The following is a 115,343-nucleotide window of genomic DNA, read 5'->3' as shown; positions in this document are numbered from 1 at the left end:
TTCTGCTTCGGTCACATTGCCGGTTTCCAAATAAGAATAGCCCTGTTTGAATCGCCATGCTTCCTCGTCCTTTGCATTGAGCTGACTACCCGACACCTGAATAAAATATTTGAGTGCTTCTTCAAATTCATTTTGAGCGAAAAAATGACTACCCAGCACATAATAACCACTGCCGGCCAATGGGTGCAATGGCTCCTGATGAATGAACGTCAGTAGTTTGGAAACCCCTTCCGCATCACCAGACCTGAGTGCCGATATGGCCAGATAGTAATCAGCTTCCTTGACAGGGTTGCTACTGAGCGCCAGGTACTGTGTAAACAAGTTTCTTGCTGCTCCATAGGCTTCCCGATGAAATGCATCCAGTCCCTGATCATAGAATTTATCTGGCGGGGTGTTGGAGAGCGTTTCCTGAGCCTGAACCCTCCAGGACAGAGCAACAACTAATAAAAGGGTGAAAATGCCGGTGCGCATAGATGATTTATTCTGATTCTTATGCCTTGAACGTAAACTTGCCGCTAAGTGTATCAATGCATCAATTTAAAAATGAGTTCTTTCAAAATATCGCCATCTTTCATGCTTGCAGACCCGATGCCCTTTGACTGTAAGTCCGCCTGATGAATCAATTCGATATTCCGGACGACCACATGGGCCGGGTAGTTTCGAGCTGCCTGAATGTATTCACTGGCAAAGAATGGGTTAACGCCAATAGCCCTTGCTACTGAATTTTGATCAAAGGCATTTTGATGGTGAATCAAAAGCAGCTTGGAGAAATAAGCATATAAGTTGGCAATGACCAGTATCAGTGGATTACTGGAAGGGTTGGCAGAAAAATAAGTGATGATCTTGAAAACCTTAATTTCATCCCGAAGGGATAGTGCTTTTTGCAGTTCGAAAGTATTGTAATCCTTGCTGATCCCCACGTACTTCTGCACGGCCACCTCATCTATCTGCTGGTCCGCAGGGATGTTCAGCCTCAATTTATCCAGCTCATTGGCCAGTCTTTGCAGGTTGTTGCCAATATTCTCTGTTAGGATCATAATTGCCTTCTCCGAAATATTGGCTCCGGATGCCTGGGCATATGACCTCACCCACCCAGGCACCTTATCATCATAGATTTTCTTGGAGTTAAGAAAAACACAATGCTTCTCCAGCGTCTTGGCGATTTTAGTACGGCGATCCAACGTCTTGTATTTATGACCAAAAACAAGAATGGTAGTTGCCAGTGGATTCTCAAGGTATGCCGTCAAAAACTTCTGCGCCTCTTCTTTCTTCCAGTCTCTGATTTCCTGCGCTTCCTTTATGATCACCACCTGACGTTCGCCCATCATAGGGTATTTCCTGGCCACATTCAGAATGTCCGTAAAAGAAATTTCTTTTCCGTAAAGCACATACTGATTAAAACTCTTCTGAGTATCATCCAGCGCATTGAGCTCTATGTGCTCTATGATGTTGTCGATAAAGAAAGGCTCCTCACCCTGCAGAAAATACAATGGTGAATATTTACCCTTTTGTAAGTCTTTGATTATCTCGACGTATTCGGCCATAGCGGTAAAGTTAATATGACTGAACATTTAGGCCTTTGGATATCTGGAATAAAAAGTAAGTTTCATTTCAGAGTTGCTTGATCGAGCGAAAAACGGGTTTTCATTTATGGAAAACTGTAATTGAAGAAGCTCTATTGTTTACGAAAAATTCAAAATATTGATGAATTATATAAATATTTAACAATAGTCTTTTATTTTCATTTAAATATTCGTATATTCATAATCATTTACTTTAAAATATATCAATTTGATTTTTGATAAATACAACCCCTCTGAGCACTTTGATGAGATGTTTGATGATGAGAGTTGTCGGCCCCCTTATCAGCAGTTCAAGCAAGCTTTAGAACAATATTCAGGTAAGAAGCTTTTACAACTTCAGGACTCCTCAGATAAAGCTCAGATGTCCATGGGCATGACTTTCAATGTCTACCATGATAATCAGGGTGTAGAGAAAATACTACATCTGGATTTGATCCCAAGGATCATTTCAGCAGAAGAGTGGTCCATCATAGAAGAGGGCTTAAAGCAAAGAATCTCGGCTATCAACCTCTTTATCAACGACATCTACCATGAACAGAAAATACTGAAAGATGGTATTGTACCTAAAGAACTGGTGCTTTCGAGCAGGGATTACCTGAAGCCATGTATCGGCCTGAATCCTCCCAAGGGCATCTGGTGTCATATCACGGGGAGTGATATCGTGAGGGACAAGAGTGGCAAATTCTATGTACTGGAAGACAATCTGAGGTGCCCGTCCGGGGTCTCCTATCTCCTGGAAAATCGTGAAATCATCAAGCAGGCATTTCCAGGATTGTTTGCCGGCCTGGGTGTCAGACCAGTGTCTGACTATTCTAACATGCTGCTGAATATGCTTCAGCACCTGTCGGACAAGCCCAATCCTACTGTGGCCGTGTTGACACCCGGTATTTACAACTCTGCATATTTCGAGCACTCCTATCTGGCTCAGCAAATGGGTGTTCAACTGGTTACAGGCCAGGACCTGATTGTGAAAAACAAGAATGTCTACATGCAGACGACTAAAGGTCTGCAACAAGTAGATGTGATCTACCGAAGGATAGACGATACCTTTCTGGATCCGCTGACTTTCAACCCCGACTCCATGCTGGGAGTGCCGGGCATATTTGAGGCCTACCTGGCGGGCAATGTGGCACTGGCCAATGCTCCTGGGACTGGTGTGGCAGACGACAAAGCAGTTTACGCTTATGTACCACGGATCATTAAATACTACCTCGATCAGGACCCCATTATAGAAAATGTGCCCACTTACCTGTGTTCAGAAAAGGATGACCTGAACTACGTATTGGAAAATATTGAGGACCTTGTGGTGAAAGAAACCAATGCAGCTGGTGGATATGGGATGCTCATTGGCCCCAAAGCTGATTCATCGGAGCACACAAAATTCAGGAAACTCGTGAAAGAAAATCCACGCAATTACATTGCGCAGCCTACACTTTCACTCTCTACAGTGCCTACAATCACTCCCAAGGGCATAGCGCCGAGGCACGTGGACCTGAGGCCGTATGTCCTCTATGGGGATAGCATCAAGGTGCTGCCGGGAGCACTCACGAGGGTGGCATTGGTAGAAGGATCGCTCGTGGTGAATTCCTCTCAAGGCGGCGGAAGCAAGGATACATGGGTGTTGTTTGACTAAAATTGGAAATTTCAAATGTTAAGTAGAGTTGCAGATTCTTTGTTTTGGCTGGGAAGGTATGCTGAGCGAGCCGAAAATTATTCGCGTTTCATAGATGTCAATTTTAACCTATCGATAGACCTGCCTCCCGGCATGAAGGAGCAATGGCGTCCGCTGATCACTGCTACCGGCGACGAGGTACTGTACAAAAAGCTTTATAGTGATTACTCGAGGGAAAATGCCATTCGATTTTTGGCCTTTGATAAGAGAAATCATAATTCCATTATTGCCTCGGTGGTCAATGCCCGTGAAAATGCCCGTCAGGTGAGAGAAAATATCTCCAAGGAAACCTGGGAGGTGCTCAATGACCTCTATCACTTTGTGGAAAAGGCGGCCAAAAGAAAAATGTGGAAGAGCGAGGATGCCGACATCTTCAAGCAGATCAAATACAAACTTCAGCTCATCCAGGGAATAGGATATGACACCTCTCCCCGAAATCAAGGCTGGTACTTCACCAAGTTGGGGCAGTTTTTAGAGAGAGCGGATAAGACCTCCAGAATACTCGACGTAAAATACCATGTCCTGCTCCCTTCGGTGGAAGAGATCGGATCACCGCTGGATTTTCTGCATTGGAACGCGCTATTGAAATCGGTAAGTGCTCTGAATGCTTACAAGCAGATGTATGGCAAAATAGAACCTGGAAATATCGTGAATTATCTGGTGCTCAACTCCTACTTTCCGCGATCGATTCTCTTTTGCCTCGTCAATGCAGAGAACTGTCTGCACGAGATCTCGGATGCCAAAAGAGGATACACAAATTTAGCTGAGAAGGAAATCGGAAACCTTCGTGCCGATTTGGAGTTTGCAGATATCAATGATGTCTTCGAGTTTGGACTGCACGAATACCTGGACAAGCTGCAGGGACGGATCAACGACATTTCCACTGCGGTCTACGAACAGTATTTCAAAATCAGGCCTAACCTGATGGATCAATCTCAATCTCAGTAAACTGTCTGGTAAAGACATTAACATGAAGCTCAAAATAAGTCATCGCACGTTATATGAATACTCAAATTTGGTTTTCGCTGAGCCTCATCACTTGTACTTTTACCCCTCTCAGAGAAACTATTTTAAGCTGAGGGATTTCCGCATCCATGTAGACCCAGCTCCTTCAGGGTTGGCTTTTAGGCTGGATGCTGAAAATAACCCTTTTCATCAATGCTGGTTCAACTTTCAGATCGAAAAACTGGAGATCAGCATCGAAATGGAGGTGGAAACCTCCGCACTCAATCCATTTGATTTTCTCGTGGAAGAAGACCCACATAAAGACCATCAGACCGCTTTGCAGCTCTATTTAGGGAAAGTAGATCTGAACCCGGAGCTGGTGGCCTGGATTACGGAGATTCGTGAACTATCTGGCGGCAACATGGTCACCTTCCTCTCCTACCTGGTAAAGGAAATCAATGCGGATTGGGAGCACAATGAGCGCTATGCGGAAAATGTACTCCCACCAAATGTGTGTTTTGAGCAGCGCAGTGGGTCTTGCAGGGACTTGAGCTGGATGATGATACAAATGCTTCGCCAATTGAACATTCCTGCGCGCTTTGTAAGTGGCTATGCCTTCAACCCAGGACTTAAGGAAGGTCACGAATTGCATGCCTGGGTGGAAGCCTGGGTACCCGGTGGCGGGTGGATTGGTCTGGATCCGAGTGCTGGTCTTCTGGCTATGGAAAACTACATTCCTGCCTGCTCCAGCTATAAGCCGGAAAACACCCTTCCTGTACAGGGCTCCTACAGGGGTGACAGCAAAGCCAACCTCACCTTTGAAGTGCGGATTGAGGAAATCTAGCTGACGGTTGCAATCACCTCAATCAAAAACAAGTCTGAGTTCTTTTAATGAGTTTATCCAACAAACACCAACGAGTGGGGTATTTGTAAATAAATACACACAGCTTAGATTTGCTTCGTGAAATATTATCATAAACTCTTTCTTGCCCTTGCTCTTTGCTTTCTAATTGGAAGTATCATTGTACCCTTTCTTAATATTAACGACCTACCAATTGATTCTGTAAAAATCAGTGTATCGGGTGAAATGATCTCATTAGCAGGTACAATGGTCTTATTTGCGGCTCTTATATATCAAATTAAGGAATATCGACTTCAATTAGAAGAACTCAAGAAGTCAGTTGAAGCGCAAGTAATATCCGCGACAGAACTAGAAAATCAAAGAAAAATCTTGCTGGAACAACGCTCTTTAAGCTTAATAACCTCGATAATAACTGATTTTCATAATTTCAACTCGCGACAAGATAATCTCAAATTAATCAAAGAAGAGGTTCAATATTTAAGTGGACTATTTGTGTACTCTTGGAAAAACCTATCAAAATCTAGTGTTGATGAAAGAAGCGAAATTTTCCCAAAAAGGGTTTGCCAATTAATTGGTAAGGTCCTACCAAACAGACCCGAATATGTCATACTTGAATCTTATGTTCAGTATGCTTTTAACGTATTGTCAGTTATTGATGAAAATAAATACCTTGTAAGCTCGAACTACAAAGCCCTTTTCCTTTGCCAGCTCGATAGGCACGAGTTGCTTCTTCTGTATTTTTTTACGTTTGATTCGTTTGATATACCGGGCATGCCGTATTATGATAATCTTCAATGGAAAAATAGTATCACAACTGAGCTGCTTAGATCAATGAAAAAGGAAGACACACACTCGACAGACTACTCGCAAATTAATCTCAATAAAGCTGTTTCAGAGTTTCAGAAGCTTCAATACCAATCAGTCAACTAAAAGGTGTTGACACTAGACTTGCAATATATCCTTGCAAACATCATTGGATGATGAGCTTGTAACAATCCCCTGTGGCTTGGACGGGATACAATAAATAAACACCTCTTTTGATCATTGATAAATCGATGCGAAAGGTACCATCTGACGTACTTGTTGCCTTTAATTCAGCCACTCTTTTTCCAGTCATATCTGTCAAAATCACGTGCTGCATGGAGCCTAACTGGACATTCACAAAACCACCCTCCCTGACAGGATTCGGATACAAATGAAATCGTTCTTGTCGGATGCTGAGCGGCGGTTGTTCATACCACTCCTCTGGAAGCAAGGCTGCCTGCGTTGGCCCTACAGGTTCACTATAAATTCTTATTTCGTCCACCCGACCTTTCAGGTAATACTGTGCATCTCCTGGCAGGCGCTTACCAATTGAAACCCCTACTTCAGCAGCATTGATCTGCCCGGTGTGGCCCACGAAAGTGTCCAGCTCACCATTGGAGAATATTTGCATGGCTCCATCCCCGTAAACCACCGTGAAATGGTACCATTTGGATTTCTCCAGGATCACAGAGGCATCCAAATCTTTGATGCCAGCCGTGGTATTTATCGTCCATCTCAGGCGCTGATCTGTCGTGGTGGATACCTTCCACCGCTGTTCCCAACCTCCATGTGAAATCACAAATCGCTCTTGTGCAAAATCAGTGAAATATGCCCAAAAAGAGATGGTGACCGCATCTCCAAAATTCAACGCTGGTTGATTAGCGATAACCAACTCATCCGATTGGCCGGCAAGTACCAACACCTCTCCTGCCTGCGCTGTTGGTGCAGCCACATAAGAACCTCCTTGAAGACTTGTGGAGAATTGATTGATACTCACGTCCTGAGGGTTTCCATTGAGTGGCAGGTGTACCAAAGGTGCAGTAAGGATAGCATCCTTCGTGATCAAAACCTGTAAGGTCTGTTGGGTTTGCTTGTCATAATTGCTGGCGGAGAGTGTGATAGAAATGACCCCACCCTCAGACGGAGCCTGAACTTTGATCTGACTTTCATTTTGCTCCAGAATAGTCGCATGGTCCACTGTCCAATCCAGGGTTAGATCGAGCCCTTTTGGGTCGCGTACTTCAGCATCAACCCAGAAAACATCTCCAGGTTTGTACCATTTCTGATCTGCAAACAGTGTATCAATCACTGGGTAAGCCGGGATCAGTGCTACCACGTCCAGCAATAGGCTGTCCTGTGCCATCCTCCCATTTGCACTTACAACTGCCCGAATACTGGCCGCGCCAGTCGCTCCGGGAGTCCAAATAAAGGCTGCAGAATCGCTTGTTTGCAGCTGATCATCCACATACCACTCATACTGCACTGATTCGCCCTGGACCGTGCAATAGATCGTATCCGCAACCCCTGATTCTGCCGGATCGCTCGTGGCTGCAAGTGCTTTGATCCGAAGTTTTCCCGAAAAATCATAGCCATAGTGAAAATCCAAAACCTGGTCATTTGCCGTTAGCTGACCTTGTTTTTCTTCCACCGTGCCGCCTGAGGGTACATAAGAGATGAGCAGCACTTCACCCGGCCCGATGGTCACTTCGCTGGTCCCGGTCACTTCATTCAGAATAAAAGTCTCACTGATGGCATCATAGACATCCTTTGCCTGATCCCCTACCTGTATTTGCACCTGTTTGCTTTCTCCATGAGGGTTATAGACCAAATAGGTGGGAAATGGAGCGTCGACGAAGAAATCCGTGATATTGGCATCAATGGTCAGGATGCCCTCCACATTGGTTGGCGCCAGCAATGCACCCAGGTAGCCCACGTGTGAAGATCCGTAAAGGCCCAGATTGGTAGACGCCCACCCGGCATCTTTAGAGTCACCACGCGCATAGAGTGCAGTACCCTGCCACAGCTCTTTGATTGCCTCATAGGCAACGACCGCATCAGGATCGTTGGTGGTGCACCAGTCATAATCAGACTGCTGATTTTCAGGCAAATAAGTGGAATAGAAGAGTCGGCTGGCATTTGCGACGTTAAGAATCCATTTGGCCATGGCTTTGGCATAGCGCTTGTCGTATTTGACCAGCGGGGCCAAGGCTGCCGCTTGTTGAAATCCATTCATGATAAAGGCATAATCATTTCCCTGATCATTGGCCTCACCGATTAGTCCCGAAACGTCCATGCCACCCCAGGAACCCACTATACTACCCCATCCACGCAGGTCGCCCCGATCAAAACACCACCCGATCATCTTCTCCAGGTCATATTCAGCTCCTAGTTCTGCATTCATCCTGGCGGCAGTGAGCACGCCATATGGCAACTGCAATTCATACGAAGGGTTGTTCGTGAGTTCATTCAGAAAATCAAGGGCAGCTTCCGCTCCGTGTCGATAACGCTGGTCTCCGGTCTGATGATAGGCCTGATAGAGTAGCCACGCAATGGCTCCGGCGGCTTCCGGTTCTTTTACCCCTTCATTGAGAGGTTTCATTTCTTTTAGGTTCCAGGCCCTGTAGTTCATATAGGGCACTTTCCAGGGCGCAATGTCCGCACCCATGGCCTCCACTGCGTCTGCCCATCGATTGGCGACAGACAGAAAGTGCTCAGCAAAACCGGGTGTATCCGGGTACAGATCGTACAACTGGTAGAAAAACACATTGGGCATCGTTTCATACCACCAGTCATGGCCTGAGCGGTCTGATGGGCCATTGAGGTATACCAATTCCTCGTTTTTGAGGTTATAAAAATCCCGCACCTTGGTGACCCAATCCGTTCCAAACTGAGTGGTCTTATCTGCGCCTACCAGAGTAGCTCCTATTACAGCAGGAATAATATTGATGGCCTCTCGCTGTGTTCCATGGCTGGATGAGCCTACATAACTATCCATGAAAATGGGCTGCAATTCGGGGTAATTGACCCCAGCACTCCCCACTGAGAGGAAAGGCATATGCTCCCCGGAAGTCCGGGCAAACACCAGGCTGTCGTATTTGACCGCCACCTGCTTCCAGTCCCGCATCTGATAAGGCTGCGGCCAATCGGGCATCTGATCGATGCGTGGTATACTGATTTGCTGCTGCGCCTGACTCACGGTCAGTGACACCAAACAGCTTATGAGGAACATGCCGTATTTCATAAAATCAATCATTTTGAATACATAAAAGGGCAGATTAACTGCCCTTTTATGATTACTTATTTATTACAACACCTGAGCTTTTACTATTTAGTCTAATGGTTTTTCCAGGTCATAAATAGAACCCACCTGAGTGGCAGAAAGTACTTTATTGTAAATACGGATTTCATCCAGCGTACCTTTAAAGTATCCACCCCAATCTACGTAATATGGACTGGTGTCATCTGAAGAATAAGTGCCAGTAGGCAAATCCTGTCCGATGGTCAGATTAACCGGTGCATCAGCAATGGAAATGGCCGTGCCAGGCGTATTATCCCACTTCTTCACTTCCGTACCATTGATGTAGAAGGTCATCTCGCCACCACCAAAAGTTACAGCCAAATGATACCAAACATCCTGATCAAGGGTTGGAGACTCATTGTCTCTGTCGTAGTAAACCGGGTTGCCGTCAACATTGGCTTTCACAGTCATGAATGCCTTATTGGCTTCCTGCAACTGGAATTTGTAACCATTCCATCTGTTCATTGAGATCATGTAGTTATTGGCCCATATAGGATCTACTACATCACCTTTTACCCACAAAGTGATACTCATTTGCTGAGGATTGAGCGCTGTGGCGTAAGGAATCTCTACGTTCGCACCTTTATCAAAGTGTAGTGCCTTGGCCGCATTGCCGTATCGGTCAGTCACCCATTCAGGCGTACCTGCTCCCCAGTTGGCATGACCTGCAGATAGTGTTCCATCCCGCTCATTTCCTGAATAGTCTGTAGTGGAAGAGCCAGTGCCCTCGTCGAATGTCCAGTGTCCTACCAGTGCATCAGGCTCAATGGCCACCACTTCTTTGCCTTCAAAGGTAACAATGGCCTGCTCCAAAGCGGTGTTGGCATTGTCTACCTGCACCTGGGTAACAGTCTCACTATCCGAAACCTGCTGAGCCAAATCTACAGCCGTTTGCAACTCGGCTTTGGCGCCAAGCTGAAACTGCCCCTCTGCTGTACCCTCCTGAGAGTTCGCCAGCAAATCAGTCGCCTCCTGTATGGTAGCATTGAGTTCTGTCTTATCCACCACTACCTCCGGATCATCTCCATCAGAGCAAGCTACGAAAATAGATGTTGCGGCCAATGTAAGCAGCCACATCGCATGTTTAATGTTCGTTTTCATATTCATCTTCATTTAGATTATTGTGTTTAGAATTGTTTTAATTAATTGATTGATTAATGTCTGTTTCTGAAAGCGGTATGGTGAAATATCGATTGCTTTCATAGTTGAAATCTGTATCTGAAAGTGCCGCTTCGGCCACACTCTTGCCATAGCGCATCAGGTCGTAGTACCGGTGAAACTCCAGGCCCAGTTCTACCCTGCGCTCGTGTCGAATAGCCTCCCTTACCTGAGAACGATCTGTAGTAACCACATCTGGTAAAAGTCCCGCAGGCACACTCCCAAACCCGGCTAATGTTTCGTCGTACAGATAGCTCTCCCGGGCCCGCTTGCGGACTGCATTGAGTGGTACAAGGGCTTGTGCCGGAGATGCAGATTCATTCAAAGCCTCGGCTTTCATGAGCAACACCTCCGCATAGCGCATAAATACATAGTTGAGGCCGCCATCGCCTTTGGTGCCTTTGGGCACCTCGGAGAGTGGCTGCAGATGTTTTTTGACGATATATCCGGTGGAAGACCAGGTAGGGTCAAATGGCTCACCGTTGAGCCAGGTCTGTCCGGCACGGCCGACAGAATAATCCAATCGTGGGTCTACCACTTCGGCGGTGGTCTTTTCAAAATCATCTACAAAATCCTGGGTAGGTGAATTGAAATAGTATCCGCCTTCAGCCTGTGGGGCAAAATATTGGTTCAAAACCGAACCTAATTTTGGGGAGGCACCTGAGAGGTGCTGTACCTCGAAAAGTGATTCTTTGTTGTCCTGATTTCCTAAAGTGAAATTGTCTCTATAAACGGCTTGCAACTCATAGATTCCCAGATCTTCAATATCGGCGATAGCCTCTAAAGCACCTTCATAATCTTCCTGAAACAGTCTTATCTTGGCCAGCAAGCCCAAGGCGCCTCCTTTGGATACTCGTCCCACATCATTTTTCACCGGGAGCAATGTGGCGGCCACCTCCAGGTCACTATCAAGTTGTGCGTAAATCGCAGAAACCGTACTAAGTGGTACGTGTACCTGATCCTTGGTGACCGGCGGTTTTAGCTTCAAGGGAATGTCACCGTAAATATTCACCAGGTGGAAATAAAAATAAGACCTTAGAAATAGTGCTTCACCTTTAATGACCTCCTTGCGGTCCGCATCCATCTCTATGCCGGGCAAACTTCCCAGTAAGTAATTGGCCCGGGTAATGCCCTCATAGTAATGTCGCCATAGGTTTTCCAAATAGGAATTGCTCGGCTGATAAGTGAACTCTTCAATAAACTGAATGTCATTTTGGTCACCCGCTAATCCCCCTTTCACTGCATCGTCAGATGCCACATCTCCAAACACCCATAAGTTGTTGTTGGTATTTGAAAAGGAAGTGATGTTGTAAACACCCGTAAGGGCCAACTCCGCATGATCGCCAGTCTTGTAAAAGGTACTATTGGAATAGGTGCCCTGCATGTCCTCTTCCAGAAAATCAGCGCATCCAGAAACGGCTGCTGTGAGGATAATTATTTGAAATATTCTTGTGAATGCTCTCATAGTTGCTGTCTTTTTAGAAAGATAGATTGACTCCAAAATTGAATGAGCGTGCCGTAGGATATGTGCCCCAGTCAATCCCTCTGGCCAAATCGCCCTCACCAGTGGCATTGTCACTGGTGGTCATCTCAGGGTCTAGTCCAGAGTAACCTGTGATGGTCAGTAGGTTTTGTGCAGACACATATACCCTCAGGCGATTGAGCTTGAGCTTTTCGGTGATAGGCTGAGGGAAATTGTAGCCCAGCTGTAGGTTTTTCAGACGGGTGTAAGACCCATCACGCAAAAAGCGTGTGGAAATCCGTACGTTGTTGTTTGACCCGCTCCATGACGCCCTTGGGTACTCATTGGTCGTGCCCTCTCCTGTCCAGCGGTTGTCATAATAGTCCTTGGTGAGGTTAAAGGGTCGGTAGAACCCTTCAATGTCGTGAAAGGCCACATTGTAGATATCAAAACCATAGGCGCCCTGAAAGAAGGCTATCAGATCAAGGTTTTTGTAGCTCACAGACAGGTTTAACCCAGCCGTCACCTTTGGAATAGGGCTACCAGCATGCACCCGATCATTTTCATCTATAAAGTTATTGCCATCCTGATCCTTGTATTTGACATCTCCGGGATGAATGTTGTTCCCCTGAAAGGCACTGGTGGCAATGTCCAGCTCATTTTGGAAGATCCCTTCCATCTCCAGCATATAGAACGATCCGATGGACTGGCCTACTTCGGTCCGGGTGGTGTAATTACCCGACCCGATGGCGCCTCCGGAGATAAATCCATCGAGGCTTTTTACTTCATTGTGCAGCAGGGCCACATTACCTGAAAAGTTGTAACCAAAATCTGCCATCGTTTTCCTGACGCCCACCAGCAGTTCCAGTCCCTGGTTGAGGATTTCTCCATTATTCACCCAGGCTGGGTCTGAATACCCGGCACTAGGAGGATTGGGCTCTTTCACCAGCATATCGGTGGTGAGCTTATGGAAGTAGTCCAGAGAGCCGTAGAGCACACCCTGATTGATCTCAAAATCAACCCCGGCGTTGTACTGACGGCTAGACTCCCACTTCACCTCAGTGTTGCCCAGCTGGGTGACCGAGTACCCATCAGATGGTGCTGATGTATAAGGATAATTGTAGTTTGGCTGAATCTGATCTGAATAGGCGTAATTGCCGATCTCCTGATTTCCAATTTCTCCATATCCCACCCGCAGCTTGAGCTGGCTGAAGAAGTCAACATCACTTAAAAATGCTTCGTTGTGTAAATTCCACCCACCGGATACGGCGTAGAACGTTCCCCATTTGTTTTCTGAGGCAAACCGTGACGAACCATCCCTGCGAAAGGAACCGCTCAACTGATAGCGGCTGTCAAAATCATAGTCCACCTTGCCAAAGAAAGAAAGGAGCGTATAAGCATATCGGCCCTCGCTGACAGCTGCTGTCCCCTGGCCGTTACCCAGGTAAGTAAGGTTTGGATCCTGATCCGGGAAATCCCTGCCAGTCTGATTGGAGAAATAGCCCTGGGATTTAATGGCTTCAGTACCCAGTAGTGCATTGAAGTCATGCAGTCCGAAAGATTTCTTAAACTGCAGCACGTTATTGTTGGTCCAGGTAACCGCACTGGTATTCGCGACCAAAAGCCTGTTTGGATTGTTAATCCGGTCATTAGATCCCCAGTTTCTATCAAACCTCCTACGGAGCCCACTTTCGGAATCAAATCCAAAATTGGTGGTCAATGTCAGGTGATCTCCAAGATCCAACACGCCGAATACTTTACCGAAATACCGATCGGTGGTCATCTTGTTATCTGCATAGTTGGCCAGTCCTACGGGGTTGTAACCATCACCGAAGAAGCTGGGATATTCCGGCAAATCTGTGTAGTTGCCCTCTTCATCATATATGGGAATGGCCGGGGTCCTGAAATAAGCATACCGTACGATACTGCCACCGTTGCCGCCCGCACCATCTCCCGAACTACCAATGCTGCTCGTGTGTGAGCGTGCGATGTTCAGGTTAACTCCGGTCGTAAACCATGGTTTCACCTCTGTGTTCAGGTTGATGCGACCCGTCAGTCTATCATAGTCACTTCCTATAATGATACCTTCCTGGTCAAAGTAGGTGACAGACAGCATATACTGACTTTTCTCGTTGCCGCCACTGGCAGTGATTCCATAGTTCTGAATCAGGGCCTCCCGGAAAATGGCCTCCATTTGATCTATGTCCGGCTGTGAAGCGGCATAGTCCAGTGGGATCAGGTCCCTTTTGAACAGATCATCTGAAACGAACGCATTGTCGTTGGTCGCGGCTTCATTGTACATTTCCACGTATTGATCCCGATTGGTCATCTCTGTAAGCTTCCCATGCATCTGCACTCCTACCTGAGAGTTGATGGTAATGGAGGATCTGTCCTTGCTTCCCTTTTTTGTGGTAATCAAAACGACCCCATTGTTGGCCCTGGAGCCATACAATGCCGCAGCAGAAGCATCTTTGAGAATGGTGATTTCTTCAATATCCTGGGGTGAAAGGATACTCAACACCTCACGTGTAGGCACTCCATCCACCACATAGAGTGGATCATTGCTGCTATTGAGTGAGCCAATTCCCCGGATCCTTACGGATACCCCTTCGCCAGGGGCTCCAGTGACCTGTGAGATGTTCACACCCGGAGCACGCCCCTGCAAGGCCTGATCTATACCGGCTACCGGTAGACTATTGAGGTCCTTCCCTTTTACCGTATTCAATGCCCCGGTCACATCACCTTTGGTCTGGGTACTGTAACCCACTACGATTACCTCTTCCAGTTGCTTATTGTCCAGTGATAGCTGCACATTGATCTGCGACCGGCCACTGATGGGGCGCTTCTCGGTATGGTATCCGATAAAAGAGAACATCAGGTTTGATTCCGACAAGGAATCAGGTACACTGAACGCAAAGTTCCCTTCGATATCCGTGATGGTGCCGTATGTAGTGTTCTCCACAAAAACGCTGGCGCCAATCACCCCAAGTCCCTGCTCATCGGTCACCTTTCCGGATATCCGCTGTTGGGCAGATACCTGAAGTACCCCGAAGGTCAGGCACATCAAAAAGAGTTGTTTGTATAGCTTCATCATCTTCAATTAATCGGTTTTATCAAAATCACTGATAGGCCACTATTTTTCCGTTGCACCTATAAATTCCATCCTGTTCTGTCACTTCTGCACCCTGTGGGAGTACCACTATGAGCGCTGACTCATCTGGGGCTATGGTAAACTTGCCGTACCCGGAAATACCCGCTGCTACTTTGGTGTGTGTAAGTGCGTCGTACAAATCCACTGGCTCTTCATTATCCCACTCAAAATTGATCTCCTGAGCTTGTTGGTAAGGATTATAATAGAGATATGTCGGATAAGCATCGGCTCTGTAAAAGTCAGTGGCCAGGCAGTTTAATCTAAGCACCTGATCCACATTGGTCTCGTTGATGATGGCACCGTAGATTCCGGCGTATGCCGAACTGTAGAGGCTAAACATCGATTCTTCCGGCTGACCGGGTACCCAGTTTGGGCCATCTCCCAAAGCCACCGGTTCTACTCCTGCCAGCTCTTCTTTGCCATAAGCATCCACCTTTCTCAATCCCTCATAGGCAATAACGTTCTTGGTCAGCCCTTTCTTTTTTGGCAACCACTGGTGTTTGTCATCAATCTCGTATGGGTAAAAAAGCCTGGCTGAATTGGAAGCATTGAGCATCCATTTGCCGATAGTTCTGGCATATTGTGGTTGATACCTCACCATCGGCACCAAAGGCCAGGCCATGCTGTGGGTATTCATCAGAAACGCGTAGCCACCCCCATCAATTATACTCCCTTGCAAACCATGAACGTCATAAGGCCCCCACTGATCAGCAATGACGCCCCAGCCGGTGCGTCCTTTCCCCGCTTTGCATCCATCAAACGACCAGTTGAGGAGCTGCAGCACATCGTACTCAGTACCATGCTCCGCATTGAGACGCGCCGCCACATAGGCTCCAAATGGGAGCAACACTTCGTAAAACCGACTCTCTGTTTGATTAGCCAGCGCACTGATCGCCGACTTGGCACCCTCCAGGTATTTTTCATCACCAAACTGTTGATAGGCACTCAATAACACATAGGCATGTCCTGCTGCCGCATCCTCCTGGGGTGGAATGTGGTTATTAACGCCACGCATGGCTGCATAATCAAAATAAGAATATTCATAGTTTCCGTTGAGAACAGAATCTGCTTTAAAGAACTGCTCAGCGATGGAGCGCTGAATCTCTTCTGCACCCTCTACTCCCGGAAAAAGGTGACTCACGGCATAGTACAGCACATTGGGATACACATCGTACCACCAGTCCCGTCCATACCCACCACCGAGCATCGCGACATCAGGATTGGTGTTGTTCATCATGATATTCCATCCCGTATCACTATTGAAGTAATTCTGTGACATTTTCACAAAATTGAAACCGTTCTGATTGGTTTTATCAATACCAGAAAGTCCGGCACTCATCAGTGCACCCAGTGACGTGAGTGATTCATGAAAGTCCGGGTGAGCCTGATACCCCTGGCGCACATCGCCAATCACCGTATATAGACCAAAAGTTGTTTGATCGACATTTCGATTAGAGGAGTCCAGCCAAATTAGCGGCATGAACTCCCCACGCTGGTTGCTATCGAATACGTACTGATCAAAATTGATGGCTTTCTCCCTCCATTTCAACTGCTTGTAAGGCCTTGGCTGGCTCGGCATGTCTTTGACCTTGCTGATAGCCACCTGGCTCACTTTTTTCACCTCCGGACGGCATCCGCCCAAAGCCACCAATAGAACTAATACGGTTATTTTGATACTCTTCATGTTCATTATTTTATCGCTACTGCCAATGGAATTTCTTCTTGTACTTCGGTCTTCACTTCAGATTGCTCATATAAATCCGCCTGCTTTGTGATGTGTTTGGCCAGCGGGATAGACAGCAATTGCAGCAGTGCCACCACGATCAGTGAATACTTCAGCGCAAAGGTCTCAGACACATAGGTGGCCAGGACAATAAACAACCCCAATCCAAAAAAGCGTCCGAGGTAAAGCCCAAATTCATGGTTGAAGATATAAGCGAATTCATTTCGTTTTTCACGTGCCGACACCACGTCAATCACTCGCATCTGGATGGGGAAGTAAGCAATGTCATGCAGGGGCTGAAAAAGCACTTTGCAAAGCACAAAAACCATCACCCCCACGGAAGAAAACATCAAGCCGTTCACCAGTGTACCAAAAGTAAATATGATCAGTCCGGCAGAGAGGATGGCAATCCTGTGCTTCGGTTTGGTCATCCTCCCAATGAGATAGAGCATGATGGCCGTGAAGGCCCCGCTCACTCCCTGAATCAAACCCAACGAACCTTCATCGCCCACTAGCCTCATGATGAGAATGGCCGGTGCGGTCACCAGGTATCCCTGCACCATCCCTTTGAGACCCGCAAGTCCCATGAGCTTATTCCAGAGTTTATCAAACCTGAAATACAAAAACCTATTTTGCTCGGGGTTCTTAAACCGATCCCTATGGACAACCACACTGGCCAGAATGGTAAGTATGACCACCACGACGGTTACCATCTGATAGCTGACAGACATGCTGCCCCCAAACCAGCCATTTCGATTGGCGGCTCCCAGAAACCAACCCACCAGCAGCGGGACTATAATGGCCGTGAGCGTATAAAAAAACGTCTCCAATCCATAGTAGTAATTTCTGTTTTGATCTTTGGTGGTTCCCAAAGCCAGGTAATCTCTATTGGCCCAGAAAAACCCAAAAGAAGCACCCATCAAAAAACCCGCAGCGCCGACTCCTGTAAAGGATAGGGTCTCCAATCCCATCATGAGAAACATGGATATCCCGCTCAGGAGCATACCGAAGCTATAGAGGTTGCTAATGCGAAACCATCTGAGCAAATATCCATTCACCAGAAAGGTAAACGGGATACCGGTGTAAACGGTGAGCTGATAGAGGGCTACAATTTTTGGATCATCCGAACTGCGCATGATGTAAGCACCCACAAAAATCTCTATTACCGGCAACACGAACGCATAGATCATGTTGGTGGAGAGTAATACCCGCATCGCTTTAGGTTGCTCTTTGAAGAACGCAAACTCCCGTACCGGCTTTTCTAATATCTTAAATAACCCTTTCATACTACCTTCCCAATGATTTTAATACTTCTTTAATTGACAATTGTGCGCCACAAATCACTTCATCACTGGCACCATAGTAGATCGTCACCGTATCACCCTCCACCAGGTGGCCATTGGTGAATACCACGTTCCCAAAAAAGCCCGTTTGCTCATACCCGGCCACCGGCTCCATAATGGGCTCTTCACTCCTGGCCAACACCCGACCAGGATCCTGGAGATCCAGCAATAGAGCCCCCAGACAATAGCGATGGTTCTCGTTAGCTCCGTGATAGATTTCCAGCCAGCCAGCTTCTGTTTTAATGGGTGCTGCGCCAGCTCCTACCCGGGCACTGTCCCAGTATCCCGCCCGAGTGGTCGCTATGCACTGATGATGCCCCCAGTGCTCGAGATCCGGGGACTGAGCGATCCAGATGTAATTGCCGCCTATACTAGGGCTACTTGGCCTGTGCAAGGCGAAATATTTGCCCCCGATGCGCTCTTCGAACAATGCACAATCCTTATTATGAGCGGGGAAAATCATTCCCTTTCTGTCAAAGTGTTTCCAGTCCGTGGTAGTAATAAGGCCCACCCCAACTCCTGTAGGTGATACTTTGGTATATGTGAGATAGTAGGTATCACCGATCTGCGACACCCGGCAATCTTCTATCCCGAAAGTTTCCTGCTCACCTAGCGGGAAAATGGGTCCATATTCAGGATCCTCTGAGAAGTGAATACCATCATGACTCGATAGAAGCCTTAGGTGTGAAAGGGTGGATAGGTAATGAGCTCCATCATACTCAAATACTCGTTTGTCACTATCATCAAACTTAGGATCGTCATTTCTAAAGGTCATCAACTCCAACTGACCAGCCTGGTTATAAATAGGCAAGGTGGTGGTACCCTCCTGCTGTTCTGGTCGCTCTGCCACACGCACGAGAAGCCACACCTTACCCTGAAACCGGAATACTCCGGGGTTCAGCAAGCACTCTATCCCTACGGATGGAGTGCTGGGTTTCACCATTTTAGGTGTCAGGATGGGATTCTCAGAGAACCTGTTTGTTATATCCATAATTTTTTAAATGAATTATTGCCAATGATCCAGTAATGACGTCTTTAGGATCGTATTCTTTGCCAAATTGATAATAAGGAATTTGGGATGTGTCCTCTATGGTTCATATTGTGTTTACTATGGTGCAAGTGCACTCCAAAGCGGTTTTTTCTTACTATTTTGGACACAAAATATACTGGGGAGGACAGAAGGTATGCGAAAGACGAAACATCTAACCCTTGGCTTGATGCTGGTCCTGATCTTTGGTCTCGAAACCAAGGGTCAAACGGAATGGCCACTGCAACATGTAGACAAGAAATCGGGACTATCCAATAGCGCCATCAACGCCATCTACATGGATCATCTGGACTATGTATGGTTTGGTACGTGGGATGGCCTCAATCGCTATGATGGGAATGAAATCATCAGCTACAAACCTATTGCAGAAGATGAGCACTCCCTTAGCAACAACGTGGTTCGGCAAATCCTGGAAGACAAATTTGGCAACCTGTGGATTGTCACCCATGATGGCATCAATCGGTACGATCATCAACTGGATCACTTTCACCGCTACTTCAATGACCTCAAGGACCTGCCTTTTCTTGAAAATAACCTGAAAGCCACCTTATCCGAAGACTCCACCTTGTACATAAGTCTTGTAGGCTGGGGCGTGGCCCAATACAACCAGCAAGCCGATCGCTTCGAGAAAATAGCCATTGATGAGCAAGTAGGACAAAACATCCACAGTGTTGGCGCTTTTCAAAACACACTTTACTTATCAAATGGTGAAGGCAAACTGTACTCGCACACTTATGGAAAGCCTGTGGTGAGTTACGATCTGGAGTGGTCACCCAAGGTTTGGTTTCACCAGTTTGTGAGCCTCAACCAGCGCTACTTCTACCTCTATCAGCCGTCCATAGATCGACTCATCATCAAAGAATTGTATCAGAATCGGGTCGCGAATTCATTTGAGATCAATACCCAATCTGCACAGATAACAGGGGTAGGCAGCAGTAGTGATGGCAACCGGCTGCTGCTAGGTACGGATGATGGTCAGCTGCTGGAAGTCAGTCTGGCCGATGATCAGATCACACACCGTTCGCTCAGCGGGATGATCCCCAGCCTCAGTAAGCGAAAGTTGAAAATTTTCTCCCTTCACACCTCCAAGCAAGGCATCCTGTGGCTGGGTACCGACGGTGACGGGGTTTACAAATACCTCACCAAAGAGCGCTCATTTTATCCCATTAGTGAAGGCAGCCCTGCTGATGGAAAGCTTTCTAATAGCATTGTGAGATCGATTTACATCGACCCGAACAATCAGCTCTACGCCGGCACAAGAAGCGGTGGACTCAACATCATCTCACCAGACCGAAGCGAAACCAGGGTGCTAAATAAAAGCAACGGGCTCAACGGTAATACTGTGCTTTCCATCACTCCTGACAAACATGGCAATATCTGGCTTGGGCTGGATAGTGAGGGTGTGGACATGATCGAGCAGCGCACGGGCCGGATCCTTCATTTCCCCCGGGACTTTACCAATCAGCCGGAAGACCTCTATTTCGGATCGGTATACAAGGTATTCTTCGATGCCTATGGACATTTGTGGCTGGGCACCAGTGGGTATGGCATTATCTATATGGATATTGAGAAAACCAGTACCGGAGCATATCGGCTAAACGAATCTTATAGTATCTCTCCTGACCAAAAGAACACTCCCGGTGAAATCTCTATCCGAAGTAATATCGTCTACACCATTACCTCAGAAGAACCCAACATCCTGTGGTTTGGCACACGAAACGGAGGCCTGTATCGCTACAACACCCTCACCCGAAAGTTTACCCACAACCTGCAAGCTGACGAAACCAGTCGGTATGCCCTGAGTAACAACGACATCCTGAGCCTGTACATCGACCAACAAAACAAGCTCTGGGTAGGTACCAGCGGTGGACTTAATCAGGTGAACCTGAGTAATTTCACGGTAGATCAATACACCCAAAGTGACGGACTGGCCAACAACACCATTCACGGAATATTACAGGACCAGTCCGGCAGACTCTGGCTGTCCAGCAACAATGGCCTTTTTGCCTTTTCGCCCAATGCCAATACTTTCAAGAACTTCAACTGGACAGATGGTCTGCTGAACTACGAATACACCGATGGAGCCTATTTTCAGCTGAAAGGAAACCATCAGCTCTATTTCGGAGGCACCAAAGGCATCGACATTGTGGATCCAAACAAGACGGATACCAGCACGGCTTTCCCTCGCCTGGCCATCACGGACTTACTGGTATCCAATGTGCGCATTGCCCCAGGCGACAGCACGGGCATTTTACAGACTCATATTGATCTGCAGAAGGAAATTCACCTCAATTATGACCAGAATTTTCTCAGCCTCAGGTTCACTACCCTGGATTACTGGCATAAGCAGCGATGTAGCTACCGTTATTTTCTGGAGGGCTTCGACAATGATTGGAACATCATTGGCAAACAATCCATGATCAACCTGACCAACATTCCTCCGGGGGAATACCAACTCCATTTGAACAACTCCAATGAAAACGGAGATTGGAACCCACATGAGCGTACGGTACTCATTACCATTGATCCGCCCTTTTGGGCTACCAATACGGCTTATACCATTTATGTGATTATGGCGGTCTTGTCCCAAATTGGGCTGATACAGCTATCAAGGAATCGATCGAAGCGCAAAAAGGCCCTGGAAATAGAACGCCTGAAAAAAGAACAAGCTGAATCCATCCAAAAATACAAACTGGAATTTTTCACTGACATAGCCCATGAGTTTCGGACTCCGCTCACACTGATCCTGGGACCAGCAGTCTCCCTGCTGGAGAAGACCAAAGAGAAACCGGCACTCCACACGCCCATCCAAACCATCTACCGAAACTCCCTGCGGCTACAAAAGCTCATTCAGGAACTCATCCAGTTCAGAAAAGTGGAGATGGGCAAGGAACAACTGAACATTCGCGCCATCAACATCATTGCTTTTGCCGAAGAGCTGTTGCAATCCTTCAGGCAGTATGCACTGGAAAAAGAGATCATTCTTACCTATGAAGCACCCGAGGAGCTCTATGCTCAGGTAGACTCGGATATTTTGGAGAAAATCCTTATCAACCTGGTGAGTAACGCACTCAAATACACGGATCGGGGTGGTAAAGTAGCCATTAAACTATGGGCCGAGCAAGAGAAAATCTACTTCAGTGTCAAGGACAATGGCATGGGCATTCAGGAGCATGAGCTTGCCCGCGTGTTTGAGCGGTTTACCAGCCTGCATCATGAGAAAGAGGAAGGAAGCACCAACAGTGTGGGCATAGGTCTGTCCCTGACCAAAAAGCTGATCAACCTTCACCATGGCGACATTTCTGTCCAAAGTCAGCCTGGCGAAGGCACCGACTTTACCTTTTGGCTTCCTGCCAGCCTGCCGACACAAGAGCAAGTGGCAGAGGACACGGTCGACCATGCCATGCTTACCCGCCTCCATGAACACGTACAGGCCGAATTTTATCATAAAGACAGCCTCGATCAGGAATTGATCAACATCAGTCTGGAGCGCCACGAGCATAACCTGCTGATCGTAGATGATAACGTACAGATTCTGAACCTGCTGAAAGACCTGCTCTCACATCAATACAACGTCACCTCCTGCACCAGGGCAAAAGAAGCCCTCAGCATCCTGGCCAGCCGGAAAATTGACCTGGTGATCAGTGATGTGATCATGCCAGAGATGAGTGGCTACGAACTCTGTGAAGCCATCAAAACGAAAATAGAAATCAGCCACGTTCCGGTCATCCTGCTCACGGCCAAGGGACAAATGGAGGAACGCATAGAAGGCCTGCAAGCCGGAGCAGACGCTTACATTCCCAAGCCCTTTCATCCCGATCACCTGAAGGTCAGGATCGAAAAGCTCATCAGCACCCGCGAAGTGCTTAAAAAGAAATTTGATGCTTACACCCCTCATGAAAAGGAGTTTGCCTCGTTTGGGATAGGTGCCAAAGACGATGAATTTTTCCAACTCATGGATCAGTTTATCAAAGATCAGATGAATGATCCTCAACTGGATGCACAGCACCTCGCCAACCACCTGGGGATGAGCAAAACCTCTCTCTATAAGAAAGTGAGGGCCCTTACGGGACAAACACCACACGCACTGATCAATCAGTACCGGCTCAAGAAAGCAGCTTTTTTGCTAACCAACTCAGAGTACAACGTATCCGAAATTATCTATATGACGGGCTTCAATAGCCGGTCTTACTTCTACAAATCGTTTCAGGAAATGTTTCATTGCTCCCCTTCCACCTATGGCAGCGAGCAAAACTAGTTGAGACAGGACCCTCAAAAGTGATACGCCTCTCCTATTTAGCGCGGTTGATTCTGGCTTGTCTTTAAATAAAATCTCTCCCATTATTTGTGCAACCAAAAAGTTGCACGTATATTAGCAACCATATGGTAGCAGATAAGCATAAATCTACACGACGCGATGTTTTCCAGGCCATCGCAGACCCTACACGCAGGGCCATCATTTTCTTGCTGGCGGTGAGCGCCCTGACACCCAATGCCATTGCGGAGCACTTCGACACCAGCCGACAGGCAGTATCCAAGCACCTCAAAGTGCTGGTGGAATGCGAAGTGGTCACGCAGGAGCAGCAAGGAAGAGAAATTCACTACCACCTCAATGTGAACAAGATGAAAGACATAGAAAAATGGCTGGAGCAGTTCAGGCAAATCATGGAAAACCGATTTGACAACCTGGATCAATACCTGGCTCAACTCAAAAGCAACAAAAATTAATTGAACACCAAACATTAAAACAAATGAACCCTACTCTTTTCATGGACTTTACCGTGGATAAGTCCAACAACACCATGCACATAAAGCGCCAGTTTGATGCACCACGTGATGTGGTCTGGAAAGCCTGGACCACCGCCGAGATCCTCGACCAGTGGTGGGCGCCCAAACCCTACAAATGCAACACCAAGACCATGGACTTCAGGGAAGGTGGATATTGGCTGTATTACATGGAAGGACCTAAGGGCGACATCCACTGGTGCCGGGCAGACTACAGCAGTGTGAACCCCCAGGAAAGCTATGAAGCAACGGACGCTTTTTGTGACAGTGATGGGAAGATCAATAACATCCATCCGGGCTCTCACTGGCACAATGTCTTCGCAGATTTCGAAGGTGACAGCACATTGGTGACTATCACCATCACCTATAAAAGCCTCGAAGACCTGGAAAAAATTGTAGAAATGGGCTTCAAAGAAGGATTGGCCATGGGCATGGAAAACCTGGATTACTACATCAGTACACAGTTCAAACTACGCAAGGAAAACAAGGTCACCAACAAGGCTGGTGTAGCCACCTATCTGAACTTCCCCGGAAATACAGAAGAGGTCTTCCGGTTCTATCAAAAAGTGTTTGGAGGAGAGTTTACCGGACGCGGATTACAGCGATTCGAAGATTTTAGTTTCCCGGGCCAGCCCCCAATGGATGAGGCCACCAAGAAACTGATCATCCACGTGGAGTTGACGATATTGGGTGGTCACCGACTGATGGCGACAGATGCTCCGGAGAGCATGGGATTCAAAGTAAACGCCGGCAATAACATGCACATCCACCTGGAACCTGACTCCAAAGAAGAAGCCGACCGGCTTTTCAACGAGCTGTCAGCAGGAGGCGAAGTGGAGATGGGCATGAAAGATATGTTCTGGGGTGCGTACTTCGGGTCATTTCAGGACAAGTACGGCATCAACTGGATGATCAATTACCAGCCTGTTTGAGCGCAGCGAGTCGCTAAAGGACACTGCATCGGATGAGATTCCGGTATTGCTTCGTGCCTTGCAAACCGGAATGAACGATACTAGTTCGTTCAATCCCTTAACGTCATCCGGTTTCGGACCGAGCATAGCGCAGAACGAATACCGGAATCCATTGATGGTCAGGGGTTATGAGGGCGTTTTATTCTTAATAATCTCGTTGAGTCAGCTAACCTAAAAAGGCGCCAAATGGCGCCTTTTTTATGTCTGGGTGAGGGTATTAGAAAATTCACTAGTTTAGTACTACTCTGGGCTTCAGATACGAAACTGCATATTTGATCTCAGATGAGCTATTATGACACCTCACACATATTTGACCATCTGAATGAAACCCAGCTTACTTTTGAAAACACTGAACTAGCAGAGTATTAGGATCATGAGCGAAATAGTTAAACCATGAAAAATAAGATCAATAAACAGCAATTAATTCTAGAGTTTGTTTCCGTCGTTTTTGCCGTAATTCTTGCTTTGGTATTAAATGGTTGGCGCGAATCTTCCGCATTAAATGCCAATCTTGTGAAGGTTGAAAAATCCATTCTTAAGGAGGTACAAAGGAATGATTCACTGATCAGACAGTCTCATACCTATCGTGGAGACCTTTTGCAAAAACTATATTCAAACCAAAATCTCCTGCTAGCGGTTTCAACATCCGACTTGGATTTTGATGTAAACAATAACTCCAAACTGGTTGATTTTTTTAAAACTGCTTTACTTTTTGGACAAAAGGAATATCACACTGTACAGGTAGTGCAAGAAGGTGGTGATCGTGTATTAATTCTAGATAACAGCGTATTTGACCTCAAGCTGGAAGCGGGCACCCTACAGGTATTGGGGTTGGGAAATGTAGAGCTTAAAATACCTGACTTGAATAATCAGTCATGGGATCTTGCCAAAGCCACAGGCACTATTACGGAGATGGACATTGCGCTGGTTGAAAAGCTGGGAACCGTCAATGCGCTGATCGAAACTTACTTAAAAACAAGTGAAAGTGCCGTACAACTGGTTTACAGCGGAGCGCAAAAAGGGCTCATGCCAGTACTGGAAGATTTGTATAACCTGGAATCAAAAATAATGAAAGCAAATTCCCAACTACTTGAGGAATTGGATTAAAGCACCAACTGTTTAATGAGGTGAAGCAAAATGCCCCGGACAGCGTGTTCGGAAAATTTCAGTTTGTTGGTGTTTCAACTATACCAGAAGACCGCTGGTCCAGACTGAATGAGTTGGTCGACTAAATCACAACCCGATTGAACCTGGAATTCGCAACCGGGCATAACAAAGCATGGGGAGCACATCGGCTGTGACTCCCCATAAATCAGCTGCCACCACACTTATTCTGAATCTACCTTTCACACCTTCACTAAAGCCACATGATCAAATCAACCATCCGCTAATGGTTAATAAGATTTTCTCAGGTCAATCCCGAAAGACCGAAAGATTAGAAAGTCGTGATTATTCTCTTCAGAAGTACTTTATCTCCCAGATCAATCTTAATCAGGTAAACCCCCGGAGGTTTGGGGACTGGGATATCCGTGTCAGAGTTGATGTCAGTGATTTGTGAAATGATCTGACCGGAGATGCTCATCACCGTGACCCGGGTTGGCTCAGAAATGCCCAAAATCCGAAAGTCGGTGGTTACCGGATTGGGGTAAACCAATATCCCATTGGCTGGTTCGGTACTGAGAATCGTCTCATCTACCTCCACACATGCCGATAAGACAGAGCAGGGACCATTTGAAACATTCACGGCAAAACTCCCGGGTCCCATCGGGGTAAATGATGAATTGGTTTGATTTTCAATTGAAGCATCTTTTTCACAATCATACCATTGATAAGTCACTCCCTCCTGCTCTTCTGCCATGAGCACTCCATCGCTTGCGGTCACCAAGACAACAGGTTCTTCCCAAATGGTAAGTTCCAGCGTCACCAGACTGTCCCCACCTGAGGCGTTGGTCAATGTAACTGTATAGGTACCTGAAGTGGTGTAGGTCGTTCCCTCCCACACATAACTTTCGCAGGCCTCTACCTCTACCGAGCCAGGGCCTGGTTCGCCCGACTCATAGGAGGCTCCGGCATATCTGCCTATGTCCTCATTCTTCAGCTGCTGTGGAGTTACCTCCAAAAAACCAGGGATGCCGTTGATATTACCTCGCCAGGCACCCACATTGAAAAAATGTTGTGTGAAAGGTATGGGCTCACCTCCTACTGGTCCCTGGGCTTCAAAGGATTTTGAAAAAGCATGGTAATGATACCCAAATCCATCATGGTCGTGTCCTCCATAATCATCCAGTGCCTCACCATAACCCGCCATGGAGGCATAACCTTCTTCATACCGACCAAACATCACAAGGCCATCATAACCAAACCCAATCATTGGTGGGTGATTCTTCCCCTCATAATCTGCCAGATTATAAAGATTAAGCCCGTTTTGGTTAAAACCATGTCCATCTGCATGATAGTGTAATCCCATTCCCCTTCCAACGTGAATCCCGGTACTGGTGATCTCACCATCTTCGGCAGCAAAGCGTAGATTGTTGTTATACCCAGGGTAGACAACCACACCATCAATGGCGATGGCCTGGGAGCTTGGACCTACATAGTTATACACATCATAGTCCGAAGGATCAGTATCCAGCTCATCTGCCAGTATTCCATAAGGACTCAGGTCATTGTCCGTTAACTGATCGATTACCCCATAATCTTTCAGAGGTATTTTGATTAGAAAATAGCCCAACACTGCGTTTCGGGTGATTGATTGTTCTGCATAGCCCCCACCGGATCCATCTCCCGGAGGTCGCGACACGTCAATCAAGTAATTTGGGCTATCTGAAATATTATGTGAGGCGATCACCATAAAGGGATGATGCGCGCCAGAATCATCGGCTGCATTGGTAAAATACACATAAGCTACCAACCGTTCATTGAGTCGGCCATTATAGATATCTGTTAATGAGAGGGTCCTTGAGAGCAGGTTTTCACGGAAAGTCAGATACACCTCCTTGTCATAACGCAGGGATTCACCGTTGGTGGTCAGCGTGCTTTCGATCTCATTGAGGGCTTCCACAGCGGCATCAAGTGTGCTCTCATGATCACCAAACTGCGGCATATAAGCTTCGTCCACGTCCATCAGAAATGAGCCATTAAAATCACTTTCTTCATATTTCCAAAGGCCTTCCGGATACGCCGCAAAGGGGTTGGTTTGCCAATCTATGCCCGAGGGGTCAAAATCCGACCCATCGTCAATTATGTTATCGATCAGATCACGAGCATCGGCCATGAAAAAAGTAGTGGCGTCAGCTTCATCCCCCGTTAAAGAGAGTTTTCCATTGTCCAATACGAACCACTGTCGCGTCCAGCTCGAGTTTTCTTCCTGAAGACCAGTAGTACCATTGTAGGTATACTGGCCGGAAGCACTCAGTATCACCGCATCCGGAGTCCCATCAAATTCCACCACAAGGTATCCGCTCCCTGTGGCTTCCTCCACATAGTAAGAGCCCACATCCACAGCGAAAACCTCTGAGCTCCCGGATGAGTAATTGAGTGCAAAATAGCTATGCAATAAAGGAACCATTCGATACTTATTAGCGAAATCATCATCCGTATCGGAGTTAATATCTACGATCTGTAATACACCTCTTAATACAGTTCCGTAGGTGTGTATAACGTCACCTACCGAAGATATTGCAAGGGTGGAGTTGTCATCTGACAGGGTGACTACATTCGACTTTGTTTCTGCGTCCAGTAACAAAAAGTACTGGAGGTTTTTTACCGCAGAAGGTGCCGATGGAGTCCATGAATTGATTGGGAACTCGTTATCCAAAATCTCACGAAAAGGCTGTGGACCAAAGACATCTACGTTCTGAGCTTGTACTGTAAATCCTATGATAGTGAGTAGCAGAAAGGCACTTCTTTTCAACATATTGATTAGAGGTTATTTCACTTATAAAGATCAGAGGGATAATAACCCTACCCTGTGAAAGCTGAATTTACGTTTCTGAGTGAGTTGCACCTTCATGACATTACCCACACATAAGCAAGGGAGCCACCAGGTGTGGCTCCCCAGAAAATCTGCTACCGGCTTGTGATTATCCAGTTTGTTTTGTTAAAATTTAATGTCAAAAAACCCTGTTCAGTTCTAAAGTTCAAGTGTGTTATAACAGTTCTCCTGAAGTTCGAAAATTCGGATCAACCCATTATTGGAGACATTGAAGCCATTCCGTCAAAGAAATATTATCTCTTCTTAAAAATTACCGGACTTTGTTCTTGCAATGTTGTTGCAAATACTGATCTTTACCAAAGTATAAACGCAACAATATTGCATAAAAGAGACAATGATAGAATAGCAGCAGGGCGTCTCGCTGCGCTTGTCGAGTACTCTTCTATTGCATAAATAGAATTTAGTGATATGAACAAGCATGAAACTTCAGATGTGATCATCATAGGCGGCAGTTATGCAGGCCTTTCTGCCGCCATGGCATTGGGTCGCTCCTTACGCAACGTATTGATCATTGACAGTGGATTTGCCTGCAATCGGCAAACACCCTACTCTCATAATTTCATAACACAGGATGGAGTTACTCCGGGAGAGCTCTCGTCCAGGGCCAAATCACAGGTTTTGAAATATCCGACTGTAAAGTTCCTCAACGGACTTGCTGTCAGCGGAATGAAAACCAAAAGCGGTTTCACCATCACCACTCAAACTGCCGAAGTGTTTCATGCCAGGAAGCTAGTCTTTGCTACAGGCATCAAAGACATCATGCCTGACATCAAGGGTTTTGCAGAATGCTGGGGCATTTCCGTCGTCCATTGTCCCTATTGTCACGGTTATGAGTTTCGCAACCAAAAGACCGGGATTATGGCCAATGGCGAAAGGGCCTTTCACCTGGCGGGTCTGGTGAATAACCTGACCGACAACCTCACCATCCTGACTTCAGGGAAAGCTGATTTTGAAGCTACCCAAATGGCCACACTGGACCGAAACAAAATCGAGATCGTAGAAACTGAAATTGACGAAATAGCGCATCAAAACGGGCAAATCCAAAATGTGCTTTTCAAAGACGGGAGGCAATCAGATTTTCGGGCATTATACGCGGCCCTTCCCTTCAAACAACACTCGGACATACCGCTATCGATGGGCTGCGAACTCACTGAACCTGGATACATCAAAGTGAATGATTTACAGGAAACTACCATCGGCGGTGTTTACGCATGTGGTGACAATTCGGCCATGATGCGCTCAGTGGCCACAGCGGTATATACCGGAAACCTCACAGGTGCAGTCATCAATCGGGAGCTCACAGCTGAGCAATTCTAAGCTAAAGCAGGACGTGACAAAATTTCAATGATCATTCACGCAATCGATTGTTTTTATTGTCACATTTCATTTACTTCGCTTCACTGAGCTGATGGCCAAAGGGACGTTCCGAGGCAAGCTCATCCTGATGTTTTATATCAATCAACTACGACATGATGTTTCTTCAAATCCCAAGGGCTGTTTTATCGCTTTGCGCGTTTTCGCTACTCCTTGTTTCACAAACACTGTATGCTCAGGATTATCAAAAAAACAGGGTAATTATACTCACTGACATAGAAGCTGATCCTGATGACAGCCAATCACTGGTGCGCTTGTTTTTGTACGCCAATCAAATAGACATCCAGGGAATCATTGCGACCACTTCCTGCTGGCACACTTCTGAAGTAAATCCGGCATCTATTCATAAAATCATTGATGCTTATGGTGAAATACGACCCAACCTTCTAAAACATGAGGCCGGGTTTCCTGAGACTCAAACACTCTCGACGATGGTCAAGGAAGGTTTGCCCAGGTACGGCATGGAAGGTGTAGGTGATGGAATGGACTCTGAAGGGTCAGAGTGGATCATCAAAATACTGGAGCAGGAAGATGATCGCCCACTATGGATCTCCACCTGGGGAGGTGCCAATACCCTCGCTCAGGCATTGTACAAAATCCGAAAAACCAAAACAGAAGCTGAAGTCAAAAAATACGTTTCGAGACTCAGGGTCTACACCATCTCTGATCAGGATGACAGTGGCATCTGGATCAGGAATAATTTTCCCGACCTGTTCTACATCGTGAGTCCCGGCGATGACTATGGCAGCGCCACCTGGACAGGAATCAATAGTTATGTGCAGGGCATTGACAACACCACCATCAGCAATCGCTGGATCGCTCAAAACATCCAGCAAAATCATGGCCCTTTGGGGGCAGCATATCCTGATGTGGCCTGGGGTGTAGAAGGTGATACGCCAGCATTTCTCTCCTTGATCCCCAATGGGCTCAACGAACCCGAGCATCCCGAGTGGGGTGGCTGGGGTGGTCGCTATGAACTTTATCAGCCTGATTTTTCCAAGACCAAGGAAGGCGGCTCCATCGTCACCATAGCACCTGAGACCAGAGCCATCTGGACCAATGCCATCGACCGCTACACCCCCTACCTGCCCAACGAATATGGTCGCTCAGTAAAGCCAGACAGTGTTACTTTTTCCGACGATAAGGTCACGCTATGGCGCTGGCGCGATGATTTTCAAAATGACTTTGCTGCCCGCATGGATTGGTGCTTCATGTCGTATGAGGCAGCCAATCACCCGCCTGTGCCTGTATTGACCCATCCCGAGCAAATCACGGTGAAATCCGGTGCCGGCTTTACGCTGGATGCCTTTGACACCACAGACCCCGATGGAGATAGTTTCAGTTTTCTATGGTATCACTATCCCGAGGCTGGTACTTACAAAAAATCAATAGAGGTGAACGGTGCTGAGAATGTGCACCTGGCATATTTCACAGCGCCGAAAGTAGATCAGCAGGAAACTGCCCACTTCATAGTGAAGGTGACGGATAGAGGCGAGCCTCAGCTGTCGAGGTACAAAAGGGTCATTGTGACCATCCTCCCTGAATAGCGTCAGGGGTCATCAGGCCTTTATTGTAGGATGTCTTTATAACTTATGAGAACTGTGCTAAGCAGCACCCTATGACCTATCCAACCCCAGCTGCAACCGGCTGTTCACATACTCAGCCTCTTCGCTGGTGAGTTTAGAAGAACGATTCTTGATCGTGGCATTCACCTTGGCCAGGTCCTCATAGTGGAAGGCCTCAAAGCCATATTCTTCGGTTTTGAGCACATAATCATAGGGCCCGCGCTGGGAGATCAGTTTCACGAAAATAGGCGCTGTTTCCACCACCAGAAATAGCAGCATCACAAACCAATTGGCCACATTGATGGCTGAACTCTTAGTGGTCAGGCGGTCCAGTGCCTCTATCCGTGAGGCCAGCCCGGTCAGTTGTCCCGCTTCGGTGGCGGAGAGTTCTGTCTGCTCCCTTGTATTCAGCTCGGTGATGGCCTGTTCTTTTTCAGCAATCTGTGGAGTGTTGGTGGCGATGAGCGCCTGCAGTTCGGCATCTACCCTGTCGGCATCTGCCTTTTTGATTTGGTAGATCGGTCCGGCATTTCGCTGCTGAGTGCCGCCCGTGCCATCTGCCTCTTCCCGGGCGATTTGGCGGAGTTCATTTCTGCTCGCTGTTTTGGCCAGTATTTCGTCCTTGAGTGATTGGACCTCCGCACTGAGTCGCGCTCTGGTGGCCGAGAAGCGCTCCTTCACGGTCAGTTCTTTCAGGGCCAGGTCCTCCTGCATCATGGAGGTGATCTCGCTGTCGACTTCCTTTTCAAAAATCTTGAGCTCCAGAGGTTTGGCGATCACGATGGAGATGACCAGCGCCAGCACCAGCCTGGGGAGCACCTGCAGCCATTCCTGCTGGGGCTGGCCATTCTTGCGCATGCTGGAAACAATGAACCGGTCCAGGTTGAAGATCATGAGCCCCCACAGAATGCCAAAGCCTGCGGCCAGCCAATAGCTGTCAAAGACGGTGAAGAGTGCATAGCCTCCGGCCAGCGCTGCAAAAATGCCTGTGAAGAATATGGTGGCCCCTATTCCCACATATTTACTCGACTCAGAAGGACAATTGGATAAGATCTCTCTATTTGCTCCGGCGCATAACCAGAAAAACACTTTTAACCTGTTCATGAACCATTGAACGACGAGTTTTAAACAATGTTATCGTGCCAGCTGGGTTTTTAAAAGCGTGGTACTGCTGCACTCCCTTGCTCCCACCAGGGCTGATTTACCGGTGTTGCGATAAATAATGCTTGGAAGTTGTATAGCCTCCGCCCTTTCCGAGGTTGTCACCATCAAGCGATCGATATGTGAATGCAAACCTCTTAGTACCCTCAATCAACCACAAAAACACTGATGTAATTGGGGGTTTTGTAGCTGATGGTTATTATTTCATACTCCCCGCCAATGAGGGCATTGACGCCCGAGGCTACATCCAGTTCTGACGCCTCACTGCGGATTTGGTTGTTTTTCACCCGGTAGCCTGCTTCAGCATTTTTAGCTGTGGTCAGCTTCTTCACCTTGACGAGGTACCCTGTGGAGGCCAGTTGCTGAGCCAGCTGGTTCGCCTTTCCTTTGGAGTCACGGCTCGCCATCGTTTCTTCCAGGTAGAAAATATCCACCCGAAAAGGTGTGGGCTCCTTAGAGACGAGAGGCCGCTCATACACGGCTTTCTGACGTTGAATGATTTCCAATGCCGACTCGGGATCTGTCGCAGAGGTGTCCAGTTTTTCAAGTTTCTGCTCGTCTGCCAACAGTTTCTTATACTCATCATAGTCGTCCTGCAGCTTGCCCTGATACTCTACCCATCGCTCCCTCAGGCGATCTGTGGGTGTGACGGTCGCAAAGTACTCCGCCAGCTTCCACCTCTTCTCTATGTTGTCTGCCTCCAGGATCAGGTCCACATACTTGTCGTAAACCTGCATCTCCTTGATCCCTGTTTCCCTTTCGGTAAAACCATCCTTCACCAGATTTCCAGAGAAAACAAGTGCCACCGACACGATATACCATTTGCTGATCTCGATGATTTTTTCATATCCGGAAGAGGGCACCGGCTTGCCTGCCGCCAGGTAGATCCCCAGTCCGATCAGAAACAGAATGGGTAAGATCACATAAATCAAACTGATAAATGACAAAAAATTGACGGCACTTTCCATGGCGATGTGGTTGGGTTAAAACAGTTTCAGTTCATACCAGACTGATCACTAAAGGTAAGATCAAAACCCATCATTTACAACGGGAGCATTTTTATGGCATGTTCGTTTCCATCACCATGACACACACATCAAACAGTTACAGTTTTGAATAATTTGACCGGATCAGTTGAGTTTTAAGGGGTTCAGGTATCCACAAGCGCTCAGCATTCGTTTATTTTGATCTGTCCTGGTTTATATCTAGAAAAACCCAACTGTTCGTATGCAGGAAAACAGATTTAAATATGAAGCCATCGCCGATAATATTCGGGACGCCATCAGGCTGGGTTCACTTCGAACCGGGGACCGGCTACAATCCATCCGGCAGACAAGTCGTGAGCTGGGTGTCAGCAATGCGAGCGTATTCAAAGCTTACTACCACCTGGAGTCGGAAGGGTTAATCGAATGCCGACCAAAATCGGGCTACTATGTCAGGTATCACCTCCAGGACTCAGAGCCACCAAGCAGTCAGCTGCTAAACGAAGATGCCTGTGAGGTTTCCAACCAGGCCCTGATCCTGGAATTTTTAGCCACCAAACTCTCCCACCCGGACCATCTCGATCTGAGTACCGCAGTACCCTCTACCGAGCTTTTACCTATCGGTGGCCTCAAGAAGAGCATTCAAAAGAGCTACCTGAACGACCCCCGGGCAGCTACTGCTTATGAAAACACCACCGGTCATCCGGGACTCAAGCGAAGCATCTGCCAGTTTGGATTGAACTGGGGCTGCGTCATAGCTGAAAGTGAGGTGGTTATCACCAATGGATGCATGGAGGCCATTGCCCTCAGTCTGAGCATACTCACCAAGCCCGGAGATACGATTGCACTGGAGAGCCCGGTTTATTATGGATTGTTACAACTGATCCAGCACCTAAAACTGAAAATCGTAGAAATCCCTGCTGACCCGACCACCGGTATCTCCCTCGATGACCTGGAGCAAGTCATACATCATCAGGACCTTAAAGCCATTGTGGTGATACCCAACTTCAATAACCCCACCGGCTCATTGGTTCCTGATGAAAACAAGCAGCGCCTGGTGGCCATGGCCACTGAGCATCAGATTCCTATCATAGAGGATGACATCTACGGGGAGCTCTACTTTTCAGAACCGCGACCCAAAAATTGCAAAAGCTTTGATGAAGACGGATGGGTCATTTACTGCTCCTCCTTTTCCAAAACCCTCGCTCCGGGTTTTCGTGTGGGCTGGTGCATTCCGGGCCGGTTTCACGAGGAATTTGTCCAGCGAAAATATGTCACCAACATCTCCACTTCCTCCATCAGCCAGGCAGTTATTGCCCACTTCCTGACCCATGGCCGGTATGATTTTTATCTGAAAAAACTCAGAAGTGCCCTCAAAACACAGCACCTGCAGTATAAGCGGGCCATCTTCGATTACTTCCCGGGAAAAATCGCGAGTTCTAATCCTCAGGGCGGATTCGTCCTTTGGCTGGAGCTTTCCAAGAATAAAAACGCACTGAAACTCTACCAGGTGGGCGTTAAAGCAGGCATTGTCATAGCTCCGGGTCAGATGTTCTTCGCCCGGGCTGATTATAAAAACTACTTCCGAATCAGCTTCGGCAAACCTTTTGACGAGGCGGTAGATCAGGCCCTCAAAAAGCTGGGCAGCCTGGCTGCAACGCTTTGATTATTGGAGCATTATGAAACGAAAATAAATTTTAGGTCTAAAACACATCCAACCATGAATACTATCCTGAAAGAAGATTTGCTCACCCTCAATAAACTCCTGAGCGACACCCTGTTACAAGGATTGACTTACTTGTCCAATTTGGATCAAACGCCCACCTCAGTGTCTTTTGATCCACCTGCGGAAAGGACCCTAAGCACATCTGGGGTGGGTGGCGAAGGAGCGTTGTATGAGTTCATCAACCGCTTTGAATCCTTAATGGTCGCCTCATCCGGGCCACGGTACTGGGGCTTTGTCACCGGCGGTTCTACTCCTGCTGCGCTCATGGGTGATCTCCTGGCCACCATCTATGACCAAAACACCCAGACCACCAAGGGCCATGGGGATGTCTCAGCGATCGTAGAGTTCGAAACCATCCGGCTTCTGCTGGAGTTATTCGATCTGCCCGATGACTTTATGGGTGGGTTCGTCACCGGAGCCACCATGTCCAACTTCACCTGTCTGGGAGCTGCCCGGCAGTGGGTGGGTGGAAAGCAAGGTTATGACATTGCTAAATCGGGTATTTCCAGGCCCATCCACATACTCTCGGCAGTGCCACACTCCTCTTCCATCAAAGCCCTCTCCATGCTGGGGATCGGCAGTAGCCAGGTGACCAGGATACCCACCATCAACCCCACGCGTGAGGCGATCGACATCAGCAAGCTGGAAGAGGCCATCCATCAGCTCGACGGTGAGCCCTTCATTCTGATCTCCAGTGGTGGCACCGTCAATACCGTGGACTTTGACGACATGAAAGCGATCTCCGCACTCAGGGAGAAACACGACTTTTGGTGGCATATCGATGCGGCTTTCGGCGGATTTGCAGCCGTCAGTCCCAAGCACAAGCACCTCATTGAAGGCTGGGAACGTGCAGACAGCATTACCATAGATGGTCACAAGTGGCTCAATGTGCCGTATGAGAGCGCTTTTTTCTTTACCCGAAAAGAGCACACATTGCATCAGGTGGACACTTTTCAAAACTCCAACGCCCCCTACCTGGGAGACCCGAACGAAAATTTCAACTACCTCAATTTTCTTCCGGAAAACTCGAGGCGCTTCAAGGCCCTGGCGGCATGGTTTAGCCTTGTTGCATATGGCAAGGAGGGGTATCGGGAGATCGTAGAGCGCACCATCGACATGGCTCAGGAGCTGGGACAATTCATAGCGGACAGTGAGGCCTTTGAACTACTGGCACCCACTCGCCTGAATACTGTCTGTTTTACTCTGAAAAATGGCAGCGAGGCAGATGTGAATACCTTCTTGTCCAAACTCAATGATGGAGGAAAAGTATTCATGACCCCCACGTCCTTCAATGGCAGGGCCGGTATCAGGGCAGCACTAGTCAATTGGCGAACAACCGCTGCGGATGTTCAAATCGTGAAAGAAGAGATGAATCAGGTGATTCAGGGCATCCAATCCGTCGTGCTGTGACCGCCCCAATGAGGGCAGTCTGCTAAGGGATCATCCTCCTCTTACATTTGGTTGTTTTTGAATGAAAAGCTGTAGTAGAGCCCCACTGTGAGCCTGTTTCCGCCTTCAATCTCAGCAAAGTCATCGGTGTTGAAAGATTGTATGAGGGGCACCTGATACTGAACATTGGTAGTCACCCTTCCGGCAAAAAGCTGAACACCAAAAGTACCCAGGAGAGAACTACCCCCGGTATTGGCCTCTATGATGTCATGATATTTATGCCGATCCGCAGCCTCATAATAGACCCCTGCAAACGGAACCAGTGAGACCTTCTTCATTTCAAGGTAGTAGAAGGCATTCCCACTCAGGTTAAATTGATTGCCGAAACGATAGGCCTGAGTGTTGGGGGTATTCATCTTAAAAGAGGTCTCTGCATTGATCCCAAGATTTCCATGACGAATGGTATAATTAGCAGAAAGTACATAATCAAGGCTTCCTGATCCGAGCTGAAAATTACGATTGACCAGCTCCCCGTTATCTTCTTTATCAAATTCACCCACAGGCACCTTCAGTCCTGCGCCCACATTCAGCGAATGCATGATCGCCCGACTGAAATCATTCCCGGTATTGAACGGTGAATAGTAAATGACCACTACCGGATCACCTACTCCCTCAGAGTGTACAGTTTGATGAGAACCCTCCATATTATTGATCATGTAGGGCATCAGGTAGCGCACCTGAAAGCGCTCTGCGAGGCTGAACCTGCCCATCAGGTCATAGCGCTGATAGGTATCTTCTGAATGTTCATCTTCATAGTAATACCCATCGTTATCGATCGACGCACTAAAGGAGGCATGGCTATATTTTACACCCACAAAATGAGTGTTCTGGTTGGGTAGAAAACCAAAATAAAGCCCCGACAAGCTGCATCCGCAAACATCGCAGGCCCGACCGCTCAGGCTCAGCATAACGGCCAAAATGAATAGGTAAAGGTGTTTAGTCATGATTTTGAAATTTTGGATCCGAGATCAGGTCTCTGTCCGTTAATGTTTTGATAAATGAAATGATCTTTATTTTTTCGTCCTCCGTAAGTGCAATCCCCTTCACCTTGCCATCTTCCATGAAAATGGGATCCAATGTAGGCGAGCCTTTAATTCCCTGCTCGTAATGATTCAGCACTTCTTCCAGGGTAGAAAACCGGGCATTATGCATGTACGGGGCAGTGATCTCCGCATTCCTCAGACTTGGTACCCTAAACTTCCCATAGTCCGCCTCATCCTCGGTAATTGCCCCACGACCAAGATCTTTGAATGAACTACTGAGTCCATTGTTTTTATAGGAAAAATCTGTGAACAGTTCTCCAGAATGACAAGTAGCACATTTCTGATCGAATAGCTGCATCCCCTCAAGCTCCTCCGTAGACAGCTCACCTTTTCCAAGGATGTATTGGTCATACCTGGAATTAGCAGATACCATCAGGAGGGTAAACTGAGAAAGCGCATACAACAGATAAGGAGAAGTGACCTCATCCACGCCAAAGGCTTCTTTGAACAATCCGGGGTATCGATCATCCTGATTGAGCTTGCTCACCACATTGGCCAGAGACTCATCCATTTCCACATCCGACTCGATCGCATTAATTGGCACGAAATCCAGATGGCTTACCCCGCCATCCCAAAAGAACTCTCTCATGAAAGCCAGGTTCGCCAGCATGGGCGCATTTCGAAAGCCTGCCTGATTGTCCACCCCAATGCTCATGCCGTGCAGAGGCATGTCTGCAAATGCGCGCGACTGTTGATGACAATTGTTGCAGGACACACTTTTGTCTCTCGAAAGAATAGGGTCAAAAAAAAGGCGCCGCCCCAATTCAAAACCTTCTTTGGTTACCGGGTTGTTTTCAAAGGTATATGTAGGCTCGGGGAAATGCGCAGGCTTTTCGAACTTGTAGAACTCCTCCCCGGGATCTATGCTTTCTCCGCTACAACTCCCTAAAATCAAAAGAAGTACCCAGCTGTATGCCGGGTACTTTTTCAAGAGATCAATCATGACTACTGGTACTCTGGTGCACGTGATGTACACTAAAAGCATTCAAAAGCTGATCAGCCAACACCTTACCTCCTTTTGGGGAATGGATAGAATAGGTCGTGCTAAAATCCACTTCTGCTCCGTCCAATACCTTCAGCACATCTGTGATCAGATGTGCCAATGGAGATAGGTGCGGGTTCACCGTGACAGTGGTCCCAAACTCTAAAGTGATTGTCTTGATATTATTGACAAAATTCTCATTATCAGTTACATCCTTCCAACCACCTACATGGAAACCAAAGGTCTTTTCAAGCACCTCTACTCCATTTCCATGGTCTACGTAAGCCTGACCTGAATGCTCTGCAGTACCTTCCATCATCAGCCCGATATAACCTGCATTCCAATTCCAAAACCAGGCTCCGGCAGCAGGATCCAATACGCCACCTGCGGCCCCTTCTTTCATTCCGTCTTCCTCTACCCCTATGGTAAAAGTGATCCGATCGTAAGTGCCGGCAGGCACCTTTTCCAGTAGAATATTGCGTGAAATGGAGTTGCTCTCCTTCAGGAGGTAGTATCCTTTCGCTTCATCAGCATTCACACTTATTTCATCCTGAAAGTACTCGCCATTTGGGCCCTCCAAAGTGATTTTGCTCACATAATACCCGAGACTGGAAAGGTTGAATGGCTCCCCGTCGGAAGTTTCGTAATCATAGTCGGTAGAACCAGGGGCTCTCAGCGTGATGCTATTGGCACCCACCTTATTTTCAAAATACAGCTGAAAGGTGCCAAACTCATCAGGATTAACCTCATCATCACTGCCGCAAGACCATAGCAGCGTTGTTAGCGAAACCATCGCCATCAGTTTCAATATTTTCATCGCTTTCGATAATTCTTAAATGGTAAAATTGGATATGGGAGCCTGACGGACATGACATAACCATGCCCTGGAAGACTCCAAAAACTACAATAAATGGGGGATTGAGTTTATCCTATCCGGGGTGGATGAAATATATCGAACGCCAAACGTGATTTGGGAAAGTCCTCACTTAGATGTGAAAAAGTTAAATCCTGAGCGAGTGCCAGTTGATCAACCTCCCACTCGATGTGCCTGGTTTCTGAAAAGAAGAAGGTAAAACTTTTGGGAGTGAGTTGTTTGGATTTTTCCTGATGCTCCTGGGCTTTGTCCAGCTGTGCAGCCAGGTAGCAACTCCCCCCACATACAGTGATGGGTTGCTTTCGCTCTACACACAGCACCCGGGAGATGTAATCTCTGCGCATCTCAAAATCCAGATAGACCAAAGGAGTCACCAGCGCACTTCCCATATTGGCAAGGATAATTATGGCGATTATAAAAGACTTTACTCCGGTCATCCCGGCAAAAATCTCAATGTCTGGCATTCTTTCAAAGGGTTTTGCTACAATTTACTTGGAAACTTGAAATCAAATTTCGCATTCCGGTACAAACCAGATATACGACATTGTTGGTCAGTTCAATTGCCTATATTCCTGTGGTGTGTAGCCCACGCGTTTTTTGAATAACCGGGAGAAGTGCTGTGGGTATTTGAAGCCCAGTTCGAATGCGATTTCCTTAACAGATTTTTCTGACCCGAAAATCTTGTCTTTGGCAATCTCGATCAACTTCGTCTGAATGGATTCCTGCGCAGATCGGCCTGTCTCCTTCTTGATCATATCTCCAAAATAATTGACAGAAAGGTGCAGCTCATCAGCAAAGTAGCTTACAGAAGGAAGACCTAACGAATAGGGCTTTTCCGAAGCGAAGTAATTATTCAGGGATTCTTCAAACCTTCCCAGAATGCCGTTGTTCACGTGCGCTCTGGTAATGAACTGTCGATCATAGAAGCGCTCACAGTAGTCCAGAAGCAACCCAATATTGGAGGCGATCAACTTTCTGCTGTGCTTATCTACCGGCCGTTTCAATTCATTTTCAATTTTCAGGAAGCAGTCCACGATGGTCTGTTGCTCCTCCGGCGAGAGGTGCAGCGCCTCGCTCAGGTTGTAAGAGAAAAAACCGTACTCGTCAATTTGTCTGGCCAATGGGGTTCCTAATATCAAATCGGGATGAAAGGTTAACCCCCTACCTGACGGCTGATAAATATCTGTTTTGTTGCTCACATCCACCACCTGACCCGGCCCCACAAAAACCAGCGTACCCTCCTGATAGTCGTACGTATTCTTGCCGTACACAAGATCCCCGCATTTTACATCCTTCAGGAAAATGGAATAGATCCCAAAAGACATTTTGTACCCGTGTCTGGGGTTGGCCTTGGAAAAATCAAGAACACTCACCAGCGGGTGTAAAGTGGGATGATTATTAAAATCATTGTAGGCTTTGATACTATCGAAATTTTTCTGATCGCTCATATCATGTGCTTTTACGAATTCTAAACTACATCACCTAGAGGAATATGTGTAGCTCAATCAGTGATTATGGTACGGATAACCGTAATGTATCTACTAACTTCCATAGAATCAACTCGTAAAATTGCATAGTCGATTCAAACACTAAACCCAAACTAGATGCGACACTTAAACACCATTCAAATGAAGAAACTTTTGATCTGCCTGGCGATGATCCTGGGCACCACTCTATGGACATATGCCCAAAGTGACGATACCGAGATGATCAACTTATCCAAACAAAAATGGGCATGGATGGCCGATAAAAATGTGGAAGAGCTGGCATCGTTGTTTCACGAGGAATCCAAGTTTGTACACATGAGCGGATCCTGGAAAAAGGACCGGGAACTGGAAATCATTGAGAGTGGAAGCATTTGGTATAAAAACACCATCGTGCATGATGTGGATGTCAAGCGCTTTGGCAACACAGTCATTGTATGGAGTCGCATCACACTGGAAGCACACGTGCGTGGCAACGATGTGTCCAATGAGTTTACAGCTACGGAGGTTTACCAGAAACAATCAGACAGCTGGCAACTTTTGGACCTCACTTTCAGCAGTGTCCGTGATACTCATCAAATTGAACATTAATACCAAACTTTATGAAAACACTGATAATCGGACTGATTCTGATTCTCTTGAGCGTACACGGGTCCAGCGCACAGACTCCTGACAGAGAGCAGGAAATCATAGACCTGTCAAAAGCCAAATGGCAATGGATGTCAGATAAAAATGTAGAAAAACTGGAAGAACTCTTTCATGAGAAGTCTGCATTCGTTCACATGGGTGGTTCCTGGGGGAAAGAACCCGAGATCAACATCATTAAAAGTGGTGGCATTTGGTACAAAAAAGCTGACATCCATGAGGTATCGGTCAACATCATTGGCAGTACGGCCATCCTACTCAACAACATCACGCTGATTGCAGAAGTGGGCGGAAATGAAGTTACTAATCCCTTCATGGTCACTGAGGTATATATCTACGAAGATGGAGACTGGAAGCTGGGCTCCCTGTCATTTACCAAACTATTGACCAGAGGAGAATAGGGTCATCAAATAAGGTTGGAACGCTGCAAACATCAACTATGAAAACCAGAAAGTTAGGAAATCAAGGATTGGAGGTCTCAGAAATAGGCCTGGGATGCATGGGCATGAGCTTTGGATATGGCCCACCTAAGGATGAAAAGGAGATGATTGACATTCTCCATAAAGCGGTATATGCCGGAGTGACCTTCTTTGATACCGCTGAGGTGTATGGCCCCTGGATTAATGAAGAGTTGGTTGGAGATGCCCTGAAACCCTTTCATGGAGAAGTGGTGATTGCTACTAAGTTTGGCTTCAACATTCAGGATGGGAAAATGGCCGGATTGAACAGTCATCCGGAAAACATCAGAAAGGTGGCTGAAGCTTCACTGAAGCGTCTGAAAGTAGATACCCTGGATCTTTTCTATCAGCACAGGGTAGATCCCAATGTACCTATTGAAGAGGTAGCTGGCACAGTAAAAGACCTGATTTGGGAGGGTAAAGTGAAGCATTTCGGATTGTCCGAAGCAGGTACCCAAACGATCCGACGGGCACACGCCATTCAGCCCGTCACCGCACTCCAAAGCGAGTATTCACTCTGGACACGCCAGCATGAAAAAGAGATTATTCCGACCATAGAAGAGCTAGGCATTGGATTGGTAGCCTACAGCCCCCTTGGAAAAGGCTACCTCACAGGTAAAATCAATGAATCCACAGCATTTCAGGCTGGAGATATTCGAAACATCCTACCCAGATATCAGGAAGAAGCACGGGTCGCGAACAAGGCATTATTAGAAGTAATCTGCCAGTTTGCCGAAAGAAAACAAGCCACCCCTGCTCAGGTGGCCCTTGCCTGGGTTTTGGCACAAAAACCCTGGATTGTTCCCATACCGGGTACCACCAGGGCGCATCGCCTCGAAGAAAACCTGGGTGCAGCGTCCGTCAGGTTTTCATCCGACGAATTAGAGGAAATGGAAACTGCTTCTGCTAATGTGAAAGTGGTGGGTGAACGTTACACAGAGCAGATGGAAAGTACCACTGGACTTTGATGAGATAAACCAATGATTCTAAAAATCTTAAAGCTTGTCATGTTTGCAGGATCAGCTCTCGCCTCAAATTTTTCTTCCGGCCAGACCGTTGAAAATGGAAATAGAGCCAATGCACTATCAGTAAGTCAGGAGCAAATTGTGATCATTTCGTCTCTTACGGCCAAAGGCGATCTCCTCCAACTAAGAGACGCCTTATCGAGCGGGCTGGATGCCGGACTCACGATCAATGAAATCAAAGAAGTGATCGTTCATCTATATGCGTACTGTGGTTTTCCGCGAAGCATAATGGGGCTACGTACCTTTATGACAGTACTGGATGAAAGAAAGGAGAAGGGAATCGAAGATACCTGGGGAAATGCAGCTTCCCCTATCCCGGATTCCCCTGACAAGTATACCCGTGGAGTCGAAACTCTGGAGAAACTTACAAAAGCCAAACTTGGACCAAAACCAGCTTATCAAGAGTTTTCGCCAGAAATGGATGTGTTCCTGAAAGAACATCTCTTTGCAGATATTTTTGAAAGAGATGTGCTCAGCTACCATGCGCGTGAGTTAGTCACTATTTCCGTCCTTAGTACCCTTGGAGGACTGGAACCCATGCTCCGGGGGCATTTCGGTATCTGCCTGAAGGTTGGCTTATCTTCCAACCAACTCGGTGAAGCTCTGAACATAATCCATAAACACATTGGCGAGAAAGAAGCACTGGCGGCACAGCAAGTCTTAGAAGAAGTGATAACCAACCATAGAAATGATGAACATTAAGTATCTACCCTTTATCTGCTTGATAGCAATCATGGGTTCCTGCATTGATCAGAGTGAATCACGAGACATTGAGATGAAGCCATCCAGAGCAAAGATCTTTTCTAAAGGGGTGAGACTTGAGAGCGACCACTTTCATGGCAACGCCTGGTTGGATGTTCTGGTAGTTGCCGATAGTGTTAACCAGAATGCTGTTGGAAGTGTCACTTTTGAGCCTGGTTCACGAACAAACTGGCACTCACACCCCAATGGACAAATCATCCTGACACTTGAGGGTGAAGGATATTATCAGGAGCAAGGAAGTTCGAAAAAGATTTTACGCAAAGGTGATGTGGTCAAATGTCCGGCCAACTTACCTCACTGGCATGGAGCAAGCCCGGACAGTGAATTCGTACAGGTGGCCATTACCAGCCGTGTGAATGGGCCTACTGAATGGCTGAGCCCCGTTAGCGATGAAGAGTATCGAGGTGAATGAATAGGAACGTGGAGTTAGGGCATGTGATTGCAAACAAACTCACCGTTAAAAATTGAATACTTGATGTACTTCGTATCTGTGCTCAAGATTCTGTAAATTATAAAGCAATAATTTCAAACATTAACATCCAGAAATATGGCAAAATTCGCACTAACAATCAATGGTCAGGAGCGACAGGTAGATGTGGACCCGGCTACTCCCATCTTATGGGTGCTCAGAGACCACCTCAATCTTGTTGGCACTAAATACGGATGTGGAATTGCTCAGTGTGGTGCATGCACCATTCATCTCAACGGAATGGCCACCAGATCTTGTATGTTGCCCGTTTCTGCAGTCGGCAACAACGAAATCACCACCATCGAAGGACTCTCTGAAGGCGCCAACCACCCTGTACAACAGGCCTGGATGCAGCACGATGTGCCACAATGCGGATACTGCCAGTCGGGGCAGATCATGAGCGCAGCAGCACTCCTCCAATCCAACCCCAAGCCGACAGATGAGGAAATTGAAGGAGCCATGAGTGGGAATATTTGCCGATGTGGAACCTATGTACGAATCAAAGCTGCTATTAAAACCGCCTCTAACCTTTAACTCCCCTACTATGACCCTTCTAAAAACCAAAGTTGGCAGACGCGCATTTATCAAGACCTCCGCTTTAGCAGGTGGCGGACTGATGATCAGCTTTAGCTGGCTGGCCAGCTGTGGCCCTGGCATCAAAGAAGCTGAGGTATTGGCAATGTCCGATGAGTGGTTTGATCTCAACGCCTACCTGAAGATTGGTGAAAACGGAGTGACTACCATTATGTGTCCGAACCCGGAGTTTGGCCAGAATGTGAAAACCTCTATGCCTATGATCGTGGCTGAGGAACTGGACATGGATTGGGAAAAGGTAATCGTGGAAATGGCTCCTTTCAACACCAGCCTGTATGATCGCCAGTTCACCGGCGGGAGTCAGGGGATCCGTCGGAGCTGGAATGTCTTGAGAATGGCAGGAGCCACCGCCAGGCAAATGCTCAAACAGGCTGCAGCCAATGCCTGGGGAGTTCCGCTTGAAGAAATAACTACCGCATCAGCTACAGTAAAGCATGAAGCTTCTGGCCAGTCTGCCACATATGGCGAGTTGGTCTCAGCCGCTTCCAAACTCCCAACACCTGCCGAAGTACAACTTAAGGAAGTGAAAGACTTCACCATCGTGGGCAATTCAAAGAAAAATGTAGACGCCAGAAAGATTGTCACTGGTACGCCAATGTATAGCCTCGATATCAATCAGGAAGGAATGCTCACAGCCATGATTGTGCATCCTCCTGCCTTCGGGATGAAGTTAAAATCATTCAATGCAGATTCTGTGAAAGACATGCCCGGGATCAAAGAAGTGTTTTCCTTCAAAACCTTTCAGGATGATTATGTGCAGAATTACTTTGACACCAATACATTCCCTGAATTGGTCGCTATTGTAGGCAATAGCACTTGGGAGGTGATGAATGCCAAAAAAGCATTGCAAGTTGAATGGGAACCTTTTGATTCATACTCCTTTTCGGTAGATGCTTTTGGTAATAAACAAACAAGAGAGGTTCCAGCCGGCCTTGAAAACAGTGACAGTCACCTGACAGCTATGCAGGAAAGAGCGTCAAGGCCTTGCACCCTGCTCCGTAAGGATGGCGACCCGGACAAGGCCTTCACCTCGGCTGCCAAAGTCATTGAAAGAACCTACACTGCACCGTTTCTGGCTCACAACCCAATGGAGCCAATCAACTGTGTGGCGGATGTGACCGCCGAGAGGGCCATCATTAGTGCACCCATTCAGGCTCCCGAGCTGATCGAAGGCACACTTTCCGCCAGACTCGGACTGCCCCTGGATAAAATAGAGATCGTCATGACGCGCATGGGCGGCGGATTCGGCAGGCGTGCTTACGGTCACTATATGGTGGAAGCTGCGGTGATTAGTCAGAAAGTAAATCGTCCCGTCAAGCTTGTTTACATGCGAGAAGACGACATGACTTTTGGTGTATACCGCCCCACCTACATGGCTACCTATCGAGCTGCATTGGATGAAAACAACCAACTAGTTGCATACCATGTAAAAGCAGGTGGGATACCCGAAAGCCCGCTTGGACGAGGAGCAGCCAACAGATTTCCTGCCGGGGCTGTGGATCATTACCTTGCAGAGGAATGGTCTGTTAACTCTAATATCACCATTGGGGCATTCAGGGCTCCAAGATCAAATTTTTTGGGAGGAGCTGAGCAATCATTTCTGGATGAAGTAGCCGAAGCAGCCGGGCAAGATCCTATTCAATTCCGATTGGATTTGCTTACCCGTGCTAAACACAATCCTGTGGGCGAACAAAATGATTACGAAGCAGACCGATATGCTGGAGTGCTTGAGCTTGTACGGGATCAATCTAACTTGAGCCAACCACGGCCGGGGGTTCATCGTGGGGTAGCGGCCTATTTTTGCCACAACAGCTATGCCGCTCATGTGCTGGAGTTAAGCCGGGAGAATGGAAAACTGAAGGTAAAGAAGGTCACCTGTGCACTTGACTGTGGCATAGTAGTAAATCCGGATGCAGCAGCCAACATGGCTGAGGGTGCCATCATTGACGGAATTGGCAATGCGTTTTATGGAGAGATGACCTTCAGAAATGGGGTACCAGAAAAAACCAACTTCGACCGATACCGAATGATCAGGATGAATGAAGCACCTGAATCCATTGATGTCCATTTTGTCAAAAATGAAATTGATCCAACAGGATTGGGGGAGCCACCCTTCCCTCCCATCTTTGGTGCGGTGGCCAATGCCCTGTACAAGTCATCCGGCAAACGTTATTATCACCAGCCTTTTCTCAAGGAAGGTGTTGCTTTGGGCTAATCGTGTGTCTTGAATACTTAATGAGTATGCTCCAACCTTAAATAAAAACACCTGTCAATGAAAAGCCTAATCCTTACTGGTTTTCTCTTATTCTGCGCATCTTATTTACCTGTTCAGGGTCAAAGTCATAAAGTACGCCTTGCCCAACTCGTGATCGACTCCATCCACCTGGAGGATTACAAGGCGCTATTAAAAGAGGAGATTGAAGCCTCTCTTGCTTTAGAACCAGGTGTGTTGACACTATATGCTGTGTCAGAAAAAGACCGACCAAACCGTTTCACAATTTTAGAAATCTATGCCAGTGAATCTGCCTATCAGTCGCATCTCAAAACCGAGCATTTCTTAAAGTATAAAAACAAAACAGTAAGTATGGTACAGTCTCTGGAGCTGATCGAAACCATCCCACTCCTACCTCTAATGAAGATTAAATCCGAATAAGTCTCACCAACGATTATTCTTAACTCAGCATCTAAACCCCCATTAGGTCGCCTAAAAGTTTACCTTTGCGCTTTCAAATAATCGTTCTTATGTCTGAATTCCCTCCATGTCCCGCCTGCAAGTCGCCATACGCCTACCCTTCTGATACGCTCCTGATGTGTCCTGAGTGTGGACATGAATGGGATCCGCAGGCTGAAGCAGCCGCTGACACCTCCGTGATCAAAGATGCCAATGGCAATGTGCTCGAGGATGGTGATACTGTAGTAGTCATCAAAGACCTGCCGGTGAAGGGAGCTCCCAAAGCCATCAAAGCAGGAACGAAGGTGAAAAACATCAGACTGACCGACGGTGACCACAACATCGACTGCAAGATTGACGGCTTTGGCGCCATGTCCCTCAAGTCGGAGTTTGTAAGGAAGGGGTAGTTCATCAGTCGAAAAACTAGATGTGGCTTGCACTGTCCATGAAGCGCTCAGGCTCATAAATGATTAGTACTTACCTCAGTACATCAAAGCGCTTCATCAGTATGTCCTTATAGGTATGGCTCACCGGAAGTGCCCTTTCTCCGTTCAAAATCACCTGATTATCCGTGAGATGTATTTGTCTGATCTCATTAAGGTTGATGATATAGTTTCTGTGAATTCTTAAAAAGTGATAAGCTTGTAATTTTTCTTCCATTTTCACCAAAGAAAGCTGAACCAAAAAACTTCCTTCTCTGGCATTGATTTTACAGTACTTTCCATCCACTTCCACATATTCAATATTGGAGATGGGAATTTTAATCAATGACTGCTTATGCTTGACAAACAGACTCTCCTCCATCAAAAGGGCATTCTCTTTTATACTTAGCCCTCCAGGTTGCGAAGCGAATTTCTCCATGGCCAGTTCTATGGCATACTGGAGCTCCAATGGATTGAAAGGCTTCAGGAGATAGCTGTAAGGGGACACAAGTTTAGCCTGTCTAAATGTCTCAAAATCTGCATGCTGGGTGAGAAAAATCAATGGTCTGGCGGTATTCATGTTCTCACCCATTCTTTCTGCAAAGGAAATACCCTCCGGATTGCCCTTCAAATAGATATCGGCCACAACCAGGTCAGGCTTCAATGCATAAAAGAGGCCAAGTCCCTCTGTCAGGTTATCAGCTATCCCGCAAACTGAATACCCTCCCTTTTCCAGAAACACCTTAAGCTCATCGGCCTGGTCGGCCTCATCTTCAATGATCAAAACTCTTATTTTTTCCATATTTAGGTCTCCGCTATCCTGGGTAGATTCAACGTTATAATGGTCCCCTTTCCAACCTGACTTTCCACCTCAATGGTTCCCCCATTTCGTGAGACAAAGGCCTGACACAGGATCATTCCAAGCCCGGTACCTGTTGTACCATCCGTTCCTGTCTGAATTTTCGCCTGACTGATTTCAAACAAACGATCAACAACCTCTTGCTCCATCCCGCAGCCAGTGTCCTCTATGGCTATTCTGACCATATCTCCGCGAGTTGATGTAGCAATATGTACTCTTCCTCCCTTTGGGGTAAACTTAAGTGCATTATCCAACAGGTTTCTAAACACCACCTTCATGCTTTGAATATCCACCAACACCATAGATCCGCTTACAAAATCAGTCTCAAGATCGATCCCCTTCTCCTGAAACATGGGCTCATAATCGTACAACACCTGCTCTATCAGACGTCCTGGTTCGATTGATTCTCTCATCAGGTGAACCTGATTGGTTTGATCAAGTGACCACTGCAGCAGGTTGTTCAATAAGTTCTGAGTGGCATTCAGCAGATGGCCATTTACTGAAGCAAGTGCCAATAATGTTTCTTTGTCTTGGGCACTGGCAGCAGCTGCCATTTTTTGTTGAGAACGTTGCAGGGATCTTACGGGAGCCTTCAGGTCATGGGCCACTATGGAAAATAATCGGTTCTTTGCTGTATCCATCTGTTCCAGCACCCGTTTCTGTTCCGTGATTTGTTTATTGGAATGGCTTACAATCCGATACCCAACGCCTACCACACCTGCCAAAATGAATAGGAAGACGGAAGCGATCAGGTAAGCTTTGATTTGCCATCGTTGCCGGGAGAGTTCCGCATTCTTTACCAGTTCCTTCTGCTCTAGGATCGTAATTTCACGCTCCTTCAAACCAATTTCATATATTTTCTCCTTTTCAGCCATCTCCCATACCTTATCACGATTCCAGAGGGTGTTTTGTACTTTTTCAAAATCCTTGCGGTAGCTGAGCGCTCTTTGCAAGTCTCCGCGGTTCTCTTCCACCACCGCCATGTTCAGGTAGGCATTTCGAAGCACGTCTGGCTCCTGAGCGAGTAGTGCATATTCCAGACCTTTCTGAAAATAAGGAATGGCCTGATCATCCATGTATTGCTCGTAGTACAAATTGGCAATGTCCATATAAGAAATGGCAAGACCCAGCGTATCGGCCATTTCCATTTCAATCTCAATGCTCCTGTTAAAGTAGAATGCCGAGCTGTCAAACTTCTTCAGGTGCAGATAAGCTATACCCAGATTGTGATAATAATCACCAAACTGATCCTTATTCTCACTTGCTGAATACCGCTCCACCCAGGGCCTTAAATACTGAATGGCGGTTAAAAAAGCTTCTTCTTCCAGAAGCAAACTGGCCATCACAGGTTCTATGGCAAAATCCTCACGATAGGAAGGTGGAAGTTTATCTCTCAGGTCCAATGACACTTTGTACTCATTTATAGCCTGTTTGATCAAGGATTTCTCGTAGAAGATCTTCGCCTTCAGGACCGACAGCAAAAAGCACTTTTCACCCGTGCAATGATCAAATTCGGGGATCAGAATTTCATAGGCTTTGTCGAAATCACCATTCTGAAACAGCACTGTCAACTCCTGTACCTGAACACACGACGCTTCACGCTCACAATCCTCCTCAAGAAAACTTAAGGCCTTCCGATGAAGGCTTGTTGGAGGCTCCTGATCATCAGCGAACAAAAGCATCAAAAAAACCAAAAGTGTAACCACCTTTATTGAGATCAGGTGCCGGGATCCTTCACCGTAGTGACTGTACCCCGTGAGGTCTCTGGGTCTGTATCTACCAGCACCACATCCTCTACACCCACAGGGTATTTACTCTCATAGGTGAAGGCTATTTGCCACAGGTAGTAGCTGCCTGTTCCCTTTTGAGATTTATACGTGAGGGTGATCAAGGTTCCTATTAGTGGTCCTTTGCTCAATTGACGCTCTACCTCAGTATTTCTGATCTGCTGCTCGTCATGAATGGAAACGGTGATCTTATCTTCTACCAATGTAGGCAGGTAGGCATTGATGAAAGCTTTCTTCTTGCCTCCTCCTATATCCTTAAAATGGACTAATGCATTGTCACAAAATGGATACAGAGGGCCTGCGATTTTCTGATAATAAAGTTCTGTAGCTGTTGGTTTGGTTGTTTTCATGGTGTAGCGATTAGTCGCCCTTTAGGAATGATATATCCCGGGCGCCGTTGGTTCTTATTCCGTGAATATAACATCTCGTGCCCATTCTCACCGCACTCGTACCATTTTTTCTAAATGGGTTTTTGCCCCAGCATACTTTAGGACTTACAATTCGACAGCAAGAGCGGTCGCTTTGAAATGGCGGACACTGAAAAGCCTTCAAAAGAGTAAGTAAAAAACAATCTAACTACAATACTATGCCAACGACAATTCCATACGATCCATCACTGGTGTTGGGTAACATCGTGACACTGGAAAAGCTCACTAATATTGAGCAAATAAGCCAAGCTGAAGCCCCCGTGAATGCGGCCGAAGATGAACTCAACTCACTCATCGCCATGAAGAGAAGCCTGGATATGACCATTCAGGATATGCTCAACATGAATATCGATGCAGATCAGTTGGTTCAGGAATCTGTAAAAGTAGGCCAGAGCATCCAGCAGGCTGCCATCAATTATGCGCAGGTAAAACTGGCCGCAGAACAAAAAATTCAGCCGCTCAGAGCCAAAATAGCAATGATCAACAGCAGCGTGGAAAGCCCTATGGACTACAACAAGTCCCAAATCAAGAAAATGCCTCTGGCAGCAGATTCATTGAAAATGAACTGCCAGTACTTTGGGTTCGACAAAAACGAGCAATCTTCTGACGCACACGCTTCCACGATCGCAGGGTTTGTGAGTGATTCACTCAGTCTGTTTGGCGGATACGAGTCCGGTACCGGTACGGTAAAATCTTCTGTACAACAACAGGTAAGTAGTCAGCATCAAAACCACAGCATCGCAGGAACACTGGTGATCAGCATCAACTGTACCCACAAAGATGCTTTACTGCTGGCCCCTTATATACTGGATGTAGACAAGGCCATCAGAGTCTGGAATCAGGAATTCCCCAAAGATCAACTCAATGTGATGAGCATTGCCAGCATCATCGAAACTATGATGGCAAAGGACTCGCAGGGTGAAAACAAACTGCAACTCCTTTCTGGTGCCACATTTGGTTCCTGCTTTGTCGGGATGGTGCACGTGCTGAATACCACCGAGACGGATTCTTCTCAGCGGATGTATTCTGTGGCTGAGTCCATTCAGGGTCAGTTTGAAGTTGGCGGCTGGTGGGCACATGAAACAGGTGGATTTGGTGTGGACAGTAGTTTTTCCAATGATGCCAAAAACCTTTTGAGCACCCAAAATGTAACCTCCCACTGCACACTCACCGTCATGGGTTCCATCCCATCCATTAAGGCCAATTCGGTGGACATGTTTGTGAAGGAATTCAACATGAACGACGATCCTCTGAAAGGCGTGCAGACCCTTCAAGGTGCCACCACTGACGAAATGAACACCATTAGTTCGTCTGCAGAGGCAGCCAGAACAGGCCAGCAGATGATTGCCATGAAGAGCGCGGGAATCACCAGCGCACTAAGTGCTTTGAGCGATTCAGACAAAAAGAGCAATCAAATCCTGGACACCAACTCCATGATGGATGCCATGCAGGACTACATCAACAAGTGTTTGGCCGGAAACATAGGTGTCCCTATCAACTACTATCTAAAGCCCATCACCAAAAGCGAACTGGCCGGTGCATGGCTGAAGAAGTACCACCCAAACAAAATGAATAATGCATTGGGAAGTGGAGATGATAGCGGAGACAGCAGTAGCTCTTCCGGGGCTGGCTCAGGTGACAGTTCGTCTGACGCCTCATCCTCTGGCTCATAAGTCAATCCACCGGAGGTGAAAAAGCAATTTCACCTCCAAACATCAAATAACCAGGGAAGCCGAAAACTGGAAATAGAGTAGGCAAAATTAATCATTCTAAAACTCATGGCATTACCACTCATAGCACCCACAGCAGAACCTGTGGCCTCTCAAATACCTACTCCTGCACAGCGAACATTGATTGCCGGCACGAGCATTCAAATTGGTGGAGTAAGCACTCCCGGTTTCTTCTCTTCCCTCCAGGAAGATCCCAACCTGGCGATTATAGGTGACCAGAACGCAGCCTATAACTGTATCTCATGGTCTCATGGCGTAACCAACGCCTGGAACAACCCTCCTGCGAACCCTATTGCCTATTATCAGGCATTGGGTTTGAAATCTTGCACCGCAGGTGATGTCAACAAGAAAGTGGCCGTCTGGTTTGACGCAAATGGGGTGACCACTCATGCAGCCATACGCAAACTCGTGACCATCAACGGTCAAAAAGTGTACTCATGGACCTCAAAACTAGGCCAATCCTACTGCATGCGCATTCTATTGACCGACTGAATGGGAACGCTTATGGCAATCCGGCAATGTTCTTCAAATAATTCTACCAACATCAAAGAACCAGGGAAGCCGAAAACTGGAGAATAGAGTAGGCAACATTAAAAATTTATATATCATGGCTAGTTTAATTGATCAAATTTGGCAAATAAGCCAAAAACCAAGCAGTGCAGCTGGATTTACAATCTATACTTATGGGCTAGATAAACCAGTAGTTGGCTATTGCGTAGCGTACTCAGACACTCAGGATTGCTTCGGGCAAGAGGGCTTAGCAAAAGCTCTTGCTCATGCTCAAACACACGCTCAGGTACTAGGTGGGTGGTTAGATAACGGTAAGTTCTACTTTGATAGCGTCAGAATCTATCAAACCAAGCCAGCAGCCATTGAAGCCGCAATAAAGGAAAATCAAATTGGACTCTTTGATCTAAATGGAGGGTATGTTCCCATACGAAATCAGGATTTGGTACTACTCCCCAATTATCAAACCTTTCTTTCACAGGTAAATGCAATAAGAGCCAAAGCTGGTTTGCAACCCTTTCCTGTACTCAATCAGAAGTAATAAAAACAGCTTGGGATTCCCGTACAAGTTCAAACCAAAATATCATGCCAACCTCAATCCCCTACGACCATCCCTCACTCACGCTAGGCGCTGTGGTGGATACCCAGGTGCTCGATTCCCTGGATCAGGTAGCCACACTGAATCAGGCCATTGATGCCGCACAGGATAAAATGAATTCCCTGATCATGATGAAGCGCAGCCTGGCCATGACGCTCAATGAGTTGCTGGACATGAATGTCGATGTTTCGGACCTGAAAAGTGAAATGAAGGCGCTTGACCCGCAAATCTCGCAGGCCGCAACGGGGTACCTGAATACTCGTCTCAAAAATGAGACGAGTATTCAGAAGGTGAGGGAACAGTTAGCGGAATTGAAACAAAGTCACATCGAAAGTCCGGTGGATTTTGTCAAGTCTACCATCACCCAGCAGCCATTGGCTTATGAGTCCATGAAATTGGACGCACAATACTTCTCTTTCGGGGGTAACCTGGAAGACGATACCCTGTCCAATATTGAAACTTATGTGAAAGAAGCGAATAGCGACCTGGGAAAAGGTGCCGCCGATTTGGCCAAACAGGCCACGAGTCAGATCCAACAACAACACCGCAATCACAGCATTTCCGGCACGCTGATCATTACGGCCTGCTGTATGCACAGAAATGTGACTTTGATCGAGCCGTTGGTTCTGGATCTGCAGAAGGCTGTGTCTATCTGGAATGCTACCGTGGGAAAAGGTGATCCCATTGATACGAATGACCTGGCCTCAGGGCCAGCTAACTCCAAACCATCCACTTCAGAAAGTCCATCACCGGGTTTGTCCATTATATCAGGAGCAGCCTACGGATCCAGCTTCGTTGGTATGGTACATATCCTTAATACTGACTCGGATGGACCGGCAGAAGAGAAAATAGCCTCCCTGCAAGAGAAACTGCAACTTGGCGGATGGCTCGAAAACCTCTCCGGTGGGTTTGGTGTAAATGAAAGCACCCTCAGCGAGGTGAAGAAAACGCTGAGCACTCAGCAGGTATCTTCGCATGTAAGCCTGATCACCATGGGAGCCATTCCCAGCATTTCATCAAGTAAAATTGATATGGGGGTTAACCGGATCATGCAGCCCGACCCGGAGGCCATCAACGCGGTATTGCAAGCCACGAATAAAGATGCCGATACGTCCACCGTCGCTACTGGAGCGGATGACGCGCGACAGGGAAATCAGCTCTTATCCATTCAGAATGCCAAAATACAGACGGTAATGAAAGGACTGGAAAAAATAGACCATGGCAGCAATCAGGTGATGGACATCAACTCACTCATGAATGCTTTTGACAATTACATCAAATCAATCACAGACGGAGCCACCATCGTGGGCTCACCAGTACACTTTTACATCAAGAAACTTGTGAAATCAGACCTGATCAAGATGTGGCAAAAACGCCACCTGGCAGAAAAAAGCGTAACCACCGCTCCGCCTGCCGCTGACTCTGACAGCCCTGCTAACTCATAATGTTGATAGCCATGAAAGATAAAACCAAAAAAACCATTGTATCAGAAGAACTCATGAGCGACATTTTCAATGGCTCCATTGCCCTCATTGGCGTTTGTCTCATCGTTCTGACCCTTTTCCAGGTTACCGACAAAAGTGCCCTCTATTGGGTGGATGAATTCTTCTATCTCACGGCAGGATGCTATCTACTCACCTCCATATCGGCCTACCTGAGTCTGAGAAAACCAGGCCAGCACCGACTCAGACCCTTGACAGATTGGCTGTTTCTGTTTAGCCTGTGTAGCACACTACTCTCCATTTGTGTCCTCATCTATGAATTCCAAACCCATGCGTGAACTAACTGATCTGGAAAAATCCTGGGTAAAAAGTCTTTCGGAGTTACCCCCTGCTGCTGATCAGCCCATAGCTGGCTGGCTAGAAACTGTTTTCTTCAAAGAGGCCGAAGGTCGGGCGCTGATCATTCAGGCTAGCGAGGGATTTGCCGTACTCTTTTTGACCAATGAGCTCTTCAATGACGAAACGAAAAAAGCAGCGCAAGTAAGTCAGTTTTCTGAATTGATCTCCTTCCTCAAATACCTGCATCGCGAGGGTTACCTCTCCATCAGCAGGGGGAAGACTACTCGGGACAAGTCCATGTTTTTCATACAGGATGCCTTCATAGATCCCAAAAACCAAAATGGCCCCATTGTATTGAATGCCAAAGGTGACTACACGGATAACCCTCACAAAATCCTGGATACCAAAAAGAACACTGTTTATCAGGGCATCAGGTTTGATACCGACCAGTTTGATGCGATCCTCTCTACATGCACCGGATCACTGCTCGTATCAAGTGCCATAGGGCAGCTCATAGCCGAAAAGAAGCCTTTGAATAAAGAAAAAAAGACCAGTGAGGTCAACTGGAACATCCTCTCTGTCTGGGTGTCGATCCTCTCCGCCTTCCTCTGCCTGTTTATCTACATTCATTATCAGTCCACCCACCACAGGAGGGCCCTGTCACTGGTTGATTACAAGCAGGATCAGTTGGGGTACAGACTGGACTCACTGAACGGCCATCTGGAGTCATTGGCTTCCAGACAAAACACCACCAGTCGGTCCCGTCAAGCCACTCAGCGGGGCATTGATGTGTCCCGGTGGAATGGCGACCTCCTACAGGCGGTCAGCAAGCGCGACTTGCTTTCTTTTGTGATTTGCAAAGCCACACAGGGCAAGTCCTATGTGGACCCGGACTTTCATACCAACTGGAACCTGATCACAGAAAAAGGCCTCATTCGCGGCGCCTATCACTTTTATGACGCGTCACAGGATCCTATAGATCAGGCCGAACACTTTGTCACAACTCTTGGTGAGCTGACCAGCACCGACATTGGGCCCATACTGGACATTGAGCCGGAGAGCATACCTACTGATTTTGAAGTGGACCCCTTACAGCTGCAGGTGGATCTCTATATTTTTCTTCGTCATGTGGAGCGCCTGTCAGGTAGAAAACCCATTATCTACACCGACCCAAGCTTTGGTGATCAGTACCTGACCAATGAGAAATTTGGTCAATACCCGCTCTGGGTGGCAGACTATACCGATGCGCCTCAGCCTACCATTCCAAAGGTTTGGAGTGATATAGGCTACAAATTTTGGCAAAAGTCCGCCAGCTACGACCTGCACTCAGACAAAACAGACCTGGACCTGTATAATGGAGAAAAGGCTGGAATTTATGAGGATTGAAGTCAAAAATCTGACTCTGGTCGTTTTTGTCAATTAGGCTGCAAAGATTCCGGTATTTGGCCATCGCTACGCATTGTCCAAAACCGGATGACGGAGCGGGAAAAGAACGTCATTCCGGTTTCTGAGGCACGAAGAAGACCGGAATCTGCTCCTGTCTAATGGTTCGACAGGCTCACCATGACAGGTTCGATGGAGCTCACCATGACAGGTTCAGATGGGCGATTTGGGGTTTATTCTCTGGCGCTACAGACCTGCAGCTGCATTAGTGACTGAGAATGGGAAGCTTGGCGGGAGACCACTCTAAAAAAATTCCGGTATTTGGCCATCGCTACGCTTGCCAAAACCGGAATCCTAGACATTCTTTAAACTGGGGTTACTTTCGGTATAATAATCACCAACACAGTAGGCAGTATTATTTAACTCATTAGGAATAAAAGAAGTGGTGTAAATAACCTGATAATCATCTTTATTAAATTTTTCAGACTCCGCAATTATTATTCTCTGAAAGTTTTGTGCTCTTTCTTCTTCAATTCCCTTGTCCTCCATATTATCACTAAAAATGAAACGTGGATACCGCATATTTGGAATTTCTAAGGACGCTAGAAAAATAGAGAATCGAGCTGAAGCCTTTAGATAAAAGCTTGAACTGGCCGAATATTTGGCGTCTTTATCAGAAATAAAGGCAATGTTATTTCCATAGTCAATATGAAACTCCTTTGCTTCATAAAAATCAGACTGTCTTCTAAGGTCATTATTAAGTAGATATGTTCCTTTTTTCTCGATAGCCCTATTAATATCTGATTTCAATCTTTCTCGATTGTTTTTTAAAGTTGATATAGTTCTTGACAGAACTTCCAATTCAGACTTTAATTCAGCCTCTCGATTAACAAGTTTCTGATAGATCTCTGCATTCTCCAGCAACGTTCTCAACTGAACAATCTCACCTTCTACGAAGCCTTTCTCTACATAAAGTGAATCGAGTTTTTCTTCTCTATGAGAGCGAACATCGCCTAAGGCTTGATTAACTCTCCTCTGAAGCTGATGAAATTTTACCTGTTCAGCATCATAGTTTGCCTCTATATCAATTAATTGTCTCTCCTTTTTAATCACAAGCGTCCTAGATTCCTTTATCTGAAAGCTGAGCTCTTGTTCAATTTTTCGAGCCTGAGAAATTCCAAATGTTTGATCAATTTTCTGCTTGCACAACTTACACCTATCTTCTTCTTCCTCGTGATTAGATAAGTCAGACAAACATTCTGGGCAATATTCAAGAGGAAATTCACCTAATAGATCACGCGTTTTGATTGATTTCTTAATTGCATTCCTTTTATTTTCAAGAGCTTCAATGAAGAAATTAGTATCTTCAATTTCATATCTGAAAGAAGCAATCTCTTTTTTTAGTCTATTTACTTTTTCTCTTTGCCCAATTGATTCAGTATTCAATACTTCAAATTCCAGCTGTGTTTTTTGAGTATATCTGAGACGTTTGCTTTCCTCTCGTAGACCGATAATTTGCTCTTCTATTTCACTTACTTCTTTTTCTTTATTATCGATCGCAGTTACCACATTACTGGGAACAAGATCCAGTGGATTAGTAATAAATTGTTTGATAATTTTAATCTCCTTTCGCACATCATCATATTCTCTGTCAGCTTCTATTTCTCTTTGCTGTTTGTCATAAAGCTCTTGATTGTAAACACCTAGCAATAAGTCGGATACAGTTTCTCTAGTTAGTGAAGAGTCAAATGGTTCATAATAAAAAAGTGAACTTGTTGGGGACTCTTGATCTAAATAGAGAAGTCTAAGCACTTGATGAAAGGTGATATTATTCTCACCTTTGACAATAGGTAAATCCAAATTTTCAAAAAGAACGTTGGAGAAGCTTTTCCTTTCAGTAGTTGTATTAAAATTGAATTTTTGCCAGCTATCATTTTGAGTTAATGACTTTTGGTAACTACCCCAAAAGAAATAGATTCCTTCCTTATCGTTTGCCTTTCCCAATTCATTTAAAACTATATTCCTCTTAATAGTAACAACTGCTCCATTTAACTCAACCTCAGCTGTTACTGATTGACATTTCTTAGCTTCTTTAACCCAGTCATTGAATGCTCCTCCCAATACATAGAATATAAAATGGGTAATTGTAGATTTACCACTACTGTTATCTCCTCTTATGATGTTAATCCCTTTGTGATATTCTTCATCATATGCAATCTGTCCATTCAAAGTATGGATTATCATTCTATTTAGAAAGAGGTTGTTATGCATCATATTTACTTTCTAATAAACCTGTTTTGGCCTTCAAACCATAAGGTCCAAATAGAGATATTTTATAATAATGAGAGGTCAAGAGTTTTATAGCATTTTCCTCTTGGATACTTAAATTCTTAAAGTCCTCATCATACTTCGAGAAGAAATCTCTTGAAATAGATGTAATTCGATTATTGTTTAAGTAATCTTTATTAATCATACCATATGATGCAAGGCATTTAATTGCGGTAAGTTGATAAGGTTTGATTTTTTCAAAAGTCTTCCGATCATTATGAAGAGGTTCGTAGGGATTTTCAGGCCTAAGGATGTATTGATGGATGATTGCTTTTATATCCTTTTCCGATTTTTTATGCTTTATTGCCCTCATTCTATTAGGAAAGAGAACGTAATAATCCCAAATTCTAAGCCTATCAATCTCAATGTCACCGTCTCCCCTAAAGTGAGCTAATAGTTTAATTAGCCTGTACACCGTATGGTAGAGATCATATGCCTTTTGATATACAATCATACAGCCCATTTTATATGACAGGTTCCTGTCAAATAATGAAACATTCCCTCAATTTCAGTAGATGAAATTCCAATAATGTCATCACAACCCTCTTGATGGATAAGATCTAATATTGGTCGTGTGACTTCTTGAGAAATTGACCTTAAAACATCTGATTCACTGCTGCCCGATTGAAGCATTGGCCTTATTATATTTCGATACCTATCCAGAACTATTGCCAATATGAACGCAAATATTTCTTGTGCTGGGGCATATTCCTGATAGAGTAACAGCTTTTTATGAAATTCTTGCTTCAACCATGAAAAGTCCTCAAAAAGATGTTGTTTTTGTGCTAATTTCAGCTTCTCTTCAAGACCAATTATATCTCTATCGCTGGTATATCTGATTAGGTCATTTGAGATATTACTTATTTTTTCTCCTTCTTCAAATTGCTCTTTAAGCTTACTAAATAGTGATGAAAGCTTTCCACTGGGCTGTATAGTAATATTATTAGTTGTAGAGTTGTCATTACCACCTACTATTTTATTCCCATCTCCACCAATATCAATGTTTTTTTGATTAACCATTATTTGCCTGAATTGTCATCTGCACCCACTATTCTATTATTGTTGCCATTAATGGAGATGTTCTTTTGCTTAGATTTATTTGATTTGTTATTGGAGTTTTTATTTACGAACCACCCAGCTCCCAACAACCCAATTACAATTGAAGCAATTATTCCGATTAGTTTCAAATCATCCTGATCCATAAAATCCATTGGCTAAATTCCTTAAAGGTTAACTTAATCTCACTTACTTGCAATACCATAATTATGGTAAATTAATTGCAATTAAGCCTTTTTATGAAAAATTTGCAGTAATTGCCTCGATTCATTTGATGCACACGTTTACCCTCTCATCTTCCAATACCTTTTTTCTTAACTCCTCAGTGCTAAAAAGCAATCACCAAGTTCCCGAAATACGTCTCCAATCACTCCAGAATCAGCCCCTACCAACGAACCCAAAAAAGACGGCCATCTTTTCTGAAAAGACGGTGATGTTTTTCGAAAAGATGGCCATGTTTTTCAAAAAGACCGCCATCTTTTTTCAGAAGATGGCGGTGAATCATGAGGATCAGCTTTCCGTCTCTTCCGGAACCTCCTCATCGGCAGCTTTTACGCTCCCGGCATCTACCTTTTCAAACGCCAACGTGGTGTTGAGTTGCTCCAGAAATTCCTTGTTGGACCTGAACATGATATTCACATGCTCAATGTTCCTGCTGGTCACATCTTCTGCCCTTTCACTCGGTACGCTCTTGTACCTGGGATAGAAGCTGCCAATATCCCCCAGCCGGATGATATTGCCATTTTTGATCTCATCGGGCAGCAGGTCTTCAAGAGCCGCCAATACACCGATCACGTCGGCATAGTTTTGACCGGTATTCTTCTGGATTTTCCGCGCCATACTTTTGAAACCAGACTCGCCGCTGGTCACAGGCTGTGGATAATACTTGAAAGGAGCATTGGGGTCACTGGGGTTCTTACGCGCAACCACCGAAAATTTAAGTGCCATAAAAAAAATGTTTAGTGAAAAAAATAACTCAACTCACTCAAACACTTCCGAACCGCTCACTACTGGTATAGGGTATTCGCTGGATTTTGCCTTTGCTTTACACAGGCCGTATACAGGTGTAGGCCACGTTCCAGAAAAAGCTCGACTAATTAAAAATATTTCTTGTAACGATGCAATAGTCCCCTGAAAAAAATGTGGTGGTAAAATTTCGATCTTCCTACTTGCCTGTCCTTCAACCTGTCATGGTGAGCCTGTCGAACCATCACACAGTTGAAGATTCCGGTCTTCTTCGTGCCTCAGAAACCGGAATGACCTTCCTTTCCCGCTGCGTCATTCCGGTTTTGGACAAGCGCAGCGATGGACAAATACCGGAATCTTTGATGATGAGGGGGTATGATGGATGAGATTCCGGTATTGCTTCGTGCCTCGCAAACCGGAATGACGAAGGGGAAACACTCCAAACCATAGTACTTTACTGCATATCCTCAATTTCATCAAACAGATCCCTCCAAGTTGGGTTCATCGAATTGATGAGGCTTTCTTTGAATGATCGCTTCCATTTCTTCATTCGTTTTTCCTGTTCAATGGCCCCAATGATTGTATCATAAAACTGAAAATATAATAGATCGGTACATTTGTATTTGCTTGTAAATACAGATCCTATACCTGTCTTATGCTCATATACTCTTGAGTAGAGATTATTTGTAACACCAGTATATAAGACGGTTCTGTTTTTATTGGCAATGATATACACATAGCCACCCTTGGTTTTCATCTAATTAAGATAAATAGATTTCAATATTCCTGACACGTAATAAAAGCCGATTCTGGTTTGGTAGATTCCGGTATTGCTTCGCGCCTCGCACTTTCCATAACGTCATCCGGTTTTGGACAAGCGTAGCGATGGACAAATACCGGAATCTTTGATGATGAGGGGGTATGATGGATGAGATTCCGGTCTTCTTCGTACCTCAGAAACCGGAATGACCTTCCTTTCCCGCTCCGTCATTCCCGTTTTGGACGAGCGCAGCGATGACGGTCTGCAACCGCCTGCTCAGGATGACATACGACACGGCTGTCTGCGACTCTCATTTCATTTTTAAACACGAAATACCGTAGGTCTTTACTTTCCAGAATAGGTCATTTATTTTAGATTTATATACCGTCTATCGTAATATTTATCAAATGAAAAGAAGAAATGATAATTGGCAGCTTGAACTCATCGTAACGGCTATTCTTTTGTCCGTAATATTCAGTGCTGATAAATACATTTTTGACAAGAGTACGGATATAATGTATGAAAGGTATTTCCCATATACTACACTTATGGGTTTGGCAATGATAATTTCATTTTACCTATTAAAGCACTCACTGGTAATTCATTTTGTACTTCGTATACTCTGGATAGCTGCATTGAGCTTATATAGAAGTGACCAGATAGATAAAGCAAATTTAACAACTTCGGTCCCGGTGAGCCCTTCGTTGCTGAGGTATGTCAGATTACTTGATTATGTAGCAAGCCTCATTTTTCCAATCATGCTTAATTGCATTTTCATTACAATTTCACTCACTCTGTACGTCCTTTACCTTTCGCTTTTAAGCGATTACTTTTTCCTACTGATGGCTTTCATATTTATCGGCGTATTTGGGTTCATGGAGTTTCTAAAACCTGGATTTTTCTCCAATGCACATGTTCCGGATGATTTGATTAGCAAAATACTTCTTCTCACTTCTAAAGTACTTATCAGGGCCAATTCGGTATTGACTTTGTCAATTTTATGGGAGCCCTTATATCGGAGCTTCACAAAGAGAGTAGCCAAAAGAACTGTAGGGCTTTTATTAGTTCCATACATTATTATTTCAGGTTTTCTCCCCCCAATGAGCCGGTTTGAATCAAATAAATTTTTTCCTGAGTTTCCGGACAAATTGGAATGTAATACTGAGGTCTATTTTGACTTGATTTACTACTACGATGACTATAAAGAGTATCACCGATCCAATCCTATTGCATATCCGATTACAACATTGTCAATACCGAGCAGGAAATTGTTTGATGATTTTTTGGAGGTATTTGTGAGGTATACCGATTCTGATGATTATTTACTCGAAAAAAATACCAATTTAATCCCAGTCAGAAAAAGTGGACTAGTTAATATATTTTCTTGGAGAAAAGATATAATCAGCCAGAATCCCAAGCTGGATTCTATGCAAAGGGTCATCAATGAAAACAAGAAAGGTGAAAAACCCACTGACCATCTTGAAAAAGTTTTGAAAGCTGAGCTAAGAAAAATCAAAGAAGACAATTCGAACAAAATTAAGGAAGCATTGATAAGTAGGCTAGAATTTAAGATAGATGACCAACTCATTCCCAGAGACTCCATCCAATATGGCTATTTTAATCATCCAAATGATGGAGAAAGGGGACTACTATGTATAATTGATCTTAAAGGCTATAAAAGAGGTGATCATGTCTTAGGGTTTAAGAAGGAGAACTTCAATTTCCATTCAAACAAGATAGATACCATCTGTTTGAAATTACCACTTATCCTTATTAAGTGATTTCTCACGACTGACCGAAACACCCTATCCCCTCCAGATGACTCCAGTATCGTCATTGCGAGTATCCCGATGACTATCGGGGGACGAAGCAATCCTCCGCTCTCAGTCCCTTCTCAAACACCAAGTGGTGTTGCGGTCTGCAAGCAGACACGTCATATGCCTAAATAAGCATTCACTTACCTACATTCCCTCCTATTTTGGCATTTTTGTCGGTGGTCAGGGCTTCAAAGCCAATGTTAATCCCCAGGCCCAGCCAGGTTTTCCCGTCATAAATCCAGTCGGTAGACCGGTCCTTGAGACCCAGCTTGTCCCACCCCACGAACGCTCCAAAATTGATGTGTTCATTGGGCCATAAGACCACCCCCATCGAGAGGGTGAAAGCGGAAGCCGTACGATTTTCAGGCACTTCGCTATTGAGAGAATCAAGTCCTATACTGGTCAGCCCCAGACCCAGCGACCCATCTACTGTGGAATGCTTCTCCTTCCTTGACCCCACTCCAAAAACCAAATTAGCAGTCAGGGAAAGACTGGACTCAAAGTCAAAAGGTTCACCCCCACCACCTACTCCCCTCAGACGAAATGGCACGGTATAGACTCCTACTTTGGCTCCCTTATATCGGCTATAAAGTGGTCTGGTAATCTCTTTAAACTCCTTTTTCGACATCACCCAGGTGACAGGTGTGTTGTAGGTATTATACAGACTTTGATCACTGAAATTGAGATAGCTGTAGTAAACACTGTCATTGCTCAGATGATCGATGATTACCATATAACCGGAGGAAACATCATAAGGAGTCCGCCCATTGGCATCATCAACATATTTTTGATCTGTAATTGCTGCTATTTTTGACGCAGTAAACTCATACAACTGCCCCACCTGAAGCGATTCTTCAGTGGTTGACTGACCCGATACACCCAGGAATAAGGTCAGAAATGAAAGTGATAGTAAGTATCTCATAATGATGAAACTAAATTCATTCGAATCTCATCATTCGACAGAAGATCCGCAATCACCAATAGTGGGTATTTTAACCAACGGTACCGTCTCTCATCTGACATTTTCATTCACCCATTTCTGAAACCCAGCCTTTTTATTGCCCGTTTCATCGGCATTGACCAACTGCTTTCAAATGAACACACCAACCAACACACCCGGCCCGGCGCTGCTCCTCATCGACATACAGTCGGCCTTTGACGACCTGGCCTACTGGGGCGGAGAACGAAACAACCCCGAAGCTGAGCAGCGTGCCTCCGAGCTCCTGCAACTATGGAGAGCCCGCCGGCTCCCTGTTTTCCACATTAAACACTGCTCCACCACACCCGGATCACCTCTGCACCCTTCGCATCCGGGCAATGCCATCCATCCCCTGGTGGCCCCTCTGGACGGAGAGCCGGTGATCGAAAAGAATGTCAACAGCGCCTTCATTGGCACCGACCTCCAGCAACGACTGGAGAGTTCCCACATCACGAAACTGGTCATCGTGGGACTCACCACAGACCACTGCGTGTCCACCACCACCCGAATGGCCGGAAACCTGGGGTTTGACACCACGCTGGTAGACGATGCCACAGCTACTTTTTGCAAGCAAGGGAAAGACGGACAGCTCTTTAGTGCCCAGCTGATACACGACACGGCCATCGCCAGTTTGAACGGGGAGTTTGCCCACATCGCCACCACGGCAGAGGTACTGGAGCAATGGAAGGATCCCGAAGTGGTAACCCCATGACCTCATGATGTTCGCCAGCCAATTTCCGGATCAGTCGACCATCTCCAGGTTGCGAAACCAGCCCTCGCCAGATGGCCAGCACCTGAAATGGCCGGATGTGCTGGTGCAATCGCGCTACCGCACTTACGAAAAATCTGTCCCTGAAAGCTCCTTTGCGCTGTTCACACTGAAATCACCGGGAGAAGCCACCTTCAGCGTCGGCGGGAAGCATCTGCGCATCTGCCAGCAGACGCTCTGCCTCATCAATCCCTATGAGGCCTTCGAATACCGCATCGAAGCGAATGAAGCCGTAGAAGTGCAAAACCTTCACCTGAGCCTCAGCACCTACCGTCAGCTCATGCATGCCATGGGCACCAGCCCCAACCGGCTGCTGGATCCTCCTGCCGAAAGTGAAGCGCCTGCGGAGTGGCCACACCACCTCTATTACATGGATCCTGCCATGAAGGGGCTATTGGATCAATACCGTTCACTGTGTCCCGAAGATTTTCTCACGGGCATCGGCTCGCTGCTTCAAAGGCTTTCCGCACAAAACCAACAGGTGACCAAACGCATTCCTTCACAGAAAAGGGCCACCCAAAAAGAGCTGGCGAAGAGAGTGGCCATCGGACGGGACCTGATCTTTAGTGCGTATAACGATCCTGACCTCACGCTGGACCGCATCTGCGCGGAAGTCTTCATGTCCAAGTTTCATTTCATTCGGGTATTCAAGCAGGCGTACGGACTCACCCCGCACCAGCTCATTCGCCATATCAGGATACTCAAGGCTCAGGAATACCTGAAAACCGGCCAGATGACCCTGGAGCACATTGCCTACAAGGTGGGCCTGCAGGAGCCCAATTCCCTCTACCCGCTCTTGCGCACCGAGGCAAATTAGCAATTTTGAATAGGCTCCCTGCCTGCCGCTGCTCCTAGCTTTGATTTCAAAAAAAGTCTATGGAACTACAACTTATCCGAAATGCTACCCTGAAAATCAATTACGCGGGCAGCACTTTTCTCATCGATCCTTATTTTGCCGAAGCAGGCACACAGCCCTCTTTTGCAGGAAAGGCCAAAAACCCCACCGTACCACTGCCCATGAGTACTGAGGAGATCCTGAAGGGCGTGGACTATGTCCTCATCTCCCACCTGCACCCCGATCACTTTGATGAAGCGGCTCAGGCGATCATTCCCAAAGACCTGCCCATCTACTGCCAACCGGAAGACTCAGAGACCATCCGGGCGGCGGGTTTTCAGGCCGTGCATCCGATAGAGGATCAGGTGGACATAGGTGGGATCAGGCTTTCAAAAACCCAGGGCCAACATGGTACCGGCAGCATTCTTCCCCTGATGGGTGAGGTTTCAGGGTTTGTGTTGAGCCACAAAAATGAAAAAACCATCTACTGGTGCGGTGATACCATCTGGTATGAAGGCGTGAAGGAAAATATTGATTGGTACCAGCCAGAGGTCATTGTCTGTCATGCGGGTGCCAATAAGTTCTTCCAAGCGCACAATGTGTTCGGACCGGCATTCACCGGGGACAGTGAGGTGCTCATCATGGATGCCGCTCAGGTTTCTGATCTCTGCCACCATGCACCCGAAAGCCAGGTGGTGGTCACCCATGTGGGGGCGCTGGATCACGAAACGGTCACCAGAGCAGAGCTCAGGGCAGCCTTGAAAAAAAATATCGGCGCGGGGCAACTATTTATCCCCGAAGACGGTCAGAGTTTGGTATTCGATCAACATTAAAAAATATTCCAACCATGATTAAAAACAAGCTGGAACAGCTGGGGCTGGAGTTACCGAGCCCCTCCGTTCCGGGGGGAAATTATACCTCATTTCACATCAGAGGTGGCATTGCCTATGTGGCCATTCAGTTTCCGATACGGAGCGGTGAGTACCTGTATCAGGGGAGATTGGGACAAGATCTGGACACCGAAGACGGGTATCAGGCCATGCAGCTGTGTGCACTCAATGTGCTGGCGCAAATCAATCAATACACCACCGTGAATCAAATAGAAGGGCTCAATCACATCGATGCCTACTATCAAAGTACCGAAAGCTGGGATGAAGCGCCCCTCATCGTCAATGGCGCCTCGGACCTTTTCGTCAATGTGCTGGGTGATAAGGGCATTCATACCCGCTCGATCGTTGGTGTGCATACCCTCCCGAGAGGGTTCAGCGTGGGGTTGTCTGCTTCGCTTACCCTTCGCAAGCCCGCAAGAGGCTGGATTTGGCTTTAATCCTTCCGGCGAAGGTGCTTCAGATCCTCCGGGGTATCCAGGTCTACTTCTCCTTTTTCCAGGTGCCGTAAGATCACCTGGTCGGCATGGGCCGCAATGACCTTTCTGGCCCCGGCCTCATCGCCGATGGACATCAGCTCCCCAAAATGCGCCTGAGGAAAAATGGCCGGTACACCCTGTATGCCCTTGTATTCAGAGGCCACGATGGAATGCCTGCTGTGTGCAAACTGATCCAACAGTCCGTCGATATGGGCAGTGGTCAAAAATGGCTGATCACAGACCGCTATCAATACCCCATCCAGCGCAGGCTGCGCTTCCAGTAGCCTGAGCATTCCAAACTTCAGGGAGTGGCCCATCCCCTTTTCCCAGGCTTCATTGATGCAAGTATCGGTAGCCATGTGCGCGATGACCGCCAAGTGCTCCTGAGCCCGTGCGCCCAAGACCGTCATGGTATGGTTCAGATGCGAATGGAAAAGGGTTTGCAGGGTACGTCTGAGCAGGGGTTGATGGTCAAACTCCACCAGCTGCTTTGACTGTCCTAAGCGGGAGGAAGCCCCTGCGGCCAGCAATAACCCACCAACGATCGGCTTATCCAATTTGCTGTTGGTCATGCTCTGAGTGGAGATACACCTGCTTGAAGACCTGATCGTCCACGCCCTGTCGTTTGTGGATCGGCCCTTTATGGTACTTTAGAAATCCGCCAGACCGTCCGGCAAACTTGGCCAGGACCTCAGATAATATAGAGAGGGCAATTTCATCGGCCGTTTCGGCACCAATGTCGAGTCCTATCGGGCTGTGAATCCTCTGCAGGTCTTGCTCAGTGAGGCTGATGTTGGCAGCTTCCAGGGCTGCAAAGAGTTTATCTGCACGCTTTTTCGGGCCCAGTATCCCAATGTAAGGCGCTTCAGATTTAACGATCTGCTTGAGTACTTCCAGGTCATAGTCATAGTTGTGCGACATCAGCACAATGGCCGTGTATGGACTCACCGTAATCTCCCGATTCACAAAGCCACGCTGACAGGAAACCAGCTGGTCGGCCATGGGAAAATGTACCGGTGCCAGATGGGCAATGCATTCGTCACTGATGGTCACCCTCCAGCCAAGGCTTTTGGCTAAATTGACCACTGGCTGAGCATCTGCACCAGCACCAAATATAAGTACCTCGATGGATGGCTCTACCACCTCGAAAAGCACCTCCAACGTGCCTCCTTCCACCGGGTAAGACCTGGTGGCTGATTTTTTGGAGGTGAGAATCGATGGCAGATCCTCTCCTATGATGTCTGTGAGGGCGGCTGAGCAATAGTCAGCGTTCAGGCCCTCGTCATTCAAGAGCAACAGTCTTTCACCGGGGATAATATGATGATCATCAGAATGATAAACCAGCGCAGCTACACCCAGGCTACTGAGGGTCAGTAACCCCCGAAGGTGATCCAGCGAATGCGACTCACCCGGGGCTGCTACCGGCTCCAGCAGCACATCCACCACGCCATTGCAGCCCAGCCCTATTCGCAATTCATTGTGGTCATCATCCATGGTATCATAGGTCACCAGCACAGGCTGCTGGCTCCGCATCACCTGCCGGGCCTTGCGCATGGCGTCACCTTCCAGGCAACCACCACTGATACTTCCAACCCACTGGCCATTGTCCATGATGAGCATTCTCGCACCCGGATTGCGATAGGAAGATCCTGCCACCCGCACTACGGTAGCCAAAACCACTTTCCTAGCAGAAAAATCAATCTTTTCGTATGCCTCGATGATGTGTTTAACTTCTTTCATATCAAATCATTTCTACGGCTCGCTCCTGCTGAGCTGCCGTGCTGAAAGGCTGATGGTAATAACGCTGCTTGGTCGCACGATACATGGCATTGGCCAGTGCACCGATGGCCGGTGGCAATGAAGGCTCACCCAGACCTGTGGGGCTAATGTCATTCTGCACAAAGAAAGTCTCGATTTCCAGGGGTGCTTCTGTGTGCCGGATCAGGCGATAGTTGTGAAAATTGCTCTGCTCCGGTGCCCCATTGACGAAGCTCAACTCACTGTACATTGCATGGCCGATTCCGTCGATGATTCCTCCTTCGATCTGATTGAGGGCTCCTTCCAGGTTTACCACGATCCCACAGTCAACCGCACACCATACCTTTTTGATCTTGATCTGATCCTCTACTTTGATCAGGTCAATGACCTGAGCCACATAGGAGTTGTGACAAAAATAGGCAGCCACACCTCTCGATACGCCAGGCATCTCCGCTCCCCAATTGGCCTTTTCCTTGACCAGCTTCAACACCCCTGCATAGCGTGCTGGTTCATAGTCATTCTTTTCGCCAATAGGTGCATTGATGGCCCGCTCGAATAGCTTCAGTCGGAAGTCTATCGGGTCCTGACCGGCAGCCTCCGCCACCTCATCCAGAAAGGCCTGCTCCGCTCCCGCTGTGAAATTGGAGTTGGGTGCCCGCCATGCACCGGTGGAAATATTGGAAGACACCGCTGTACCCACTGCACGGTAATTCTCCACCGTCCCGGCAGGGAAGCGATTGGCAAAAATGGGGTTGCTGTCAATGCCCACTCCTTTTACTTCGTAGGCGATCAGCTCATTGTTCGCATTTAGCCCGGCTTTGAACGTCATCCGGTAGGCCGGACGGTACGTGCCCTGTGAAATGTCATCTTCCCGGGTGTAGACCAGCTTCACCGGTGATTTGATTTTTTGGGAAATGACGGCAGCCTCCAGTCCGAAATGCCCATAGAGCCGGCGACCAAAGCCACCACCCATGCGGGTCATTTTCACGTCTATGTTCTCCAGTGGCATCCCCAGCAAACTGGAAATGGATTTCTCCATGTATTCGGGGGTTTGCACCGGGCCTACGAGCTCCGCGGTGTTTTCTGTCACATCCGCGAAGAAGTTCATCGGCTCCATGGTATTATGCGCCAGGAAAGGCGCCGTAAAAGTCCTTTCGATCACCTTAGCCGCCTTTGCAAAGGCCTGATCTGGCTGACCGTCGATGCGCCGGACATCCGCTTCAGTGGTGTTCTCCAGTGCTCGTGCGAGCTGATCCTGATGATCTTCGGTGTTCTCAAGAGGGGTCTCCTGCTCCCACTCAGCCACAATCGCTTTCTTGGCTTTCATCACCTCCCAGGTGCTGGTGCCCACCACGGCAATCAGTTCCGGAAAAGCATTGGTATCCGACCACTGGCGCTCCTGAGGGGCAGTATTGATGGTGAACACATCCCTGATCCCTGGCATGGCCCGGGCGGCCTTGTCATCTAAAGACTTCAGTTTCATACCAAAAGCCGGCGGGTGCACAATCATGGCAATGAGCATGCCTTCACGGTGATAGTCCAGACCGAAAAGCGGCTGACCTGTTATGATTTTCTTAGCGTCTACATTGCGTACCCTGCTACCCACCAGTTTGAAATCTGCGGTATTTTTCAGGGTCACTTCTTCGGGTACCGGAATAGAAACTGCGGCTCCGGCTACAGCTCCATAGGTGGTGGACTTGCCACTGCTCTTGTGGGTAATCACCCCTTTTTCTGTGGTGAGTTCGTTCACATCCACTTTCCATTCATTGGCAGCAGCCTCCATCAACATCCTCCTGGCCGTGGCTCCTGCCATGCGTAAGGGTTCCCAGCCTCGTCTGATGGACTGGCTACCTCCAGCGATCTGGCCCTGATAAAGATCCGTGTTGAGTTTGGCCTGCTCCACCACCACGTTTTTCCAGTCCACATCCAGCTCCTCAGCCACAATCATGGGCATGGAAGTTTTTACGTTTTGACCGATTTCGGGATTGGGTGAGAAAATGGTCACCAATCCCGTATCGCCAATTTTGATAAAGCCATTGATGTCAAACCACTCCTCAGGAATGGCCAGGGCAGTTTCACTCTTGGGCATGCATCCGGATAACCAGCTAAACCCCAGCACCATGCCCCCACCTGCGGCGGCTGATACTTTCAGAAAGGATCTTCTATTGAATTGTGTTGTAATCAGTGTCATGGTAATGTCTTTAGCGATCAGTTCGTTTGTGCGGCCGTTTTGATGGCTGCTTTGATTCGGGTGTAGGTACCACATCGGCAGATGTTGCCATTCATGGCTGCACCGATTTCCTCATCCGTAGGATTTGGATTTTGACTCAGCAGGGCGGCCGCATTCATGATCTGACCTGCCTGACAGTAGCCGCACTGCGGCACATCCTTTTCTTCCCAGGCTAGTTGGAGGGGGTGATCGCCTTTTTCTGACAACCCCTCTATGGTGGTCACAGCCTTATCCCCAACTGCACTCACAGGCAGGGAGCACGATCTTACCGCATATCCGTCCATTAATACCGTACACGCGCCGCACTGGGCCATGCCGCACCCGTATTTGGTGCCTACCAGCCGCAGGTGATCCCGCAGTACCCAAAGTACCGGGGTATCAGGATCTACTTCGACAGATTGACTACTGCCATTAATTTTTAGAGTGAATGAAGCCATTGAATTGATTTTGATTGTATAGAAAACGTTCAATCCGAACTGGGTCAAAATGAGCCATTCCAGTTGGTAAGGAATTTATAAAATTTCTGTGATTTTATAACTACCTCTTTGGCTCAAAAAAGGCTGTTCACTTGGGGTTTTCTAAATATCGAACCCTGAAAAACATGTAACCTGTGGACCCAATGAGCCTCACTCCTTCCTCGTATACTTCATCAGTTCGGCACTTGGTGCGATCACGGTACGATTATCCCACAAGTCAGGTGCGTTGGAATACTCCTTTCTGAAACGAACCAGCGCAGGTTGCTTCACAGTCTCAAATTCGTTCGCTTCAAGGGGTTTCCGGTCCAGGATCAGCAGCTCCCAATCGCTATGTATCTCAAAAGTCAGAGAGGCCTCCAATTTGATTTCATTCAATTCTTTGTCAATCAAAAAGCGTTTTTGCTTTTTCATAATAGTGAAATCACGCGCTATAGAAGCCGTCTCATGCTGCTTTGCTTGGATGTATTTCACAAAATACCCTTCCGCTCCTTTTTCGAAAATGACTCGTCCCTGCTTTGAATTCATCGAGTGGCCAAACCCCAACAAATGGATGTTTTCACTCGTCTTCCCTGGCGCATAAGCAAAATCCAACTGGAGGATGGCAAAGGATTGCGTAGAGACGTACAAGGTTCCTTCAAACAAGCCTCTTTCCCGGGGAGTAAACGCTATCTGATAGACCAATTCCCCATTGAAAACCGTCACTTCTTCCATCCTGTAATCGTAGCGGTTTGGTTTGGTGATAAACTCCCAATTATCACTCCTGAGACTACCATAGTCTTTGAGCAGGAAGGACACCTCTCCATCGAGCTGAGTGGTAGGTACGCGGTAGTGCAAGGAATCTGCGTGAGGTTCCAAAGCCCCCGTGTCCTCATTGGGGTTGGTATCGGCTTTCATGGCAAAAATACCAGTACGGAACTTGTAATAGATCTCTTGATTGCCTTTACTCTTTTCAATGTCCTCAAAAAAAGCACCCAGCTTTTTCTCAAAGATGGCCTCAAGGTCCTGCATGGCGTCCTCCTCCAAAGAAATAGCCTCCACAGGTACCAGCTTGTGCTTGTCTTCATAGTTATAGAATGAGAGGACGGCATCCTGATACTCGGTGAACTCATCGGGGAGCATTTTCAATAACCCTTCAATGGTAGCCTTGTCCATTCCCACAAAGTCTGAGTGCTTCACATGAATCTGGTTGTCTTCTGGGAAGGGCGTTCGCTCAAATTTGTGGTAAAACATGCGCCGCATCTCTGACCGTTCAGGATGATTCTTTGAATAATTCTCCCGGACCTGCCCGATGATTTCCCGACCGGTCAACTGCCTGGAGTAAACGGTGACTGCATCGAGGTTGATCTCAACCGACCGAAGGTAAACCAATGGACTCTTCTCGAAATCCTGAATGGCTCTCTTGAAGGTCTCATACCCCATGTAGCTAAAAAGAAGCGTGTCTGTACCCAAAATAGATTCACTACTCAGAACGAAATACCCTTCTGAGTTGGATATGGTACCCAGCTGACTGTCCATCACCGATATGCTGGCAAATGGGAGCGGCAAGAGCGTCTCGGCATCCAGTACCTGGCCAGATATGGAATTTCCCAAAACCCTGGCAGCCAACAAGCACATTAATACCCAAAGACAACAACGTTTCATCGAAGTAGTAAACATAAGAGGTCCCGTCAAATGGTGATCACGATCACGGGTTGAAACATATGCTTTTCTTTCCTGATCCTCACACAAAGCTTCATACTTTACTTTGATTATTCTATTCTGGTAAATCTTCGCAATAAAGGCCGTAGGGCCTGATGAGCGCATCAATGTCCGAATCAGACAGGGCGCTGTGACATTCTATTCTGAGGACATGGTCACAGTCCTCTCTATCCACCGTCCACCTTTCGATGACCGGATGGGAATCCAACGCCTTTGCCACCCGTCTTACTTTCTTCCTGGAGCATATGTTCGATTTAAGAATAAGGACGTTCATATTGGTCTCTTTAGAGTTTTGAAAAGCTCTTTAGCTATTGGGAAGCCAAAAGATCACAGTCGCCATAAAAATGCCTCCGGCCATCAGGGCCGTTAGCACCACCAGACCAAGCGTCATGGTCTTCCGGCTGGCGGGTCCGCCCTTTTCTTTCACCCAAAAGTATAACTGTAGCAGCGCCACGGGAATGAGGGTATGACCAAAAGCCAGAAAAATATCAAATGGCCCATCAAAAGTATCGGTATGCCCCGGCGCACCCTGATGAATGAGTATCCAAAGGCCAAACCCCACCCTGAAGAACCACACCCCACTGACCACCAGATAAAGCCTGAGCGCCCAGTGTCTGTGTACATCCAGTTTGCCCATCATCGCAAAATACATGGTCATTACAGCGCAAACCATAATCATCAGGGCATTCAGGGTATTTCCAGCTCCCATAACCGGACCACCCACGGCCCCTCTACCAAAAATCATGTACAGCCCCGATAGGCTGATGACAATGGCAGTGACCACATACACCCGGCCATTCCTGCGGTGAAATCTGCGCATATGCTTTTGTACCCATGGTGTCAACTGTATGGGGCCTCCCAAAGTGATGATCGCCGCCAGCAGGAGATGAATACCCAGGGCCACGTTGCCCATGGTATCACCCGTAATAATCCCGTGATAAAGAATCTCATTCCAGACTGCTAAATCCCCCTTGATGGTGGCTCCCCCATAGAAATGGAGAATATGAAAAACAAATATGAGCTGGCCGGCAACCGCGAATAAAAACCACACTTTTGCCGACCCACTGAGTAGCTTTAATGAATGATCACGCACCAACGTGGGTTGGGTAATCATACTCATAGCCCCAGGTGTTTAAACCCCTCAAAAACGAGAAAGGCCGGCCAAACCAGGGCTTTTAACACGCCCAATACCCCCGCCCAAAAGCTGGTAGCCTGTGTGATGAAGTAGACTGCTGCACCAACAAAGCCAAGCCCGTAAAGGCAGCTGGGTGTCCCATGATTTTTCTGTATTTTATGATTCATAGTATTCATGATGCGATATGTTTTAGTGTGAGTCAATCATTTGAAAATTTCATGCCCGGATGATGAACGCCTCCGGGCCTTGCGCTTTCTATCTTCCTGAGCTGGTTTTGTCAAACTCAATGATGTTGGCGCTCACAGTGACCGTGCGTTTGTAAAAGAATGGAGGCACGCCCCCTATATGTTCTTCTGAGACCATGTTCACCAGTGCTCGGGACCCTGTAGTCAGGTCTGCATTGTTCATCAAGTCTGCGTAGGCATTGGCAAAGAGTTGTTTCTTTTTCATTCCTCCAAAAACCAGCACATACGACACGTCGGCACTACCTCGCACCTTGTCCACTACGCGGTAATTGCCACTGGCCAGATGCACCTGAGTCGCATTTTGATTTTGATTGAGAATGAAGGCATTGCTCGCTCCGCAGGAGCTGAGAATCACCAAAAGGATAATTGGAACGGAAAGATTCATTAACTTTTTAATAGACGTATGTTTTAAAATTTGATTTACTATTTATTGATTTAGTGCTCTTTCATTGATGCTTTCGCCAGTTCTTCTGAGAGCTTTAAGCCCCTGCTGCTGACGGCTGAAGTGTTGAAGAAGCCGGTAACCGGAGTATCTTCATCACCCACCGGATAGATATTGGTGGAGGTATTCGCCAGAGGCATTGAAAACAACTCAGCAAAGCCACCGGGTCTCGCTATCTGAAAATAGAGCCCATAGAGAAAATCAAAGGCCAGGTGATCCAGCGAGTGAATCTCCACGTAGAGAGAATCTCCCACCTCGTAGGGTGGCAGGAGCTCATTGGCTTTCTCAGGATGGGGATCGTATGGGTTCATAAAATCCTTGCGAATGGGAATGATAAACTCCTGGCCATCTACAGGTTGACCAGCCGAAAAGCCAGCATCATAAGCCATATTGAGTTCACCGGGATTGCCCAGAAAGGCCCCGTTTTTCCATGCCTTGATCCAGTAGGCATCCCCCGCTCCTGCAGGATCTGAAGCCACAAACTCCGCAGTATAATACTCCTTCTTCACGATCATATCCTTGGGGTTGTAATGGAAAATAATGGAGTCTATTGGCGGCACCCTGCCCATCAGTGAAAAGGCCTCAAACTCCTGATCATCTACGGTCACCGTGAGCTTGTACTGATGTCCCACCTTTCCGAACGGTTGGTCAGTGGGGTACCAAAAGTATGACTCAGCTTCCTCCTGAAATTCATAGATTTCACCCGAATTAAGATCTTCTATCACCACATGAGCACCCGGGATCTTCTTAGGAATGGATTGCTCAAAATAGGGCTGAGACCTGGTAATTCTTATTTTCTGAGGTTCCATTTTTTGATTGACCCAGGCATCCACTACGATGATTTCGGCCGGAGCATTGAGCTTCGGAGTGATTTCGGTTTCGCAGGCAAAAGCGAAAACCGTGGCGAGAGTAAGGAATATATTTTTCATAATGAGTATATGGTTTTGTGTGAACCGACGCACCCTGTTTGTTACAGTAGTCATTTGATCAAAATTTGAAATTGTAAGAAATGGCAGGAATCAACGTACCGAGCATGGAGAGTTGGTTGGCAGAAGTAGCTATGGGCTGCTCCGCTGATTGGCGCTCACGGCCCTGAGAAAAGTAAATGCTGAATGGGTTCTTGCGCGCATAGACATTGTACACGGAAACCACCAGATTATCCTCACCAGAACGGCCCTTCTTACCTCTCCACACATTGTTGATGGTCATGGCCAGGTCCAGTCGGTGGTAGGCCGGAATACGGAAGTTGTTACGCTTGTTGCCATCGATGTATGGAATCACATACTCCTGAATCATGATCCTGTCTGTAGGAAAGGTCGTTGGTGTACCCGAAATGAAACTGAAATTTGAGGAGAATGATACCTTCTTACTCAAGTCATAAAAAGCCGCCACTTTGAGGTTATGTCGCTGATCAAACTTGGTCGGATACCAGCTTCCCACCCGGTCTTTGCGATAGCCATAGTTGATGCCATCCACTTTCAGCTCTGATTTACCAAGCGTATAGCTTACCCAGCCCGTCAGCTTTCCGGTATTCTTTTTGGCATATAGCTCCAGTCCGTAAGCCCTGCCTCTGCCAGAGAGTAACTGCGATTCCAGAAACTCATTGATGAAAAGATCCGCTCCATCGATGTAGTCTACCTGGTTATGACTCCACTTGTAATAGACCTCTGCGGAGGTTTCATAGGTATTGGACTGAAAATTCCTGAAATACCCAAGTGCCACCTGATCACCCTGCTGGGGGCGGGTATTATTGCTGGAGGGCTGCCAGATATCTATGGGGGTAGCTGCTGTGGTATTCGAGATCAGGTGTATGTACTGATTCATCCTGTTATAGCTACCCTTGACGGAGGTCACTTTAGAAAGCTGGTACCTGAATGAAGCCCGGGGCTCGAGGTTGCCAAAAGTTTTGATGCTTTCCCAATCGCTCTTTTCTTCCACAGCAATCAGGGGCCTTTCCATCCCCGGGAGGGTATCGCCATATTGATAAGCGGTGCCGCCCATGTAGTCAAATCTGCTGAACCGCAACCCGTATTGGAGTGTCAGACGATCCGTGAGCTGCTGGTCGTTTCCCAAATAAAGGGAGGTCTCCAGGGCTTTGCGGTGGTCCAGGCTGATGTCTGCAGTCACTCCATCACTCACGGTGATGGCATTGGCTGGCTCAAACTGGTAGAGAATGGCTTCCCCTCCGAACGTGAGCTCATTGCCCGCATTGATAAACCAGGTAAATTCCGGTTTGAAATTATAGGTGCTGATCTCCGACTTCCAGTCATACTTATCCAGGTCGCTTTCTCCCAGCTGAAAACCATAGTCGTAGTTGCTATAAAACGCTGTGATGTTTGAGAAGAGTTTGCTCCCATACAGGTGATTCCACCGGACTGTGGCTGTTCGATTTCCCCAGTCAAACCCCTGAAATTCATCCAACCGAAATACATCTCTGCCAAAATACCCTGACACGTAAACCCTGTTTTTCTCATTGATATTGAAGTTGGTCTTCGCAGTGAGGTCATAAAAATACAATCCGGTATCGTCCTCCAGAGCATCAGTGAAAGTTCTGGCCACCACATCTGCATACGAGCGCCGGGCAGCGATGATGAAAGAAGACTTGTCCTTCTTAAGCGGCCCTTCCACCGCGAGGCGACTGAAAACAGTGCCAATACCGCCAGTCACATCATAGGTCTTGTTGTTACCTTCTTTCATGCGGATATCCAGTATGGATGAAAGGCGACCTCCATATTTGGCGGGAATACCTCCTTTGTACAGCTTCACATCCTTGACCGCATCTGGATTGAATACCGAGAAAAAGCCAAACATGTGCGATGACTGATACACCGGAGCTTCATCCAGCAGCACCAGGTTTTGGCCCACACTTCCTCCCCTTACATTGAATCCAGATGCACCCTCGCCGACCGTGGATACTCCGGGAAGCAACTGAATGCTCTTGATGATATCCACTTCTCCGGCAAATGCAGGCATCTTTTCTATGGATTTAATATCCATCACCGCAGTGCTCATTTCAATGCTTTGCACATTCTCATCTAAAGCCTCACCAGTCACCACCACCGCCTCCAGCTGTGCCTCTCCTGCATGAAGCTCCAGATTCAGTCGGAGATCCCCGGTCAGTTCTATCTCTTTGTGTATATCCGTATAGCCCATGTACCTGAAACTGACATGATAGGTTCCTTTAGGTAATGTTAGGGCATAGAATCCATAGGCATTGGAAACAGCTCCGTTAGCGATTTCACTCACGTATGCGGTCGCCCCTATCAGCGCCTCGCCATTGCTGGCATCTTTGATATAACCACTAATGGTGTGCTGTGGCTGAGCTGAGCCGATTGCGCTACTGACAAGACATAGTAATCCCAGTATCGCACTGAGTCGATTTTTTTTCATCATCGTTAATTGTTTAGAACGCACCGGGCAAACCACTCCTGATCAATAGTGATGTATCCTACTGTGAAGCAAGCCCAGTGGCATGGTGGTGTTTAAATGGTTAGTTTACTTTTTCCTTTGTTATATGGTTTACTGTTGAATCATTTTGACAGTTTGATCTGGCTGTCCCCAGACACCTCAAAAGAGGTATAATCGAATACATTTTCGTAACCCGAAAAGGTGCTACCCCCTTCAAGTACAACCCTCAGCGTATCTGAGTCAAAATCCGCATAATTTATCATGGCGCCACCCGATGCCCTGATGGTACGCAATCTGGGAACCGTGATCTTCACATGAATAGTATCTAAGGACTCCCCATTGCTAGCAGTCTTCAGATAAAGAGTGCCGTCTACATTTTCCAACACAAGATTCAAGCCCTCCGCATGTCCGGTTTGAAGGAGCACCCGCTGCTCCAGGCCAAACCTGATTTTCGCGTTCCATTTGCCTGAAAAATCCACCTGATCAAAACCCTCAACTGCCACTGGAGCGAAAGGACTTCTTGCCTGAATATCACTGACCACCGCCATAGTCTCCTTACGGAAACTAATAAGGCTCACTATCAGTAACCCTCCGAAGATTCCGGCAACGATCAGCAGTATTTTCTTACTTGTTTTCATGGTTTCGGTTTTCAGGTACTGGATTTAAATTGCTGATAATACTCGTGAATGTCCTCCATATTCAGATTGAGAAGTTCCATGGTTTTAAAAAGCCCTGGTAACTCCTGGCTTACAAAATCAGATTTTCTGAGTGCTTTTGTCTTTTCAAAACCATCTTCACAGACAAAGTATCCTATCCCCCGTTTGTTAAAAATGATTCCTTTTTCCTGCAAATAATTGAATGTTCTCATGACTGTATTTGGGTTCACTTCAGTGTTTACCGCCATCTCACGCACGGAAGGGATCCGGTCTCCGGCATTCCACTTCCCCAGTAAGATATTCTCGCAAAAAAGGTCTGCTATTTGCAGATAGATTGCCTGATTGTCTTTAAAGTCCATGCTACGCCTCCTGCCCCTTTAAACCCAGATAAGTAATGACCCAGCTCAACGGTGCCAGGATCCACCAAAAAAGCCATTTGATAATGGCCCATATAGGCTGCTCCGCTATGACATCTATCAGCTCACAATCCACACCGGAGCATTCGTGCTCTGATAGGAAAGGCTCCCGCAACATGAAGTAAACAACCGTGCCGCAGATCACTGCCAGCACAATGAACACACTTACTGTTTTTGGGAAAACATACCCCCTAAAATGCGCAGCTCCTACCAGAAAGATTCCCTGCAGCACAAAATAGCATTTCATGGTGGTGATCGTAAATGCGCTCAGAGGATCAAAAGCATAAAACGTAACCCTACTGAATAATAGCTGTCCCAGGTAATTGGCCACCCAGGTATAGGCGGTGTAAGTGAGTGTAAACAGTACTATCCATACAATGGAAGTCAAAAACCACATGGACAAAAACCGCTCAAGCGTAGAGACCGGAAGGTTGAGATAGGTATATCTCCTCAGTGTACTACCAAGATCACTATAGGCAAGGCTACTCAAAATGAATCCACCCAAAATGAGCGTGTAAGCATAACCTTCTGAGTGATCGAAGACTTTCATATCTGGCTCTGTGACAATAGCCAGTAACATGCCCACAAAAAACAACAAGCCAAAAGCGATCAGAAAGGTCATGAATACACCTTTCCTACTCCTGAACAGTTCCAGTTTGAGCAACGACCAAAATCTTGAAAAGTCAAAAAAGTTCTTTGTGTTCATGGCTCAGTTCTGAAATATGTCACGGATTTTCTCTTTGCTACTCACTACGGCATTGAACAGAAGTTCCAGACTCAAATGAGTTTCCTCCTCTGATCCGCGCTCCTTTACCACAATATGCCCACCAAAATTGGATTCTGAATAGATCAGTCCTTTCTCCTCAGGTGGATTGGCTTGTCTGGTAAACGTGAGCTTGTCCGACACACTGGCATAATCCTGAAAGAAAACCACCTGGCCTTCATCCAGAATAATAATCGGATCAATCAGATTCTCCATATCACGCACCTGATGAGTGGAGATCATAAAGCTGCGCTCCTCATGAATCGCATTGGCTACCACCTTTCTAAACTGACTCTTCGACGGGATGTCCAGACCATTGGTAGGCTCATCCAAAATCAAGAGTTTACAATCTGTGGCCAAACCAAACGACAGGAGAAATTTCTTCTTTTGCCCGTAAGACAATGCTGAAAGTTTCTGGTCTTGTGTGAGCTGAAATTCGGAAAGATATCCCTCAAACCGCTCCTGATCAAATCTGGGGTAAAAGGGACTATACATCTTCACAAACCGATCGATGCGAATGGAAGGCAGGTAAAACTCCTCTGCCACCAGATAGATCTCCCGCAAAAACTCAGGATACCGGTCTTTGGGTTGAAAACCCGCTACCTCAATCTGCCCCTGAGTTGGATACAGTAGCCCGGCAATCATTTTGATCAGGGTGGATTTGCCCGCTCCGTTTTTTCCAAGAAGCCCATAAATATTGCCCGGAGGCAAAACAAGGTTCACTTGCTCAAAAAGCGGTTTTTGCTTACTGTAACCAAATGAAAGTTGATCAATCTGTATCATGCTTCTGCGTTAAGCTAGTGTACTATGAAACTAATACACTGCAACAGTAAGAATAAACGGGCATAAAAGCAAATGGTTTAGATTTTTTAAATTTTCACAAAATCTAACCTCAAACCCCTCTAAAGCTCATTTTGAACTACCTCCAGCCGTACTGATTCTCTGTTTGATGTAGTAAGCAGCTACGCCCAGTAGCGCAAAAAGCAGTCCACCAAGCACCATTTGATACCCTGTAGAAGCCAGTATCACACACCACATAGCAATGGCGATATACACCGGCCATGGATAAAAGGGCATTTTGAAAGGAAAGTCTTTGCGCTTTTGTCTCAGCATCAGCAGCCCCACGGCCTGACCAATGAACTGCACAAGAATGCGCATGGCCAATATGGCGCTGATCACCTCGCTCAGCTTAAAGATGAGGCTAAATACGAAAGCGATGCCCCCTAAAAACAGTACCGAGACGTATGGGAAGTTGCCCTTCGGGTGCAACTTGGCAAAGGGTTTGAAAAAGGCACCATCCACGGCTGCAGCATATGGGATGCGGCTGTACCCGAGCGTGGCAGAGAATACAGAAGAAAACGCCACCAGCAGAATGAGCACCGTCACTATTTTACCCGCCATGGGTCCCATGAGCTGCTCCATAAATAAGCTGATAACAAACTCACTCTCTTTGGCGATTTGCCACGGAATCACACTCACCACACTCACATTCATCAACATGTAGAGGACAAAAATTCCACCAATAGAAAGAAACATACTCTTTGGGATGTTCTTGGTGGGATTGACAATTTCCCCACCCAAATGACACACATTGTAGTAGCCCAGATAGCTGTACACACTCTTGACAGAAGCAAAACCGATAGAAGCTACAAAGGCGTAATTGAAGTTGAGGTCTTTATTGATGTCTATCAAAGGCTGAAGGAAATTGCCATGAGCCACGCCACCACCGATGATCCAGAGAATGGTGCCCAACACGGCTACCCACAGCACTACGCTGATCCGGCCTATGACTTCAATCCTGCGAAAGAGCATGATCACAATGCAAATGACCAGGCCCCCACTCACTACTTTGGACCCAACAGGGCCGAGCGGCAGCAGGTAAGAAAAGTAGGAAGCAAAACCAATGGCCGCTGAAGCGATGACCAAAGGTGCTTGTATCATGGTCTGCCAGACAAACAGAAAGCTCATCAATCCTCCAGATTTACTCTTACCGAAAGTCTCTTTTAGAAAATTGTAAGAGCCCCCGGCCCTGGGATACGCTGCCCCAAGCTCACTCCACACCATGGCGTCTATGAAAGACAAAGCCGCTCCCGCCATCCAGGCGTACAGAAAATATGGGCCGTTCATCAAACTGATGACCATCGGAAGGGTGATGAAAGGGCCAATGCCCACCATATCGATCATATTGATGGCAGTGGCTTGTAGCAGACTCAGGCGTCTTTCCTGTATGGGTTCAGGCATTTGTGAGATAAGTGTGGTTGACCATAGGTTAGCACTCTTTTACGAGTTGACGGCCCTATTTAATCAAATTATCCCTGAATAGAAAGCGGCTTCACCATGACATCTATGACAGACCCGCTATTTTTTGGATGGACTTGCCCATTTGTCAACCAGCATACCGGGGATTTCTAGTCCTTGATAATCTTAACCACCGAGCGGCTCTCCTGCTGCTCCACTACCACCAGGTATATTCCCCTGGGGAGTGATGATATGTTAAGGGTTGTTCCTTCCCCTTTGGACCTTTGCTCCAGCATGAGGCGTCCCTCCTGGTTGTAAACAGTGGTGCGTGCGCCGGAAATGCTGTCTGGATTTCTAAACCTGATCTTCAGGATATCTGAGGTAGGAGACGGAAACACCGACACTGTGCCGGTCTCTGGTCTTGTTGCCAAAACACCCCTTATCAACACATCGTCCACCACATGAAAAGTTTGAGTGGTAATGGCTCCACATTCATTGGTAAATGTGGCGGTGGCGGTACCCAATCCATTCAGGGGCACTGTCCGCTCTGTATCTGATCCATCAGCCGCACCGGCGGTGCCATACCCACTCCATTTCCAGGTACCAGTGTCATCCGTATCTACCCTGAAAGTGATGCTGCCACTTCCATCATCCACCCCGATTTTATTCGTTTCGTACCAATCGGCTGATTCGCCTGGTCGTATGGAGGCTGTAATTTTGGAAGGAGCGCATTCTGCATCCCAGCCATAGTCATTCTTGATATCCGGAAGCTCATCCAGCGTAATGACCAGGTGACTCTGATAGGTATTGCGCAGGTAGTTCTCATCTACTCCTGTGAGCCAGTCGGTATGCCAGATCATCCACCACGACCACATGGCCCCCGTGCGAATGCAATCTTCCGGGTCGGGCGGGTTGCCCGTTTCATGAAAAGTAACGGGGTAGTTGTTACCACCTACGGATTCCAGCACATCGTTGAACATGGTGAGGTGTGCGTCGGTGGTATTGTCATAGGTATCAGCCCCAGCGATATCTACATACTCGTCCCCCGGAAACCAGGCGCCATTGGGATCACCGGTATAGCAGAGCACCCATATCAGGTTGTTAAGCTCCCGCTCGTGCACCAGATAGTCATACATGGTAATCCATATCCGCTTAAACTGTGACGAACCTCCTTTGCTCCACCAAAACCAGTTACCGTTGAGCTCATGCAGTGGTCGCCAGAGCACTGGCACATTGGCATCTTCCAGCTTTTGCAGCCAGTCCCCTATTCGCTTGAGGTCTCCCCAAAAATCCTCATATTCAGGAGTGCCCTCAATGAAGCATTGATCAATATCTATCGTTGCTTTACTGTTCTCATACCCTTCTCCTACTCCCGGTGCTCCCCAGTGCCACATCATGGTAGAGATACCACCATCATTCCAATAATTTATAGCTCTTTGGTTTTCAAGGGCATTGGACGGCTCATTGATGTAATCAAAGCCGGCGATCGCCGGCTTCAGGCCCGTAGCATTCTGCACGTAATCAATTTCATTGATCCCCCAGGGAGCCCACATCTGACCAGACAAGGTCTTTTTGCCAAACATATCCTGTATATACCTGTAAAGCGCAACCGCCTCTGGTGAGGGATTGGGCGCACTGAGCACATCTGACACCTCAAAATCCTTGAGATCTACCGTGTGATTCAGTCTGGACGATCCACTGACCTTCTCAATCTGATTGTGCTGTACCTCTACTCCTGATATGGATAAGACAGGGGTATCCTGTGCGTAAGCACTTGCAATTAGAATAAGTGATAAGAACGCCAGTGAATATTTCATGCTTCAAAAGTTTAACTGTGAATGTAAAATACGCATGACAATTTTGCCATTTCCGGATGGCGTACTTCTCTTAAATAGACAAATGCAACACCTTATATGCTCAAAGCATACTCACTTCATCTGAAATCATCACACCTCACCGGCAGCCAATGGTCACTTGACGTGTATCAACAACCACTCACCGAGAAGCCAGCATTCAATAATCCTTGATTCATCAATTTTATAAAGGTATTGCAACGGCATCAGGAGTATGGACCGCTTATTGCTTCACCTGCTCCATCGCCTTAATTGAGCCAGTAAAACTTAAACCAAATAGTCACATGTTACAGATTTCTTACCAAACGAGTACCTCCCGACTTCAGCTTGAGTTGAGATATCTTCAAATGGAAATGTTACAAAAGCGGCAGGAAAGGCGGTTTGAAGAAATAGAGCAATTAGAAACCAAGGTAGATAGGATCCACAGTGAACTCATGCGCCTGAGGCAGTTTGTTGAGTATTGACTACTCTTTAATAAACCTACGTACAGCCCCAGAGGAACGAATAAAATAGATTCCGTTGGGCAACGTACTAACATCCAGTTCTATCCGTGCTGGGGCATGATTCAGCACTTCTATTAAGTACGTAACATTGCGTCCGGCCGGATCAAACACTGAAAAGCCATCCAGACGATTGATGTTGCCAGAAAGAGTAATGGTGCTTACTGCAGGGACAGGATAAATATTAAAAGCAGGCAGCCCCAGGTACTCAGCCATCACTACAATACTCTGTGAGTAGGTAAACTTCCCATCATAATCTGTCTGCTTCAGTCTGTAATACGCAAAATCTATCGGCTGCCAATCGGACCAGACATAAGTAAGCAACTGGTCACTGTCACCTGCACCTTGTATACTATCCAGTATCAACCACTCAGCATTCCTTCCTTTTCGCTCCAGCGTGAAGTAATCATTATCATGTTCGGAAACAGTCACCCACTTGAGGTCCACTCTGTTGGTGATAAATTGTCCCTCAAAACTCAGCAGCTCAATAGGTAATATTGTTTTTTCATCGGTACTTCCAATGGTGAACCATTGGCCAGCACTGAAATCGATATTATCAAAAGTGGCAATCGAATCTGTATAAGACGAAACCGGATAGAGTGTGGCATTCTCAAAATCTCCATCATCACTATCAACGAGCAGTCTGAGGTGGCTACCGCTTTCTACCTCATAGCCCGTCAGATCAAAACTTACAGAAACGGTACCTACCTCTCCCGTCTCATCCACCCGCCAGGTTCTGTGCATGGCATTGTCGATCCCGGCAGGCGGATCTGTCCAGGCAATGAACCGCGGGCCATACATGGGATCAGCGTTATCGTGCCCCCACAAGAGGTAATCGCCATCATCGAGGCTTGAGGGAGAGTAGATCCTGACAATGGCAGGGCCCTGAGCATCCTGATGAAAACTTGATATCGTTTCCCTCCCTATACCAGCCACATAGTGCTCATAGGTTCCCGGAGTATCATAGGCGTATCGGTCGTTCGAAATGGTAATTCCATACTTAGCTGACAGATAATTATCTACAATGATCCTCTGCGCGGTATTCAAACCGAAATTGTAAATGGCCAACTCGGAAATATATCCTTTCAGCCCAGCTGAGGCTATGGACTGATGTCGTCCGATTCTGGTAGCTGCCGGGGTGAGGTCTCCATCACTGTCACTTAATGTGCCTTCCAGAGTGCTATTGAGGTAAACCTGATAATTACTTCCACGGTTTCTCATATAATCTACCATCTGAAAGGCAGATGTATTAATGTTTGTGGTGGTCACTGGGCCACCCAACCCTCCACCGGAATTATCCCTTTTCTGAAAACCATATTTATTGGTGTTAGCTACTTTCAGACTAGCAAGCTCATTAGTATCTACCGTTCTATCAATGATGTAGTCGCCAGAGCCATCTGATGTGGAGCCCGACGCATAGGAAGTGGCTTCTACTACAACGAAATAAGTAAACCCTCCATCTCCGGCAATACCTGGCGACCCTGCATCTATATAGGTGTCCCCCGTAAAGTTCATAGCGGGCTGTGTGTTGACAATATTGGTGCGATAGATGGGCTGATTAGCGGGTGTTGCCTGATTTGCGTGATTGGCATTACCCGATAGGTCTTGCCATTGTTGCACTCCGTTGCCATCTGTAGCCATGGTGCTCCCGGCATCAGCGAATACACCCGTATCCGCCTTCAGCCAAAGCTTGTTGGTGCTAGCATCTCCCACACCTCCCGGACCAGTGTATCCGAAAAACTCATCATCCAAAATAGTATAAGTGTGAACAGTATTTGTACCCAGAGATGCATTCACAGGTGAAGAGATGGTGATCACGATGGTTTCCCGCAGCTCAAGAACAGCATCATCCACCACAGTAGCGGTGATGTTGCCGGAAGCACTCCCTGCAGGTATGGTAAACGTGCCACTACTCAACGTATAATCAGTGCCCGAGCCCGTGGCTGTACCAGACACGGCATAACTCACCGTCGAATTTAGACCAGATATTGCATCCAGATCTATCTGAAAATTAACGGAGCTGACAGCTTCCGATCCGCTTGAAGTAGCTGTCGTAAACTGAATGACCGGAGGAGAGTCGTTATCATTGATGGTGTAGGTATACACAATGAACCCCGTACCTCCCAAAGGAGCTACCCCATCCAGGTTGCAATTAACAGGGTTGGATAGGGTAATAATGATGGTCTCATTATTTTCATACAGCGCATCATCATTGATTGTAATATTGAACGATCCGGATGAGCCTCCTGCTGCGATAGTAACCGTGCCGGCTGCTAGTGTGAAGTCCGTCCCCCCGCCAGTGGCAGTTCCTCCCGTCACACTATAATCCACGGAAGTAGGATTCACGCCATCGATGTTGTTGATGGAGATGGATACAGATACTCCTGTCACACTTTCATCACCACTGGACGATGAGGCATCCAAATAAATTTTTCTGGAGTTATCATCATCAAAAATGGTATAGGTGTGCGAAACAATACTCCCCAAGGTGATTCCTGATGAAGGATTGCTCAATGTGATGTCAAAATCCTCACTATCCTCTACCGTGACGTCATTGGTGATGCTGATGGTATAGCTACCCGATGAAGTCCCCGATAGTATCGTAGCAGTACCTCCGGTCACAGAAGTATAGTCGCTCCCTGCTGCGGCTGAACCATCCGAAGTATCATAATCCACTGTCCTATCAGTTGCAGTAATAAAATTCAGCTCCACTTCTACCACCGCATCGTTTGGCTCAAAATCACTGGATGTACTGAGTGTATGCTGAACCAGAGGCTCTATAGCAGCTATCGCCACATGATCACCATCACTAATGGTTAAAGCATTTACGGTGTACTCCGTACCAGATGAAAAGGTAAGCTCATATACACTCGCTCCACTACTGAAGTCTCCATCTGAGTCTACCATCAGCGCATATAGGGTGTGATCAACAGGTAAAGATGGCAGTGTAGCGACATCCACTGTTACGTCCACTGTTCCCACATCCCCTGTCTCATCCAGCCGCCATTCCCGGGAAAGTCTCTGAATTCCTGACTTATCCGAAGGAGTCTCTGTGGAGGTCCATGTGGAGGTCACATCAGTATTGTCATGCCCAAAAAGAAGATAATCAAGATCACCCAAAGCGCTGGCTCCCGATATTCGCAGTATTCCCCCGGACATGGCCGCTGTGTGTGTGTTGCTGGCGTTCTCACGTCCAATCCCGGCTACTTCATGGCCATGATTGCTGTCATATGCATATTTATCATTCGCTATGGTCAGGCTGTATTTAGCCGCGAGATAAGTGTTGATGATATTGAGCTGAGCAGTATTCAAGTGAGTATTGTAGATGATCAGCTCTGAGATGTACCCTTTTACACCATTATTGGCAGTATTGAAATGCCTACCTATACGTGGTACAGGCGGAGTGAGGTCGCCATCTGCATCCGCTACAGAAGCGTCGAGGGATCCGTCGAGATACAATTGATAGGAAGTCCCTCTTTGACGTTGATAGTCTATCACATGAAAATTGGTAGTATTCACAGCGGTGGCGCTTACCGGCCCACCTAGTCCACCCCCGGCGTTCGTCCTTTTCTGAAAGCCATATTTATTGGTATTGGCAATTTTCAAGCCAGCAAGCTCATTGGTAGCTGGTGTCCGGTCAATCAAGTAATCACCTGCTCCGTCAGACATTCCTCCTGCAGTATAACTGGTATCCTTAAATACAATCACATAAGAAAAGCCTCCTGTACCAGCTATCCCTAATGCTCCCGGATCGATGTAAGTGTTACCGGTAAATCTGAGTGCCGGTTGTCCATTGATGACATTCGTTGCATAAACGGGCCTGTTTCCTAAAGTAGCCTGCGAGGCATTGTTATTATTACCGGAGTGATCATTCCATTGTCTTACAGCCACTCCATCAGTAGCCACAGTGACGCCCGCATCACTATATACATTCCCATCAGCTTTGAGCCAAAGTCTGTTGGTTGTGGTATTACCCACACCTCCAGGTCCTGTCTGGGCAAAGCCTACCTGTGCGCCAAGCCAAAATATGGTTAGTAAAATTTTATAAGGTTTCGGAATCAAATGATTGGTTCTATCTGGTTGAGTAAGCTAATATCCGTTCGGTGATTTATAAGACAACTATTCGACAGGAAAGTGGATATTTGGGACGAAAAGACACATTAACGAGTGATCATTTTTTTTTGAGTCAGCCTTGCAAACGACTGGCGGCAGCCAGGAGAATGGTATCTTCTATTTCGCGGGCATCAAAGGGCTTGGTGAAGCATTTCAAAATCAGGTTATCGGATAGGGCCTGCTGAATGTCGTCATCATAGCCATACCCTGTCAGGATGCAATAAAAGATTTTACTATACCTGGCTTTGGCAATTTTGATAAACTCCAGACCATTCATTACCGGCATTCTCATATCACTGATCACCACGATGATCTGATTGTGATGCTCCTCCAGTTCATCCAAAGCCTCCATGGCAGAAATAGAAGTAATCACTTCAAATTTCCGATTAAAGTTAGCCTTGAAGACAAAGAGGTTATCTTTTTCATCATCTACATATAAGACCGTTATGTTTTTATGATCAACCATCCTTATGTAAATCTAAGGATTTGAAAACGTGATCGTGAATTTTGACCCTTTTTTTAGCTCAGACTCCACTTGAACCTCTCCATTCAACTCCTTGATGAGGGTATAGGTAATGAAGAGCCCCAGGCCTGTTCCGGCCCCAGGGGCTTTAGTCGTAAAAAACGGATCCCCTATTCTGGAAAGGTTCTCCTCAGCAATCCCCTCTCCATCATCCTCAAAACTCACAACGATCCCATGTTCCTGCCTGGCTGTTCGAATCACTATGCTACCCTGCTCCTGAATAGACTGCTCGGCATTTACCAGAATATTTAAAAAAGCCTGGTGCAATTTGCCCTCGTTGCCAATGACGACCAATTCCTCTGGTGCATAGTCCTTCACTATTTCTACCTTATGCTTAAGGTTGGATTGGAGCATTACCACGCAATGATCAATGACGTCATGGATCACACAACGTTCCTCCATGCTTTTCACCTGTCTGCTGAAATGTGTAAGGCTCTTCACTATTTCGCTAGCTCTGGTCACTCCGTCATCGATGATTTCCAGGAATGGCTTGAGCAGTTCTTCATCATATTCCGGATGCTCTTCCAGCTCTTGAATCAGTCCTGAACAGCCATTTTTGATGAAGTTCAGCGGGTTGTTGATCTCATGACCAATGCCAGCCGCCAGTATCCCCAATGAGGCCATTTTCTCAGCCTGAATCAGCTGAGACTGTGTTGATTTCAATTCTTTCAGGGCTTGTTCCAACTCACTATTCCCTTTTACAAGCGCCTCATTCTTCACCTTCAGCTCCCGGGTTCTTTCGGCCACCACGTGCTCCAGATTTTCCGTATAGCGCTCCAGCTGATACTCTACCAGCTTTCGCTCGGTAATGTCGAGCAAAACACCCTCAATCAGCCGCAGCTCATCGCCTTCATAGATTCCCTGCCCGTACTCATCCACCCAGACCCAATCTTCGGAATGTTTGTTTTTCAACCTGTAGGTAATGTGGAAAGGCTCCTTGTGTTCCAATGCCGAATCTACTTTCGCAAAAATCGTTTCCTTATCATCGGGGTGATAAAGGTCCACAAAGCTGATCTGATTTTGAATAAATTCATCAGGTGTATACCCGGTCAGGTTCATCACTTCCAGGTTGAGGTATAGCATGCTGTAGGTCTCATCATTTCGGCACAGGTAAACGACCCCTGGAATATTGTTTGCGATAGCCCTAAACCGTTGATCACTCTCTCTTAGTCTGATCTCGGCTTCTTTCAAGTCGTTGATGTCCCTGGATACAGTGATCAATGAGCTGATTCCTCCCATGTCATTTTTGATCACCTCTGTATAAGTGTCCAGCCAAATATAGGTGCCATTTTTGTGCAGAAAGCGATACTGAACCCGGTGAGGCTGAAGGCCCTTCAACGCCAGGTCATGGGAGGTTTTCACCACATGCGCTATATCATCAGGATGAAAATAGGTGTAGGGATCCTTCCCTATCAACTCCTCAGGGTCATAGCCAAGAAGTTTGTGCACAGATGGGGACACAAACTTATAAGCACCCCCCGGATCGTGTGTACAGATCAGTTCTCTGCTGACCTCCAGCAGATACTTATGTCGTGCCGCGTCTTCCTGTGAGGTCAAATCTACCCGATGCTTTTCATGTGACGATTCGGTATGCTCCCTTGCTCCGATGTACTGGCCGTCCATGTAAAATGCTGTTTTTTGTTGAACCAGAAAAACCTCTCCGGGTGCTATCAATTGCCGCTCCCCTAGAGATTTTGCTTTCAAAAACTGAAGCGAATCAATGAAAGAATTAAGTGATTTAAGATCCTCTTTTTTTATTCCATAAATAATAAAAGACTGATCTGGTTGATGATTGGATAAGAGATCAAAAAGCCTGGCTAATGGCTGCAACTCAGCATTAATCAAAGAAATATTCATACTGCCTGGATGGTTTGGCTGATAAATTACCCATTTATTATCAAAAGGCACTTCCAAAATAGTAGGAGTTGGTGAAACTTCGACCACCAGTAACCAACTGTCTCCAAACGACATGATATGACAGATGAATGGATTCACCCGGTCAACTGGTCGGGAAGGGAAAAGCCTTAAAAAATGAAATGGGGTGACATATGAAGTAAATTTGAAGTAGTGCCACCGCAGGGTTTTCCTTCAGGAATTAAGATAAAATTTTGTAATATGCGCATTAGACAACACTTTTTTGACCAGCAGCCTATAAGTGGTGAACCAACGATTATGTATGCTTTTATGGGGGCTCATCTGTGGCCAGATCGCCTACGGCCAGATAGGAAATAAGGGTGTACCCAACATCCGCAATTTCACTTATGATGAATACCAGGCCGGTGCCCAAAACTGGAGCATCCTTCAGGATGATCAGGGAAGGATGCTCTTCGGCAATAACTATGGCCTGCTGGAATACAATGGCAGAGACTGGAGTCTGATTACCCAGCCCACCAACAAGACCGTAGTCTGGTCTATTTACAAAGGAAGGGACAGCACCATCTATATAGGAGCACAAAACGAGTTTGGCTACCTCAAAATCAACAATGCCGGTCAGAAACGTTACATTTCCCTGCTCTCCAAGGTTCCTGAAGACTCAAGAGAGTTTAGCGACATCTGGGCCATTCTGGAGACATCCTCCGGCATTCACTTTCATGCCAGAGGTGCCGTCTATATCTACAAGGATGACACCATCAATGTGATAAAAACTCCAATGATTGATGGGTTTTCCAAGATTGGCGATTCTATTCTGGTGCAGGATCGCTCATTTAACATTTATGTAGTAAAGCCGACCGGACTCCGCAAGGTCATCAGCGGTGCAGATGTACAGGGCACCGTCCTCAGAATCTTTGACAATCATCATGGCGGCCTGCAACTCGTGACCCAGGATCATGGCATTCTCACCTTTGAGAATGGTAAAATAGTGCCTGAAAAACACATTAGTAGTGCCTTCATGCAAGGGCACAAAATACAATGTCTGTATAAACTCCGCAATGATTATCTGGCAGTGGGCACTGTGGGCGCCGGACTGCTGATATTAGACGATGCCTTCAGACCCATCCAATGGCTCAACAAAAGCAACGGCCTGCAAAGCAACACCATTCTGGCCATCGGTTCTGATCATATCGGTAACCTGTGGGTGGCAACAGAAACGGGCATTGATTATGTGCAAACCGCCATTCCCCTATATAAGATTGCAGACAATTACGAGTTAGAAGGTACTGTTTCCTCTACGCTCATTCACAATGACAAACTATATGTGGGCACCAATTCAGGGGTATTCTATACCGAATGGAACGATCAGGAAAACCCCCTCACACCCACCCTGCACTTCAAGCAGATCAAGGGGCTGTCTGGTCAGGTATGGAACCTCCATCTCATCGACGGTCAGATATACGTATGTCAACATGAAGGGCTCTACCGAATTGAGGGTAGCTCTGCCATCAGAATTTTCGAAGGCACAGGTGTTTGGAACCTTATACCCATTCGGGAAGGCAATCCAAAATACTATCTCCAGGGTGCCTATGATGGCATTCACCTATTTGAGCTCTCCGATGGTGATTTTAGATATCTGCGAAAAATTGAGGGATTTGAAGAAACCAGCCGAATCATAGAGCTGGATGACAAAAACAACATCTGGATGGCCCACGGGTACAAAGGCATTTACCGGCTCCGGCTGGATCAAGCAATGAAGCGCTTCGCTGAGGTGAAGCTTTACAAAAAGGAGCATGGGTTTCCTACAAGTCTCTTTGTCAATCTTTTCAAAGTCAAAAATCAGGTTTTGTTTGGTACCGAACGCGGTACCTATCAGTATGATTACGCCCTGGACACGATGGTAGCAGATCCGCTATATACGCGCATATTGGGCAATACCCAGCATATCCGCCTATTGAAGGAGGATGACGGCAAGATATGGTACATCAAAGGCCAGGACATGCATGACGAAATGGGAATCATTGACTTTTACGACAATGAAAAATATGAAGTCACCAAGGCTCCCCTGCAGCATCTGCAGGGTCGTTTCAATCCGGGATTTGAAAACATCAACTCTCTCAGCCAAAATGCCGTCCTTTTTGGAACCAAGAATGGTATCGTTCTTTTTGATCGTACGGTAAATCGGAATTATGCCAAGCCCTACCTGGCTTCCATCACTGAAGTGCGCTGCGTAACCAATGACTCCCTCCTTTACGGACAACTACCCATCGATCAGCAAAAACCTATTTCTGATCATGTGGATCCTCCGCTACTCCGGTACGATCAAAATGCTATCCGGTTTTATTATGCCAGTGACTATTTTGAATCGCCCGATCAGACTTCCTATAGCTACTATCTGGAAGGTTTTGACAAGAGCTGGTTTACCGGTGAGCATGAACTATCGAAAACCTATACCAACCTGCCAGCCGGAGAGTACATCTTCAGAGTCAAAGCCACCAATGTCTATGGGTTTGAAAGCAAAGAGGCTCACTATTCTTTCAAAGTATTACCTCCCTGGTACCTGACCACCATGGCCAAAGTAGCCTACGTCATCACTTTTTTGCTGATAGGAGTCGGTTTGATGAAACTCTACCGAAAGAGGATTGAAAACGCTCAAAAAAAGGAGCGACTGGCACAAATGGATGTGCTTCAAAGAAATCGTGAAGAATACAATGCTGAGAAACTTCTCACTGAGCAGGAATTGATCACCCTTAAAAATGAAAAACTCGAGGCTGAAATTGCCATTTCCAGGTCAAAAATGGACGTGCTCAATGCAGAAATGGCCGCTTCTATCATGATGATTACTCAAAAGAACGGAGTGCTCATCAAGGTACGTGAGGACCTGGAAAGCCTTCTCAAAAAAGCAAAGGATTCTAATAAGGAGTTGATTCAGCGAGTGATCAAACACATCAACCAGGACATAGATACCGACCAGGATTGGCGTCAGTTCAAAATTCACTTTGACAAAGTACACGAAGATTTCCTGGAACGTCTCAAATGCCAGTTTCCTGACATCACTCCAAAAGACCTCCAATTGGCAGCCTATCTCCGACTGAACCTTTCTTCAAAGGAAATAGCTTCAATGATGAATATAACAATCCGTAGCATTGAGGGCTGCCGATATCGCCTGAGGAAGCATCTCAACCTCAGCAGCGAAACCAACCTCAGTGAATTCATCATCAAATTCTGACGAAACCAAGTATCGGATCACCCCTTCCAATTGCCGGAACCACGTGGGTCAGTTAAATCACAAATAATTGATAATCAACTATTTAAAACACATAAATTACAAGGGTACGTAATTTTTGCGTAGTATCGGGCATTTGTGTGAGGTTTTTGAGTGGTGGGTATTTTGGGATCAATTCAAAGTACTGCTAAACTGCAGTACCCTTAACCAAAAAGTATCCAACAATGATGAAACACCTACTACCTTCTCCTATCTGGAGCAAAGTATCAATACTCCTGCTGCTGAAGAAATTTCCCTTTTCGCTGAAACCTGTTACGGTCCCGATCTACGGGACACAACCTTTAGATCACATTAGAACATAGCGGGATTTAACCACTCACCTTAATAGAAGACAGATAGGCGACTGCCACATAGGTTGACACTTGACCTGTGCGAAATCGCAACGCCTATCTAAGGCATTATACCAACCAAATTCAAACCTATGAAAACCAACTCAATCCTGTGGGGACACCAACCTCCCTCAATCCAATCCATTATATGGAAACATATAAGACTCTTACTCTTTCTTTTTGTCATCATGTCCATGGCCACAGTCCACGCACAGAAAATAGTGGGCTATACTCCGTCATGGCTCGGAAGTGCCAATGACATTGATTACGATAGACTCACTCACATTAACTATGCCTTTGCCCTACCCACAGCCTCGGGCGGTCTTCAGGCCATTGAAAATCCAGCCAAGCTTCAAAGCCTCGTAAGTCAGGGACATGCCAAAGGTGTGAAAGTCCTCATCGCCATAGGTGGCTGGGATCTGGGTGATGGTGGTGGCAATGACGGCCGATTTAATACACTGGCGGCCTCAGCATCCTCCAGAAATAATTTCGTAAACAATGTGCTTAGTGTGATCAACCAGTACAACCTGGATGGAGCTGACATTGACTGGGAATTCCCAGAGCCCGTCAATGGTGCACCCGATAACAATTTCACCCTACTCATGGGACAGCTCTCTACTGCCCTTCACAACCAGGGGAAATTACTCACTGCAGCAGTAAATGGATCCGCCTGGGCTGCTGATGGCATCTCCAGCCAGGTATTCGGTTACGTGGACTTCCTCAACATCATGGCCTATGATGGAGATGCGGGTGCCGGGCACTCCCCATATAGCTATGCTGAAAGTGCCCTCAATTACTACAAGGGCCGTGGCCTGCCTGCGGCAAAGGCAGTCATTGGAGTCCCCTTTTATGCCAGACCAAGCTGGAAGGGATACAACACCCTCATCGCCGAAGGAGCTGATCCTTATTCCGATTATTTTAATGGAGATTATTACAATGGCATCAATACCATAAAAGCAAAGACAGCCCTGGCCAAATCCCAAGGCGGTGGCATCATGATCTGGACTCTGGATCACGATGTACAAGGACAATACGCTCTGCTCAAAGCCATCAAGGATGAAATGGGAACCACCGGAGGATCAGGGGTGGTCACACTCTTCCAGCACTGCGATTATGGTGGTTACTCAGCCTCCCTCAACACTGGCAGTTACACTCTGGGGCAACTCCAGGCCCTCGGTGTAGCTAATGATGACATCTCCTCCTTACAGGTACAAAATGGGTATCAGATCACTATGTATCAGCATGATAACTTCACCGGAAATGTATTGGTAAAAACCTCCAACGACAACTGCCTGGTCAATGAGGAATTCAATGACGACATCAGCTCAGTCATCGTAGCGCAAGCTTCCTCGGGCTGGTCAGCGACCATAGAGGCAGAGAACTGGACTATACAATCCGGCACACAGACCGAGGCTTGTGCTGAGGGAGGACAAAATGTTGGTTGGATAGATACTAACGACTGGATGGTTTGGGACATTAACCCACCGAGCAGTGGTGCTTATACCGTGGAATACCGCGTGGCCAGCCCCAACAGCGGTATGATCCAACTCGAAAAGGCTGGTGGAAGTCCCGTATATGGCACAAGGTCTGTCCCCAATACCGGTGGCTGGCAAAACTGGACTACCATATCTCACTCCATCAACCTCACGGCAGGACAGCAACAGATCGCCATTAAAGCACTCACAGGCGGATGGAACATCAACTGGCTCAAACTGACCAGCTCAAGTGGATCTCGCATTGCCCTGGAAAGCCAAAAGTCACACATTAATCATCCTGACCTAAGGATTTTCCCCAATCCTACATCTGACTACCTGGAAGTGCAGGGCTCTGCAGGTACGGGGAGCTATACCATATATGATTTGAATGGAAAGGCCGTTTCAAACGGCCACCACAGCCCCCAGGAGGATCATAAGAAAATTGATGTACGGCAATTGAAGGCCGGGATCTACTTCATCAGCCACAGCAAATCAAAAAAGGTCTTACGATTTATCAAACAATAAACCTATCACCATGAAAACCCTATTACAAAACCAATCAATCAAAATCACCCTGTTACTTACCCTGGGGCTGTGTTCCTCTATGTTTACTCAGGCTCAAAACTGGAACCTGGTGTGGGCAGATGAGTTTACCAATGGCATCGGGCCGGACTGGGTCTTTGAGACCGGTACCGGGTCTGGCGGCTGGGGCAACAACGAGCTTCAGTATTACCGTCAGCAAAATGCCACTGTTGAAAACGGGCAACTTGTCATCACTGCGAAAAATGAGAGTTTCGGTGGTATGAACTATACCTCCGCCAGAATGAAAACACAGGGACGAAAGTCCTGGAAGTACGGGAAAATTGAAGCTCGTATCGCTATGCCTTCTTTCCTGGGGGTATGGCCGGCCTTCTGGATGCTTGGCGACAACATCACCTCAGTTGGTTGGCCATCTTGTGGCGAAATCGATGTAATGGAGCACGTCAACACAGAAGCCGCCACCCATGGCACCATCCACTGGCAGGACCACAATAACAGTTATGCCAACTATAGTGGAAGCACCGGCACGAATGTAACTGCCTTCCATACTTACGCTGTGGAATGGGATGCCAACGCCATCAAGTGGTTTCTGGATGGTAATTTATACCATGAAGCCAGCATTGCTGGTGGAGTGAACGGCACCTCAGAGTTTCACAACAACTTCTTCATCCTCCTCAATATGGCCATCGGCGGTAACTGGCCTGGGTTTAATGTGGACAATGGAGCCCTTCCTGCCAAAATGTATGTAGACTATGTACGGGTATACCAAAGTGGAGGTGGCAGCTCCAATGGTGTAGCCACCCTCTTCCAGCACTGCGATTATGGTGGCTACTCAGCTTCGCTGAACCCTGGCAGTTATACCTTAGGACAACTTCAGGCGCTCGGAGTGTCCAATGATGACATCTCATCCATCCAGATTCAGTCCGGCTATCAGCTGACGATGTATCAGCACAATAACTTCACCGGAAATTCTCTGGTAAAAACTTCCAATGACAACTGCCTGGTCAATGAGGGTTTCAATGATAACATTAGCTCAGTCATCGTAGCACAAGCTTCCTCAGGCTGGTCTGCCACCATAGAAGCAGAGAACTGGACCGTGCAATCCGGCACACAGACAGAAGCTTGTTCAGAAGGAGGACAAAATGTAGGCTGGATAGACACCAACGATTGGATGGTCTGGGATATTAACCCACCGAGCAGTGGTGCTTATACCGTGGAGTATCGGGTATCCAGCCCAAATAGCAATGGAATGATCCAGTTAGAAAAAGCAGGTGGAAGCCCTGTGTATGGTACAAAATCTGTTCAGAATACTGGTGGCTGGCAAAACTGGACCACCGTAGCGCACACCATCAGCTTAAGCGGTGGCCAGCAACAGATCGCCATCAAAGCACTCACCGGCGGATGGAACATCAACTGGTTTAAAATAAAAAGCGCTGGCGGCAGCAGAGTGGTTTCGGAACCTTCAGTACCCGAACCCACCCCAGAAATCTCGTTGAGCATTTTCCCAAATCCTGCATCCAATCTATTGAATATCAAAGGACTCAAGGGTTTGGGCAACTATCAGATTTATGACCTAAGTGGCAAAACTGTCCTGGGGGGTATTTTGAGCAGTGAAGATGGCCTCTCCTCTACCATAGATGTGAGCTCGTTGAATACAGGCTCCTACTTTTTAGTGGAGTCATTGAGCAATACCAAAATGAGATTCATCAAAAAGTAATCAGCTATATCCAACCAAGGGCCGGAAAGTTCCGGCCCATTCTTAACCATAAACCTTTACAATCATGAAAACCAAAATTTACCCGTCACATTGGATTCTCAAATTCTTTGTCGCAACGACCGTGATGCTCCTATGGAGCCTCACTACCTGGGCACAAACCCTTCCCTATCTTGTGGAAAATAATTCAGAATATCCGGACAATCAGGTATTTGTGGCCATCGTAGGAATCACAGATGGTCACGTCTGGGTGGACCCCGCCACTGGCCAGGTGCATCCCATGAGTCAATCCGACAACACCGTGCAGGGACCTGTGAACGGTGGGAACCAGGGACCCGGAGGCGACGGTAAATATGCCAACTGCTTTCGTCGACTGAGTGAAATCCCCAACCACACCATCAACATCCCAAAAATAGCCGGTTGTAGGATTATGATTTCCTTCGAAAGCCAGCTCTTTCTTTACTTCTTTGGTCACTCAGGTAACCCCAGCGGATACGCTGCACCTAACCTGGCAAATCCCACTGACCCCAATCAGGGCATTAAATTTGAGTTAGTTGAGTTAACCTTCAATGACTATGGACTCTGGTGCAATACCTCACGTGTAGATTCCTATCAGTATCCAATGGGACTGGAAGTATGGGGCAATGGCTTTTACAAAAAAGTTGGCGAAAAGAAAACACATGCACAGATCATCTCCCAATGGCAGAGCACTGCTCCTTCTGAGTTTCAGAGCCTTCTGAATGCTTCCGAAGGAACCATCCACTTTCCCACTAAGACAAGCACCTTCCCCACCAACTTTTTTCAATCATACATTGATGCCATCTGGTCTAAGTATTCTAGTCAGCAACTGGTATTCAATTCGGGACAAGCAGGTGTATGGAGAGGTAGTGTCCAGGGAAATCAATTTATTTTCACAAGAGATGGGGATGGCCAGGTAGCCACCATTCCTGGTAAACCCACCACGATTGAAGCCATGGAAGGCAGTGGTGTAATGGCCTCCGGAGCCCAGTGGGACCTGGTAGTACAGGCTCAGTTTGTAGCAGCCATCACCCGGCATGCCATAGACCTGAATGTCGGATCCGGGGTACTGCAGGATTTTGGCAATACTTCCTCTTACTATCAAACCTGGCCATATAACTGGTATGCCAAATTCTGGCACCAAACAGACATTAGCGTGGATGGGCAAACCTATGCGTTCGCCTACGATGATGTATTCGATCAGTCTGCTACCATTCATACTCCCAGCCCTACCAATATCAAGATTACTGTTGGGGGCTTCTATGGAACCACCGGTGGAGGTGGCGGTGTGGCCACGCTCTATCAGCACTGCGATTATGGCGGCTACTCAGCTTCCCTCAATGTGGGCAGCTATACCCTGGGACAGCTCCAGGCCCTGGGAGTCGCCAATGATGACATCTCCTCTCTGCAGCTACAAAGCGGCTACCAGATCACCATGTATCAGCATGACAACTTTGGTGGAAATGTATTGGTAAAAACCTCCAGTGATAACTGTCTGGTCAATGAGGCTTTCAATGATGACATCAGCTCTGTAGTAGTCGCTCAGGTTTCTTCGGGATGGTCCACAACCATAGAAGCCGAAAATACGGCTGTGCAGTCCGGCACCCAGACCGAAGCATGCTCCGAAGGAGGACTTAATGTCGGGTGGATAGATGCCAATGATTGGATGGTTTGGGATGTGAACATCCCCTCCAATGGTCCTTATACCGTAGAATATCGGGTATCCAGCCCCAACAGCAACGGCATGATACAGTTAGAAAAAGCAGGTGGAAGCCCTATGTATGGTACCAGGTCTGTTCCAAATACTGGTGGCTGGCAAAACTGGACATCCGTATCACATACGGTGAGTCTTACTGCAGGTCAGCAGCAAATCGCGATCAAAGCACTGGCTGGCGGCTGGAACATCAACTGGCTCAAAATCACCAGTGCCGGAGGGTCCAGAACAGCCGCAGAAGTGGATATAAAAACCGCAGTGTCTACAGAAAAACTGATCGTTTATCCCAATCCTGTCCAGGATCTGCTCAGCCTCAAAGTACCTGGAAACGAAATCATACAGGCCGCTGTAATCCATGACCTCTCCGGGAAACAAATGATCCAATGGGCTGAATATGAGGAGACATCACCTCTGGATGTATCTCAGTTGAAAGCAGGGCATTACCTACTGAGTATCAAAACCTCCACAGGATCTTATACCACCAGGATTATTAAAAAGTAAACATATAAAACAAAAAAACCACAGGCTCCTGGCCTGTGGTTTTTGCTATTGTATACCGCTCTTATCTTCTGATGTCCTGAGCATAGGTCTGAGGCAAGATGCGTCCCCAGTCCCCTACAATCCCAATAATTGACAGAGTACCATTGGGCAACACTACCCCGCTGAACTCTGCCCCAGAATAGGTAGTCACGGTGGCTCCACTGTGGTCATTAGATATGGCCCAGCTTCCCTCAAAAGTACGCACGCCATTGGCCTGAGGGAAGAATACATTGTCTATTCTGACCTTTTTACCCTGATAAAGACCACTGTGTAAATCCTCAAAAGTGATGGTCTCTGGCTGCACATACACTTTCTCAGCGATTTTAATTCCGACAAGATCATTCACGTCCATCATGCCCTTCTGTCCATTGATCAATGCACCTGTAGCCCCCTTAAGATTCAGCTGTACATGGTCTCCAAGGGTAACCATCCTCTCTGAACTAAATCTCAGAAAGATCCCCCCTGTGCTATCCTGGATGTAGGCGATTTTATCATCCTGAACATTCGAACCAGAGGTAATCACACCTTTGATAAAGTAGTCATCTCCCAACCAAAACTGATCACCATGCTCCTCGAACTTAGCGCGTAGTTCAGCTATTGAATGAAGCTCATTAGACACTACATCATCCTCCTCTATCTTCACAGTCAGGGTTGGGTTGTTACCTACCGTCAGGTCATCATTGAGGTCGTTTATTTGGAACAAAATCTCGAAAGTGCCAAGTGACAGTCGGTCATTGATGGAATTAAAAGAAAAGAAAACAGATTCCATTCCCGGGTTCACCTCCAAATCAATTTCACCCAAAACGGAAGCGGGAGAAGTGGTGAAATGGGTGCCATAGACACGTCCATCCGTCACGATGCTGATGGTAAGGGGAACGGTATGCTCCACACTACCTTCAATGGTTAGCTCTATCAGATAGTCCTCACCCTCCACCAGGTGGACGAATGAATCTGCAAAGTTGACTTCAGCACCTTCAGAGTTGTTTGGCTCCTCTGATAATGATTTAACCAAGTGCATGTTGGACACTTTCTCGGTGCCCAATTGGAACGCTTCCGAAGGGTTGAGCAGGGTAAGACTTACCTGCCTATCAGTCGTATCCAGCGTAGATGAGCGATAAACGGCTACTTCGTAAAACTGCTTACCCTTAAGAATAGGAAGCTCTATCACTCCATCCTCTGCAGATGGGTTTGTGGTATAATCCAGACCATATCTGGCGGTACCACCAAGCTGAATACTTACTTGCCCATCGGTGGTGGGCATCTGATCCAGCGAAATTCCCAATGGTAGAGAATCGCCAGCACTTTCAATAAAGAGATCTTTATCGACGAAATCAATCGATGTTTTTGAAACTGGCTCGAGACCTGGTTCGAGTTCATTTTCATCAACACATCCTAAAACCCCTATCCCCAGGACAAGAGTTAGAAAAGTAGAAAATTTTGAAAACATTTGTTTTGAGTATTTGACCTTGTGCGCTTCAGCTCCTCAACCCTATTCCCGTCACAGGTAAAAAAATGTATAACCTGATATGGGACAAAAAATGCTCACAGAAAAACCATGAGTGCTTTTAGGATAATGAGCCTATTCAGCGCACAGCACTTGACTTTACAAATCTCGTGCCAGATGGTTCTCTTTTGGGTTTTCCAGACATGGTTTTTGAGGTCAAGGCATCCTTCGGAGGCTGTACTGTAGCGCCATTTGCTCATTGGTCAGGCGGAGCTCATCTCCGTAAAACCACATCGCCCACTGAGTCTGATCATGCTCAAAAATGAGTTTCCGATGCCTGGTGTTGATGATGACCCTTCCCTTTTCCATGAGTCCATTTTGATCCTCCATCCTGTAATTTCCATTCCTTTCCAGTGTAAATGAGGCAGAAACCTTCTCCACTTCTCCGTTCTTCCTGATTTTATACATATGCCACCGACCAACCACCCGCTCCTCAAATTCCGCAAAATCAGGAATCGCTTCAATTCTCTTAAACCTTAACTGAGTGCCTCGGTAGCCTTCCTCCACTCCTCTTAAAATGATAAACTCTTTGAAGTATTTTATTTTCCACTGGCTGTTGAACCACGAACGGTCTTCGCTCCGAAACCTGATCAAAGGTGAATCAAAATGATACATTCCCACCTGATCACCGGACACTCTGGACACTGCGAAGCTACTGTTGGTGTTGATCTCCAGAAAGGTGGGATTGGCAGACCTGGGCACCGCGTCCACTTCGAGATGTTCCAACTCCCACAAGCCGGCAAGTTCCTTGGTGGTCACCTGCTGACAGGACACTACGCCCAACATGATGGGTAACCAAAACACTCTCAGTATTATATATTTCATCAATCGGATAAATGGAGAGAACAATTGAAAGTAATCAATGATGGCTGACCAAACAAACTCAAATATTTACAACTCTCCCTGACTCAACAACTTCTGAATCACCCACACAATTGTGGATAAGTTTTAACCGTTCTTTTGGGGGTAACAGCCACAGATTTGTCTTAAATTTAAATAGCCACCAAAATAACACCGCCGTTATGCAATTGACATCACAAAGAAACCTTCTGGCGCTACAGTCAGAGCTGAATCAACTTCAAAGGGAAATGTTGAGAAAGAGACAGGAAGGAAAATTGGAAGACATAGAAACCCTGGAGCAGAAAGTAGACAAGCTCCATACGGAACTCATCTCGTTGAAAACCATGATCTCAGATTAGGAGACTACACAACTGGTAAGTTAACCCATTCGTGGGTAGACTCGAAAGCATTAAACCCCGTAGCTAGTGCCACGGGGTTTTTTGGTTGGAATGATAGCTAGTACTTACTTGATAATTAGGTTTCTGGTTTCAGTGCCTTTTTCTGATGTGATACCCAGTATATACACACCCTTTCTCAGATGCGATGGCAATACCACATTTTCCAGCCCATCTTTAGCTACAGCCGTATAGACAGTTTTTCCTGATACATCCATCAATGACAATTGCACTTCAGGGCTTACCTGATGATCCCATCGCACTTTGAACTCATGATTCGTCACCGGATTGGGGAATACCGTTAAAGCAACTGGCTCCGAGAGCTCCGAATCCAGCTCAGGTGCCTGTCTCGCTCCTGCGCCGGTTCCCCAGGTAAATTGCTCCCAGCCCTGAATGGTGGTGCGATCACAGATCATAGGTGACTGGCCGTTCTCCGAAGACACATACAACCCATTATTTCCCCTTAAGGAAATCGTTCCGTTGGCATTGCTTACCCAGTCGAAGGCTTCCCAGCCTTGTACCGTAGTCCTGTCGCACATCATGCCCGATTGACCATTCATGGAGGAGACGTACTTTCCATTACTTCCTCGTAAAGCGATTTTACTGCCTCCGGCACTGACCACAGTGAATTGTTCCCAGCCTTGCACTGAATTTCGGTTACAGTTCATGGGTACAGCTCCATTTTCCGAGGACGCATACTGCCCGTTGGAACCTCGCAGCCAGATCGTTTGACCGACCGGAGCTCCGGTACCCCCTCCGGTAGATTGATACACACGTACATAGTCTACTTTCACAGAAGCCGGAAGTGCTCCATTATTGACATTATTGCCTGGCAAATTTCCTCCCACGGCCAGATTGAGTATGATGAAAAACTTCTCATGAAACTCGCTGGTTCCATTGATCCCATTCTGAATATTGGCCGTATGGTAGAGGTTACCGTCTACAAACCATTTGATGGCATTGGCATCCCACTCAATAGAGTAAACATGATAACCAGTCACACTGGCTGCTGTGTTGCCTCCATAATAGACGTACCCATTATTGTTCCAGTGAATGGTGCCAAGCACATGGTCACTGGTATTGGTTTGTTCCATGATGTCAATTTCACCACAGGAAGGCCATCCCACCGAGGTGATGTTGTCGCCAAGCATCCAAAAGGCAGGCCACGACCCCTGAAAGGCAGGCAATTGCATCCGCGCCTCTATTTTGCCATACTTCCAGGATTTCTTACCCTGGGTCTTCATACGGGCAGAGGTATAGTTCATACCGCCAAAGCTCTCATTCTTGGCTGTGATCACCAGTTCGCCGTTTTGCACAGTGGCGTTTTGCTGGCGATAATACTGGAGCTCGTTGTTGCCCCAGCCACCTGAGCCCGTACCTGTTTCAAAGACCCAATCGGGGCCAATACCATTGGTGAACTCATCTGCCCAGACCAGCTGCCAGTTTTGTGCATTGGCCGTCCACCCTATCAGGGTCATGAGGGCAATCATTAATAATTGTCTAAGTTTTAACATAGTGATTGTTTAGTTGATGAATGATTAATTAGGTTGAGATAATAATTAATGAATCCTTAATAGAAATCGATTTCAATTGCGAAAGACTCAATCCAAATATATAATTCACCTCGTTTTTTACATTATTCGCAACTACGCTTTAAATACACCCGACTATCACCATTGATAAACATGATTACATCACATAGAATTAAACCACTGACTATCAGCTGGTTATTATTCCAAAAAAACAATGATCACCAAAGACCATGTAACCAATCTGATCAGGTGCAATGCCTCAAATGGAGTGGCTAAGCACAAAATTCACCCCTGTTTAGGATGATTGCATCTGGAGAATATTTCATAATGAAGTAATTTGGAAGTGGCACACGACAGAATATGATTATGAACCGAATCCAACCAAGAATTTGGATCGCAATTTTCACACTACACACAGGTATTGCTCATGGATTTCAGGAGCAACCATTCGCTAAGAATCCCTCAGTGCGAGGGGCTCCGGAGATCATCCACTTTGGACTGGACGACTTCCAAAGTGACCCAATGATGATGGCCATGTGCGAGGATTCTTCTGGGGTGAAATACTTTGGCAATCAGGACGGTTTACTCATTTTTGATGGAGAAACCTGGGCGCGGCTGGAACTACCCAATAAGTCTCTTGTCAAATCACTCTACTACGGATCTGACCACAAGGTCTACCTGGGTGGATTTAATGAATTTGGCACCGTAGAACGGGATAAGTTTGGTCAGTACCAATACAGCTCTATGGTTGATATGGCTAAGGTGGATCACCTGAACCTGGACTTTGTTTATGACATTCACGAGGTACAAGGACACATCATTTTCAGAAGCATGTCCAAACTGATTGCCATTAAGGGCCAAAAAGCACTCACTATACCTACTAGTGGCTTTTACTCATCTGCTGTCGTGGATGATCGTCTTTACATGGCCAACTGGGAAGATGGTATCAAAGAGTTCGATCTGCATACAATGAACTTTGACCTGCTAATCCCCAAACCACTGTATCAGTGGAATCCCATTGTATCCATTACCGCAGGCAACTCAGCAGAAACGTTAAGTATCTTCACCAGAGATGGTCAGATATATAGCTACCACCTCGAGAGTAAACACTTTTTACTTGTAAGAAACCTATTTAATAAAACATCCACCAATCAGGTAACAGGGGCAGTAAGGACAAAGGACGGAGATTACTACATCGGCACATTAGCTGATCAACTGATCATGCTTACGGCCAATGGCAAAACAATTCCCCTTAACAAGCCCATCATAGGTCTGCAAGATGAGTCAGTAAACAACCTCTATGAAAGTAAAAACGGCAATCTTTGGGTTCTTTTAGAAAACGGGATTGATTGCATCAACCTCTCCTCACCTGTATCCACTGTTTTTAATAAAGCTTCCGTATTTGATGTTCAGCTCTTTCAGGGCATCTGGTACATAGCTACCAATCAGGGCGTGTGGGCATCGGTCCAGGGACTTACAGGTGGCCCCTTCAAACACATGCAGTTTGAGCCTATAGCAGGTCTCGATGGACAAGCATGGTCACTTACGTCCATTGAAAATCAGCTCCTTTGTGGTCATGAAAAAGGCTTGTTTGTAATAAAGGGTAAAGACATTAAACAAATTCCGGCATCCGATGGGGTCTGGAAGGTGATCCCCATACAGGAAAAACCGGGACACTATCTGGTCTGCACTTACTATGCTACCTACTTAATGAGCGTCAATTCGACGGGCGATTTTCAGATCGATAATGTGATTTCGGGTTTTTCAGAGTCCAGCAGGGACATCCTTCAGAGCGAACCAGGGGTCTTCTGGGTATGTCATGGATTCAAAGGTGTATTCCGAATAAAAATAAATCCTGACTACCAAAGTGTGGTCAGCGTGGAGCATTTTGAAGAAGCCGGACTCCCTTCCCCCTACAAGGTCAATGTGTTCTCATGGAAAGGCGAACCAGTCTTTACAACCAGCAAAGGTCTTTACTCCTTCAATGATTCGTTAGACGTTTTTCAACCCCATTCATTGCTCAATGATATTTTGGATCCTAACATCGAAACCAGAAAAATCATGGAAACCAAGGACCGTACCTGGTACATTCACAATGATGAGGTCGGGTATTTCAACCATGAAGATAACCCTGTCCTTCAAAGTGAAGCTTTTTTACAGACACGCGGGACATTTAATAAGCACATGGAATCGATCACCCTCCTGGACAATGGCGTGCTGATCGGTACGAAAAAAGGGCTGTTCGCCTTTGATCTATCCTCAAGAACAGGTTCTCCTGTCCCTCATTCCGTAAGGATCAGTCAGCTTAGTTATCAAAATGGCAACTCCCGCATTCTGCTACCACTGGACAACCCTCTCGAGATTTTGGCATCACAGACTCAAAACCTCCGATTTGAATATACAGTACCCCAGATGGATATGTTAAATGATGTAAGGTATAGTTACCAACTTTCAGGTGCCGACCAGGTCTGGTCAGATTGGGAAGATAAACCCTGGAAAGAATATAATTCTCTGGACCCTGGCACCTATGAGTTTTCTGTGAGAGCAAAGAGTAAACTAGGTGAATCGTTTCTGACCGCTCAACACACGCTCATCGTGAGGCCGCCATGGCATCAGACCACACTGGCCTTTGTGTGCTATTTCATCCTTGGACTGGCGCTGATTTTCCTCTGCGTCAAAGTTATTTCAAAGCTTTTGGAAGAACAAAGGCAAAGAGCCATCCTTGAAGCGGAGAAGCAGAATAAAATACTCCGATTAGAACTGGACAGGATGCAACTGGCTCAGGAAAAAAACCAATTTGAATCCACAAAAACTTCTCTGGAGGAAGATTTGCTATTGAAAAGCAAAGAGCTGGCGAACTACGCCACTCTACTCTCCCGCAAGCAGGAGCTCATGATAGAACTCCGCGAAGAACTCACAGACCTTGAGAATAACACAAGAAACGAAAAAACGCGACAGGATTTAAAATCACTCATTCGTAAAATAAAGACCCGGCTCAACAATGATGATTACATCAAAGTATTTGAAGCCAATTTCGAGCGCGTCCACCACGAGTTTTTCAATGAGCTCAAGGAACGGTACCCTGACCTGACCAGCAAGGAGCTCCGACTCTGTGCATTGGTAAAAATGAACCTGACCAACAAAGAGATAGCACCCATTATGAATATTTCCATTCGGGGAATAGAAACAGCCCGATATCGCCTGCGCAAACGCCTAAGTATTCATGACGACATGGTGGAATTCCTTGAAAAACTCTCTCCATAATATAATCGTTGAGCGAAAGACGGTCTTATTACCCTGCCAACAACCCAAACTTTCTATATTTGTGCACTTATGAAGTCTCATCAATCCGTCCTTATTGCACTCTTGCTGGTCATCCAGGCCTTGGGTCCTATTTCGGATTTGTGCTGTGAACTTCCCAAGCTTCCTAATCTCATCAGTCATTTTTACGAGCATCGGGCCTTCGATAACGACTCCTTTCTTGAGTTTCTGGCAGAAGATTACTTTGAGGGCACGGGTGATGAGCAAGGACATCATGAGGATGATAATCATGATAACCTACCCTTTCATGGCAACCACCATTGTGGGCACATCTTTGTGTTTGTTACTCCAGTTCTGACCCAACAGTTAAAATCGCCATCATTCAGCACCGTTTCCAATTTTTGTATTTACCTGGCTCCTACTTCCACAGCCTATCCCGACTCCCCCTTTCAACCACCCAAAGGTTAAACACCCAATAAGTCATATTTAAGAGGTTTGATCGGTCCATATTGACCGAAGGGATCATTGTATATGCCATCCTCAAACCTCTTCCTGAATTCCTCTGGGATTTAGACATCATTTATTTACAGAATTTAAGCTAATCATCATTACTTATGCTTGATAAAATCATTCGATTTTCAGTTCAAAATAAACTGATCATCGGCCTGTTCACTTTAGGGCTTGTCGTTTGGGGCGGATATTCCCTTCGGCAACTGCCTATTGATGCAGTCCCCGATATCACCAACAATCAGGTGCAAGTGATTACCACCTCGCCTTCATTGTCCGCCGAGGAAGTAGAGCGACTCATTACCTACCCGGTGGAAATCACGATGGCCACCATTCCGGAGATTGAGGAAATTCGTTCTTTCTCTCGGTTTGGCTTATCAGTGGTCACCATCGTCTTTAAAGAAAAAGTCGATGTTTACTGGGCCCGGCAGCAGGTCAACGAGCGGATGGCTGCTGTAGAAGCTCAGATTCCACCTGGTGTGGGCAAGCCCGGCATGGCTCCCATCACCACGGGTCTCGGAGAAATCTATCAATACGTGATAGGCACCCAACCTGGCTATAAAGACCGCTATGATGCCCGTGAACTGAGGAGCATTCAGGACTGGATTGTGCGTAGGCAGTTGCTCGGCACACCCGGAGTAGCGGACGTCAGTAGCTTTGGTGGGTACCTCAAACAATATGAAATCGCCGTAGATCCAGATCATCTCAAGGCTATGAATGTATCCATAGGTGAGGTACTTCGTGCCCTGGAGGCCAATAACGAAAACACCGGCGGTGCCTACATAGAAAAGGGGCTCTCTGCGCTGTTTATTCGCAGTGAGGGACTCATCAGTAGTCTGGAGGATATAGGTAACATCGTAATTAAGAACAATCAGGATGGCATACCAGTCCTGATCAAGAACATCGGGAAGGTGCAGCTTGGGAGTGCCATTCGGTATGGGGCCACCACCAAAAATGGAAACGGAGAAGTGGTGAGTGCCATTGTGATGATGTTGAAAGGTGAGAACTCCGCTGACGTTATTCACAATGTGAAATCCCGAATTGAAGAAATTCAAAAGACCTTGCCTGAGGGAGTAACCATAGAGCCATTTCTCGACAGAACTAAACTGGTTGATAATGCCATTGGCACTGTTACCAAAAACCTGACAGAAGGAGCTCTCATTGTGATCTTTGTCTTATTGCTGCTCCTGGGCAACTTACGAGCGGGTCTCATTGTGGCTTCAGTGATTCCCCTGGCTTTGTTATTTGCTTTTTCCATGATGAATCTATTCGGTGTTTCGGGCAACCTGATGAGTCTCGGGGCCATTGATTTCGGCCTGATCGTGGATGGTGCGGTGATCATTGTGGAAGCCACCATGCACCATCTGGGCTTGCTTAGACTGGGAAGGAAACTCACTCAGTCTGAGATGGATGAGGAGGTCTATCAGTCCGCCAGTAAGATTCGGAATTCGGCAGCTTTTGGCGAAATAATCATATTGATTGTATACCTGCCCATTCTGGCGCTGGTAGGAACCGAAGGCAAAATGTTTGGCCCAATGGCTCAGACAGTGAGTTTTGCAATATTAGGTGCATTCATTCTCTCGCTTACCTATGTACCAATGGCCTCCGCCATGTTTTTAAGTAAGAAAACCGAATACAAAGCCAATATTTCGGATAAAATCATGTCCTTTTTTCATAAAACATACTCCCCAACCATCCGATGGGTCATGCATAAAAGAGTTCTGATACTGACTCTATCAGCAGCCTTTTTCGCATGCTCCTTGTGGGTATTCTCCACCATGGGTGGCGAGTTTATCCCCACGCTGGAGGAGGGCGACTTTGCCGTAGAAACCAGGGTGATTTCCGGCAGTTCGCTCCAAAACACCATCAAAGCCACCACGCAAGCTGAAAAAATACTCCTGGCCCAGTTTCCCGAAATTGAACAGGTGGTATCAAAAATTGGCTCAGGGGAGATCCCCACGGATCCCATGCCTCCCGAGGCAGCAGACCTCATGATCATCCTCAAAGACCGAAGCGAATGGGTATCCGCTTCCAACCGCGAAGACTTGGCCAATCAAATGTCGGCGGCCCTTTCAGTCATCCCCGGTGTGACCTTTGGTTTTCAGCAGCCCATCCAAATGCGATTTAATGAACTCATGACAGGAGTGCGTCAGGATGTGGCGATTAAAATCTATGGTGAAGACCTGGAGAGCCTATCAGGTTACGCAGGGCAGATCGGCAAAATTGTTTCTGAGGTAGATGGGGCTGTCGATTTATATATAGAGGAGGTCACTGGAATCCCTCAAATAGTGATCGACTATAAAAGGGATCAGCTGGCCAAGTTTGGTCTCAATGTGAGGGAGGTTAATCAAACCATTCAGGCCGCCTTTGCCGGCTCTTCCGCTGGCCTTGTTTACGAAGGTGAGAAACGATTCGATCTGGTAGTAAGACTCAGCAAAAGCAACAGAAGCAACCTGGATGATGTACGCAACCTCTACGTAGTAAGACCGGACGGTCATCAGATTCCGCTCTATCAGGTGGCGGATGTTTCCATCAAAGATGGGCCTTACCAGATTCAACGTGATGACACCCGAAGAAGAATCATCGTGGCCTTCAATGTCAGAAACAGGGATGTGGAGAGCATTGTCACAGAGATCCAGAGAAGAATAGAAGCCTCAGTAGTTCTGGCACCAGGGTATGCCATATCCTATGGTGGCCAATTTGAAAATTTGGTGGAGGCACGCCAGAGACTGGCCGTTGCAGTGCCCCTGGCACTTCTGCTTATTTTCGTTCTGTTGTATTTCACCTTTGGGTCAGTAAAACAGGGCATTCTGATCTTTACCGCCATTCCGCTTTCGGCCATCGGTGGCATTTTAGCCCTCTGGATGAGGGGCATGCCCTTTAGTATCTCCGCGGGAGTTGGATTCATTGCTTTGTTTGGAGTGGCAGTACTCAATGGAATCGTACTCATATCAGAGTTTAACCGGCTGAAATCTAATGGTGTCGCTGATGTTTTCGAGCGAATTTATCAGGGAACACACGTGCGTCTGCGACCAGTAATTTTAACAGCCGCGGTTGCCTCTATGGGCTTCCTGCCCATGGCCCTGTCTGTCTCTGCCGGTGCAGAAGTACAGAAACCACTGGCCACAGTGGTCATTGGCGGGCTCATTACGGCCACCCTGCTTACGCTCGTGGTACTACCAGTACTGTACTACTATTTTGAGAAAAGCATCAAACTCAGACCAGGAGCACTCCTGCTTTTGCTGCTGGGAACGGCTTGTTTATATGCTACACCTTCCTACGCACAGGAGTCAGGAGTACGGTACCTCTCGGCTGATGAGGCTATGACCCTGGCCTTGGAAAATAACCCGGGTCTCAGGGCCATAGACCTGCAAACCGAGCAACAACGCGTGCTCAAAGGTGCAAGCTGGAGCATCCCGAAAACGGAGCTTTCTCTTACACATGGTCAGTATAACAGTGCCTATACCGATGATAACCAATTCAACATCAGCCAAAGCCTGGCTTTCCCTACTGTGTATGCCAACCAGAGGAAATTATCTGGCGCACAAATTGAGAGTCAGGAGAGACGTTATTTAGCCTCGGCCAATGAACTGAAGCAACAGGTGAAGGCCACATGGTATGAATGGTGGTGGCAAGAAAGCAGGCTTCAATTGCTTCTGAGCCAGGACAGTATCTTCCAACGCTTTGCAGAATCGGCCACTCTCCGGTATGAAACGGGTGAAAGCAACCTACTTGAAAAGGCCACTGCAGCCTCTCAGGTAGCCGAAATCGCAGTAAGGATTCAGCAGACCAGGGTTGACATTGAAATACTCAGGACACAGCTAAAAACCCTACTCAACACCACCGACAACATCGGTATAGAGATGGAGCCGATGCTTTTGCAGCAAGATTTCCATTTGTCCGAAGAACCAAGCATCTCTGATAACCCCACTCTGGTGTGGTACCAACAACAAATTGAAGTGGCCGACAGGCAAAAATCACTGGAAAAGTCTCAACTGCTCCCCGACATCAGACTGGGGTATTTCAATCAATCGCTCAACGGACCTGGCCAGACCCGCGCCGGAGACCCTATTGTATACTCCTCAGGAGACCGATTTACAGGATTTCAGGTGGGCCTTGCCATCCCGCTTTTCGGAGCGAATGCACAGGTCTCAGAGGTCAAAGCAGCAGAGCTGAAAAAACAGCAAACAAACCTCCAGCTGGAAGCGATGACCAATGAGCTTAACGGGCAGCTAAGCGCTCTCATTCAGCAGCATCAAAAATCCTTGTCCAGCTTGTCGTATTATCAGGAAAATGCACTTCCTCAGACAGAACTCATTCTGGAGCAGTCCCAAAAAGGGTTTGCGAGTGGAGAAATCAGCTATGTAGAGTATGTACAAGGCCTGGACCGTGCCCTTTCTATCAAATTCAATTATCTCGATATCCTCAACCAATATAACCAGACACTTATTCGGATCAGTTACATCTCTGGTATTCTCTAAAAACGAAATCATGAAAAACATAAAATTCAATCATCTTATTTATATCGCATGGGCACTCCTGACTCCCCTATTGATCTCCTGTTCTTCACCTGTGAATGAAACGGAGGATGAAGAACATGACGAAGGGAATATAGTAGAACTGACCCAGGCACAGTATGACCTGGCAGATATCCAGCTCGGTAAAATAGAGCAGAGAACCATCGGGTCAGAGTTACGTGTAAGTGGCATCATCGATGTTCCGCCACAAAGCAACGTCTCCATCAATTTACCCTATGGTGGTTTTGTGAAGTATACAGAAATGTTGCCTGGTACCCGGGTGAAAAAAGGTCAGTTTCTGGTTTCGGTAGAAAACCCCCAGTTTATCCAGTTTCAGCAGGAGTACCTGGAAGGGCTGGCGAATCGTGAGTACTTAAAGGCAGATTTCGAGCGACAATCATCACTATATG

Annotated in this window: 91 protein-coding genes (2 of these 91 running past the window's edge); 42 read left to right on the top strand and 49 right to left on the bottom strand. The window is 46.7% G+C overall.

Annotation, left to right across the window (positions count from 1 at the left end; genetic code table 11):
* Positions 1 to 471, bottom strand: the beginning of a protein-coding gene (locus GV030_RS03110; RefSeq protein ID WP_159579701.1) for a tetratricopeptide repeat protein. It extends 2,544 nt beyond the left edge of the window; only the first 471 of its 3,015 coding nucleotides appear in the window; its start codon is at positions 469 to 471; its stop codon lies beyond the left edge, outside the window.
* A gap of 53 nt (positions 472 to 524) precedes the next feature.
* Positions 525 to 1,544: a DNA polymerase III subunit delta gene (gene holA, locus GV030_RS03105; RefSeq protein WP_159579699.1), complete on the bottom strand. Its 1,020-nt coding sequence runs from the start codon at positions 1,542 to 1,544 to the stop codon at positions 525 to 527.
* 289 nt (positions 1,545 to 1,833) lie between these two features.
* Here holA and GV030_RS03100 point away from each other — a divergent pair, with 289 nt between their 5' ends.
* The 4 genes from GV030_RS03100 to GV030_RS03085 all read left to right on the top strand — a co-directional run bounded on the left by GV030_RS03100 (position 1,834) and on the right by GV030_RS03085 (position 5,992).
* Positions 1,834 to 3,216 (top strand): circularly permuted type 2 ATP-grasp protein, encoded by a 1,383-nt coding sequence (locus tag GV030_RS03100; RefSeq protein WP_159583593.1) that lies wholly within the window; start codon positions 1,834 to 1,836, stop codon positions 3,214 to 3,216.
* 15 nt (positions 3,217 to 3,231) lie between these two features.
* Positions 3,232 to 4,203, top strand: a complete 972-nt coding sequence (locus GV030_RS03095; protein ID WP_159579697.1) for an alpha-E domain-containing protein — start codon at positions 3,232 to 3,234, stop codon at positions 4,201 to 4,203.
* A gap of 22 nt (positions 4,204 to 4,225) precedes the next feature.
* Complete coding sequence (locus GV030_RS03090; RefSeq protein ID WP_159579695.1) at positions 4,226 to 5,044, top strand: transglutaminase family protein; 819 nt, start codon at positions 4,226 to 4,228, stop codon at positions 5,042 to 5,044.
* A gap of 117 nt (positions 5,045 to 5,161) precedes the next feature.
* Positions 5,162 to 5,992 (top strand): putative phage abortive infection protein, encoded by an 831-nt coding sequence (locus GV030_RS03085; RefSeq protein ID WP_159579693.1) that lies wholly within the window; start codon positions 5,162 to 5,164, stop codon positions 5,990 to 5,992.
* Between the two features lie 40 nt (positions 5,993 to 6,032).
* Here the strand turns inward: GV030_RS03085 and GV030_RS03080 are convergent, their stop codons facing one another.
* The 7 genes from GV030_RS03080 to GV030_RS03050 form a co-directional block, all read right to left on the bottom strand.
* Entirely contained in the window at positions 6,033 to 9,107 is a 3,075-nt protein-coding gene (locus tag GV030_RS03080; RefSeq protein ID WP_159579691.1) for a LamG-like jellyroll fold domain-containing protein, read from the bottom strand.
* 87 nt (positions 9,108 to 9,194) lie between these two features.
* Positions 9,195 to 10,265, bottom strand: coding sequence for a LamG-like jellyroll fold domain-containing protein (locus GV030_RS03075; protein ID WP_159579689.1), 1,071 nt, complete (start codon positions 10,263 to 10,265; stop codon positions 9,195 to 9,197).
* Positions 10,266 to 10,302: 37 nt separating this feature from the next.
* On the bottom strand, positions 10,303 to 11,787 hold the full coding sequence (locus tag GV030_RS03070) for a RagB/SusD family nutrient uptake outer membrane protein (protein ID WP_159579687.1): 1,485 nt from the start codon (positions 11,785 to 11,787) through the stop codon (positions 10,303 to 10,305).
* A gap of 13 nt (positions 11,788 to 11,800) precedes the next feature.
* Positions 11,801 to 14,878, bottom strand: coding sequence for a TonB-dependent receptor (locus GV030_RS03065; protein ID WP_221413277.1), 3,078 nt, complete (start codon positions 14,876 to 14,878; stop codon positions 11,801 to 11,803).
* Positions 14,879 to 14,903: 25 nt separating this feature from the next.
* Positions 14,904 to 16,619, bottom strand: a complete 1,716-nt coding sequence (locus GV030_RS03060; RefSeq protein WP_221413276.1) for a hypothetical protein — start codon at positions 16,617 to 16,619, stop codon at positions 14,904 to 14,906.
* Positions 16,620 to 16,624: 5 nt separating this feature from the next.
* Positions 16,625 to 17,944, bottom strand: a complete 1,320-nt coding sequence (locus GV030_RS03055; protein ID WP_159579683.1) for an MFS transporter — start codon at positions 17,942 to 17,944, stop codon at positions 16,625 to 16,627.
* A 1-nt stretch (position 17,945) separates the two neighbouring features.
* Positions 17,946 to 18,992 (bottom strand): glycoside hydrolase family 130 protein, encoded by a 1,047-nt coding sequence (locus GV030_RS03050; RefSeq protein WP_159579681.1) that lies wholly within the window; start codon positions 18,990 to 18,992, stop codon positions 17,946 to 17,948.
* A 226-nt stretch (positions 18,993 to 19,218) separates the two neighbouring features.
* On the opposite strand from GV030_RS03050, the gene GV030_RS03045 reads away from it, so the two are divergent.
* The 4 genes from GV030_RS03045 (at position 19,219) to GV030_RS03030 (ending at position 25,912) form a co-directional block, all read left to right on the top strand.
* The gene (locus GV030_RS03045; RefSeq protein WP_159579679.1) at positions 19,219 to 23,307 is read left to right on the top strand and encodes a hybrid sensor histidine kinase/response regulator transcription factor; all 4,089 of its coding nucleotides are present in this window, start codon (positions 19,219 to 19,221) and stop codon (positions 23,305 to 23,307) included.
* A gap of 125 nt (positions 23,308 to 23,432) precedes the next feature.
* The gene (locus tag GV030_RS03040; RefSeq protein WP_159579677.1) at positions 23,433 to 23,777 is read left to right on the top strand and encodes a helix-turn-helix transcriptional regulator; all 345 of its coding nucleotides are present in this window, start codon (positions 23,433 to 23,435) and stop codon (positions 23,775 to 23,777) included.
* 23 nt (positions 23,778 to 23,800) lie between these two features.
* A complete protein-coding gene (locus GV030_RS21675) occupies positions 23,801 to 24,766 on the top strand; it encodes an SRPBCC domain-containing protein (RefSeq protein ID WP_159579675.1) in 966 nt (321 codons plus the stop codon).
* A 432-nt stretch (positions 24,767 to 25,198) separates the two neighbouring features.
* A complete protein-coding gene (locus GV030_RS03030) occupies positions 25,199 to 25,912 on the top strand; it encodes a hypothetical protein (RefSeq protein WP_159579673.1) in 714 nt (237 codons plus the stop codon).
* 328 nt (positions 25,913 to 26,240) lie between these two features.
* On the opposite strand, the gene GV030_RS03025 is transcribed toward GV030_RS03030, so the two are convergent.
* The gene (locus tag GV030_RS03025) at positions 26,241 to 28,721 is read right to left on the bottom strand and encodes a T9SS type A sorting domain-containing protein (protein ID WP_159579671.1); all 2,481 of its coding nucleotides are present in this window, start codon (positions 28,719 to 28,721) and stop codon (positions 26,241 to 26,243) included.
* A 486-nt stretch (positions 28,722 to 29,207) separates the two neighbouring features.
* Here GV030_RS03025 and GV030_RS03020 point away from each other — a divergent pair, with 486 nt between their 5' ends.
* Both GV030_RS03020 and GV030_RS03015 read left to right on the top strand, forming a co-directional pair.
* Positions 29,208 to 30,116, top strand: a complete 909-nt coding sequence (locus GV030_RS03020) for an NAD(P)/FAD-dependent oxidoreductase (protein ID WP_159579669.1) — start codon at positions 29,208 to 29,210, stop codon at positions 30,114 to 30,116.
* Between the two features lie 152 nt (positions 30,117 to 30,268).
* Entirely contained in the window at positions 30,269 to 31,720 is a 1,452-nt protein-coding gene (locus tag GV030_RS03015) for a DUF1593 domain-containing protein (RefSeq protein ID WP_255465042.1), read from the top strand.
* A 69-nt stretch (positions 31,721 to 31,789) separates the two neighbouring features.
* On the opposite strand, the gene GV030_RS03010 is transcribed toward GV030_RS03015, so the two are convergent.
* Positions 31,790 to 32,842 carry a DUF4407 domain-containing protein gene (locus tag GV030_RS03010; RefSeq protein ID WP_159579667.1) on the bottom strand — a complete coding sequence of 351 codons (1,053 nt, stop codon included), beginning with the start codon at positions 32,840 to 32,842 and terminating at the stop codon, positions 31,790 to 31,792.
* 203 nt (positions 32,843 to 33,045) lie between these two features.
* Positions 33,046 to 33,867: a hypothetical protein gene (locus tag GV030_RS03005; RefSeq protein ID WP_159579665.1), complete on the bottom strand. Its 822-nt coding sequence runs from the start codon at positions 33,865 to 33,867 to the stop codon at positions 33,046 to 33,048.
* A 259-nt stretch (positions 33,868 to 34,126) separates the two neighbouring features.
* Between GV030_RS03005 and GV030_RS03000 the strand changes: the two genes are divergently transcribed.
* Both GV030_RS03000 and GV030_RS02995 read left to right on the top strand, forming a co-directional pair.
* Positions 34,127 to 35,548 (top strand): PLP-dependent aminotransferase family protein, encoded by a 1,422-nt coding sequence (locus GV030_RS03000; RefSeq protein WP_159579663.1) that lies wholly within the window; start codon positions 34,127 to 34,129, stop codon positions 35,546 to 35,548.
* A gap of 54 nt (positions 35,549 to 35,602) precedes the next feature.
* A complete protein-coding gene (locus GV030_RS02995; protein WP_159579661.1) occupies positions 35,603 to 37,018 on the top strand; it encodes a pyridoxal-dependent decarboxylase in 1,416 nt (471 codons plus the stop codon).
* Positions 37,019 to 37,059: 41 nt separating this feature from the next.
* Here the strand turns inward: GV030_RS02995 and GV030_RS02990 are convergent, their stop codons facing one another.
* The 5 genes from GV030_RS02990 to GV030_RS02970 all read right to left on the bottom strand — a co-directional run bounded on the left by GV030_RS02990 (position 37,060) and on the right by GV030_RS02970 (position 41,404).
* Positions 37,060 to 38,001, bottom strand: coding sequence for a hypothetical protein (locus GV030_RS02990; RefSeq protein WP_159579659.1), 942 nt, complete (start codon positions 37,999 to 38,001; stop codon positions 37,060 to 37,062).
* The gene (locus GV030_RS02985) at positions 37,994 to 39,043 is read right to left on the bottom strand and encodes a cytochrome-c peroxidase (RefSeq protein WP_159579657.1); all 1,050 of its coding nucleotides are present in this window, start codon (positions 39,041 to 39,043) and stop codon (positions 37,994 to 37,996) included. Before GV030_RS02985 ends, GV030_RS02990 begins: the two co-directional genes overlap by 8 nt.
* Positions 39,036 to 39,899: an MbnP family protein gene (locus GV030_RS02980; protein ID WP_159579655.1), complete on the bottom strand. Its 864-nt coding sequence runs from the start codon at positions 39,897 to 39,899 to the stop codon at positions 39,036 to 39,038. The genes GV030_RS02985 and GV030_RS02980 overlap by 8 nt, the downstream gene beginning before the upstream one ends.
* A 107-nt stretch (positions 39,900 to 40,006) precedes the next feature.
* A complete protein-coding gene (locus GV030_RS02975) occupies positions 40,007 to 40,420 on the bottom strand; it encodes a hypothetical protein (RefSeq protein WP_159579653.1) in 414 nt (137 codons plus the stop codon).
* An 87-nt stretch (positions 40,421 to 40,507) separates the two neighbouring features.
* Complete coding sequence (locus GV030_RS02970; RefSeq protein WP_159579651.1) at positions 40,508 to 41,404, bottom strand: AraC family transcriptional regulator; 897 nt, start codon at positions 41,402 to 41,404, stop codon at positions 40,508 to 40,510.
* A 180-nt stretch (positions 41,405 to 41,584) separates the two neighbouring features.
* Here GV030_RS02970 and GV030_RS02965 point away from each other — a divergent pair, with 180 nt between their 5' ends.
* The 9 genes from GV030_RS02965 to GV030_RS02925 all read left to right on the top strand — a co-directional run bounded on the left by GV030_RS02965 (position 41,585) and on the right by GV030_RS02925 (position 48,471).
* Complete coding sequence (locus tag GV030_RS02965) at positions 41,585 to 42,031, top strand: nuclear transport factor 2 family protein (protein ID WP_159579649.1); 447 nt, start codon at positions 41,585 to 41,587, stop codon at positions 42,029 to 42,031.
* Positions 42,032 to 42,042: 11 nt separating this feature from the next.
* Positions 42,043 to 42,486: a nuclear transport factor 2 family protein gene (locus tag GV030_RS02960; protein WP_159579647.1), complete on the top strand. Its 444-nt coding sequence runs from the start codon at positions 42,043 to 42,045 to the stop codon at positions 42,484 to 42,486.
* A gap of 38 nt (positions 42,487 to 42,524) precedes the next feature.
* The gene (locus GV030_RS02955; protein ID WP_159579645.1) at positions 42,525 to 43,511 is read left to right on the top strand and encodes an aldo/keto reductase; all 987 of its coding nucleotides are present in this window, start codon (positions 42,525 to 42,527) and stop codon (positions 43,509 to 43,511) included.
* Positions 43,512 to 43,523: 12 nt separating this feature from the next.
* Positions 43,524 to 44,270, top strand: coding sequence for a carboxymuconolactone decarboxylase family protein (locus GV030_RS02950; RefSeq protein WP_159579643.1), 747 nt, complete (start codon positions 43,524 to 43,526; stop codon positions 44,268 to 44,270).
* Positions 44,257 to 44,742, top strand: a complete 486-nt coding sequence (locus GV030_RS02945) for a cupin domain-containing protein (RefSeq protein WP_255465041.1) — start codon at positions 44,257 to 44,259, stop codon at positions 44,740 to 44,742. Before GV030_RS02950 ends, GV030_RS02945 begins: the two co-directional genes overlap by 14 nt.
* 135 nt (positions 44,743 to 44,877) lie before the next feature.
* Positions 44,878 to 45,333: a (2Fe-2S)-binding protein gene (locus GV030_RS02940; RefSeq protein ID WP_159579641.1), complete on the top strand. Its 456-nt coding sequence runs from the start codon at positions 44,878 to 44,880 to the stop codon at positions 45,331 to 45,333.
* A gap of 10 nt (positions 45,334 to 45,343) precedes the next feature.
* Positions 45,344 to 47,608 (top strand): xanthine dehydrogenase family protein molybdopterin-binding subunit, encoded by a 2,265-nt coding sequence (locus tag GV030_RS02935; RefSeq protein WP_159579639.1) that lies wholly within the window; start codon positions 45,344 to 45,346, stop codon positions 47,606 to 47,608.
* Between the two features lie 57 nt (positions 47,609 to 47,665).
* On the top strand, positions 47,666 to 48,046 hold the full coding sequence (locus GV030_RS02930; RefSeq protein WP_159579637.1) for a putative quinol monooxygenase: 381 nt from the start codon (positions 47,666 to 47,668) through the stop codon (positions 48,044 to 48,046).
* An 89-nt stretch (positions 48,047 to 48,135) separates the two neighbouring features.
* Positions 48,136 to 48,471, top strand: coding sequence for a zinc ribbon domain-containing protein YjdM (locus tag GV030_RS02925; RefSeq protein WP_159579635.1), 336 nt, complete (start codon positions 48,136 to 48,138; stop codon positions 48,469 to 48,471).
* Positions 48,472 to 48,541: 70 nt separating this feature from the next.
* Here the strand turns inward: GV030_RS02925 and GV030_RS02920 are convergent, their stop codons facing one another.
* Genes GV030_RS02920 through GV030_RS02910 form a run of 3 tightly spaced genes read right to left on the bottom strand, consistent with a single transcriptional unit; the run spans position 48,542 to position 51,482 of the window.
* Complete coding sequence (locus tag GV030_RS02920; RefSeq protein ID WP_159579633.1) at positions 48,542 to 49,288, bottom strand: LytTR family DNA-binding domain-containing protein; 747 nt, start codon at positions 49,286 to 49,288, stop codon at positions 48,542 to 48,544.
* 2 nt (positions 49,289 to 49,290) lie between these two features.
* Positions 49,291 to 51,027, bottom strand: coding sequence for a tetratricopeptide repeat-containing sensor histidine kinase (locus GV030_RS02915; RefSeq protein ID WP_159579631.1), 1,737 nt, complete (start codon positions 51,025 to 51,027; stop codon positions 49,291 to 49,293).
* A 35-nt stretch (positions 51,028 to 51,062) separates the two neighbouring features.
* Positions 51,063 to 51,482 carry a hypothetical protein gene (locus tag GV030_RS02910; protein ID WP_159579629.1) on the bottom strand — a complete coding sequence of 140 codons (420 nt, stop codon included), beginning with the start codon at positions 51,480 to 51,482 and terminating at the stop codon, positions 51,063 to 51,065.
* A 236-nt stretch (positions 51,483 to 51,718) separates the two neighbouring features.
* Between GV030_RS02910 and GV030_RS02905 the strand changes: the two genes are divergently transcribed.
* The 6 genes from GV030_RS02905 to GV030_RS02880 all read left to right on the top strand — a co-directional run bounded on the left by GV030_RS02905 (position 51,719) and on the right by GV030_RS02880 (position 57,562).
* Entirely contained in the window at positions 51,719 to 53,233 is a 1,515-nt protein-coding gene (locus GV030_RS02905) for a hypothetical protein (RefSeq protein ID WP_159579627.1), read from the top strand.
* A gap of 105 nt (positions 53,234 to 53,338) precedes the next feature.
* Entirely contained in the window at positions 53,339 to 53,782 is a 444-nt protein-coding gene (locus tag GV030_RS02900) for a hypothetical protein (protein ID WP_159579625.1), read from the top strand.
* 115 nt (positions 53,783 to 53,897) lie between these two features.
* Entirely contained in the window at positions 53,898 to 54,338 is a 441-nt protein-coding gene (locus GV030_RS02895) for a hypothetical protein (protein ID WP_159579623.1), read from the top strand.
* A gap of 44 nt (positions 54,339 to 54,382) precedes the next feature.
* Positions 54,383 to 55,840 carry a hypothetical protein gene (locus GV030_RS02890; protein WP_159579621.1) on the top strand — a complete coding sequence of 486 codons (1,458 nt, stop codon included), beginning with the start codon at positions 54,383 to 54,385 and terminating at the stop codon, positions 55,838 to 55,840.
* A gap of 11 nt (positions 55,841 to 55,851) precedes the next feature.
* Positions 55,852 to 56,175: a hypothetical protein gene (locus GV030_RS02885; RefSeq protein WP_159579619.1), complete on the top strand. Its 324-nt coding sequence runs from the start codon at positions 55,852 to 55,854 to the stop codon at positions 56,173 to 56,175.
* The gene (locus GV030_RS02880) at positions 56,168 to 57,562 is read left to right on the top strand and encodes a GH25 family lysozyme (RefSeq protein WP_159579617.1); all 1,395 of its coding nucleotides are present in this window, start codon (positions 56,168 to 56,170) and stop codon (positions 57,560 to 57,562) included. Before GV030_RS02885 ends, GV030_RS02880 begins: the two co-directional genes overlap by 8 nt.
* A 351-nt stretch (positions 57,563 to 57,913) precedes the next feature.
* Here the strand turns inward: GV030_RS02880 and GV030_RS02875 are convergent, their stop codons facing one another.
* The 5 genes from GV030_RS02875 to GV030_RS02855 all read right to left on the bottom strand — a co-directional run bounded on the left by GV030_RS02875 (position 57,914) and on the right by GV030_RS02855 (position 62,666).
* Positions 57,914 to 59,788, bottom strand: a complete 1,875-nt coding sequence (locus GV030_RS02875) for an AAA family ATPase (RefSeq protein ID WP_221413275.1) — start codon at positions 59,786 to 59,788, stop codon at positions 57,914 to 57,916.
* A 34-nt stretch (positions 59,789 to 59,822) separates the two neighbouring features.
* Positions 59,823 to 60,341 (bottom strand): ABC-three component system middle component 5, encoded by a 519-nt coding sequence (locus tag GV030_RS02870; protein WP_221413274.1) that lies wholly within the window; start codon positions 60,339 to 60,341, stop codon positions 59,823 to 59,825.
* The gene (locus GV030_RS02865) at positions 60,338 to 60,907 is read right to left on the bottom strand and encodes an ABC-three component system protein (RefSeq protein ID WP_159579611.1); all 570 of its coding nucleotides are present in this window, start codon (positions 60,905 to 60,907) and stop codon (positions 60,338 to 60,340) included. Before GV030_RS02865 ends, GV030_RS02870 begins: the two co-directional genes overlap by 4 nt.
* 546 nt (positions 60,908 to 61,453) lie before the next feature.
* A complete protein-coding gene (locus GV030_RS02860; RefSeq protein ID WP_159579609.1) occupies positions 61,454 to 61,891 on the bottom strand; it encodes a DNA-binding protein in 438 nt (145 codons plus the stop codon).
* A 472-nt stretch (positions 61,892 to 62,363) separates the two neighbouring features.
* A complete protein-coding gene (locus GV030_RS02855; RefSeq protein WP_159579607.1) occupies positions 62,364 to 62,666 on the bottom strand; it encodes a GIY-YIG nuclease family protein in 303 nt (100 codons plus the stop codon).
* A 410-nt stretch (positions 62,667 to 63,076) separates the two neighbouring features.
* On the opposite strand from GV030_RS02855, the gene GV030_RS02850 reads away from it, so the two are divergent.
* The gene (locus GV030_RS02850; protein WP_159579605.1) at positions 63,077 to 64,450 is read left to right on the top strand and encodes a hypothetical protein; all 1,374 of its coding nucleotides are present in this window, start codon (positions 63,077 to 63,079) and stop codon (positions 64,448 to 64,450) included.
* Positions 64,451 to 64,622: 172 nt separating this feature from the next.
* Here the strand turns inward: GV030_RS02850 and GV030_RS02845 are convergent, their stop codons facing one another.
* Positions 64,623 to 65,408 carry a hypothetical protein gene (locus tag GV030_RS02845; RefSeq protein ID WP_159579603.1) on the bottom strand — a complete coding sequence of 262 codons (786 nt, stop codon included), beginning with the start codon at positions 65,406 to 65,408 and terminating at the stop codon, positions 64,623 to 64,625.
* A gap of 172 nt (positions 65,409 to 65,580) precedes the next feature.
* Here GV030_RS02845 and GV030_RS02840 point away from each other — a divergent pair, with 172 nt between their 5' ends.
* From GV030_RS02840 to GV030_RS02825, 4 genes are read left to right on the top strand one after another with little or no spacing between them, the layout of a single operon-like run.
* The gene (locus GV030_RS02840) at positions 65,581 to 66,177 is read left to right on the top strand and encodes a cysteine hydrolase family protein (RefSeq protein WP_159579601.1); all 597 of its coding nucleotides are present in this window, start codon (positions 65,581 to 65,583) and stop codon (positions 66,175 to 66,177) included.
* 49 nt (positions 66,178 to 66,226) lie between these two features.
* A complete protein-coding gene (locus GV030_RS02835; RefSeq protein ID WP_159579599.1) occupies positions 66,227 to 67,051 on the top strand; it encodes a helix-turn-helix transcriptional regulator in 825 nt (274 codons plus the stop codon).
* A gap of 59 nt (positions 67,052 to 67,110) precedes the next feature.
* Positions 67,111 to 67,902, top strand: a complete 792-nt coding sequence (locus tag GV030_RS02830; protein WP_159579597.1) for an MBL fold metallo-hydrolase — start codon at positions 67,111 to 67,113, stop codon at positions 67,900 to 67,902.
* Positions 67,903 to 67,916: 14 nt separating this feature from the next.
* Positions 67,917 to 68,396 carry a RidA family protein gene (locus tag GV030_RS02825; protein WP_159579595.1) on the top strand — a complete coding sequence of 160 codons (480 nt, stop codon included), beginning with the start codon at positions 67,917 to 67,919 and terminating at the stop codon, positions 68,394 to 68,396.
* Here GV030_RS02825 and GV030_RS02820 read toward each other — a convergent pair.
* From GV030_RS02820 to GV030_RS02740, 17 genes are all read right to left on the bottom strand, one after another.
* On the bottom strand, positions 68,393 to 69,007 hold the full coding sequence (locus GV030_RS02820) for an NTP transferase domain-containing protein (RefSeq protein WP_159579593.1): 615 nt from the start codon (positions 69,005 to 69,007) through the stop codon (positions 68,393 to 68,395). The two genes, GV030_RS02825 and GV030_RS02820, sit on opposite strands and share 4 nt — an antisense overlap.
* A complete protein-coding gene (locus GV030_RS02815) occupies positions 68,985 to 70,175 on the bottom strand; it encodes an XdhC family protein (RefSeq protein WP_159579591.1) in 1,191 nt (396 codons plus the stop codon). Before GV030_RS02815 ends, GV030_RS02820 begins: the two co-directional genes overlap by 23 nt.
* Before the next feature lies 1 nt (position 70,176).
* Positions 70,177 to 72,384, bottom strand: a complete 2,208-nt coding sequence (locus tag GV030_RS02810) for a molybdopterin cofactor-binding domain-containing protein (protein WP_159579588.1) — start codon at positions 72,382 to 72,384, stop codon at positions 70,177 to 70,179.
* 17 nt (positions 72,385 to 72,401) lie between these two features.
* Positions 72,402 to 72,860, bottom strand: coding sequence for a (2Fe-2S)-binding protein (locus tag GV030_RS02805; RefSeq protein ID WP_159579586.1), 459 nt, complete (start codon positions 72,858 to 72,860; stop codon positions 72,402 to 72,404).
* A 189-nt stretch (positions 72,861 to 73,049) separates the two neighbouring features.
* The gene (locus GV030_RS02800) at positions 73,050 to 74,489 is read right to left on the bottom strand and encodes a carboxypeptidase-like regulatory domain-containing protein (RefSeq protein ID WP_159579584.1); all 1,440 of its coding nucleotides are present in this window, start codon (positions 74,487 to 74,489) and stop codon (positions 73,050 to 73,052) included.
* Positions 74,490 to 74,652: 163 nt separating this feature from the next.
* On the bottom strand, positions 74,653 to 74,871 hold the full coding sequence (locus GV030_RS02795; RefSeq protein ID WP_159579582.1) for a hypothetical protein: 219 nt from the start codon (positions 74,869 to 74,871) through the stop codon (positions 74,653 to 74,655).
* A gap of 30 nt (positions 74,872 to 74,901) precedes the next feature.
* The gene (locus tag GV030_RS02790; protein ID WP_159579580.1) at positions 74,902 to 75,717 is read right to left on the bottom strand and encodes a DUF2306 domain-containing protein; all 816 of its coding nucleotides are present in this window, start codon (positions 75,715 to 75,717) and stop codon (positions 74,902 to 74,904) included.
* The gene (locus GV030_RS02785) at positions 75,714 to 75,908 is read right to left on the bottom strand and encodes a hypothetical protein (RefSeq protein WP_255465040.1); all 195 of its coding nucleotides are present in this window, start codon (positions 75,906 to 75,908) and stop codon (positions 75,714 to 75,716) included. Before GV030_RS02785 ends, GV030_RS02790 begins: the two co-directional genes overlap by 4 nt.
* Positions 75,909 to 75,987: 79 nt before the next feature.
* Positions 75,988 to 76,362, bottom strand: a complete 375-nt coding sequence (locus GV030_RS02780; RefSeq protein WP_159579578.1) for a DUF6567 family protein — start codon at positions 76,360 to 76,362, stop codon at positions 75,988 to 75,990.
* Positions 76,363 to 76,412: 50 nt separating this feature from the next.
* Positions 76,413 to 77,348: a DUF4249 domain-containing protein gene (locus tag GV030_RS02775; RefSeq protein WP_159579576.1), complete on the bottom strand. Its 936-nt coding sequence runs from the start codon at positions 77,346 to 77,348 to the stop codon at positions 76,413 to 76,415.
* 58 nt (positions 77,349 to 77,406) lie between these two features.
* Positions 77,407 to 79,812: a TonB-dependent receptor gene (locus tag GV030_RS02770; protein ID WP_159579574.1), complete on the bottom strand. Its 2,406-nt coding sequence runs from the start codon at positions 79,810 to 79,812 to the stop codon at positions 77,407 to 77,409.
* Positions 79,813 to 79,949: 137 nt separating this feature from the next.
* Positions 79,950 to 80,465 (bottom strand): GIN domain-containing protein, encoded by a 516-nt coding sequence (locus tag GV030_RS02765; protein ID WP_159579572.1) that lies wholly within the window; start codon positions 80,463 to 80,465, stop codon positions 79,950 to 79,952.
* Between the two features lie 11 nt (positions 80,466 to 80,476).
* Positions 80,477 to 80,842 carry a GntR family transcriptional regulator gene (locus tag GV030_RS02760; RefSeq protein ID WP_159579570.1) on the bottom strand — a complete coding sequence of 122 codons (366 nt, stop codon included), beginning with the start codon at positions 80,840 to 80,842 and terminating at the stop codon, positions 80,477 to 80,479.
* Between the two features lies 1 nt (position 80,843).
* Positions 80,844 to 81,605 (bottom strand): hypothetical protein, encoded by a 762-nt coding sequence (locus tag GV030_RS02755; protein ID WP_159579568.1) that lies wholly within the window; start codon positions 81,603 to 81,605, stop codon positions 80,844 to 80,846.
* 3 nt (positions 81,606 to 81,608) lie between these two features.
* Positions 81,609 to 82,445 (bottom strand): ATP-binding cassette domain-containing protein, encoded by an 837-nt coding sequence (locus GV030_RS02750; RefSeq protein ID WP_159579566.1) that lies wholly within the window; start codon positions 82,443 to 82,445, stop codon positions 81,609 to 81,611.
* Between the two features lie 126 nt (positions 82,446 to 82,571).
* On the bottom strand, positions 82,572 to 83,903 hold the full coding sequence (locus tag GV030_RS02745) for an APC family permease (protein ID WP_159579564.1): 1,332 nt from the start codon (positions 83,901 to 83,903) through the stop codon (positions 82,572 to 82,574).
* Positions 83,904 to 84,070: 167 nt separating this feature from the next.
* On the bottom strand, positions 84,071 to 85,717 hold the full coding sequence (locus GV030_RS02740) for a glycosyl hydrolase (RefSeq protein ID WP_159579562.1): 1,647 nt from the start codon (positions 85,715 to 85,717) through the stop codon (positions 84,071 to 84,073).
* Positions 85,718 to 86,037: 320 nt separating this feature from the next.
* Between GV030_RS02740 and GV030_RS02735 the strand changes: the two genes are divergently transcribed.
* Positions 86,038 to 86,217, top strand: coding sequence for a hypothetical protein (locus tag GV030_RS02735; protein WP_159579560.1), 180 nt, complete (start codon positions 86,038 to 86,040; stop codon positions 86,215 to 86,217).
* On the opposite strand, the gene GV030_RS02730 is transcribed toward GV030_RS02735, so the two are convergent.
* From GV030_RS02730 to GV030_RS02720, 3 genes are all read right to left on the bottom strand, one after another.
* Entirely contained in the window at positions 86,218 to 90,315 is a 4,098-nt protein-coding gene (locus GV030_RS02730; RefSeq protein WP_159579558.1) for a Calx-beta domain-containing protein, read from the bottom strand.
* A 124-nt stretch (positions 90,316 to 90,439) separates the two neighbouring features.
* On the bottom strand, positions 90,440 to 90,832 hold the full coding sequence (locus tag GV030_RS02725; RefSeq protein ID WP_159579556.1) for a response regulator: 393 nt from the start codon (positions 90,830 to 90,832) through the stop codon (positions 90,440 to 90,442).
* A gap of 12 nt (positions 90,833 to 90,844) precedes the next feature.
* Positions 90,845 to 92,860 carry a PAS domain-containing sensor histidine kinase gene (locus GV030_RS02720; RefSeq protein ID WP_159579554.1) on the bottom strand — a complete coding sequence of 672 codons (2,016 nt, stop codon included), beginning with the start codon at positions 92,858 to 92,860 and terminating at the stop codon, positions 90,845 to 90,847.
* Between the two features lie 205 nt (positions 92,861 to 93,065).
* Between GV030_RS02720 and GV030_RS02715 the strand changes: the two genes are divergently transcribed.
* The 4 genes from GV030_RS02715 to GV030_RS02700 all read left to right on the top strand — a co-directional run bounded on the left by GV030_RS02715 (position 93,066) and on the right by GV030_RS02700 (position 102,338).
* The gene (locus tag GV030_RS02715) at positions 93,066 to 95,990 is read left to right on the top strand and encodes a triple tyrosine motif-containing protein (RefSeq protein ID WP_159579552.1); all 2,925 of its coding nucleotides are present in this window, start codon (positions 93,066 to 93,068) and stop codon (positions 95,988 to 95,990) included.
* A gap of 478 nt (positions 95,991 to 96,468) precedes the next feature.
* Positions 96,469 to 98,376: a glycosyl hydrolase family 18 protein gene (locus tag GV030_RS02710; RefSeq protein ID WP_159579550.1), complete on the top strand. Its 1,908-nt coding sequence runs from the start codon at positions 96,469 to 96,471 to the stop codon at positions 98,374 to 98,376.
* A 10-nt stretch (positions 98,377 to 98,386) separates the two neighbouring features.
* Positions 98,387 to 100,108 (top strand): carbohydrate-binding protein, encoded by a 1,722-nt coding sequence (locus tag GV030_RS02705; RefSeq protein WP_159579548.1) that lies wholly within the window; start codon positions 98,387 to 98,389, stop codon positions 100,106 to 100,108.
* Between the two features lie 64 nt (positions 100,109 to 100,172).
* Positions 100,173 to 102,338, top strand: coding sequence for a beta-1,3-glucanase family protein (locus GV030_RS02700; RefSeq protein ID WP_159579546.1), 2,166 nt, complete (start codon positions 100,173 to 100,175; stop codon positions 102,336 to 102,338).
* Positions 102,339 to 102,399: 61 nt separating this feature from the next.
* Here the strand turns inward: GV030_RS02700 and GV030_RS02695 are convergent, their stop codons facing one another.
* Positions 102,400 to 103,824: a DUF5689 domain-containing protein gene (locus GV030_RS02695; RefSeq protein WP_159579544.1), complete on the bottom strand. Its 1,425-nt coding sequence runs from the start codon at positions 103,822 to 103,824 to the stop codon at positions 102,400 to 102,402.
* 213 nt (positions 103,825 to 104,037) lie between these two features.
* Positions 104,038 to 104,706: a hypothetical protein gene (locus GV030_RS02690; protein WP_159579542.1), complete on the bottom strand. Its 669-nt coding sequence runs from the start codon at positions 104,704 to 104,706 to the stop codon at positions 104,038 to 104,040.
* A gap of 197 nt (positions 104,707 to 104,903) precedes the next feature.
* Here GV030_RS02690 and GV030_RS02685 point away from each other — a divergent pair, with 197 nt between their 5' ends.
* Positions 104,904 to 105,080: a hypothetical protein gene (locus GV030_RS02685; protein WP_159579540.1), complete on the top strand. Its 177-nt coding sequence runs from the start codon at positions 104,904 to 104,906 to the stop codon at positions 105,078 to 105,080.
* A 104-nt stretch (positions 105,081 to 105,184) separates the two neighbouring features.
* Here GV030_RS02685 and GV030_RS02680 read toward each other — a convergent pair whose 3' ends face one another.
* Positions 105,185 to 106,630 (bottom strand): family 16 glycosylhydrolase, encoded by a 1,446-nt coding sequence (locus GV030_RS02680; RefSeq protein ID WP_159579538.1) that lies wholly within the window; start codon positions 106,628 to 106,630, stop codon positions 105,185 to 105,187.
* A gap of 384 nt (positions 106,631 to 107,014) precedes the next feature.
* Here GV030_RS02680 and GV030_RS02675 point away from each other — a divergent pair, with 384 nt between their 5' ends.
* The 4 genes from GV030_RS02675 to GV030_RS02660 all read left to right on the top strand — a co-directional run.
* A complete protein-coding gene (locus tag GV030_RS02675; RefSeq protein WP_159579536.1) occupies positions 107,015 to 109,912 on the top strand; it encodes a triple tyrosine motif-containing protein in 2,898 nt (965 codons plus the stop codon).
* Between the two features lie 69 nt (positions 109,913 to 109,981).
* The gene (locus GV030_RS02670; protein WP_159579534.1) at positions 109,982 to 110,377 is read left to right on the top strand and encodes a hypothetical protein; all 396 of its coding nucleotides are present in this window, start codon (positions 109,982 to 109,984) and stop codon (positions 110,375 to 110,377) included.
* Positions 110,378 to 110,523: 146 nt separating this feature from the next.
* Positions 110,524 to 114,897, top strand: a complete 4,374-nt coding sequence (locus tag GV030_RS02665) for a CusA/CzcA family heavy metal efflux RND transporter (RefSeq protein ID WP_159579532.1) — start codon at positions 110,524 to 110,526, stop codon at positions 114,895 to 114,897.
* 10 nt (positions 114,898 to 114,907) lie between these two features.
* On the top strand, positions 114,908 to 115,343 hold the 5' portion of the coding sequence (locus GV030_RS02660; protein WP_159579530.1) for an efflux RND transporter periplasmic adaptor subunit. Its footprint extends 764 nt past the window's final position; the window shows 436 of its 1,200 coding nt (coding positions 1-436); it begins with the start codon at positions 114,908 to 114,910; its stop codon lies off the right edge, out of view.

Origin of the sequence: Marinoscillum sp. 108 (assembly GCF_902506655.1) — a bacterium.
In the GTDB taxonomy this organism is placed as follows: Bacteria; Bacteroidota; Bacteroidia; order Cytophagales; family Cyclobacteriaceae; genus Marinoscillum; species Marinoscillum luteum.
Note: the sequence above shows the minus strand (reverse complement) of the source record. Positions and strands in the feature narration are given on the sequence as shown.

Coding starts and splice junctions, on each gene's coding strand:
- GV030_RS02770 (WP_159579574.1), bottom strand. CDS start 79,812: ATGATGAAAAAAAATCGACTCAGTGCGATACTGGGATTACTATGTCTT.
- GV030_RS02900 (WP_159579625.1), top strand. CDS start 53,339: ATGGCATTACCACTCATAGCACCCACAGCAGAACCTGTGGCCTCTCAA.
- GV030_RS02950 (WP_159579643.1), top strand. CDS start 43,524: ATGATTCTAAAAATCTTAAAGCTTGTCATGTTTGCAGGATCAGCTCTC.
- GV030_RS02945 (WP_255465041.1), top strand. CDS start 44,257: ATGATGAACATTAAGTATCTACCCTTTATCTGCTTGATAGCAATCATG.
- GV030_RS02960 (WP_159579647.1), top strand. CDS start 42,043: ATGAAAACACTGATAATCGGACTGATTCTGATTCTCTTGAGCGTACAC.
- GV030_RS02930 (WP_159579637.1), top strand. CDS start 47,666: ATGAAAAGCCTAATCCTTACTGGTTTTCTCTTATTCTGCGCATCTTAT.
- GV030_RS02775 (WP_159579576.1), bottom strand. CDS start 77,348: ATGAAAAATATATTCCTTACTCTCGCCACGGTTTTCGCTTTTGCCTGC.
- GV030_RS03060 (WP_221413276.1), bottom strand. CDS start 16,619: ATGAAGAGTATCAAAATAACCGTATTAGTTCTATTGGTGGCTTTGGGC.
- GV030_RS02840 (WP_159579601.1), top strand. CDS start 65,581: ATGAACACACCAACCAACACACCCGGCCCGGCGCTGCTCCTCATCGAC.
- GV030_RS02765 (WP_159579572.1), bottom strand. CDS start 80,465: ATGAAAACAAGTAAGAAAATACTGCTGATCGTTGCCGGAATCTTCGGA.
- GV030_RS02965 (WP_159579649.1), top strand. CDS start 41,585: ATGAAGAAACTTTTGATCTGCCTGGCGATGATCCTGGGCACCACTCTA.
- GV030_RS02740 (WP_159579562.1), bottom strand. CDS start 85,717: ATGAAATATTCACTGGCGTTCTTATCACTTATTCTAATTGCAAGTGCT.
- GV030_RS02905 (WP_159579627.1), top strand. CDS start 51,719: ATGCCAACGACAATTCCATACGATCCATCACTGGTGTTGGGTAACATC.
- GV030_RS02895 (WP_159579623.1), top strand. CDS start 53,898: ATGGCTAGTTTAATTGATCAAATTTGGCAAATAAGCCAAAAACCAAGC.
- GV030_RS02855 (WP_159579607.1), bottom strand. CDS start 62,666: ATGAAAACCAAGGGTGGCTATGTGTATATCATTGCCAATAAAAACAGA.
- GV030_RS02735 (WP_159579560.1), top strand. CDS start 86,038: ATGTTACAGATTTCTTACCAAACGAGTACCTCCCGACTTCAGCTTGAG.
- GV030_RS02685 (WP_159579540.1), top strand. CDS start 104,904: ATGCAATTGACATCACAAAGAAACCTTCTGGCGCTACAGTCAGAGCTG.
- GV030_RS02675 (WP_159579536.1), top strand. CDS start 107,015: ATGAACCGAATCCAACCAAGAATTTGGATCGCAATTTTCACACTACAC.
- GV030_RS02760 (WP_159579570.1), bottom strand. CDS start 80,842: ATGGACTTTAAAGACAATCAGGCAATCTATCTGCAAATAGCAGACCTT.
- GV030_RS02990 (WP_159579659.1), bottom strand. CDS start 38,001: ATGACTAAACACCTTTACCTATTCATTTTGGCCGTTATGCTGAGCCTG.
- GV030_RS02755 (WP_159579568.1), bottom strand. CDS start 81,605: ATGAACACAAAGAACTTTTTTGACTTTTCAAGATTTTGGTCGTTGCTC.
- GV030_RS02940 (WP_159579641.1), top strand. CDS start 44,878: ATGGCAAAATTCGCACTAACAATCAATGGTCAGGAGCGACAGGTAGAT.
- holA (WP_159579699.1), bottom strand. CDS start 1,544: ATGGCCGAATACGTCGAGATAATCAAAGACTTACAAAAGGGTAAATAT.
- GV030_RS02725 (WP_159579556.1), bottom strand. CDS start 90,832: ATGGTTGATCATAAAAACATAACGGTCTTATATGTAGATGATGAAAAA.
- GV030_RS03015 (WP_255465042.1), top strand. CDS start 30,269: ATGATGTTTCTTCAAATCCCAAGGGCTGTTTTATCGCTTTGCGCGTTT.
- GV030_RS02975 (WP_159579653.1), bottom strand. CDS start 40,420: ATGCCAGACATTGAGATTTTTGCCGGGATGACCGGAGTAAAGTCTTTT.
- GV030_RS02880 (WP_159579617.1), top strand. CDS start 56,168: ATGCGTGAACTAACTGATCTGGAAAAATCCTGGGTAAAAAGTCTTTCG.
- GV030_RS02720 (WP_159579554.1), bottom strand. CDS start 92,860: ATGTCGTTTGGAGACAGTTGGTTACTGGTGGTCGAAGTTTCACCAACT.
- GV030_RS03040 (WP_159579677.1), top strand. CDS start 23,433: ATGGTAGCAGATAAGCATAAATCTACACGACGCGATGTTTTCCAGGCC.
- GV030_RS03095 (WP_159579697.1), top strand. CDS start 3,232: ATGTTAAGTAGAGTTGCAGATTCTTTGTTTTGGCTGGGAAGGTATGCT.
- GV030_RS02745 (WP_159579564.1), bottom strand. CDS start 83,903: ATGCCTGAACCCATACAGGAAAGACGCCTGAGTCTGCTACAAGCCACT.
- GV030_RS02700 (WP_159579546.1), top strand. CDS start 100,173: ATGAAAACCAAAATTTACCCGTCACATTGGATTCTCAAATTCTTTGTC.
- GV030_RS02860 (WP_159579609.1), bottom strand. CDS start 61,891: ATGGCACTTAAATTTTCGGTGGTTGCGCGTAAGAACCCCAGTGACCCC.
- GV030_RS02690 (WP_159579542.1), bottom strand. CDS start 104,706: ATGAAATATATAATACTGAGAGTGTTTTGGTTACCCATCATGTTGGGC.
- GV030_RS02750 (WP_159579566.1), bottom strand. CDS start 82,445: ATGATACAGATTGATCAACTTTCATTTGGTTACAGTAAGCAAAAACCG.
- GV030_RS02870 (WP_221413274.1), bottom strand. CDS start 60,341: ATGATTGTATATCAAAAGGCATATGATCTCTACCATACGGTGTACAGG.
- GV030_RS03050 (WP_159579681.1), bottom strand. CDS start 18,992: ATGGATATAACAAACAGGTTCTCTGAGAATCCCATCCTGACACCTAAA.
- GV030_RS03000 (WP_159579663.1), top strand. CDS start 34,127: ATGCAGGAAAACAGATTTAAATATGAAGCCATCGCCGATAATATTCGG.
- GV030_RS03005 (WP_159579665.1), bottom strand. CDS start 33,867: ATGGAAAGTGCCGTCAATTTTTTGTCATTTATCAGTTTGATTTATGTG.
- GV030_RS02710 (WP_159579550.1), top strand. CDS start 96,469: ATGAAAACCAACTCAATCCTGTGGGGACACCAACCTCCCTCAATCCAA.
- GV030_RS02815 (WP_159579591.1), bottom strand. CDS start 70,175: ATGAAAGAAGTTAAACACATCATCGAGGCATACGAAAAGATTGATTTT.
- GV030_RS03090 (WP_159579695.1), top strand. CDS start 4,226: ATGAAGCTCAAAATAAGTCATCGCACGTTATATGAATACTCAAATTTG.
- GV030_RS02695 (WP_159579544.1), bottom strand. CDS start 103,824: ATGTTTTCAAAATTTTCTACTTTTCTAACTCTTGTCCTGGGGATAGGG.
- GV030_RS02970 (WP_159579651.1), bottom strand. CDS start 41,404: ATGAGCGATCAGAAAAATTTCGATAGTATCAAAGCCTACAATGATTTT.
- GV030_RS02890 (WP_159579621.1), top strand. CDS start 54,383: ATGCCAACCTCAATCCCCTACGACCATCCCTCACTCACGCTAGGCGCT.
- GV030_RS02920 (WP_159579633.1), bottom strand. CDS start 49,288: ATGGAAAAAATAAGAGTTTTGATCATTGAAGATGAGGCCGACCAGGCC.
- GV030_RS02820 (WP_159579593.1), bottom strand. CDS start 69,007: ATGACCAACAGCAAATTGGATAAGCCGATCGTTGGTGGGTTATTGCTG.
- GV030_RS02810 (WP_159579588.1), bottom strand. CDS start 72,384: ATGACACTGATTACAACACAATTCAATAGAAGATCCTTTCTGAAAGTA.
- GV030_RS02670 (WP_159579534.1), top strand. CDS start 109,982: ATGAAGTCTCATCAATCCGTCCTTATTGCACTCTTGCTGGTCATCCAG.
- GV030_RS02780 (WP_159579578.1), bottom strand. CDS start 76,362: ATGAATCTTTCCGTTCCAATTATCCTTTTGGTGATTCTCAGCTCCTGC.
- GV030_RS02715 (WP_159579552.1), top strand. CDS start 93,066: ATGCTTTTATGGGGGCTCATCTGTGGCCAGATCGCCTACGGCCAGATA.
- GV030_RS02865 (WP_159579611.1), bottom strand. CDS start 60,907: ATGGTTAATCAAAAAAACATTGATATTGGTGGAGATGGGAATAAAATA.
- GV030_RS02885 (WP_159579619.1), top strand. CDS start 55,852: ATGAAAGATAAAACCAAAAAAACCATTGTATCAGAAGAACTCATGAGC.
- GV030_RS03010 (WP_159579667.1), bottom strand. CDS start 32,842: ATGAACAGGTTAAAAGTGTTTTTCTGGTTATGCGCCGGAGCAAATAGA.
- GV030_RS02785 (WP_255465040.1), bottom strand. CDS start 75,908: ATGAATACTATGAATCATAAAATACAGAAAAATCATGGGACACCCAGC.
- GV030_RS02790 (WP_159579580.1), bottom strand. CDS start 75,717: ATGAGTATGATTACCCAACCCACGTTGGTGCGTGATCATTCATTAAAG.
- GV030_RS03065 (WP_221413277.1), bottom strand. CDS start 14,878: ATGATGAAGCTATACAAACAACTCTTTTTGATGTGCCTGACCTTCGGG.
- GV030_RS03100 (WP_159583593.1), top strand. CDS start 1,834: ATGTTTGATGATGAGAGTTGTCGGCCCCCTTATCAGCAGTTCAAGCAA.
- GV030_RS02825 (WP_159579595.1), top strand. CDS start 67,917: ATGATTAAAAACAAGCTGGAACAGCTGGGGCTGGAGTTACCGAGCCCC.
- GV030_RS02995 (WP_159579661.1), top strand. CDS start 35,603: ATGAATACTATCCTGAAAGAAGATTTGCTCACCCTCAATAAACTCCTG.
- GV030_RS03070 (WP_159579687.1), bottom strand. CDS start 11,787: ATGAGAGCATTCACAAGAATATTTCAAATAATTATCCTCACAGCAGCC.
- GV030_RS02665 (WP_159579532.1), top strand. CDS start 110,524: ATGCTTGATAAAATCATTCGATTTTCAGTTCAAAATAAACTGATCATC.
- GV030_RS02680 (WP_159579538.1), bottom strand. CDS start 106,630: ATGTTAAAACTTAGACAATTATTAATGATTGCCCTCATGACCCTGATA.
- GV030_RS02910 (WP_159579629.1), bottom strand. CDS start 51,482: ATGAAAACAACCAAACCAACAGCTACAGAACTTTATTATCAGAAAATC.
- GV030_RS02935 (WP_159579639.1), top strand. CDS start 45,344: ATGACCCTTCTAAAAACCAAAGTTGGCAGACGCGCATTTATCAAGACC.
- GV030_RS02845 (WP_159579603.1), bottom strand. CDS start 65,408: ATGAGATACTTACTATCACTTTCATTTCTGACCTTATTCCTGGGTGTA.
- GV030_RS03055 (WP_159579683.1), bottom strand. CDS start 17,944: ATGAAAGGGTTATTTAAGATATTAGAAAAGCCGGTACGGGAGTTTGCG.
- GV030_RS02705 (WP_159579548.1), top strand. CDS start 98,387: ATGAAAACCCTATTACAAAACCAATCAATCAAAATCACCCTGTTACTT.
- GV030_RS03080 (WP_159579691.1), bottom strand. CDS start 9,107: ATGAAATACGGCATGTTCCTCATAAGCTGTTTGGTGTCACTGACCGTG.
- GV030_RS03025 (WP_159579671.1), bottom strand. CDS start 28,721: ATGTTGAAAAGAAGTGCCTTTCTGCTACTCACTATCATAGGATTTACA.
- GV030_RS02955 (WP_159579645.1), top strand. CDS start 42,525: ATGAAAACCAGAAAGTTAGGAAATCAAGGATTGGAGGTCTCAGAAATA.
- GV030_RS02805 (WP_159579586.1), bottom strand. CDS start 72,860: ATGGCTTCATTCACTCTAAAAATTAATGGCAGTAGTCAATCTGTCGAA.
- GV030_RS02850 (WP_159579605.1), top strand. CDS start 63,077: ATGAAAAGAAGAAATGATAATTGGCAGCTTGAACTCATCGTAACGGCT.
- GV030_RS03020 (WP_159579669.1), top strand. CDS start 29,208: ATGAACAAGCATGAAACTTCAGATGTGATCATCATAGGCGGCAGTTAT.
- GV030_RS02985 (WP_159579657.1), bottom strand. CDS start 39,043: ATGATTGATCTCTTGAAAAAGTACCCGGCATACAGCTGGGTACTTCTT.
- GV030_RS21675 (WP_159579675.1), top strand. CDS start 23,801: ATGAACCCTACTCTTTTCATGGACTTTACCGTGGATAAGTCCAACAAC.
- GV030_RS02830 (WP_159579597.1), top strand. CDS start 67,111: ATGGAACTACAACTTATCCGAAATGCTACCCTGAAAATCAATTACGCG.
- GV030_RS02925 (WP_159579635.1), top strand. CDS start 48,136: ATGTCTGAATTCCCTCCATGTCCCGCCTGCAAGTCGCCATACGCCTAC.
- GV030_RS02915 (WP_159579631.1), bottom strand. CDS start 51,027: ATGCTTTTGTTCGCTGATGATCAGGAGCCTCCAACAAGCCTTCATCGG.
- GV030_RS03045 (WP_159579679.1), top strand. CDS start 19,219: ATGCTGGTCCTGATCTTTGGTCTCGAAACCAAGGGTCAAACGGAATGG.
- GV030_RS03030 (WP_159579673.1), top strand. CDS start 25,199: ATGAAAAATAAGATCAATAAACAGCAATTAATTCTAGAGTTTGTTTCC.
- GV030_RS03075 (WP_159579689.1), bottom strand. CDS start 10,265: ATGAAAACGAACATTAAACATGCGATGTGGCTGCTTACATTGGCCGCA.
- GV030_RS02795 (WP_159579582.1), bottom strand. CDS start 74,871: ATGAACGTCCTTATTCTTAAATCGAACATATGCTCCAGGAAGAAAGTA.
- GV030_RS02980 (WP_159579655.1), bottom strand. CDS start 39,899: ATGAAAATATTGAAACTGATGGCGATGGTTTCGCTAACAACGCTGCTA.